We start from the raw sequence: 112888 nt of genomic DNA, 5'->3' as shown, positions 1-112888 counted from the left end.
AGAAGACGACGTCGCCGACGCCGTAGCGCTTCGGCGGCATGCCGTCGCTTTCGAGCACGATCGAGCCTTCCAGGATCATGATCGTCTCGTCGAAATCATAGTACCAGTTGAAACGGCCTTCGGTGCAGGACCAGATGATGGTCGAGGAGGTGCCGTCGGAGCTGGTCGACAGGATGTGCGAGCGCGAGACCGGGTTGCCCTCGATGATCCAGGCCGGCTCGATCGGCCGCAGCTCCAGATCCACATTGCAACTACCGATTTCAATCAATGCCCGCGACATCTGCTTCCCCTGGAGGTAGAATATGATTAACCGGGTTTAAATCCCGGCTTGTTTCGAATGACCTTGGGACGCTAGTAGCCAGTTTTTAATTCTTCCTTACGCAGGCCCCGATAATCAGCCGCAAGTTGCAGATGCGAAGCGGTTAACGTCGAGATTTCCGTGCAAATTCGTGCACATGAACCCATCTTTCCCGGGGTGCGACAAATTGCGCGAAGCGACTTGGAAGGAGCCCATCGATGCCCCTGACCCCAGAGGTTCTGACTGCCCAAGGCGAGGTCGTCGCCTGGCTTGCCAGCCTCGATGTCTCGTTCGCGACGGACGAGGAGCCCTGGTTCACGATCGACGGCGTCGAAAGCCCCCGGCAGATCGGCAGTGACGGCTCAGGCGGCGCCGTCATACTGCTGCCGCCGCAGAATGTACTCTACGTCTCATCGGAAGGACGCGCGGGCGTTATCGCAGACAGTTTCGACGCGTTCATCCAGCTCGTCGTCGCCCGCCCCTATTGGCTCGACATCCTCAAATTCTCCGCCGGCGGCGATCTCCAGGAAATGCGGCGTGCCGCGGACGCGCTGGAGGCGACACTCGACGACGAGGACGACGTCAACGAGGCGAGAGAGGAGATCCGCTCCGCGCTCGACCTGCCGGAGGCGAGCGATCCGGTCGGCGCACTCTACGAGGCCGTCGCGGCTTCCGACGCCATCGTGCGGGCCACCGACGGGAGCCCGTTCACGACGCTGTTCAACCGCTTCAGCATCGACAGCAACCCGATGCTGCGCAACGCGGCAGCGTGAGCGGAAAGCCCTACTTCGCCCACTCGCCCTTGCGGAACACCGGGACCTTGCTGCCGTCGGCCAGAATGCCGTCGATGTCGGTCTCGGCCGAGCCGATCATCCAGTCGATATGGATCAGGCTCTGGTTGCCACCTTGCGCGGCGATCTGCTGCGGGGTGAGCTGCGCGCCGTTGACGAAGCACTTCGAGTAGCACTGGCCGAGCGCGATGTGCGACGCTGCGTTCTCGTCGAACAGCGTGTTGTAGAACAACAGCCCGCTCTGCGAGATCGGCGAGGAATGCGGCACCAGCGCCACTTCGCCGAGCCGGCGTGCGCCCTCGTCGGTGTCGAGCACCTTGTTCAGCACCTCCGCGCCGCGCGAAGCCTTGGCGTCGACGATCCTGCCGTCCTCGAAGCGCACCGCGATGTTGTCGATCAGCGTGCCCTGGTAAGACAGCGGCTTCGAGCTCACGACATGGCCATAGACCCGCCGGCAATGCGGCGTGGTGAAGACCTCTTCGGTCGGAATGTTGGCATTGCAGCTGATGCCGTTCTTGGAGAGCGAGGCACCGCCCTCCCATTCATGGCCATCAGCCAGGCCGATGGTGAGGTCGGTGCCCGGCCCTGAATATTGCAGCGCGCGGAAGCGCTGGCCGTTGAGCCAGTTGGTGCGCTCGCGGAGCACCGCATTATGGCTCGCCCAATTGGCCGTAGCGTCCTCGCGATCGACGCGGGACGCCGCGAAGATCGCGTCCGCGAGCTTGCCGACCGCGACCTCTTCGGGATCGTTCGGGAAGACCTGCTTCGCCCAGGACGGGCTCGGATAGGCGATGATGTTCCAGTTGGTGTCGAAATTGACGATCTTTTCCAGCGCCGGCTGATACGCCATGGAATTGGCCTTGCTGGCGCGCGCGACCTTGGAAGCATCTTCGCCCGACAGCAGCATCGGATTGTCGCCGACAATGGCGAGACGCGCAGTGTTGTTCGAGAACGCCTTCGCCATGCCCTCGTAGAGCCAGTTGGCGGCGCGATCAAAGCTGTTGTCGTGGCCGTGGCGATAGCGCGCCAGCGTCATCTCTTCGTCGGAGAGGATCGGCGTCACGATGCCGGCGCCGGCCTTGTAGGCGTGCGCAGCGATGCGGCGAACCAGCGGCAGCGCGATCGCCGGCGCCGTCAAGAGAAGGTCTTGTCCCGGCCGCAAGCCCAGTCCCACCTTCACCGCCACCTCGGCCAGCCGGTCGAGTTTCACGGGATCGATGGAAGTGACGGAATCGCGTTGATCGGTCATGCCGGGTCCTCTGTCGGAATCTCTCGTTCAATCTAAGTCTAGCATCTCAAGACACAAGTGTGCGAGCGTCTTGCGAGACGTGAAGATACGGAGTTTCACGCAGCTTGGTTTTCAACGCGTTGCCGATTTCAGCACCCGGTCGACCATATCAGGCGCCAGACCGAGGTAATTTTTCGGCGAAGTGAGGTCCTCGATGGTCGCGCGATCGATCTGGGCTGCGACGCGCGGATCGGCCGACAGCGCGTCGGCGAGGCTGATGGCCGTCTCGTTGGCGAGCAGGCAGGCGTCATAGACCACGTCGTGCGCATCCTGCCGGCCGATCTGCGGCGCCAGCCCCATCATGACCGCTTCGGCCACAATCAGACCGCGACTAAGGGCGAGGTTGTCGTTCATCTTTGCCTCGTCCACGATGAGGCCGGCGAGCGCGAACTTCGCCTGATGAAGGGAGCCTGCGGTCAGCACGAAACTTTCGGGGATCGCCATCCATTCGGCGTGCCACGGACCGGTGGCGCGCTCGAAATCCTGCACCATGGCATCCAGCATCAACCCGGCGTGCTGACGTACGGCCTTGGATGCGGCGAGCATCAGCTCCGAGGAGATCGGGTTGCGCTTCTGCGGCATGGTCGAGGAGGCACCGCGGCCCTTGACGAAGGGCTCGTAGACCTCGCCGAACTCGGTCGAGGCCATGATCATGATATCGAGCGCGATCTTGCCGAGCGAGCCGGTGACGAGCGCGAGGAAATTCACGGCTTCGGCGAAGCCGTCGCGCGCGACATGCCAGGTGGATGCGGGAACGCCGAGCTTCAGCTCGGCGCAGAGCGCCTCCTGCACCTCGAACCCCTTGTCGCCCAGCGAGGCCAGCGTGCCGGCGGCGCCCGCAAACTGACCGACGAGAACCCGCGGCTTCAATTGCTCAAGACGCTCGGCATGGCGGTCGAACATCGCGAGCCAGATCGCGGTCTTGTAACCGAAGGTCACCGGCAGCGCCTGCTGGAGGTGGGTGCGGCCGGCCATCGGCGTGTCGCGATGGCGCTTGGAGAGATCGGCCAGGATTTTGCGCAGCTCGGCGATATCGCGCTCGACAATCTCCAGCCCCGCGCGCAATTGCAGCACCACGGCGGTGTCCATGATGTCCTGCGTGGTCGCGCCCCAATGCACATAGCGGCCGGCCTCGCCGCATTGCTTCACAATCTGATGCACCAACGGGAGAATCGGGTAACCGACGATGTCGGTCTCCTGCCGCAGCAGATCGAAGTCGAGCGCAGCGACATCGGTCCGCGCCGCAATCTGGTCGGCGGCCTCCTGCGGGATCACGCCGCATCGCGCCTCCGCCTTCGCCAGCGCCACCTCGATCTCGGCATAGCGCGCGACCAGCGCGACGTCGGAAAACACCTCGCGCATCGCAGGCGTGCCGAAGGCATCGCGAAACAGCACGGAGTCGAGCACGGTGGTCGAGGCGGGAAAAGCGGGCATGAGCGTTTCTTTGCGGCTGGCTTGTTTTATGTGGCGACAGCTTACGCAGGATATCCAGCGGAGCAATGAACATTCACTGTTGGACACACGGCCAATGTCGTCCCGACAAAAGCCAGCACATTGGTGAGATGTCGCGCTCGCTGTCTCAGCACCGTCATCCACACTGTCGCCGCGGCGGGATTCTGGATTGCTTCGCTGCGCTCGCAATGACGGCGACGCGAGTCGCATTCCTGTCCACACTTTAAGTGGTCACCTTCTAACTCAGGTTGCATTCCTCCGCGCAAATGGCATAGCAGCCATCTGGCCTCGCGGTGAACCGAACTGACCTTCCCGCGGACTCACAGACTTCAAGTCGAATCCCATTTGATTTCATTATTGCCTGATGTCGTTGTGAGGTCTGAGTTTTCGACGTGCAGTTTCTGTTCCAGGACCACCTTCTCGATACCGACCGGCGCGAGCTGAGTCGCGAGCAGGTTCCCGTGTCCGTGGAACCGCAGGTCTTCGACCTCGTGGTCCACCTGATGGAGAACCGCGACCGGGTCGTCAGCAAGGACGAGCTGATCGACAAGATCTGGCACGGCCGCAGCGTTTCCGAATCGACATTGACCAGCCGGATCAATGCCGCGCGCAAGGCGATCGGCGACAGCGGCGCGAACCAGGCGCTGATCCGCACCATCGCGCGCAAGGGCTTTCGCTTCGTCGGCGACGTCGAGACCAAGTCCGCCGCGGCAGCGATGGAACCGCGCCGCAGCGTCACAACGTCGCACGCGATGCCTGCGCTGCCCGACCGCCCCGCGATCGCCGTGCTGCCCTTTACCAATATGAGCGGCGACCGCGAGCAGGACTATTTCTCCGACGGCATCAGCGAAGACATCATCACCGCATTGTCGAAGCTGCGCTGGTTCTTCGTCGTCGCGCGCAACTCCTCCTTCGTCTACAAGGGCCGCGCCGTGCATCTCCACGAGATCGCGCGCGAGCTCGGCGTACGCTACGTGCTCGAAGGCAGCGTGCGGCGAAGCGGCGATCGCGTGCGCATCTCCGCCCAGCTCAACGATGTCTCGACCGGCGGCCATCTCTGGGCCGAGCGCTACGACCGCGAGCTTGCCGACATCTTTGCTGTACAGGACGAGATCACCGAAGCCATCGTCGCCGCGATCGAGCCGCAGCTCTACGCCGCCGAAAATTTTCGTGCCCAGCAGAAGCCGCCGGGCAGCCTCGACGCCTGGGACTTCGTGATGCGCGCGCTGTCGCATTACTGGCACATCACGCGCGAGGACAATGCATCGGCGCAGGCGCTGCTCGAGCAGGCGATCGCCATCGACCCCGCCTATGGCAAGGCGCTGGGCCTGCTCGCCACCAGCCACATTTTTGGTGCGCATATGGGCTGGGCCGATATGGCCGCGACTGTCCCGGTTGCCGAACGCGCGGCGCTTGCCGCGGTCGAGGCCGATCGCGACGACGCCTGGGCCCATCACGGTCTCGCCTATGCCTATCTGTTCCGGCGTCGCTTCGACGACGCGCTGGCGGAATTCGAGCTGACGCTGACGCTCAATCCGAATTTCGCGATGGCCCATGCCTTCTACGGCGTCACGCTATGCTACGCCGGACGCTGGCAGGACGGCGATGCGGCTGCACGCCGCGCGCTACAGCTCAGCCCGCGCGATCCGCTTGCTGCGATCTATTGCGGCGTTGCCGGCTACGCCCAGTTCATCGGCCGCAATTACGAGGACGCCATGCAGATGGCGCGGGAATCGATGCGGCAGCGGGCCGATTTCGTCGGCGCGCATCGCGTGCTGACAGCGGCCGCCGGCATGTCCGGCGATCCCGCACTCGCCGCCTCCGCGCTGGAAGGATTGCGACGCACCCAGCCCGGCATCTCGCTCGCCTGGATCACGCGGGAGCTGCCGATGCTGCGGGAAGAGGACCGCGCGCATTATCTCGAAGGATTTCGGCGCGCGGGGATGAGGTAGATCCTTCTCTCCACAATGACGGTGCACCCTCGCCCCTTGTGGGAGAGGGTGGCTTCGATGCGTAGCATCGAAGCCGGGTGAGGGGTCTCTGTCCTCACGAGCAGTCTCGCGATTGGAGAAAACCCCTCATCCGGCGCTTCGCGCCACCTTCTCCCACAAGGGGAGAAGGGAAGAAGGCCCGCTACTCCTGCACCATCTCGCCGCTGCCGCCGAACTCGGCGGGAAAATCCTTCAGCTTGGGCAGGCCGTCGCGCATCGGCAGCACCGTCTCGGAATAGTTGACGTGGACGCCGGGCGTGAAGGCGAGCGTCGGGATGGTGGCGGTGAAGACGTCGATCAAATCGAGCGGCGGGTGGTTGGTCATGAGATGACCGCCGCACTTCCCGCAATATTTGCGCTGGCTGAGCGGCGTCTTGACGAAGGTCTCGACGTTCTGCGCGCCTTCGGTGATGCGCACGGCCTCCGGCTTCCACAGGCTGAAAGCGTTTACCGGTCCGCCCGACCACGAGCGGCAGGAACGGCAGTGACAATAGCCCATCGCCGCTGGTTCGCCCGTGACCTCGACCGTGACCGCGCCGCAGAAGCAGTGTCCGACATGTTTCATCTTGGTTGTCTCCTGAGGTGGAAATTGGGATTCAGATCCTTGGATAGCAAATGAAGTCCTGTCGCGCGTCCTCCGATCGGCGGACGCGCGACGGAACACGCGGCGGCTAGACTGACCGGCGCCAGGGAATAAGCATCGACACCCGTTGTTTGTACTGCCGGTATTCGTCGCCAAAGAGATCGACGAGATCGTGCTCCTCCAGCGCGATGCCGACGAAGATGTAGGCCGTGGTCACGGCCGCGAACAGCAGATGGCCTGCGGTCATGGTCGGTGCCGCCCAGAAGGCGATGATAAAGCCGAGATAGATCGGGTGACGGACGAATTTGTAGAGCAGCGGCGTCTTGAACCGCGGCGGTGCGGCCTCCTTGCCGACGAGATGGTTGGTCACCTGATGCAATCCGAACAATTCGAAATGATTGATGATGAAGGTCGAGATGAACACCAGCACCCAGCCTGCGAACGACAGCGTGACCAGCGTCACGGCAAGATCCGGATCGGCGACGTCCCATATGACCGACGGCAACGGTCGCCACTGCCAGAACAGGAGGAGCAATGACAGGCTCGCGAACAGCACGTAGGTCGAGCGCTCGACCGGCTTGGGGACGAATCGGGTCCACCACGCCTTGAAGCGCTGGCGCGCCATCACGCTGTGTTGAACGGCGAACAGCGTCATCAGCAGCAGATTGATGATCACGGCTTCGGCCGTCGGCGTGTCGGTGCCGGTGTCGATGGTCTTCGGCACCACCAGCCCCATCACAAAGCCGATCGCGTAGACAATCGTAACGAAAAACACGAGATACGCCGCAATTCCGTAAAGAAAGGCGATGAACTTGAAAACTCTCGAGCCCGAAACGTCGGGGTGCAGGGAATGAACCTGATGATCAATTTGGGTCATAAGCAGCTCCGTTGTGCCAAAACATCGGCACTTCATTGGTCGCTGCACCATGCCGCATCGGACGTGCCCTGACTTTCGCGGACGGTTGATTTTCGCCTGAGACGACTTTGATTTTTGCTTGAGACGACAGAAACGTGCGATTTCTCTTTGAAAACAATGTGCTCGACGGCAACCTGCGGGAGCTGACCTGCGGCGGGACGGCCATTCCGTTGCAGCCGCAAGTGTTCGATCTCCTGCTTTATCTGGTCGCGGAACGCGCGCGGGTGGTCAGCAAGGATGACCTGATCAGCCAGATCTGGAGCGATCGCATCGTCTCGGATTCCGCGCTGAACAGCCGGATCAACGCCGCGCGCAAGGCGCTGGGAGACGATGGAGCGACGCAGCGGCTGATCAAGACGATTCCACGCAAGGGCTTTCGTTTCGTCGGCGAAGTTCGGGAAGATGTGGCAGCAAAGCCTATTCCGGCCGAGGTCGCACCGGGTTCCCCGCGCGTTGCCGCCGACCGTCCGGGCATCGCGGTGCTCGCCTTCGAGAACATGAGCGGCGATCCCGCCCAGGAATATTTCGGCGACGGAATCAGCGAGGACATCCTCACCGCGCTGTCGAAGCAGCGCTGGTTCATCGTGATCGCCCGCAACTCGTCCTTCACCTACAAGGGGCGCGCGGTCCACATCAAGCAGATCGCCGAGGAGCTCGGCGTTCGCTACGAGGGTAGCGTGCGCAAGGTGGACAACCGCGTGCGCATCACCGCGCAGCTCAACGATGCCACCACCGGCGGGCATCTCTGGGCCGAGCGCTACGACCGCGAGCTGGTCGACGTCTTCGCCGTGCAGGATGAGATCACCGAGCGGATCGTCGCGGCGATCGAGCCGCAGATCCACGCCGCGGAGAATTTTCGTACGCGTCGCAAGCCTCCATCGAGCCTTGATGCCTGGGACCTGCTGATGCAGGCGCTGTCGCATTACTGGCGGATAACGCCGCAGGACCACGCCGCGGCGCAGAAGCTGCTCGAGCGCGCAATCGCGATCGATCCGGATTACGGCCAGGCGCTGGCGGTGCTGGCGGCGAGCCATATGTTCGGCGTGCATCTGGGCTGGGCCGAGCTTGCCACGACGGCGCCGATCGCGGAGAGCGCCGCGCTCGCCGCAATGCGCTGCGACCACGAGAATGCCTGGGCCCATGCCGCGCTCGGCAGCGTCTGCTTCTCGACGAGCCGGCTTGCGGACGCGCTGTCCGAGTTCGAGCAGGCGCTCGCGCTCAATCCGAACTTCTCGCTGGCACAGGGCTACTACGCGCTGGCGCTGTCCTATGCCGGACGACCTAGCGACTCGTTCGAGGCGGCGCAAAAGGCGATCAGGCTCTCGCCGCGCGATCCGTCGCTGGCGATCTATTACGGCATCGCCGGCTATGCGCGCTTCACCGAGCGGCGGTATGACGAGGCGATCGCGCTCGCGCGCGAGGCGATCCGCCATCGCGGCGATCTCACTGGCGCCTATCGCGTGCTCGCCGTTTCCGCCGGCATGACCGGCGACGGCGCGCTTGCGGATATGGCGCTGGGAGAGCTGCGCCGCACCCAGCCCAACATCTCACTGCATTGGATCGCGACGCAACTGCCGTGGGCCAATGACGCGGATCGCGAGCACTATCTGGAAGGATTTCGGCGCGCGGGGTTGAGGTGATCGGCGCGACTGACGCGCCGCTATTTCGTTTTGGCTTCCGTCTTGACCTGTATCGGCTTCGGTGCGGGCGCGGCGGCCCAGTCCTTGTCGGCGCGGGGGCCGTTGAGATCGCCGGTCAGGCCGACCAGCTGGCCGGGCTGCACGTCGAGGGTCTGCTGCCAGGTCTGGGTCTGGCACAACAACTTGATCAGGCAGCCCTTGAGCTTGAGGCGGTCGGCGGATTCGCGCCAGAGCGAGACCGAATAGAACTTGCCGTCCTCGGCATTGTAGATGTCGCCGGCGAACCGGCCATCGGACGTCGCCTGCAGGCCCATGATCAGCTGGTGGCCGAGCAGCGCGCGGGGGCGCTTGTCGGGGTCGGGATTTTCCTTGTCGCGGTGAGGCTGCCCGCGCTTGTCGGCCGGCTCCTTCATCCAGACGATGAAGCCGCAGATGCGGTCGCGCGACGGTCCGCAGCGCTCGAGCCTGATCCGCGCGCGACCGTCCTCGTCGAGCCAGGTACCGCTGGGATCATTGGGCGTGACGGCGCCGGCGCGGCCGCCGAGCACCATCATCACGACGGTGATGGCGACGCGCAGCACGAAGCGAAGGAGAAAGTTCATCAGCGGCACCTTTCGTTGGCTGGGTTTGAGCGTCAGTTGAGTTGTGCCATCAGCGCGTCGGCGCCCTTATCAAGGCCGGCGGTGGCGGCCGCGAGCGCGCCGACGCTGGCCTTGATGTCGTAGGCGCCGGGGTATTGCTTGGTGACGTAGGCGCTGATCAGGCGCGAGGTTGCGGCGTCGAAGATCTCGAGCCATAGATGACCGAACCGGTCATCATTCCCTCGCCATCACGCGCGGCCTGCACGCCGTTGTAGACCGCGCCGGCCGTGTCGAAACGCGAAAGCGTGCCGAGCACGGGCGTGTTGGTGACGGCGCCGGTGAGCGTGAGCCTGATCCGAAGCGTGTTCGGCCCGCGCTCACGCACCACGGCGAAGCGGCCTCGCAGCCGATCTGCGAAGCAGTTCTGCATGTAGGCGGCGAGTGTCGCCTTGTCCTTGTCGGAGATGTCGCCGAACTGATGGTCCTTGCCGCGGTAGACCACGACCGGATCGAGCATCACTTTATGATAAGCGCGCCAGTCGACCGGTGTGGAGTAGCGGTAGGGCACGCGGCCGGAGCTATCCGACTTGTCCGGGGCCATGTAGGCCGAGGACGCCATCTCCGAATAGGGCACGGGCGCAACCGAGGCGCAGCCGGCGACGGCCGCGCCAAGCACCAGCGTTCCCAGACCGCGCAGGGCGATCGAGCGATCCATTGCAGAAACTCCTTTGCGGCTCGTCGAAAGGCAAAGGCGACCGCAGCCGCGTGTGGGACCAGACGCGGCTGCGGGGCTCACCATTGCCAACCCAAGGCATCGTCCGGGGCCAATTCAGAAGCCTTGGGCCGCCTCAGTGTTGTTATATATAAAACCGACCAGTTGGTTTGTAAATGCCAAGATGACACCTGGCACATTTGGCCGCAGGCGCAGCTTTGGGCAGCGGCCGGTTGGAATTTGTTAATGATGAATCAGGCGCGTTTGCGCGGGGTTGCGGCCTTTGCCACCGGTGCTGCGCCGGACCTTGCGGCGCGTGCCTTGGCCGGCTGTTCCTTGGCCGGCCGTTCCTTGGCCGGCTGCTCGACGCCGGCCCATTGCCCGTCGTCGAGCAGACGCGCAAACAGGCGATCATGCTCGTCCTTGCTGAGCGGCGACATGCCGAATAGCGAGCTCAAAAGCAGTCCACGGGCCGCAGCCCAGCGCAACAGCGCGAGATCGGGATCGGCGGACTCCGCCTTGATGGCCGCCACTCTCTTCATCTCCCGCTCACGCGGCAACATCATCAGGCCGGGGTTCTCGACCATGGCCGCAACGAGCGCCAGCGCGGCGGAATTCGGCGACGTGGCCGCTTCCCGCACGGTGGCGAGCTGGGTCGCCAAATTGGGATTTGCCGAGGTTGCGCTCACCTTCGCCATATAGCCGGTCGAGAATTCCTCGAAATGCTCCATCTGCCGCTCCAGCAGCGCCTTGAGCACAGCTTCCTTGGTACGGAACTGGTGCATCACGCCGCCCTTGCTGAGACCACTCTCGCGCGCGATGGCATCGAGCGTCAGCCGGCCGGGCCCGTCGCGCGCAATGATCCTGATCGCCGCTTCGAGCGCAGCGTTGCGGGATCGTTCGGAGCGTGTGGCATTGTCCATGGCCGACTTGTCTCCGTGACAAGAACATGAATCAAGTGAAAACAGGACGCGCTGTACATTTTTTGTGCGAACACTGTCGAGACTTTCATCTTGCGGCGCCGAATGAGACTATGTGAGCCTCGATGGTGGATGGGGACTGGGATGGGCCGGCCGTCGCTTCGCGCGCGAGGACGTTGCGAAGCGTTTACGGCTGGTCTCGCTTGAGAAAGATACGACATGTCGAAACGAGTGTTGCTTGGTCTCCTCCTGGCTTGCGGCCTCACGGCCTCGGCGCTGGCGCAAGAGCCGAAAATGGGGGGCACGATCAATGCCGTGATCCAGCCCGAGCCGCCCGGCCTGATGCTTGCGATGATCCAGAACGGTCCGACCCAGATGGTATCGGGCAACATCTTCGAGGGCTTGCTGCGCTACAGCCCCAAGCTCGAGCCGGTTCCGGAGCTCGCCGAGAGCTGGAGCGTCAGCGAGGACGCCAAGACCTACACCTTCAAGCTCAGGAAGGGCGTCACCTGGCATGACGGCAAGCCTTTCACCGCGGCCGATGTGCTGTTCTCGGTCGAGATGCTGAAGCAGACCCATGCGCGTGCCCGCAACAACCTCGCGCAGGTCGACAAGGTCGAGGCGCCCGACGATTATACTGTCGTCTTCACGCTGAAGCAGCCGTTCGGCCCGTTCCTCGGCATCTTCGAGGTCGGCTCGATGCCGATGGTGCCGAAGCATCTCTATGACGGCACCGACTGGAAGACCAATCCCTACAACAACGCGCCGGTCGGCACCGGCCCCTTCATGTTCAAGGAATGGCAGAAGGGCTCGTTCATCCGGCTGGTCAAGAACCCGAACTACTACGAGAAGGGCAAGCCCTATATCGACGAGATCTACTGGCAGATCATCCCCGACGCCGCCGCGCGCTCGGTGGCCTATGAGACCGGCAAGGTCGACGTGCTGCCCGGAGGCTCGGTCGAGAATTTCGACGTGCCGCGGCTGTCCAAGCTGAAGGACACTTGCGTCACCGGCGCGGGCTGGGAGTTCTTCTCGCCGCTGGCCTGGCTGTGGCTGAACAACCGCCAGGGACCGCTCGCCGACAAGCGGGTGCGGCAGGCGATCATGTATGCGATCGACCGCGATTTCGCCAAGGACGTGATCTGGAACGGGCTCGGCAAGGTCGCAACCGGTCCCTCGGCCTCGACCATCAAGTACTACACCGATGACGTGCCGAAATATCCGTACGATCCGGCCAAGGCCAAGGCGCTGTTGAAGGAAGCCGGCTACAAGGGCGAGAAGATCCGCTTGTTGCCGCTCGCCTATGGCGAGACCTGGCAGCGCTGGGGTGAAGCCGTGAAGCAGAATCTCATGGACGTCGGCATGAACATCGAGACCATCGCCACCGACGTTGCCGGCGGCAACCAGAAGATCGGCGACTGGGATTACGATATCGCCTTCACCTATCTCTACCAGTACGGCGATCCCGCACTCGGCGTCGGCCGCAACTACGTCTCAAGCGCCATCGCCAAGGGCCAGGTGTTCAACAATGTCGAGGGCTACTCCAACCCCGAGATCGACAAGCTGTTCGCCGATGGCGCGGTCGCAACGCCTGACTCCAAGCGCAAGGAGATCTACGAGAAGGCGCAGAAGATCCTGGTCGAGGACGTGCCGGTGGCCTGGATGCTCGAGCTGCAATTCCCGACCATCATGCGCTGCAAGGTCAAGAACCTGATCACCACCGGGATCGGGGTCAATGACGGCTTCAAGGACGCATGGCTCGACAAGTGAGCCCTGCCCTCTTCTTCACCTCTCCCCGCGTGCGGGGAGAGGTCGAATGTGCGCATAGCGCACATTCGGGTGAGGGGGAGTCTCCACGAGTCCAACTGCTGATACCCTCGCGGAGAGTCCCCCTCACCCCAACCCTCTCCCCGCACGCGGGGCGAGGCAGCCCACCGTCACCGCGGCTCCAGGTCACGTTACAAGATATGACTCTCTAGATGCTCTCTTTCGTCGCTCAGCGTGTCGTGAAGGGCGTGATCGTCCTGCTCGCGATCGTCGTCCTCAATTTCTTCCTGATCCGGCTTGCGCCCGGCGACCCCGCGGTCGTGATGGCCGGCGAGGCCGGCGCCAGCGACCAGGTCTTCGTCCAGCAGCTGCGGGAAAAGTTCGGCCTCGACAAGCCGCTGCCCGAGCAGCTCTTCATCTACGTCAAGGGCATCGCAACCCTCGACCTCGGCTTCTCCTTCCGCCAGCAGGCGCCGGTGTCGAAGTTGATCCTGGAGCGGCTGCCGGCAACGCTGTTGTTGACGCTGACCGCGTTCGCGATCTCGCTCGCGCTCGGGGTCCTGTTCGGCACTTTCGCCGCCCGCTTCGCCGGAACCTTCCTCGACACCGCCATCACGATCTTTGCGCTGATCTTCTACGCCATGCCGATCTTCTGGGTCGCGCTGATGGGAATCCTGCTGTTCTCGGTCGCGGTCGACTGGCTGCCGAGCTTCGGTTACGAGACGGTCGGCTCCAACCTCACCGGCCTCGCCCATCTCATCGATGTCGCAAAGCACCTGATCATGCCGGCGATGGCGCTCGGCCTGTTCTTCATGGCGACCTATACCCGCATGACGCGCGCCTCGATGCTGGAGGTGAAGCGGCTCGACTTCGTCAAGACCGCGCGCGCCAAGGGCCTTTCCGACGCCGTGATCCAGCGCCGTCACGTGCTGCGCAACGCGCTGCTCCCCGTCGTCACGCTCGCCGGCGTCCATGCCGGCACGCTGATCGGCGGCGCCGTCATCACGGAGACCGTGTTCGCCTGGCCCGGCATCGGGCGTCTGATGTACGACGCGCTGCTGCAGCGTGACTACAATCTGCTGCTCGGCGTGTTCGTGACCTGCTCGGTCATGGTGCTGATCTTCAACCTCATCACCGACCTGGTCTATCGACTGGTCGACCCACGCATCGAATTCGCCGCATGAAACAGTTCTGGAAATCGATGCTGAAGAGCCCGAGCGGCGTCATCGGGCTCGTCATCCTGCTGCTTGCGATCTCGGTTGCGGTGTTCGGGCCGTTGCTGTTCCCGAATTCGCCCTGGCGCATGGTGCAACGGCCGTTCCTGCCGCCGTTCACGCTCGCGACCGTACCGCTGGGCACCGACGCACTTGGCCGCGACGTATTCGCCGGCATGATCTTTGGCGCACGCGTCTCGCTGCTGGTCGGCCTCGTCTCGACGCTGGTCGCACTCGTCGTCGGCGTGCCGATCGGCGCCATGGCCGGCTATTTCGGCGGCAAGGTCGATGACGCGCTGATGCGCTTCACCGAGTTCTTCCAGACCATTCCGAGCTTCGCGCTCGCGATCGTGCTGGTGGCAATCCTGCAGCCGTCGATCTACTCGATCGTGGCCTCGATCGCAGTGGTGAGCTGGCCGCCTGTCGCGCGCCTTGTCCGCGGCGAGGTGCTGTCGCTGCGCACGCGCGAATATGTCCAGGCCGCCGTGGTCACCGGGCAGAGCAACACCTGGATCATCCTGCGCGAGATTCTGCCCAACGCGCTGTCGCCGGTGATCGTGCTGGCCTCGCTGATGGTGGCGACCGCAATCCTGCTGGAATCCTCGCTGTCCTTTCTCGGCCTCGGCGATCCCAATCTGATCTCGTGGGGCTACATGGTCGGCGCCGGCCGCACCGTGATCCGCCAGGCCTGGTGGATCACCGTGTTTCCCGGCGTCGCGATCCTGATCTCCGTGTTGGGACTGAACCTGATTGGCGAAGGCCTCAACGACGCGCTCAATCCGCGCCTGTCGCGGGAAGGACGCTGATGATAACCGCCCCGCCCGCCGTCTCCATCAAGAACTTGCGGATCGCGCTGCCCAAGGGAGCCGAACGCCCCTTCGCCGTCGATGGCGTCTCGCTCGATTTGCGCCCCGGCAAGATCGTCTGCGTCGTCGGCGAATCCGGCTCCGGCAAGTCGATGTGCGCGCATGCGCTGATGGGGCTGCTGCCGGATACGGTGAGCGTCACCTCCGGCGAGATCCAGTTCGAAGGCCGCGACCTGCTCAAGCTCGACGATGACAGGTGGCGCGACCTGCGCGGCCGTCGTCTCGCGATGATCTTTCAGGAGCCGATGACCGCGCTCAATCCTTTGATGCGGATCGGCGATCAGATGGCGGAGATGTTCGAGGCCCACGGTCTGCTCACGCCGAGAGAGCGACGCGCGAAGGCGCTGTCTCTGGCGCGCGAGGTCGGCCTGCCCGACCCCGAGCGCATCGTGCGCGCCTATCCGCACCAGCTCTCCGGCGGCCAGCGCCAGCGCGCCATGATCGCGATGGCGCTCGCGCTCGAGCCGGCCGTGCTGGTCGCCGACGAACCGACCACCGCGCTCGATGTCACGACGCAGGCACAGATCCTGAAACTGATCCGCAATCTCCAGCGCAGCCGCAACATGGCGGTGATGTTCATCACTCATGACTTTGGTGTCGTCGCCGATATCGCCGACCAGGTCGTGGTGCTCCGGCATGGCAAGGTCGTGGAGGAAGGCCCCGCCGCGACCGTCTTCAACGAGCCAAAGCACGATTACACCAAGGCACTGCTCGCCGCCGTGCCGTCGATGCACCCGCCGGCGCGCGCGCCCCTCGACGATCAGGCCCGAGCCGTCGAAGTGATCGGGCTCGACAAGACCTACGTCACCTCGGGCGGCTGGTTTCGCGAAGACCGTCGCGTCGATGCCGCGCGCGCGGTGAACTTCAACATCCTCAAGGGCGAGACGCTCGGCCTCGTTGGCGAATCCGGCTCCGGCAAATCGTCGGTGGCGCGGCTGGTGATGCGGTTGATCGAGGCCGATCGCGGCACGGTGCGGATCGGCGACACCGATCTCACGCAACTCTCAGGCAAGGCGCTGCGCGCCGAACGCCATCGCATCCAGATGATCTTTCAGGATCCGTTCGCTTCGCTCAACCCGCGCCGCAAGATCGGCCACATCATCGCCGACGGCCCGATCGCGGCCGGCGCTGATTCGAAGGCCGCATTCGACCGCGCTCGCGATCTCCTCAAGATGGTCGGCCTGGACGCCGGGGCGCTCGAGCGCTATCCGCATGAATTCTCCGGCGGCCAGCGCCAGCGCATCGGCATTGCGCGCGCGCTCGCGCTCGAACCCGAGATCATCGTCGCCGACGAAGCCGTCTCCGCACTCGACGTCTCGGTGCAGGCGCAGGTGCTGAGGCTGCTCGAAGACCTCAAGGCGCGCCTTGGGCTCTCGATGCTGTTCATCACCCACGATCTCCGCGTCGCCGCCCAGATCTGCGACCGCATAGCGGTGATGCAGCGTGGCGTCATCGTCGAGCTGAAGCCGACCGCGCAGCTCTTCGCCGCGCCCGAGCATCCCTATACGCGCGAGCTGCTCGCGGCGGTGCCGGGGCAGAAGGAGCGCGCGCCGGCAGCGTGACTCGGACGGTATTCGGTTCGGCTCCGGACAATTGGACCGAATCGAACCGAATCCGCAGCGCCGGCGCAGTCACGCGCTTTTTATTCCTCGTGACCGCCCGCGCAGCTTCAAAGCTGGAGACGGCCTCCTACATCGAATTGGAATGATCTCCATCATCTCATGGTGGATTTGCCGATAGATTTGGAGCCGACATGGGCCAGGTTATTCAGTTCGTTTCAAAATCCGAGCGCGAACGCGTTCGCCTCATCCAGGAAGCACGCGCGATCTATGACAGCATCTTCCCGTCGGCTGATCCGGTAAGCGAGCGGCAAGACAAGGCGGCGATCGGCCGCGACGGCGTGAGTAACCTCTCGTGATCAAGATCATCGCAGTGCTCTGCAGTCTCTCGACTCCGGGAAATTGCCACGAGCAGATTGTCACCACGTCTGACCTCGCCGAGATCTCGATGCGGTCCTGCATGATGGGCGCACCGCAGCTTGCCGAATGGATGAACCAGCATCCCGCCGAGCGGCTGGCGGGATGGCGCTGCGTGATGGGTCAACAGGGCGGCAGAGGCACCTAGCGCCGCTCTCAAATGATACTCCCGTTGCTGGGCTTGATCAGGCAACGCGCGGCGCGGAAGGCTGACGCGCGCGGCAGTCAGGCTCTATCGCATCGGCGGATTGGTGTTGCTCCAGGTCGGGGCTGCGTTGGTGACGCCGACCGACGGCCAGTTATATGTTCCGATCGAGGGTGCCGTCACCGTCCCGACAGACTGGCCGGATGTCCCGTAATAGGTCCTCGGCTGCGCCGCAGTCGCTCCGGGGCCGCTATAGGTCGGTGCCATCACGCCGGTGGCATAATGTCGGCTCGACCTGTGCTTCTTCGCTTCAGCCGCGAACGGCGCGGCAAGCAGTCCGGTCGTGATGAGTGCGGCTATGACGAGCCTGGTCGTTGTCATGACTGATCCCTTCATTCGCTCCGCGCCTGCTGCGCCATATGTTCATTCATCAAAGAATTCCCATAGGCCCCCGTTCATAACTCCGTGTGCGCGGAAACGTGCCGTAGCGCCATGACGCCGCACAATCAGCGCCGCCTGGGCCGGCACGCCGAGCGACCATGGCTGCCTTCGGATGGACCCGAATCAGCATTAGTGCATTGGCTTCAGCAGTCTCCCGAATGCGAGCAGCATGACCGGCCCCGAATTGAAGCAACTCCGCGCCGACCTTTCCGACGCCATAGAGCGCGAGCTCACCGCGGTCGACATGGCGAAACTGTGTGCCTTGCCGGAGAAGGGCGGTGCCGACACGATCCGGCGTTGGGAGGTGAGCGGGCCGACGCTGGCCGCGACCAAGGTGCTGCGCGTGCTCGCGATGGCAAGCGAGCGCTATCCGATCCTGGAGAAGTTCGACATCTTCGATCGCCACGACGTGCGCGTGGAGGACCGACCAGCGAAGCGCGCGGCCTTCCGCGCGCAGATGCGCGACGAGGTGCTGCGGCGTCTTGGTTAACAAGAAGCGCGTACAAGTTACCGAGAGGCTCCCGGATTAAGCCTTCCTTCAGCACTTCTTAAGCCGGCATTAAGCACGAAAATCATTTGTAGCCCAATAACTTAGGTTGGCTGTCGTTGTGCCATGCATGTGACAGCATTTTCGTCAAAAGCCAGCTATCTGCAAAACCAACGACGGCGCGGACAGAGCGCGCCTGCCGGGGACCTTAGTGTTGGAGTTAGGACTATGAAGAAGATTCTGTTTGCGACCGTTGCGCTGCTCGCATTGGGCGCGGCTGCGCCGGCCATCGGTGCCGATCTCGGCGCCCGCCCCTATTACAACAAGGCGCCGGCCTATGCCGCGCCGATCTACAACTGGACCGGCTTCTATATCGGCGCGCATCTCGGCGGCGCGTTCTCGAGCGACAACAATTTCAACGGCCTCTCGACCGGCAACAACGGCAACGGCCGTTTCCTCGGTGGTCTGCAGGCTGGTGCAGACTGGCAGTTCAACCCGAGCTGGGTGATCGGTGCTGAAGCTCAGTATTCCTGGCTCTCCGGCAATGTCGGCGCGGTGTTCCCGGGCGGCGTGGCCTACACCAACGACCAGCGCGGCCTCGGCTCGATCACCGGCCGCGTCGGCTACACCTGGGGCCCGGGCCTGCTCTACGTGAAGGGCGGCTACGCCTATTCGGACAACAACGAGAAGGTGACGATCGGCGGCGTGCCGACCGGCTTCATCATCGCCGGCGATCACCGCAACGGCTACACCGTCGGCGCCGGCCTCGAGTACATGTTCGCGCCGAACTGGTCGGCCAAGGCCGAGTACCAGTATTACAATTTCGGCGACGCGCACTTCACCGCGGGTCCGCTGGTCGGCACCGGCAATTTCACCACCGACGACCACACCTTCAAGGCCGGCCTCAACTACCGCTTCAACTGGGCGAGCCCGATGGTCGCGCGCTACTGATCGCGCCTTCAAAAGATCCCTTCGCTATCGAGGGCCGGCATCGCTGCCGGCCCTTCCTTTTTCGCTCTGCGGAACTTGCCAAGCAATTGTGCAACTTGCGATTTTTTAACCCGCGCCGAGGATACTCCGCAGCGAAAATAAGAGATCACGGGCGTGGGGGAATTTTCGATGGCGATCCGTCTGAGCTTGGGCCGATTGAAGCCGCGTTTCAAAATGCCGAAATGGGGCCTGCGCGGCAGCCTGTTTGCGGCCTTTGCCGTGATCGCGGGCATGGGCCTCGTGATCGCCGCCGGCGCCGGCTTCGTGTTCAACCATCTCGGCACCACCATGATGGATCTGAGCGGTCGCGACATCCCGCGCCTGTCCGCGAGCCTGCAGCTCTCCTCGCAGAGCGCGACGCTGGCAGCGCAAGGACCGGGCCTGCTCGCATCTCCAAGTGATGATGCGCTGAACGAGCGCACCAAGAACGTGGAGGACATCCAGCACCTCGCGATGGCCAAGCTCGGCGAGATCATCGAGCTCGGCGCCGACAAGCAGGTCGCCAGCGCGCTCGGCGAAACCGTCAAGAGCATCGATGAAGCCACCAAGAGCCTGGTGTCGGCGGCGAAGGAGCGTCTCGACACGATTGCGCTGCATAACAAGCAATATGAGGCGCTGCGCAAGGCGCAGCTCGCCTTCGTCGGCGCAGCCAACCCCGCAATGCTGGATACCCAGACACGGCTGAGCGCAATCCTGGCATCGACAAACGTGTCGGCAGACGACGCCATGGAGGCCGTCCGCTCCGTCGGTCAGATCAGCACGGTGCTTGCCAACGGAAATCTGATGGCCGCTGACATGATGGCCGCCTTGTCCGCCAACTCCAGCGATACGCTGGAGACGATCGAACACGAATTCAAGGCGGTCCGCGACCGCGTCAAGTGGAACCTGGAGGACCTGCCCGACACTCCCGCAACCACTGCGGTGAAGGTCGCAATGCAGAAATTGCAGACGTTCGGCGAGGGCAAGACCGGCGTGTTCAAGATTCGCCAGAAGGAGCTCGACGCCATCGACTACGGCCAGACCATCCTGGACGAGACCCGCAAGCTCAATGTCGGTCTCGGCATCAGCGTGCAGCAGCTCGTCGACGGCGTGCAGAAGGAGACCAATGCGTCGACCTTCCAGGCGCGCCAGGAGATCTCGCTCGCCACCACCGCAATGCTGGCCCTGGGCGGGCTCACCCTGATCGGCTCGGCGCTGTTCGTCTGGCTCTATGTCGGCCGCAACATCCTGCGCCGCATCCGTGAGCTTCAGCGCGCCATGCAGCTGCTCTCGGCCGGCGACCTCGACACCGAGATCGTCCGCTCCCGTCAGAACGACGAGATCGGCGCGATGAAGGAAACGCTGACGGTGTTCCGCGACAGCATGATCGAAGCCCGGGCGCTTGCGAGCGAGCAGGACAAGGATCGTGTCGTCAAGGCCGAGCGTGCCGCGCATATGGAGGCAAAGATCGCGGAGTTCGAGGGCGCGGTGCGCACCGCGCTCGACAATCTCGCGCAATCGGCCAATTCGATGCAGTCGACTGCGCAGAGCATGTCCAACACCGCGGATCAGTCCAGCGCGCTGGTGAACGCGGTCGCCTCCGCGGCGGAGGAGACCTCGGTCAACGTGCAGACCGTATCGTCAGGAACCGAGCAGCTGTCGTCCTCGATCGAGGAGATCAGCAAGCAGGTCGTGACCTCGGCCGCGATCGCCAAGAAGGCGGTTGACGAGGCCGGCGCCACCGACGCCACGGTGCAGAGCCTTGCCGACAGCGCAAGCCGCATCAGCGTCGTGGTCGACCTGATCCAGACGATTGCGTCGCAGACCAATCTGCTCGCGCTCAACGCCACCATCGAGGCGGCGCGCGCGGGCGAGGCAGGCCGCGGCTTTGCAGTGGTTGCCTCCGAAGTGAAGAGCCTCGCCAGCCAGACCGCGAAGGCGACGGAGGAGATCCGCACCCAGATCGCCAGCATGCAGCAGGTCACGACCTCCGCCGTCGGCGCCATCCAGGGCATCGGCCGGATCATCGGCGAGATCGACAACGTCACCACGACGATCGCGGCTGCGGTCGAGGAACAGGGCGCTGCGACCCGCGAGATCGCCCGCAACATCCAGCATGCAGCCGGCGGCACCAGCGAGGTCTCCAGCAACATCGTCGGTGTCTCCACGGCTTCAGCCGAGGCCGGCGCCGCGGCGACCGAGGTGCTGAATGCATCGGACGCCCTCCGCCGCGAAGCCGACATGCTGCGCGGAGAGATCGACGCGTTCCTCAACAACATGCGGGCGGCGTAAGGACGCCGTCCCTTAGCCCGGATCGAGCCCGTAATCCGGGCTACGGAAAACTGCGCGGAATGACCGCCATGCGGGCGGGCCGCGGGTTCTTTTTCGGCTGGCGCCCCGCCCGCGCTGGGTTTAAGCGGATAGCATGAACGCAAAAACCGACACCGTGCCGTCCTCCGCCGAGGCCCTGCGCTATCCCTGGGAACAGCATCCCGGCCCCGAAGAGGTCGTGGAAGTCAGGCCCGGCGTGTTGTGGGCGCGGCTGAAGCTGCCGTTCCGCCTCAACCACGTGAACATCTATCTGCTCGCCGACGGCGACGGCTATGCGATGGTCGATGCCGGCTTCGGCAACGAGGAGACGATCGAGGCCTGGACAAGACTGTTCGAAGGGCCGCTGAAGGGCGTCCACATCACCCGCCTCATCGTCACCCACTCGCACCCCGATCATGTCGGCCTTGCCGGGTGGATCGTCGAGCGGTTCAACTGTCCGCTGGTGATGTCGCAGGTCGAATATCTGCAATCGGTCTATCACCAGAACCGCGGCACCGAAGAGCGGCGCGAAGCGCAGCGGCTGTTCTTCCGCCGCCACGGCATGGACGAGTCGCTCACCGAAAAGCTGCTCGGCCGCGGCCAGGACTATCTCAAGCGCGTTTCGGTGCTGCCGCCTTCCTACCGCCGCATCTCGCATGGCGACGAGGTCGTGATCGGCTCGCGCCGCTTCAAGGTGATCACCGGCGGCGGGCATGCGCTCGACCAGGTGATGCTGTATTGCGCCGACGACAAGCTGTTCCTCTCCGCCGACCAGGTGCTGAGCAAGATCTCCCCGAACGTCAGCGTGTGGGCGGTCGAGCCCGACCAGAATTCGCTCGGCGAATATCTGGCGTCGCTTGCGAGCCTCACCACCACCCTGCCTTATGATCTGCTGGTGCTGCCCGGCCACGGCGTGCCGTTCTACGGACTGAAGACCCGCATCAAGCAGCTCGCCGACCACCACGAGGAGCGCTGCCGCCTGATCGCGGAAGCCTGCCACGAGGTGCCGCAAACCTCGCGCGCCCTGGTGCCTGTGGTGTTCAACAAGCACGTGCTGGACGAGCACCAGATGGGCTTTGCCGCCGGCGAGCTCGTCGCCCACGTCAACTACATGATTGTCGAGGGCCGGCTGACCGCCGAGACCAGGGACGGCGTGCTCCAGTTCAGGACGACGTGAGCGGCGTCACAGCCTCGCCCCACTTGCGGGGAGAGGCCGACGCGCGAATGCGCGGCGGGTGAGGGGGACTCTCCGCGAGTCCAATTCTCACCGTCCCCGTGCAGGCTCCCCCTCACCCCAACCCTCTCCCCGCAAGCGGGGCGAGGGAGCAGACGGATGCTGCAGAGCAGCATCAAAGGTCGCGCGGACTTGATCGGGATCAAGCTTCAAATCGCACGATAGGGCATTTTGCCCAAATGCCCGTCACGCCCAAATGTGGGATAGCGCATAGACACTAGAGTTGGAAAAGCTCTAAGTAGATGCGCCCTTTTGGTCAGTTCCGTCTCAGGTTGCACCGATGGATTACGCCGAGTTCTTCAGTTCCGCCCTCGATCGCCTCCACACCGAGCGGCGCTACCGCGTGTTCGCCGACCTCGAGCGTATCGCCGGCCGGTTCCCGCATGCGCTCTGGCACTCGCCCAAGGGCAAGCGCGACGTCGTGATCTGGTGCTCCAACGATTACCTCGGCATGGGCCAGCACCCGAAGGTGGTCGGCGCCATGGTCGAGACCGCAACCCGCGTCGGCACCGGTGCAGGCGGCACCCGCAACATCGCCGGCACGCATCATCCACTGGTGCAGCTCGAGGCCGAGCTCGCCGACCTCCACGGCAAGGAAGCCGCACTGCTGTTCACCTCGGGCTACGTCTCGAACCAGACCGGCATCGCCACCATCGCAAAGCTCATTCCGAACTGCCTGATCCTGTCGGACGAGCTCAACCACAATTCGATGATCGAGGGCATCCGGCAGTCCGGCTGCGAGCGGCAAGTGTTCCGCCACAACGATCTCGCCGACCTTGAAGCGCTCCTGAAGGCTGCCGGTCCGAACCAGCCGAAGCTGATCGCCTGCGAGAGCCTCTATTCGATGGACGGCGACGTCGCCCCGCTCGCAAAGATCTGCGACCTCGCCGAGAAGTACGCCGCGATGACCTATGTCGACGAGGTTCACGCCGTCGGCATGTACGGCCCGCGCGGCGGCGGCATTGCCGAGCGTGACGGCGTCATGCATCGCATCGACATCCTGGAAGGCACGCTGGCCAAGGCGTTCGGCTGCCTCGGCGGCTATATCGCGGCCAACGGCCAGATCATCGATGCGGTGCGCTCCTATGCCCCGGGCTTCATCTTCACCACCGCGCTGCCGCCGGCGATCTGCTCGGCCGCGACCGCCGCGATCAAGCATCTGAAGACTTCGAGCTGGGAGCGCGAGCGCCACCAGGATCGCGCCGCCCGCGTCAAGGCGATCCTCAATGCCGCCGGCCTGCCGGTGATGTCGAACGACACCCATATCGTGCCGCTGTTCATCGGCGATGCCGAGAAGTGCAAGCGGGCCTCGGATATGCTGCTCGAGGATCACGGCATCTACATCCAGCCGATCAACTATCCGACCGTCGCCAAGGGCACCGAGCGCCTGCGCATCACGCCCTCGCCCTATCATGACGACGGCCTGATCGATCAGCTCGCCGAAGCGCTGTTGCAGGTGTGGGACCGCCTGGATCTGCCGCTGCGCGAGAAGTCGATGGCGGCGGAGTAGGCTCGCTCCCCTTTGCCTCTCCCCGCTTGCGGGGAGAGGCCGGATCGCATCGCCAGATGCGATCCGGGTGAGGGGGAGTCTCCGCGAGTCCAACTCTGACCGTCCCCGCGGAGAGCCCCCCTCACCCCACCCTCTCCCCGCAAGCGGGGCGAGGGAGCGCAAGCAGCTCACCCCGCGACTTAACGACAACCTCAGTTCCCGCCGCCACCCGGCATTTCGCTGTCGCCTCTGGCTGCCCAACGCGCTAGATTTGCAGGGAAAATGAGAGCGGGCGCGGCCAGCGCCCTAGGAAGATCGGGCGCTACCGCGCCATGGGAGAAGCACGCTCGCCATGCTGCACGACTGGGGCGTGATCGCTGCCGCCTTCGGCTACATCGGCTTCCTGTTCCTGGTGGCGAGCCATGGCGACCGCCGCTCGCCGGCCGGCCGCGGCCGCGCGTCCGGGCTGATCTACCCGCTGTCGCTGGCGATCTACTGCACGTCCTGGACCTTCTTCGGCTCGGTCGGCTTTGCCACCCGCACCTCGACCGACTTCCTCGCGATCTATGTCGGCCCGATCCTGATGATCGGTCTCGGCGCCGGCGTGCTCCGCCGCGTGATCCAGCTTGCGAAGGCGCACAACATCACCTCGATTGCCGACTTCATCGGCGCGCGCTACGGCAAGAGCCAGGCGGTGGCGGCCACCGTGGCGCTGATCGCGATCATCGGCTCGGTGCCCTACATCGCCCTCCAGCTCAAGGCGGTCGCCTCCTCGCTCGAAGTCATCCTGAGCGAGGACCAGGCGTTCTCCCACATCCCGATCCTCGGCGACATGGCGCTGATGGTGACGCTGGCGATGGCAGCCTTCGCGGTGCTGTTCGGCACCCGGCAGACCGACGCCACCGAGCATCAGCACGGCCTGATGCTGGCGGTCGCGACCGAATCCATCATCAAGCTGGTCGCCTTCCTTGCCGCCGGCATCTTCGTCACTTTCTGGATGTTCTCGCCGCACGAATTGATCGAGCGCGCGATGAAGACGCCGGAGGCGGTGCGCGCCATCGACTATTCGCCGTCGATCGGCAACTTTCTCACGATGACATTGCTGTCGCTGTGCGCGATCATGCTGCTGCCGCGCCAGTTCCATGTCAGCGTGGTGGAGAATTCCTCGGATGCCGAGGTCAGCCGCGCCCGCTGGCTGTTCCCGCTCTATCTCGCCGCCATCAATGTGTTCGTGATCCCGATCGCGCTCGCCGGCCTCGTCACCTTCCCGTTCGGCGCAGTCGACCCTGATATGTACGTGCTGGCATTGCCGATGGAGGGCGGCGCGGGACTGCTCAGCGTCGCCGTCTTCGTCGGCGGCCTGTCGGCGGCGACCGCGATGGTGATCGTCGAATGCGTTGCGCTCTCCATCATGGTCTCCAACGATCTCGTGGTGCCGCTGGTGCTCAAGAGACGGCCCGACGGCCGTGCCGGCGCCACCGATTTCGGCGACTTCCTGCTGCGCTCACGGCGGCTTGCGATTTTCGCCATCATGGTGATGGCCTATTTCTACTACCGCGCGCTCGGCAACACCCAGCTCGCGGCGATCGGCCTGCTGTCCTTTGCCGCCATCGCACAACTCGCGCCCGCCTTCTTCGGCGGCCTGTTGTGGCGGCGCGCCACCGCGCGCGGCGCCATCGGCGGCATGATGGTCGGCTTCGCCCTATGGCTCTACACGCTGTTCGTACCGAGCTTCATGGATTCCTCGACCGCGGGCATTATGCTGCTCCAGCACGGCCCGTTCGGCATCGAGGCGCTGCGGCCGCAGGCGCTGTTCGGCGCCGACCTGCCGCCGCTGATGCATGGCGTGGTCTGGTCGCTCTCGCTCAACATCCTCACCTACGTGCTGCTGTCGCTGGCGCGGCAACCCTCGTCCATCGAGCTGGTGCAGGCCGACCTGTTCGTGCCCAACACGCTCGCGCCCATCGCCCCGAATTTCCGCCGCTGGCGCACCACCATCACGGTGCAGGACATCCAGACCACGGTCGCGCAATATCTCGGGCCCGATCGTGCCCGGCAATCGTTCGAGGCGTTCTCGGCACGGCGCAACATGCGGCTGGAATCCGGAGCACCAGCCGATTTCGAGCTGCTGCAACACGCCGAGCACCTGATCGCTTCCTCGATCGGGGCTGCATCCTCGCGCCTCGTGATGTCGCTGCTGCTGCGCAAGCGCACGGTCTCCGCGAAAGCCGCGCTGAAGCTGCTCGACGATTCCCATGCGGCACTGCATTTCAACCGCGAGATCCTGCAGACCGCGCTCAACCATGTGCGCCAGGGCATTGCGGTGTTCGACGCCGACTTGCAGCTGATCTGCTCCAACCGGCAGTTCGGCGATCTGCTCAACGTGCCGCCACATTTCATCCAGTTCGGCACGCCGCTCCGCGAGATCCTGGAGTTCATGGGCGTGAGCGACCCCGCCAATGAGGCTGACCGCGAGGCGATGATCGAGCAGCGGCTCGTGGCCTACACCACCGACAGCGAGCCCTATCTCGAACGCCTGCCGGAACGCCACATGGTGATCGAGGTGCTCACCAACCGCATGCCCGGCGGCGGCTTCGTCATCACCTTCACCGACGTCACGCCGACCTTCGAGGCGGCCGAAGCGCTGGAGCGCGCCAACGCGACGCTGGAGAAGCGCGTGCGCGACCGCACCGAGGAGCTGACGCGGCTGAACTCCGAGCTCGCGCTCGCCAAGAGCAGCGCGGAGGACGCCAGCATCTCCAAGACGCGCTTCCTCGCGGCCGCCAGCCACGACATTCTCCAGCCGCTGAACGCAGCCCGGCTCTATGTCACGAGCCTGGTCGAGCGCCAGCACAGTGGCGAGGAGACGCGGCTGGTCGAGAACATCGACGAATCGCTGCAAGCCATCGAGGAAATCCTCGGCGCGCTGCTCGATATCTCCAGGCTCGATGCCGGCGCGATGACGACCTCGATCTCGAGCTTCAAGATGGCCGATCTGATGCGCTCGCTGGAGATCGAGTTCGCACCGATCGCCCGCGCCAAGGGCCTCGATCTCACCTTCGTGCCCTGCTCGCTCCCGGTCGAGTCGGACCGGCTGCTGCTGCGGCGGCTGTTGCAGAACCTGATCTCGAACGCGATCAAGTACACTCCGCGAGGGCGCGTGCTGGTCGGTTGCCGCCGCCACGGCCCCTCGCTCAAGATCTGCGTCTACGACACCGGCGTCGGCATCCCCACGGTCAAGCGCGGCGAGATCTTCAAGGAATTCCACCGTCTCGAGCAAGGCGCGCGGATCGCGCGCGGGCTGGGGCTGGGTCTCTCGATCGTCGAGCGGCTGGCGCGCGTGCTCAACCACGGCATCGCCATCGATGCCAATACGAGCGGCGGCTCCTTGTTCTCCGTGACGGTGCCGACGGCGAAGGCCGTGACGCTCACCGCGGCGGTGACCAGCGCAACGCCGCTGGCGCGCACGCCAATCGCAGGCGCGCTGATCGTCTGCATCGAGAACGACGCCGCGATCCTCGACGGCATGCGGACTCTGTTGAAGGCTTGGGGCGCGGAGGTGATCGCGGTCGCCGATCCCGAAGGCGCGATCGCCGCGATCGAAGCGGCCGGCCGGCGCGTCACCGGCCTGCTCGTCGACTATCACCTCGACCGCGGCAATGGCGTCGCCGCGATCCGCGACATCCGCCGCCGGTTCGGCGACACCATCCCCGCGATCCTGATCACCGCCGATCGCAGCCCTGCCGTGCAGATGGCCGCACGCGACGAGAAGATCGCCGTGCTGAACAAGCCGGTGAAGCCGGCCTCGCTGCGTGCCTTGCTCGGGCAATGGCGGACGCAGCAGATGGTGGCCGCGGAGTAAAATCCGGGGTCAGCAGTCGGTCGATCCGCTGAGCCCGCGCGACGTCTCGAGCTCAAGCTGGGATTGGTGTCGAATGAGCGCTCAGGCACCACCGTCGGCATCGATGACGGCCTTGGCAAAGGCTTGCGGTGCTTCCTGCGGCAAATTGTGACCGATGCCGCCGGTGATCAGGCGATAATCGTAGCGGCCGGAGAATCTCTTGGCGTAAGCGCTGGGATCGGGGTGCGGCGCGCCGTTGGCTTCGCCCTCCATCGTGATCGTCGGCACGTTGATAACAGGAGTTGCCGCAAGCTTCTTTTCGATCTCCTCGTACTTCGCCTCGCCCTTGGCGAGGCCGAGCCGCCAGCGGTAATTGTGGATCGTGATCGCGACGTGATCCTTGTTCTCGAAGGCCTTCGCACTGCGATCGAAGATGGCGTCGTCGAATTTCCACTGCGGCGAGGCCAGCTTCCAGATCAGCTTTGCGAAATCATGCGTGTGCTTCTCGTAGCCGGCGCGGCCGCGCTCGGTCGCGAAATAGAACTGATACCACCATTGCAGCTCGGCCGCAGGCGGCAGCGGCGCGTTGCCGGCAGCCTGGCTCGAGATCAGATAACCGCTGACCGAGACCAGCGCGCGACAGCGCTCCGGCCACAGCGCCGCAATGATATCGGCGGTGCGCGCGCCCCAGTCGAAGCCGGCAACGACCGCCTTCTTGATGTCGAGCGCATCCATCAATGCGATGATGTCGACGGCGAGCGCGGCCGGCTCGCCGTTGCGCAGCGTCTGGGCGGAGAGAAAATGCGTCGAGCCATAGCCGCGCAAATAGGGGATGATGACGCGATAGCCGGCCTGCGCCAGGATCGGCGCGACATCGACGAAGCTGTGAATGTCGTAAGGCCAGCCGTGGAGCAGGATCGCCACCGGGCCGGTCGCGGGACCGGCTTCGGCGTAGCCGACATTGAGGACGCCGGAATTGATCTGCTTGATCGTGCCGAAAGATGCGCCGGTTGCGGACGATGGCGGCGTCTCGGTTTCGGCGCGTGCAAGGTCGATCACACCGAGGCCGATAGCAACGGTCCCGGCGGCGACGCCGAGGAACTGGCGGCGATGCTGGTCGATAATCTGTGTCATGATCTCTTGCCTCGTTGATGGTGTCCGAATCGTCAGATCAGGTCGACGACGACGTCGGTGTCCGGGCCGTGTGGAGCGGTTTTTCCGTTTGGCTCTTGAGCGTCTCCTTGCCGTCACGCAACTGACTATCAGGGGCCAGCGCAGCGAGGCAATCCAGATTTCCTCCGCGGCGGCGGACTGGATTGCTTCGCTGCGCTCGCAATGACGGAGCAAAGGGTGAGGCCATCGCTCTCCAACTCACATCTCAAACAGCAGATACGTCTCAAACAGCAGATACGCCTTCGCCTTCTCGCGGCGCAATCCGCCCGAGTTTTGCTTCCGCTTCTCGCCCTTCAAACAAGGGGCGCAGGGAAGGCCGGGTGCTGACCTCGCACCCACGGTCCGCTGTGCGCGGGTAGCGCAAAAAGAATTGCACAGCGGCATACAGGTGAAGCCGAACACACGACCTTCCCTGCGCAGTGGTTGGACGGCTTATGCCGTGCTCTCCCGGGAGCCGAGTTCCTTCTGGCCTCCCTTCGCCCGACGGAATTCGCCGACACCGCGCCGGTTGACGCCAATGCCGCCTCCGCAAGACTTGACCGTAGCGACGACGGTCAGGACCACACGGTTTTGCCGTACGCAAGCAATCCTGCTTCGGCCCAAGAGTGCCTGGCAGGACAAAGCGCCGTTCGTTCACGCGGCTTGCAAGCAGCTCACGGGGCTCGGCTCAATCCACTGCCCCACCCTGCCACCCACATCCGCGACGGCACCGCTCAGCGTCCACCGCAGCCCGATCCGCGGCTCGTGACGACGTACGACCGCCCCTTTTCGCCGGATCAGGATGGGCGACACATACGACAAATTCAAATTTCGGTAAAGTAGAATATTTTGGTGCGCAGCGATTGACCCAGCGATAGGGTATTTTGCCCGTCGGGCAGCGCAAGCGCTGGTAGCAAAGCCTACCCCGTCGGCGTGCCCTGCTTCCACTGGCCGCCGGCGATCCGGGCGGCGGCGATCACTGCCTGGGTCCGGCTCTCGACCCCGAGCTTTTGCAGGATGGCCGAGACATGCGCCTTGATGGTCGCCTCGGAGACGCCGAGCTCGTAGGCGATCTGCTTGTTGAGCAATCCCTCCGACAGCATCATCAGGACCCGCACCTGCTGCGGCGTCAGCGTCACCAGGCGGTCGCGCAGGCGCGTCATGTCGGGGTCGGCGGCGGCCGTCAGGTCGGTATCGGCGGGAACCCAGACGTCGCCTTCCATGACCTTGCGGATGGCATCGCGCAGCGTCTCGACGCCGAATCGCTTCGGGATGAAGCCGGAGGCGCCGAAATCGAGCGAACGCCGGATCGTGGCGCTGTCGTCGGAGGCCGAGACGATCACCACCGGGATCGCCGGATATTGCGCGCGCAGATAGATCAGGCCGGAGAAGCCGGAGATGCCTGGCATCGAGAGGTCGAGCAGGACCAGGTCGACGTCGGAGGTCTGCTCCAGAAGCTTGGTCAGATCCTCGAACGACCCGGCCTCGTCGATCTTCGCCGTGCTCAGGACACTGGCCACCGCCTGCCGCAGCGCATCGCGGAACAGCGGATGGTCATCGGCAATGACGAGATGGGTGGAGGGAGCGCTCATCGATCTCTTGCTGTCGTTCACAACCGGGCCAGTAGTCCGGACCGGCGCAATGGTCAATTCTTCCCCGGCCGGCCGTGGCATGCAAGGGCACATTATTCCTTTGCGGAAAAGGGGTTAATCCGCAGCCGTGCGCCGCGCCGCGGCACTTTACTTCCACACCGTCAGTTGCGCGTCAGTGCGCAAGGCCAAAAGTCGTATTGGGGCGGGTTTCACACCGATGTTACCTTGGAGGCAAGACCCAGGTTGATCCGGCATGCCCGGACAGCCGGGACGCGAGGAAACGAAATTCGGGGAGCGCATTCACGATGTCCACACTGGCTGCAACGTCGGCACGGTCGACCGGCATGACGAAGGATGAGAGGTTCGTCATCCTCGCATCGTCGCTCGGCACCGTCTTCGAATGGTACGACTTCTATCTCTATGGATCGCTGGCCAGCATCATCGGCACGCAGTTCTTCACCATCGCCGGCGCCGACGGCAAGCCGATGTTCGACCAGGCCACGCGCGACATCTTCGCGCTGCTGGCCTTTGCGGCAGGCTTCCTGGTCCGTCCGTTCGGCGCGATCGTGTTCGGCCGCGTCGGCGACATCGTCGGCCGCAAATACACCTTCCTCGTCACCATCCTGATCATGGGTCTGTCGACCTTCATCGTCGGCCTGCTGCCGGGTGCCGCCCAGATCGGCATCGCGGCCCCGATCATTCTGATCGGTCTGCGCCTGCTGCAGGGTCTCGCGCTCGGTGGTGAATATGGCGGTGCAGCGACCTACGTCGCCGAGCATGCGCCGCAGGGCAAGCGCGGCTACTACACCTCGTTCATCCAGACCACCGCGACGCTCGGCCTGTTCCTGTCGCTGCTGGTGATCCTGTTCACCCGCTCCGCGACCGGCGAGGCTGCCTTTGCCGGCGCACCCGGCTCCTATTGGGGCGGCTGGCGCATTCCGTTCCTGGTATCGGTCGCGTTGCTCGGCATCTCGGTCTGGATCCGTCTGCGCCTGAACGAATCACCGGTGTTCCAGCGCATGAAGGACGAGGGCAAGGGCTCCAAGGCGCCGCTGACCGAAGCCTTCGCCACCTGGAGCAACGCCAAGATCGTGATCCTGGCACTGTTCGGCCTGACCATGGGCCAGGCGGTGATCTGGTACACGGGCCAGTTCTACGCGCTGTTCTTCCTGCAATCGATCCTGAAGGTCGACGGCTATACCGCCAACCTCCTGATCGCCTGGTCGCTGCTGCTCGGCACCGGCTTCTTCCTGGTGTTCGGCGCGCTGTCCGACCGGATCGGCCGCAAGCCGATCATCCTGGCGGGCTGCCTGATCGGCGCACTGACCCTGTTCCCGATCTTCAAGATGATCTCGACCAACGCCAATCCGGCGCTGGAAAAGGCCTATGAGACGGTCAAGGTGCAGGTGGTGGCGGATCCCGCAGGCTGCGGCGATCTGTTCAACCCGGTTGGCACCCGCGTCTTCACGGCGCCTTGCGACACGGCCCGCGCCTTCCTTGCCCTCTCGTCGGTCAAGTACACGACCGTTCCGGGACCGGCGGGCGCGGTGAAGATCCTCGTCAACGACAAGGAAGTGCCCTACACGGACGCCAAGACGTCGAACCCCGCGATCACCGCGGCGACGCAGGCTGCGGGTTACCCGAAGCCGGGTGACGCGGGCATCGTCAAGATGTCGAATCCGTTCGACATCTTCCGCCCGCAGGTGTCGGCCCTTATCGGACTGCTGTTCATCCTCGTGATCTACGTCACGATGGTGTATGGCCCGATCGCGGCAATGCTGGTCGAACTGTTCCCGACCCGCATCCGCTACACCTCGATGTCGCTGCCCTATCACATCGGCAACGGCTGGTTTGGCGGCCTCTTGCCGGCGACCGCCTTCGCGATCACCGCGTCGACCGGCGATATCTACTCCGGTCTGTGGTACCCGGTCGGCTTCGCGTTGATCACGGCCGTGGTCGGCTTCTTCTTCGTCCCCGAGACGAAGGATGTCGACATCACCAAGATATAGTCGGATCGCACGACGCTGACGAAACAGCCGGCCGCGGAGCGATCCGCGGCCGGTTTTCTTTTAAGCACTTACTGATTGCCGCCGATGAATTGCAGCACGATTTCGCGGCGATGCGGGCGCGCGCGGTGCTCGACCAGATAGATCGCCTGCCAGGTGCCGAGCGCGAGCTTGCCGTTGAGGACGGGGATCTGAAGCGACGTCTGCGTCAGCATGGTCTTGACGTGCGCAGGCATGTCGTCGGGTCCTTCGGTATCATGAGTCCAGGGCACGTTTTCAGGCGCGAGCCGCGAGAGCGCGGTGGTGAGATCAACGAGCACCGAGGGATCGGCGTTTTCCTGGATCGTCAGCGAGGCTGAGGTGTGACGGATGAACAGCGTCAGCGCGCCGTCGTGGGCGCGCGCCTCAGTGACGAATTTCGCGACCTCGCTGGTGAGATCGGTGAAGCCGCGACCCGGCGTCTGCACGGCGAGCAATGACGATACGATCGTGCTGGCTTGCACTGACGATGGCGCCGAGCGCGTGACGGATTTGGCTGATGACATGACAGATCTCTCAACTCGAAAGCTGCGGTAGGGTGGGCAAAGCGAAGCGTGCCCACCAATCCGCACAACGTTTCAAGATGGTGGGCACGGCGCTTTGCGCCTTTGCCCACCCTATGGCACCGCATCGTGCGTCAAATCTTCCCCGACACGTCCTTCTGCACGCGATTGGCCATATCGATCAGCCGGCGCCACGCCTTTTCCAGGAACGACATCGCGCGGTCGAGGTCCTGGTCGCTCGGCAGCGGGATCTCAAGCTTGCGGTCGCCCTCGGCGACCTTCGGCTCGCCCTTCTTCAGGGAATCGGATTTCGGCAAGGCCTCGTCGATCTTGCCGGAGACGGTCGGACCGGCGGCGAGGCGCCCCTTCAGCGTCTCGACCTCGGCCTGGAGCCGGCCGATCTCGGCATCGAGCGCGGAGCGCTCGTCGGGCACGGCGTAACAGGCCCAGCCGGCGCCATTCCTGCTGCAGGTCGAGACCGTGCCGGTGCGGGTGTCGAGCCGCAGCACGCCCTCGGGGATCGGCGTCATGCTGTAGCGGCCGTTTTCGCCGTCCGGTGCGGATTGCGCGGCAACCAGGCCGCCGCTGGCCGTCGCCACCGCAACGATCGCCAAGGCACACCATGATGTTGTGGATGACTTCGCCGGTCTCATCGCGCTCTCCGCCACGCCGCGCAGGTGGCACATCCTCGAATTCTACACCCGGGCGGGCGACGGCGCACCGCCTGCCCGCTCGAATCCGCTGCCGAAAACCGCATCCGCGAAATCAACGATGGCGGCGCCCCCTTTGATCCCGACAGCCGCGACGAAATGTCAGTCATATCGGTGGATCGCGCGGAGAGCTGCTGCGGTGCGGCGTCACGCTGTGCGCAGCGCTGACGTGCAGGGAAATATCGCCAGATAAATCAAATAGATAAGTGAAGACGACGCGATCGTGACTTGGCTTGACTTGATTATGAGCGGTCAGTATGGTCCGCGCGGCTTTTGAGGGTGGCGGGCGTAATTTCCATTCAACCGCAGCGTTTCTGGTCTTCGTGGCATGGCTCAAGACACGGGACACGACGGGAATGGAGATCGCGATAGATCGCCCGAGGAAGCTGCGCTTTCCGAACGGCTCGGAAGTCTTGATAAGCGGTTGTCCGAACTTCGCGACCGCCACGTCAAGACCGAGCAACCCGCAGGTGACGGTGGAGACGGAGCGGCCAGAGCCTCGGCGATGGCGCTTGGTTTCCGGTTATCCTCCGAGTTGATCGCCGGGGTCATCGTCGGAGCGGGGATTGGCTGGGGTTTCGACCGCTTGCTGTCGACGTCGCCTTTCGGATTTATCGTGTTCACGCTGCTGGGCTTCGTGGCCGGCGTGGTGAATGTGGTGAGAACGGCGGGCGCGGGTCAGAACAGGCGCGGTGGTTCTTGAAGCCGATCCGAGCAGGAGAGGAATTTTCGCGCCGGCTTCGCCGGTGCGGGCCGGCCCGGCCGGCAGACCGAGACACGCCGGCTAGCCCGGCAGACCAAGAGATGCCGCGCCGATGAAAATCGATCCGATCCACCAGTTCAACATCGAGCCTCTCTTCACGATCGGCCATATCGGCAATCAAACGATCGCCTTCACCAATTCATCGCTCTACATGCTGGTGGCAGTGGCGATCATCTCGCTCCTGATGCTTGCCAGCGGCACGCAGCTGGTTCCCGGGCGCCTCCAGTCGGTCGCCGAAATCTCCTACGAGTTCGTCGCCTCGACCATCCGTTCGACCGCCGGCTCGGAAGGCATGAAGTTCTTCCCGCTGATCTTCTCGCTGTTCATGTTCATCTGCGTCTCGAACCTGATCGGCATCATTCCCTACACCTTCACGATCTCGAGCCATCTGATCGTGACGGCAGCGCTTGCGCTCCTGGTCTTCTTCACGGTCCTGATCTACGGCGTCGCCAAGAACGGCCTGAAATTCTTCTCGATCTTCGTGCCTCACGGTGTCCCCGGCTACATCCTGCCGCTGGTGATGTTCATCGAGATCCTGTCGTTCTTCCTGCGGCCGGTCTCCCACAGCGTCCGTCTGTTCGCCAACATGCTGGCCGGCCACATCGCGCTGAAGGTGTTCGCGGGCTTCGTTGCCATGCTCGGCTTCTCGCTCGGCGCGCTGGGCTGGTTCGGCGGCGTGCTGCCGCTGGCGCTCACGGTCGCACTGTATGCTCTCGAGATCCTGGTCGCGTTCCTGCAAGCCTATGTGTTTGCGATCCTGACCTGCATCTACCTCAACGACGCCATTCATCCGGGACACTAAGCGGTCCGGGGAATTTCCACCCAAAACCCAATCTTTCCTCCAAGGAGTCAAAAATGGATCCGGCAGCAGCAAAACTTATCGGCGCGGGCATCGCATGCATCGGCATGGGCGGCGCAGGCGTCGGCGTGGGCGTGATCTTCGGCAACTACCTCGCCGCAGCCGTTCGCAACCCGTCGGCTGCTCAGGGCCAGTTCGGCAACCTGATCTTCGGCTTCGCCGTGACCGAAGCGCTCGGCATTTTCTCGCTGCTGATCGCACTGCTGCTGCTGTTCGTTCCGCTCTGAGGACGAATTTTCGCGCCGCTTCAACCGAAGCGGCGCGCATGACAGCAACAGGAGAACTCCATGGCTGAGAGTCATGGCGGGGCGAAAAGTCCGGCGGCGGGCGCCCACACCGAGACCGAAGGCGGTCACGGTGGCGGTTTTCCGCCGTTCGAGAGCAGCACCTATGCTTCGCAGCTGGTGTCGCTCGCGATCTTCTTCGTCGTGCTTTACGTGGTCGTGTCCAAGCTCGCTCTGCCGAAGGTCGGCGGTGCGATCGAAGCGCGTCAGAACAAGATCGAGGGTGACCTCACCGAGGCGCAGAAGCTGAAGGATCAGTCCGAGGCGGCGCTGAAGGCCTATGAAGGCGAGCTCGCTTCGGCGCGTTCGCGGGCGCAGGCGATCGGCAACGAGTCCCGCGACAAGGCGAATGCGCAGGCGGACGCCGAGCGCAAGGCCCTGGAAGAGCAGCTGGCGACCAAGCTCGCCGAGGCGGAGAAGACCATCGCCTCGACCCGCGCGACCGCCATGACCAACGTCCGCGGCATCGCGGCCGATGCGGCAGGCACCATCGTGCAGCAGCTCACCGGCGTCGTTCCGGATGCGGCGTCGATCAGCGCCGCCGTTGATGCGTCCTTGAAGGGTTAGTCGATATGTTCTTCGATCCTGAAACCTGGGTCGCCGTCGCTTTCGTGATCCTGATGATCGTGTTCGGCTATCTCGGGGTCTTCCAGAAGGCGATGGCTGCGCTCGACCATCGCGCCGATCGCATCAAGGCCGAGCTCGACGACGCGACGCGCCTCAAGCAGGAAGCAGCCAAGGTGCTCGCCGACTACAAGGCGCGCACCGCCTCGGCCGAACGCGAGGCCGCCGACATCATCGCCAACGCGAAGTCCGAGGCCGAGCGCATCGCAACCGAGGCCAAGGCAAAGGTGGAAGACTTCGTCGCCCGCCGTACCAAGACCGCGGAGAGCAAGATCGCGCTCGCCGAGGCCCAGGCGGTGGCCGATGTTCGCGCCGCAGCCGCGGAGGCCGCGGTGCAAGCCGCTTCCACGATCCTGTCGCAGTCGGTCAAGGGCAAGGTCGCCGACGATCTGCTCGCCAAGGGCATCACCGAGGTTCGCCAGAAGCTGAACTGAGGGCAAGGGCCTCACAAATTAGAAAGCCGGCGCTGAGCGCCGGCTTTTTTGTTGGGCAAGGTTGTATCCACGAATGAGCTGTCATCGCCCGATTTAGTCGGGCGATCCAGCACTCCGAGACGGTTGTGATCGATCGATAGGCCGCAGTGTACTGGATGCCCCGCCTTCGCGGGGCATGACGGCTGAAACTGTCTCGCGACTTACTTCTTCTTCCCGCGCGCTCTCGGCTCGGGTGCGAGCGCCTGCGGGTCGAAGCCGACATAGAAGATGTAGGAATCGGCGACTGCGGCTGAAGGCACCGGATAGGACAGGTCCTCGGCGACGAAGGTGAAGGGCACGCTGCCGCCCTCCGACATCTCGACCGTGGTCCGGTAGGCCTTCGAGGCGATCACCTTCTCGCCGACGCCGCCCTGCACCACGGCGACGCGGAGCGGCACCTCGACGCTATTCGGCGCGCCCGCGGGGCCGGCGATGACGCGGCCCTGGATGCCGATACGCGCGGTGATCTCACTTCCGTTGCGGACGCATTCGCGCGCCATCTTGGTGATCGAGGCCTGGAAGCGCACATCGTTGCCGACGGCCGGCTTGCCTGTCGCCCCGACCCCGTAGGTGGACGCTCCCGCGCGCACCGTGATCTGCGGGCAATCGATGTCGTCATCGGCCGCCGGCTGGCCCGGCGCGGGCGCCGGCTTGGGCTGAGCGGGCTCGTCGGATTTGCCGCCGAACAGGCTTTTGAAACGGTCGGTCAGCGACTGCGCCGCGACCGGCGACACGGACGCGAATGACACCGACAGCGCCAGCGCGATCACCGGACCCCGCCGCAGCGCATTCCGCAATGATCGAAGCTCTTTCATGAACGGCAGTACTCCATAACAATGTTCCGGCAACAACATCCCGGCCGATCGGCCGGCCAGCGGGTTATATCGTCAAAATCGGCGATCCCAAGGCGAGAAGACAAGGCGAGAAAACACGGCAGGAAAAAAGGTGATCCCGGCGCGCGAGCAAGCGCGGCTCAGCGGCGGAAATCCTCGTGCAGCAGGCCGAACAGGAGATGGTCCTGCCAGACCCCGTTGATGCAGAGATACCGGCGTGCCAGTCCCTCGCGCGAGAAGCCGCACTTCTCCAGCACCCGGATCGACGGCGCATTGGTGGGGATGCAGGCGGCCTCGACCCGGTGCAGATTAAGCTCGCCAAACAGGGTCGGCAGCAGCACCCGCAGCGCCGCGGTCATGTAGCCGCGATGGGTGTGGGGCTGGCCGACCCAGTAGCCGATGGTGCCGGCCTGAACGATGCCGCGCCGGACATTGGCGAGCGTGATGCCGCCGACCATGGCGCCGTCGAGCTCGCGGAAGATCAGAAAGGGATAGGAGCGGTCCGCGGCGATATCCTCGGAATAGCGGCGCAGGCGGCGGCGGAAGCCGGACCGGGTCAGGTCGTCCGACGGCCAGATCGGCTCCCACGGCGTCAAATAATCACGGCTGGTCTCGCGCAGATGCGCCCACTGCAGGAAATCCGACATCTGCGGCGCCCGCAGCAACAGCCCGTTGCCGCGGGGGGCGAGAGCAGCAGGTCCACTGGATGGCAGGCGAAAGAGGGCCATGGTGATGCTTCCCGGGGCGCGGGGCGCTGGTTGTGCGGCTCCTAGTGCAGCCGCGCCTTGGCGCGCGCCTTTGTCAATCCTTCCGCAAAAGACACCGCCGTGTCCAGACCCCTGCCGCTGCCCAATGCCACCACCGCAGGGCGGCTGCGCGAAAGCAGTGCACGCGCCGCATCGCGGGTCGATTCGACACTGACGGCATCGATCCGGGCCACCAGCTCCTGCACCGTCTGCGGCCGGCCATAGGCCAGCACGTGCCGGGCGAGCTGCTCGGCGCGCGACGAGCAGCTCTCCAGCGCCATTAGAAGGCCCGCCTTCATCTGCGCCTTGGCGCGGGCGATCTCGGCCTCGGTCAGGGTCTCGACCGAATCATTCATGATGTCGACCACGACCTCCATCATCTCCGGCGCGTCGGCGGGATCGGTGCCGGTGTAGAGGCCGAAGAAACCGGTGTCGGTATAGGGCGCGTGGAACGAGTAGATTGAGTAGCAGAGGCCGCGTTTTTCGCGCACCTCCTGGAACAGCCGCGACGACATTCCGCCGCCGAGGATGTTGGTGAAGACCTGGAGCGAGAACAGCGACAAATCCGTCTGCGGCACGCCTTCCAGCGCCAGCGTCAGATGCGCCTGCTCGAGCTCGCGATGCACGACCTTGGCGCCGCCCTTGCCGAACTGAGCTGCCTGCGGCTTCGGCCCCGGCGCCGCGTCAAAGCTCGCAAAGCGCCTCTCGGCCTCGGCGACGACCTGGTTGTGATCGACGGCGCCGGCGGCCGCCACCACCATGTCGGGCCCGCGGTAATGCGTCGAGAGATAGTCGCGCAGCGAGTCGCGGTTGAAGGCGCGCAGGGTCTTGGCGGTGCCGAGCAGCGAGCGGCCCATCGGCTGGTCGGGATAGCAGAGCTCGTTGAGATGCTCGAACACGACGTCGTCGGGCGTGTCCTGGGCCGCGCCGATCTCCTGCACGATGACGTTCTTCTCGCGCTCGAGCTCTTCGGGCTCGAAGGCGGGGTTGGCCAGAATGTCGGCAAGCACGTCGAGCGCGAGCGGCACGTCGGCCTTCATCACCCGGGCATAATAGGACGTGGTCTCGGTCGAGGTGCCGGCATTGAGGTCGCCGCCGACCGCCTCGATCTCCTCGACGATCTCACGCGAGGAGCGCCCCGTCGTACCCTTGAACGCCATGTGCTCGAGCAGATGCGAGATGCCGTGCTCGTTCGGCTTCTCGTCGCGGCCGCCAACGCCGGCCCAGACGCCGAGCGCGGCGGTCTCGAGATGGGGCATGTTGTCGGTGACGACGGTCAGGCCGGAGGCAAGCTTGGAGATCTCGACGCTCATCCGGCAACTCCCTGTTTTGCGGCACGGCTGACCGACAGCACGAACCGCTCGACCTCGGCCTGATCGTTCTTCATGACCTTCATATGTTCGGATCTGGTCATGAGACCGTCGAGCCAGGCCGGCAGTTGCGGCCGCTGGCCGCAGGCCGCATCCACGGCATCAGGGAATTTGGCCGGATGCGCGGTCGAGAGCACGATGTTAGGCACGGTCGTGTCGGTGGTGTCGCGATCGGCGACCGCGAGCGCCACGGCCGTATGGGGATCGACGAGCTCGCCGGCCTCGCGCCAGGCGGCGCGGATCGCAGCCGCGGTTTCGGTCTCGTCGGCGCGGCCGGCGTCGAATTCTTCGCGGATCGCGGCGAGCGTGGCGTCGGGCAGAACGAAGCGGCCCGATTGCTTCAGCGAATCCATCAGCCGGCGCACGCCGGCCGCATCGCGCTTGCCGGCTTCGAACAGCAGCCGCTCGAAATTCGACGAGATCTGGATGTCCATCGACGGCGAGGCGGTGGCGTGCACCTCGCGCACCTCGTAGATGCCGGTCTTGAGCGTGCGGGCGAGGATGTCATTGACGTTGGCGGCGATGCGGAGGGTTCGCACGGGAAGACCCATGCGCTTGGCGACGTAGCCTGCAAAAATATCGCCGAAATTGCCGGTCGGCACCATGAAATCCACCGCGCGCGCCGGTGCGCCGGCGGCGACTGCGGAGGTGAAATAATAGACCACCTGCGCGACGATGCGGGCCCAGTTGATGGAATTGACGCCGGACAGCGAGGTCGCGTCGCGGAAGCGGTGGTTGTTGAACATCCCCTTCACGAGCGCCTGGCAGTCGTCGAAATTGCCCTCGATGGCAAGCGCCTGGACATTGGCGGCACCCGTCGTCGTCATCATGCGCTGCTGCACCTCGGAGATGCGCTTGTGCGGGAACAGCACGATGAGATCGACATTCTCCAGACCCGCGAAGGCCTCGACCGCGGCGCCGCCGGTGTCGCCGGAGGTCGCGACCACGATGGTGGTGCGCTGGCCGCGCTTGGCCAGCACATGGTCCATCAGCCGCGAGATCAGCTGCATCGCCACGTCCTTGAAGGCGAGCGTCGGACCGTGGAACAGCTCCAGCACGAATTGATGCGGCGACATCTGGCGCAGCGGCACCACGGCCGGATGACGGAAGGTGGCATAGGCCTCGTTCGCCATGCGGCCGAGCTCGGCGTCGGAAATCTCACCGCCGACGAAGGGACGGATGACGTCGACCGCGACCTCCCAGTAGGGGCGGCCGAAGAAGCCGGCGATGGTCTCGACCGAGAGCTGCGGCCAGGTCGCCGGCACATACAGGCCGCCGTCGCGGGCAAGCCCCGTCAGCATCACGTCGCAGAAGCCAAGCTCAGGGGCCTCGCCCCGGGTCGAGATATAACGAGTCAAACTGCCCTCCAAAGGCCGGCCCGACCTGAATCCGGGGCCTTAAGCCTTTGATTTCACGATGTTCCTAGTTCACAGCCAGAGGCTTTGCGGCACCATAGAATGTTTTGCAGGGTCGCACCATGCCCAACGGAAAAGGGCTGCGGCGATGCCGCAGCCCTCTCTTGGAAGGTCTGTCGTTGATGTGTGCAGACCCGGTTTTCCGCGTTGGGACGCCTGCCCCGAAAATCGTTCGTTCGAGCTATCGTCACCTGTCACGTAATCGTCAAGGAGAAAAACGGCGCGCAACGCCGAATGTTCCAGTTTTTCCCGATATGCCGCGGCGAACCGACGATCAGACTGCCTGACGTCCGGGCTCTGTTGCCGCTTTTTCCCGAATCGATGCGCCGGATCAGGAACGAACGCCTCGCCGGTCCATTGTGTCGGCGGATGGTATCAGCCGTCGTCCACGCATTGCCCGGACGCGCGGCGGCGCCGATCCGCCGGCCGAGCCGGCTGCATCCTGGAGCAGCCGGTTCGGCCCCTGACGGTGTCAGTTCATCCCGATTTCCACCGCGATCCGGATCAGGTCCGAGTGGTTCTTGGCCCCTAGCTTCTGCTTAAGCAGGGACGTGGTGTTGGCGACGGTCTTGTAGGAGATGCCGAGCGCCTCGGCGACCTCGACGATCTTGTTGCCGCGCCCGAGCAGGCGGAGAATCTCGAGCTCCCGCGGCGTCATCTGCGAGGCCGGATTGGCCTTGATCGCGGCACCGGAGAACGTCACGGCCTCCGCCAGCTGTGGCGAGATGAAGTTGTCGCCTGCGACCACCTTGCGCACGGCCTTGAGCAGGATCCGGGGATCGTCACCCTTGGAGACATAGCCCTGCGCCCCCAGCTCCACCGCGCGCACCACGAAGGCCGGATCATCGTTCATGCTGAACATGATGATCTTGGCGTCAGGATCGTCCTTGCGGATCCGGCGCATCAGCTCGAAGCCCGAGACGTCAGGCAGGCTGATATCGATCACGGTCACGTCGGGCCGCTTGCTGACATAGGCGCGATGGCCTGATTTCGCGTCGGTCGCCTCGTCGATTCGGATCGAATGGTCGGAGGCGAAAAGGGTGCGGCAACCGGACAGCACCACGGGATGGTCGTCGACAATCAGGACCTTGGTCGCCGGCTTGGCGGTATCTTGCATCGCGCGCTCTCTTGTTTTCTGGACTCATAGACCGGCGGGAACAAATGGAAAGAGAAAATCCCGCCAATGCGCGTTAGAATTGACCTAATGTGGCACCGACTTTCGTTCAGGACCCAGCTGTTTCTGCCTCTCGGCATGAGCTTTGTTGCCGCGCTGGCGATGGGCGGCGTGCTGCTCCAGACCTTCGCGGCCGGCCAATTGGCGGACGAGAATGAGCCTGGTCGACGCTCGACCCAGGCCGTCGCTGTCGCGCTCAACAGCACCCTGAGCGTGTCAGACAATCCGCGGAAGATGCTCGACGCATTTGTCAGTTCTTTGGGCACCGCCTCTGATATCCAATTCCGACCGGTGGAAGCGGGTGCCTCGCCTCCCGTGCGGAACGGCCTGCAGGATGTGCATGGCGTTCCGCAATGGTTTGTGGACCTGATTGCCATCCCCGACATAGACGCGGCGTCCCCCGTCATCATCGACGGCAGGCACATCGGCGATATTGTGTTCATGCCCGACCTGTCGGCCGACCTGTTTGAGAAATGGATCGGCTTTCTGGCACTGACGAGTCTCGTCGCAGTGCTGATGGTGCTGACCGGAACGATCGCCCATCTTTTTGCAGGATCCGCGCTACGGCCCCTGCAAAATCTCGGCGCAGGTCTGACCCGTATCCGGAGCGGCGATTATGCTACGCCGATTCCGGTCTCAGGCCCGCCGGAAATCCGGCAGAGCTGCGAGGAAGCCAATGCGCTTGCCGCAACGCTCGCGCAATTGAGCCAGGACAATCGCGACCTGTTGCACCGCTTGGTGTCGCTCCAGGACAACGAGCGGCGCGATCTCGCTCGCGAGCTGCATGACGAGCTCGGCCCGCTGCTGTTCAGCATCCGTGCCGGCACGATCGCGCTGAGCGAGGCCTCGCTGCAGACAGGAAATCCCGGCAACTCCGTGCAGGAGGTGATGCGATCGGTCGAGGCACTGCAGCAAACCAACCGCCGCATCCTCGACCGGCTGCGGCCGCTCTACATCGAGGAATTGGGGCTCGAGGCCAGCGTGCAGACGCTACTCCGGAATTTTCGCAGGCAGGCGCCGCATATCGGCCTCACCGCAACGATCGATCCTGATCTCAACGGGATCGACGGGCCGCTGGCCCAAACCGTCTACCGCGTGATCCAGGAGACCTTGACCAACGTGCTGCGCCACGCCGGAGCACGCAACGCCCATGTGGAGACGGCGATTGCCGGCGATATGCTCGCGGTCGAGGTCTCCGACGATGGTAGCGGCTTTCCCGCCGACAATGTCTTCGGCCGCGGCCTGACCGGCATGCATGAACGCGTGCGCGCGCTCAGCGGATCGCTGTCACTGCTGCGCGCGGACGATCGAACCTATGTGCGCTGCCGCCTTCCGCTCGGCGAAATCCGCGACCCGGTCTCAGGCTAGCACGCGCCGCAATCGTGCGAGCCCTGCGGCGCCGGCTTGCACAGCATGCTGTGGATCTTGCCTTCCGCGCTGAAGCGGAACGTAGCGCGGATATGCAGCGCGCCCGCGACGGAATATTCCAGATCGATGCCGTTGTGCGCGGGATGGATCTCCTCCAGGCCGAAGCCCGCCGAGGAGAAGGCACTGAGTTTTGGTCCCCAATAGGTTTCGAGCTCGCGCCGGCCGCGATAGAGATGCGTGCCGTTGCACGCGCATTCCACCTCGCCATCGTCGGCATAGAGGTCGAGCAGCGTCGCGAGGTCGCCCCTGCGGCAGGCATCCACCCAATCGACAACAAGTCCCATCTGATCGAAATCGCGCACGCCAGCAATCCTGTTTGCCGCGGAAAAAATCAGAAACGGCTTAAGATCACCCTCGTGAATATGCGCTGAATAATAAAGCCCGGACGATTCCGGGTTCCCACCGGGAACCTACGGGTTTGCGCCGCTCTGCCGTCGTCCCCTCACCCAGACGCCGAATGCAATCAGCACGGCGCCTGCAAGCGCGAACCAGGTGATGGCGTATTGCAGATGGTCGTCTTTCAAATTCACGTCCAGCGGCCCGGGACGTGGAATGTTGTTCTCGGGCGCCGGCTGTTCGAGATCGACGTAGAACGGCGCGGTCGTGCCCCAGCCGAGCGCGCTTGCGATCGCCGGATGATCGCGCACGAACCATAGCCGCTTGTCCCGGTTTGCGGCCGGCGTGAGCCAGCCTGGCTCTTCCGGGAAGCGCAGATAGCCGGTGAGCGCGACCGGCGCACCGGTCACGAGGTTCTTCACGGCGCGATCCTCGACGCTGCGCTCCTGCATCGTGTTCTCGACGAAGCCCGCATCGATCACGACGATCTCGCCGCCCGGCAGCCGCGCCGGCAGGAAGGCCCATGTGCCGGGGCCGGAGGCATCCTTGCGCACGGCGGAGCCCGACGAATAGACCATCGCATCCGGCGCGGCGGCATAAGTCGCCGTGAAGCTGACGCGGTGAAATTCGTCGCGCGCGGGCGTCAGCGCCGCCCATTGCGCCGGCGGCGGCAGCGCGATCGGCGTCGCCGCGAGACGCTCGGTGAGTGCGGCGATCAGCTCGTGCTTGGCGGTGCGGCGCTGCAATTGCCAGACACCGAGCGCGACGAAAGCCGCGGTCAGGAGAAGCGTGAACAGCGTGAAGCCGGCCACGCGGGGCGTGCGCGCAGGCTCGCTCATTTCGCGCGGTCGACCAGCCGGCCAGGTGCTGCCTTGTGGTGGAATTGCAGCGCGATCAGCAGCGATTTCATCGAGCGCAGTGGCAGAAGCGTGGTTGCGAGGATCAGCGGCAGCCACAGCACTGCATGCAGCCAGTACGGCGGCTGGTACTTGACCTCGACGACGAGCGCGCAGCCGACCACGATCGCGCCGGCCAGCATGATGATGAAGATGGCCGGGCCGTCGCCGGCGTCGATGAAGGCGTAGTCGAGGCCACAGCGGTTACAGGATGGCGCGAGCGTGAGGAAGCCCGCATAGAGCTTGCCCACACCGCAACGCGGGCATTTGCACGCGAGCCCGCGCAGTGCGCTTTGCAGGACGGCGGGCTGGGGCTCGGGAGTTCCGGCAGGTTCGTTCATGACGCGCAAGTCTATCACAGTTTCAGTTGGGCCTCGGCCGCCGGAAAACAAAAGGGCGGCCCTGCCGGCCGCCCTTTCCAGATCGATTGGCTACGGCTCAGTGCGCGCCGTGGGCCATGGTCTCGGCGCCGTGTCCCCAGACATAGATGCACAGGAACAGGAACAGCCACACCACGTCGACGAAGTGCCAGTACCAGGCAGCGAACTCGAAGCCGAGATGCTGCGTCGGCGAGAAGTGACCGGCATAGGCGCGGAACAGGCAGACCAGCAGGAAGATGGTGCCGACCAGCACATGGAAACCGTGGAAGCCGGTCGCCATGAAGAAGGTCGCGCCGTAGACGTTGCCGCCGAACGAGAACGCCGCGTGGCTGTACTCATAGGCCTGCACGCAGGTGAAGGTCGCGCCCAGGAGGACGGTGAGGATCAGGCCATACTTCAGGCCCTGGCGATCGTTCTCGAGCAGCGCATGATGCGCCCAGGTGACCGTGGTGCCGGAGGTGAGCAGGATCAGCGTGTTCAGCAGCGGCAGATGCCAGGGATCGAAGGTCTCGATGCCGTGCGGCGGCCAGGTGCCCGGCACCGAGCAGGCGCCGGCCGCAGTGCCGAGGCCGCAGCCGAACACGGCGTCACGGGTGGCGTGGACGGCATCGGCGGGAAACAGCGCTGCGTTGAAATAAGCCCAGAACCAGGCAACGAAGAACATCACCTCGGAGGCGATGAACAGGATCATGCCGTAGCGATGGCTGATCTGCACGACCCTGGTATGGTCGCCCTTGTACTGGGCTTCCTTGATCACATCGCCCCACCAGCTCGCCATGGTGTAGAGCACGCCGACGGTGCCGACACCGAAGATGATCGGCGCGGCCGAGACCATGTGGTGCATCCAGGTGATCGCGCCGACCGCCATGATGAAGGCCGAGACGGAGCCGACCGCCGGCCACGGAGAAGGATCGACCAGGTGGTAGTCGTGATGCTTGCCTTGCGCGGTAGCCATTGCGGTCTGTCTCCTCAATCCCGTGCCTGTCCGGCACCTATCCCCTTAGTCCAACCCCTGAGCGTCAACCCGGCGGCTGGAGATTTCCCTTGCGTTTGTTGTCATCGCCGGATGCGAGCGGCTTCACCACCGGATCCTTCACCGGATAGAACGTGTAGGATAGCGTGATGGTGCCGAGCCCGTCATTGTCGTGGTCGTCGACGATCGACGGATCGACGTAGAACACCACGGGCATCTCGCGCTTCTCGCCGGGCGCCATGGTCTGCTCGGTGAAGCAGAAGCAGTTGATCTTCTGGAAATAGGATCCGACCGTGAGCGGCGCGACGTTGTAGGCGGCTTGCCCTGCGGTGGTCCGCGCGGCCTGGTTGGTCACGGTGTAATAGATCGTGGTGACCTGGCCGATATTGACCTCGACCTCGGTCTGCTCCGGCTCGAACTTCCAGGGCAGGCCCGGCGCGACGTTGGAATCGAAACGCACCACGATCTTGCGTGCGATCGGGCCGGTGGCAGGCGCCGAGGTCGCGACCTGGGTCGTGCCGTTGAAGCCGGTGGCGCGGCAGAACCAGTTGTAGAACGGCACCGCCGCATAGGACGCGCCGACCATCAGCGCGACCACGCCGCCGCAGATCGAGGCGACCAGGGCGTCGCGCCCCAAACCACGGCGCACCGCCTTTGGGGTCACGTCCTGCGATATGGCCGGCTCTCGATCCATCTCTCTCACATTGGCCGCACTAGAACCGCCGGTCCCTTGACCATGGTGACGGCGAAAAACAGGATGACGAGCACACCGAGCGCGAGCGCGATCGCGATCGAGCGCTGACGACGGCTCTTCTTCTGCGCCTCGGTGAGGACGATTCCATCTGGCTCTGGTTTGTCAGCCATTCCTGCCTCATGCGCCCCCAACCATCGGAGCAAGCGCCCGGTACACGACCTCGGCCAGCAAGGTCGCGAACAGCGCGAACAGATACAGGATCGAGAAGGCAAACAGCTTTCGCGTCGCGCGCAACGACTGGCTGCGCTCACGACGGAGATAGACGTTGATGGCGAGCACCAGCATGCCGGCGCCGAGCACCAGCGAGGTCACGCCGTAGATGGCGTCGAAATAGCCGAGCGCCCAGGGCGCGGCAGCCACTGCGATCAGCACGATGGTGTAGAGCAGGATCTGGAGACGGGTCGCATCGGGGCCGGCGACATTGGGCAGCATTGGAATGCCGGCGCGCGCGTAATCGTCGGAGCGGAACAGCGCCAGCGCCCAGAAGTGCGGCGGCGTCCAGAAGAAGATGATGGCGAACAGCAGCAGCGGCTCGACGTCGACCGTGCCTGTTACCGCGGCCCAGGCCACCACCGGCGGCAGCGCACCGGCGGCGCCGCCGATCACGATGTTCTGCGCGGTCCGGCGCTTCAGGCCCATCGTGTAGATCACGACGTAGAAGAAGATGGTGAAGGCAAGCAGCGCGCCCGCGATCCAGTTGACGAGGATGCCGAGCGTCATCACCGAGAAGAAGGCGAGCGTCATGCCGAACGCCATCGCCTCGGGCCGGGTGATGCGGCCGCGCGGGATCGGGCGGTTCGCCGTGCGCGACATCTTGGCGTCGATGTCGCCCTCGAGCGCCATGTTGAGCGCGCCGGAAGCGCCGGCGCCGACCGCGATGCAGAGCAGCGAGGTGATCGCGAGCACCCAGTGGAAGTGTCCCGGCGCCATCGCCATCCCGACCAGCGCGGTGAAGATCACGAGCGACATCACCCGCGGCTTCAGCAGCGCGAGGTAATCGCCAACCTCCGCCTCGGAGATGCGGGGATTGATGTCGATGGCGTTCTGGTCGAGGACGGACACTAATTTCACTCGCTTCGTGATAGAGCCGCGGCGCCCGTCTCGGGCGCCGCGGGAGCTGGCTTACTGCACGCGGGGCAGCACTTCGAACTGATGGAAGGGCGGCGGCGAGGGCAGCGTCCACTCCAGCGTGGTGGCGCCCGCACCCCAGGGATTGTCGCCCGCCGGGACCTTTTTCATGAAGGCGTCGAACACGCAATAGAGGAAGATCAGCACGCCGAATCCGGAGATGTAGGAGCCGATCGACGAGATCAGGTTCCAGCCCGCGAACGCATCCGGATAATCGACATAGCGGCGCGGCATGCCCGACAGGCCGAGGAAGTGCTGCGGGAAGAACACCAGATTGACGCCGACGAAGGTGAACCAGAAGTGCGCCTTGGCCAGCGTCTCGTTGTACATGTAGCCCGACATCTTCGGGAACCAGTAGTACCAGCCGGCGAAGATCGCGAACACCGCGCCGAGCGACAGCACGTAGTGGAAGTGCGCGACGACGTAGTAGGTCTCCTGGAGCACGCGATCGACACCGGCATTCGCCAGCACGACGCCGGTGACGCCGCCGACCGTGAACAGGAAGATGAAGCCCACCGCCCAGATCATCGGGGCGCGGAAATCGATCGAGCCGCCCCACATCGTGGCGATCCAGGAGAATATCTTCACGCCGGTCGGAACCGCGATCACCATCGTGGCGGCGACGAAATAGGCCTGCGTCGCACTGGACATGCCGACCGTGTACATGTGGTGCGCCCACACCACGAAGCCGATGCCGCCGATCGCGACCATGGCGTAGGCCATGCCGAGATAGCCGAACACCGGCTTGCGCGAGAAGGTCGAGACGATCTGGCTGATCATGCCGAAGCCGGGCAGGATCAGGATGTACACCTCGGGGTGACCGAAGAACCAGAACAGATGCTGGAACAGCACGGGGTCGCCGCCGCCGTCGGGCGCGAAGAACGTCGTGCCGAAATTGCGGTCGGTGAGCAGCATGGTGATCGCACCGGCGAGAACCGGCAGCGACAACAGCAGCAGGAACACCGTCACCAGGATCGACCACACGAACAGCGGCATCTTGTGCAGGGTCATGCCCGGCGCGCGCATGTTGAAGATCGTGGTGATGAAGTTGATGGCGCCGAGGATCGACGAGGCACCCGCCAGATGCAGCGACAGGATCGCGAAGTCGACGGCCGGGCCCGGGTGACCGGTGCTCGACAGCGGCACATACATGGTCCAGCCGGCGCCGACGCCGTTCGCGCCGGGCTCGCCCTCGACGAAGGTCGACATCAGCAGCAGACCGAAGGAGGCCGGCAGCAGCCAGAACGAGATGTTGTTCATGCGCGGGAACGCCATATCAGGCGCACCGATCATCAGCGGCACGAACCAGTTGCCGAAACCGCCGATCATCGCGGGCATGACCATGAAGAAGATCATGATCAGGCCGTGCGAGGTCACGAACACGTTATAGGTGTGCGTCTCGTGGAATATCTGCACGCCCGGAAACATCAACTCGGCACGGATCGCGATCGACATCGCGGCACCGATGACGCCGGCGATGACCGCGAAGATCAGGTACATCGTGCCGATGTCCTTGTGGTTGGTCGAATAGACGTAGCGCCGCCATCCGGTGGGATGGGCGTGCTCGTGGTCATGCGCGTGATCGCCGTGTGCCGCTGCGCTGGTTGCCATTTTCAAATCCTGCCTTGCGTCCCATTCGGACCTTGGGAGGTCCCGCCCTTTATGTCGCCTTCAGTCCCTCAAGCCGTCGCCCGGCGCTTACTGCGTCGGGCCGGCTGCGGAGGCGAAAGTGCTGGTGCCGCCGCTCGCATATTTTTTCTTCGCCGATTCAACCCAGGAGGCGAACTCCTGGTCGTTCACCACGCGAATGGCGATCGGCATGAAGGCATGGTCCTTGCCGCACAATTCCGAGCACTGGCCGTAGAACATGCCGGTCTTGGTGGCCTTGAACCAGGTCTCGTTCAACCGGCCCGGGATGGCGTCGATCTTGACGCCGAAAGCCGGCATCGCAAAGGCGTGGATAACGTCGGCGCCGGTGACCTGGACGCGGATCACCTTGTTGACGGGCACCACCATCTCGTTGTCGACGCCGAGCAGCCGGGGCTGCTTGTCCTGGGCCATCAGCGAATCGAATTCGAACTTGCCGTTGTCCGGATAGGCGTAGGACCAGTACCACTGCTTGCCGGTGGCCTTGATGGTCAGGTCCGCCTTCGGCACATCGAGCTCAAGGAACAGCAGGCGGAACGACGGCACGGCGATGCCGACCAGAATGAGCACCGGGACCAGGGTCCACGCCACCTCGATCAGCGTGTTGTGGGTGGTCCGCGACGGCACCGGATTGGCCTTCGAATTGAACTTCACCACCACGATCACGAGCAGCGCCAGCACGAACAGCGTGATCGCGATGATCAGCACGGACAAGAAGTCGTGAAACCAGACGATATTGTCCATCACCGGAGACCCGGAGGCCTGGAGGTGCCATTCCCACGGCGCCGGCTGCCCGAGCTCGGCGAATGCCGCGCCGCCCGTCGCCAGCGTGATGCCAGCCGCCACCAAGGCGATGGTGGCCAATCCCAGCAAATGCCGGCCCACCCGACTCTTCGACATCCTCATGCCGCTCGCGCTCCCCTTACGAAATCACCCCAGGTGCATTGCCCTATTTCCGGGAAATGCTTATTCGACCCGCCCGTCCGACAAACCGCCGCTCAAGAATACCTCTAAGAGGAATTGGGGCCAGATCGCTCAAACGCCGAAATCAAGCCTCTCAAACCATAATTCTTGATCTATCGCAATGCAGTCTTGAGGCCTCTCCGTCTGCCATCACCCGCAAGATATTTCCCAGCAACATCAGACAAAAATACCATTTCCCGGGATGCCGCGGCTTGACAGCTGAATTGCCCGCGGTAGGCACTGGCGGACAGTTGCGCAGGAACCTGATTCGTGCCGGCGATGGCGGGCCAGGGCGGCGCGGGATTTGCTTGGGAATTGCCTTCAAGACGCCGTCATTGCCGTATCAGTCCACCAGCGCGAGCGACCCAAGCGAGCAGAGGGACCGACCCCGATGGGGCTTTCGAGATGCATGGCAAGGCCGGTTAACCGCCTTTTGGCGCTGATCAGCCTCCTGGCTGTCGCCCTTTTCCTAGCCCTGCCCACCCTCGCCCATGCGCAGGGCGCGGTGCGCTCCGTCCATGGCGACTGGCAGATCCGCTGCGACACCCCGCCCGGCGCCCAGGCCGAGCAATGCGCCTTGATCCAGAGCGTGGTGGCGGAAGACCGCTCCAACGCCGGCCTCACCGTGATCGTGCTCAAGACCGCCGACCAGAAGAGCCGCCTGATGCGGGTGGTTGCCCCCCTCGGCGTGCTGCTGCCCTCGGGCCTCGGGCTGAAGCTCGACAATCAGGACGTCGGCCGCGCCGGCTTCGTCCGCTGCCTGCCCAATGGCTGCGTCGCCGAGGTCGTCATGGACGACAAGCTGCTCGGCCAGCTCCGCAACGCCAAGACGGCGACCTTCATCATCTTCGAGACGCCCGAGGAAGGCATCGGCTTCCCGCTCAGCCTGAACGGGCTCGGCGAGGGTTATGACAAGCTGCCGTAGGGCCGCTGCGGATGGCTCAGTAGATCTCGAGGCAAGCCGCGTCGTCGCTTTCGAAGGAAAGGATTGTCTCCGCATGTCGACGGAGCAAATTGGCAATCTCGACCGTCGTTTGATTGCCGGCACGTAGCCGGATCCCTTGGCCTTGGCAAAGTCCCAAAGCACGCGATCGGCAACTTCAGACAACCCCAGGGGCCGGACGTGACTGGACTCCGGAAAGAGATCGACAATCGTTTGACAGAGCTTGAAACTGAGGTTCTGATCGAACAGCAGCTTCATATCGGCGCGGTGATCAACCGCCTCTCGCGATCGGCGGCGTAGGAGAGGCACGCGCGGATGTCATCCTCGGTCAATTCCGGGAAATCGTCGAGAATTTGTGCATGACTCTGGCCGGCAGCTAGCCAACCGAGCACATCTGCCGCATGTGGCGAATACAGGGACGGCCCCCGCGCTTGCCTGGCTCGATGGAGATGACGTCCTGATATTTCATGCTGACAGCATAGCACCGTTCCGCGCTCGTTGCAGCACGATCCCAACTGCCAGGCACGATCTCGTATCCCCGCGGCAAAGGACGATCAAATGGTGAGATTGCTTCAGCGCCCTCGGCAGAGCAGCCCAGTCCTGGAATTACTTGATTAGCTTCTCGGTCCCGGCTCACATCATGTCGTTTCCGTAATGTGACGGTCCGCCCCTCGCGGAACCAGTCCAAAACCATTATCTTGCCTCACATCCCCCCGATAACGGACGGACGCATGACAAATCCCGCCACAACCTCCCTGCTCGACCGCGCCAATCTCGACCGCGACCAGGTTCGCCATGAGGTCGCGCGCGGCCTTGCCGGTGCCGACGATGGCGAATTGTTCCTGGAATACAGCCAGACCGAAGCGCTGATGTTCGACAATGGGCGGCTGAAGCAGGCGACCTATGACACCTCGCAAGGATTTGGCCTGCGCGCGGTCAAGGACGATGCGGTCGGCTATGCGCATTCCTCCGACGTATCGCTGCCGGCGCTGATTCGTGCCGCCGACGCGGTGGCCGCCGTCCGCGGCGGCTATTCCGGCAGCTTTGCCGCCCCGCCGGCGCATACCAATGTGCGGCTGTATTCCGACGACAATCCGCTGGACGCGCCGGGCTTCGAGACGAAAGTAAAGCTGCTCGCCGAAATCGACGCCTATCTGCGCGACAAGGATGCGCGGGTGCGGCAGGTCAGCGTCAGCCTGGGTGCGACCTGGCAGGTCGTCGAGATCCTGCGTCCCGACGGCGAGAGCTATCGCGACATCAGACCGCTGGTGCGCGTCAACGTCTCCGTCGTCGCCGGCCAGGGCGACCGCCAGGAGAGCGGCAGCAAGGGTTATGGCGGCCGCGCCGGCTATGCCGAATTCATCGAGAGCAAGAACTGGCGCGACGCCGCTGACGGTGCGCTACGCGAAGCGCTGGTCAACCTGGAATCAATTCCCGCCCCTGCCGGCGAGATGGACGTCGTGCTCGGCGCCGGCTGGCCCGGCGTGATGCTGCATGAAGCGGTCGGTCATGGCCTCGAGGGCGACTTCAACCGCAAGAAGACGTCTGCGTTTGCGGGCCTGATGGGCCAGCAGGTCGCGGCCAAGGGCGTCACCGTGGTCGACGACGGCACCATTGCCTCGCGCCGCGGCTCGCTGTCGATCGACGACGAGGGCACGCCGACCAATCGCACCGTGCTGATCGAGGACGGCATCCTGGTCGGCTACATGCAGGACCGCCAGAACGCGCGGTTGATGAACATGAAGCCGACCGGCAACGGCCGCCGCCAGGGCTATGCCCATGTGCCGATGCCGCGCATGACCAACACCTACATGCTCCCTGGCGACCGCGATCCGGCCGAGATTCTCGCTTCGGTGAAGAACGGCGTGTTTGCCGCGAATTTCGGCGGCGGACAGGTTGACATCACCTCGGGCAAATACGTCTTCCAGTGCACCGAGGCCTACAAGATCGAGAACGGCAAGATCGGCGCGCCGCTGAAGGGCGCTATGCTGATCGGCAACGGGCCGACCGACCTGCATCGCATCCGCATGATCGGCAACGATCTCGCGCTCGATACCGGCATCGGCACCTGCGGCAAGAACGGCCAGGGCGTGCCGGTCGGCGTCGGCCAGCCGTCACTATTGATGGAGCGCATTACAGTGGGTGGAACGGGCGCATGAGCGTTGAGAAGGTAACTGTCCCCGCCAAGCGGAAGAGCAGCGGCTGGGCCGGTCAGCTCATGCAGCTCGCCGGCATCGTCGCCGCCGTCTTCATCGCCAAGGGCGCGCTGGCCGAGCCGTTCTACGTGCCGTCGGGCTCGATGGAGCCGACGCTGCTGATCGGCGACGCCCTGCTGGCTTCGAAATTCCCCTATGGCTACGGCACCTCGTCGCTGCCGATCCAGATCAACCTGCCGGAAACCGGCCGCGTCTTCGCGGAGACGCCGAAGCAAGGCGACGTCGTGGTGTTCCGCTGGCCCGGCGACCGCTCGCAGGCCTGGGTCAAGCGCGTCGTGGGTTTGCCCGGTGACCGCATCCAGATGCGACAGGGGCAGCTCTTCATCAACGACCGTCCCGCCGAGCTCAAGCCGGATGGCGTCGGTGCCGCCGAGGACGACAATGGCGGCAGCGAGCCTGCCTACCGCTATGTCGAGACGCTGCCGAACGGCGTCAAGCACCTGATCTTCAAGATGCGCGACAACGGTCCGCTCGACAACACGCAGGAAGTGACGGTGCCGGCCGGACATCTGTTCGTGCTCGGCGATAACAGAGACAACTCGGCCGACAGCCGCGTGCCGCTGCGCTCCGGCGGCGTCGGCCTGCTGCCGGTCGACAATCTCGTCGGCCGTGCCGATGCCGTGCTCGGCTCCTGGGATCTCGGCATGCGCGGCCAGCCGGTGTGGACCTGGCTCTCCGGCTTCCGCCTCGCGCGGTTCTTCACCGCCGTGCGCTGAGCTGATCCCCAGGCGTTGATCCAATGACCTTCGACGACGTCAGAAAATTCGCGCTGACGTGGCCGGAGGTCGAGGACAGCACCTCTTACGGCACGCCGGCGCTGAAAGTGCGCAAGAAGATGCTGGCGCGTCTGAAAGAGGATGGCGACAGCCTGGTGATGCCGGATGTCCCGGTCGACGAGCGTGCGATGCTGGTCGAGAGCCAGCCGAAGATTTTCTATTTCACCGATCACTACCGAGACTATCCGATCGTGCTGATCCGCCTGTCCAAAGCCAGGCGCGCGACCGTGGAGCCGCTTCTGCGCCGGCGTTGGCGCGCGCTGGCATCGAAGGCAGTGCGAGCCGATTTTGATGCGCGCGAGGGCGCGTGACGCACGCGATGGATGAGGCCCGCTTTCTCGCGCTGGCGCTGGAGAACCCGGTCAACGTCGCGATCGTTGACGAGCTCGACCGCCTCGCGCTGCCGGATGCGTGGCTGGTCTCGGGATGCCTGGTGCAGACGGTGTGGAATGTCCTCACCGGCCGCGCTGTCGACCACGGCATCGCCGATTACGACGTATTTTACTTCGATCCTGACACCTCCTGGGAGGCGGAGGACGCAGTGATCCGCAACGTCAACGCGCGCTTCGATCATCTCGGCGTCAAGATCGAGACCCGCAATCAGGCCCGCGTGCATCTATGGTACCCGACCAAGCACGCCCTGCCTTATCCGCCCCTGTCGTGCTCAACTGACGGTATTGACCGTTTCCTCACGCAGAATACGCAAGTGGGGGTCAGGCGCGAAGGCGGCGGTCTTGAGGTCTATGCACCGCATGGTTTCGAAGACATCGCGGGCCTGATTGCGCGTCCCAATCCCGGCCCGAATTTCTCCGCGGCGAGTTATTTGGTGAAGGCGGAAAGATGGAAGGCGCTATGGCCGGAGCTTGCGGTGATAGCGGCGGAGTGATCCGAGCCTATCTCACCACGCCCGACGTGAACCCCGCCTTGCGCCGCGGGGGCTTGATGTCCTTTTTCAGGAAGCAGCGCGCTTCTCGGCCCGTATAGCCGGGACGGGCATAGGTGAAGGCGCGGCATTTGTTGTCGGCGGTGCAGGCGGCCTTGCAGACGTCTTCGCCTTCGCCTTCCTTGAGGTCGAAATTGCGCAAGTCCCCACCGGGGCGGTCGATCGAGGTCTCCACGCCCTCGACGCGCGGCTCGATCACGCCGGCGCCGCGCACGCCGGAGATACAGCAATTGGCGGGCTGTCGCGGCGGCACGGTACTCTTGAGCCAGCACACCGCCGCGGCGCCGTCGATGTCGGGATAGCTGAAGCTCCACGATCGACATTTGCGATCGCGCTCGCAGAGCAGCGCGCAATCCTCGGGATCGCCTGACGTCACCGGCGCGTTGAAATAGTCGCCGCCGGGCCGGTCGAACGCCGTCTGAGCGCGCGCAGGCCCGCTCGCAAAGGCGAGCGACAGCAGCGCGACGCAAGCCACGACGCTGGCCAAGGCCTTGGCCCTGGCGGCCCCAGGCAGGCGGCCCTTCCCCATCGGAACAGCTTTCGAGTTATTGACGGCGCTCAGGTTTTTCGGCCGGTCATTTGATCGCCGCAAACCTGTATGGGCGATGAACGGCCTAAAGCCTGATCGTTGGCCTAAAGCATGATCCGGAAAAGTGTGACGCGGGTTTTCCGCGAAGATCATGCTCGAACGCGCGCTAGAACGCGTATTCCGAGTAGGCCGGTTCCACCGAGCCGTTCCAGGCGCCGTTAAACTTCTCGAGCATCTCCTCGGCCGGGGTTCGGCCGGAATCGATGATGCGGTCGAGCGGCTCCAGATGCCGGGTCTCGTCGCGACCGATCGCGTCGATGCGGCCACGGCGACGCAGGCCCGCATGTGCCAGAACGAGGCACTCCTTGGCGATCTCGAACAGATAGCGGTCCTTGATCCGCGCCTTGAAGCCGAAGCGCGGCACGTCGTCGCGCAGGGCCTGGCGCTCAGGCGCGGTCCAGTGCTTCACGAGGTCCCAAGCGGCGTCGAGCGACACGTCGTCATAGAGCAGCCCGGCCCAGAACGCAGACAGCGCCGGCAGACGGCCCCACGGGCCGCCATCGGAGCCGCGCATCTCGAGATAGCGCTTGAGCCGCACTTCCGGGAAGATCGTCGAGAGATGGTTGGCCCAGTCCGACAGGGTGGGACGCTCGCCGGGCAGATTGTTGTTGCGGCCGTCGAAGAAGGCGCGGAACGAGGAGCCCGACACGTCGATGTAATCCTCGCCGCGCTTGACGAAATACATGGGCACGTCGAGCGCATAATCGACATAGCGCTCGAAACCCATGCCGTCCTCGAACGCCCACGGCATCATGCCGGCGCGCGCATTGTCGGTGTCGCGCCAGATCTCGGAGCGGAAGGACAGGAAGCCGTTCGGCTTGCCCTCCGTGAAGGGCGAATTGGCGAACAGAGCGGTCGCGACCGGCTGCAGCGCCAGCGAGACGCGCAGCTTCTTGACCATGTCGGCTTCGGACGAGAAGTCGAGATTGGTCTGCACCGTGCAGGTCCGGTACATCATGTCGAGGCCGTATTGACCGACCTTCGGCATGTAATTGGTCATGATCTTGTAGCGGCCCTTGGGCATCACCGGGATGTCGGTGCGCGACCAGGACGGCGTCATGCCGAGACCAAGAAATCCGATGCCGAGCGGGGTCGCGATCTCGCGCACCTGCGCCAGATGCGCCATCAGCTCGCTCTGGGTCTGGTGCACGTTCTCGACCGGCGCGCCGGAGAGCTCGAACTGTCCGCCGGGCTCGAGCGAGATCGCGCCGCCGCCGGTGACGTCGTAGAGGCCGATGATGTTGCCCTTCTCCATGATCGGCTCCCAGCCGAGCAGGAGCTTCATGCCTTCGAGCAGTGCGCCGATGCCGCGCGCGCCCTCATAAGGCACCGGACGGTGGCCCTCGAGCGTGAACGGCGTCTTCTCGTGCTCGGTGCCCATACGGAATTCGGACGGGTCCTTGCAACCGGCCTCGAACCACGCAACGAGCTCGTCGCGCGATTGCAGCGGCGTCATATCGATCTGGTCTCGCGCCATATCAAATCAAACTCTAATCAGAAGCGCTTCGATCGAATGCGCGCGGGTGACGGGATGGTCCACGAACCCACCGGGCGCGCGGACGTGCTGGTTTGCCGCGCGGTCATCGCGACGGCGAGGATTCGTTGACGTTGACGACGGGCGGCAGCTTCATCTCGCCGCATGAGCAGCCCAGGCGGTCGAGCAGACCGCTGAGCTTGACGGCATCGGCATCGGACAGCTTCGAGCCGACATATTTCTCGATCGCGGCCGAATAGGCGCCCCACATCCGCTTCTGCAACTCGCGGCCGGCCTCCGTGATCTCGACGAATTGGCCGCGCTTGTCGATCTTGCATTCGCGCCGCGAGGCGAGCCCCTCGTCGACCAGGCGGTCGATCAGGCGCGAGGTGGAGTATTGCGGGATCAGCATCTGCCGCTCGAGCTCCACCGGGCGCAGCTCTCCGCTCGGCGCGCGCGACAATTCGAGCAGCGCGTCGTACCATGCCAGTGGTGGAAACCCGGCCTTCTTCAGATCCTGCTCGACGCAGTCGAGCACACGGCTCTGCACCCGCATCAGGCGGATCCAGGCACTGGTTGCCTCGGTCGATGGTTTGCGTTTCATGGTTCCGCTCAAACTCGTCGCCCGCTTCTTACCCCACTCGATGCACCTGCATCAATCTTGACTATTGCATGCAGGTGCATGTAGGCGTTCTTTCGCCCCAACCAAGCGTCAAGAGGAGGAAATTCCATGAAACTGTATTACTCGCCCGGCGCCTGCTCGCTGTCTCCCCATATCGCGCTCCTGGAGGCCGACCTGCCCTACGAGCTGGTCAAGGTCGATATCCGGGCCAAGAAGCTCGAGAACGGTGAAGACTATCTGAAGGTCAATCCGAAGGGTCAGGTCCCCGCGCTGGGCCTCGACAGCGGCGAGATCGTGACCGAAGGCCCGGTCATTGTCCAGATGATCGCCGACAAGGCCCCGGCCAAGGCACTGGCGCCCGCGCGCGACAGTTCGGAGCGCTACAAGCTGCTCGAATGGCTGAACTTCCTCACCTCCGAGGTGCACAAGAGCTTTGGCCCGCTGTTCGCACCGGCCCTGAACGACGAAGCCAAGGCGTTCTTCAAGGACCGCGTCATGGGCAAGCTGAAGCATATCGACAGCGAGCTCGCCGGCCGCGACTACCTCATGGGCAAGCAGTTCTCGGTCGCCGACGGCTATCTCTTCACGATGCTGACCTGGGGCGACCGGATGAAGTTCGACCTCTCGGCGATGCCCCACCTCACCGCCTACAAGGACCGCGTCGCCGCACGGCCGAAGGTGCAGGAGGCCTTGAAGAAGGAAGGGCTGATCCAGGCTGCTTGAGCCGCGAGAGGGATCGATCTCCCAGGGGCCGGGTCGACGATCCGGCCCTTTTTATTTGCAGAGGCACCGGCGCGGGCGGCGAACCCCTTTTCGCCGGATCATCGTACCTATCATAAGACTTATGAACTACTGTTCGCGGAACGTAAGTGGTGCTGTCTTGTCAGTACCCGCGAAGCGCGCGAACTTGGCGGAATTGTTGAAGATTATTTGGGACTCTCATCGGAGTTGAACTTGACGATTGCCTTCGTTCTGATCGTGGCAAGTGCGTTGGTGGGAGTAGCGACAGGTTACGTTTTCAGGATCTGGGCGCTGGTTGTGATCTCGCCGTCAATCGCAGTTTTCTTGGCGATAATTCTTCGCATTTACGAATTCGGGATGATCGCCGGTGTGATCGTCATCGCCATCTGTCTTGCCGTCTGCCAGCTCGCCTATTTCGCTGCAGCCTATTTTCTACATGCGCGCGAGATCTCAACCCATGACGAGGTCGACGGCGAGCCAGGCGAAGCAAGCGAGCAGAAAATCCGCCGAGAGCACAAGTAGCGCCAAAGCTGCCCAGAACAGCGGGCCCTTGCGGCGCAAACGCGCCGGCTTCTGTTGCGGCGAGACGCGGCTGAGCGCAGGCGAAACAGCATATTTCGCGGCGAGATCGCGACCAAGCGCGGTCTTCCGCAACACCAAAGAGTTCATCGAGGACACTTTCTTATTTCGTCTTCAACTTGCCGAGGGAAGCGGCAAATGTCCCACCAGGGTTCGTTACCCGGCCGATCAGCAAGAGTGGTGCCAAGACCGAGCAAAAGAACGGCGCTGTTTTGACGCGCCTATGACAATTGCGCGACAGAACGGCCCCTCAACTCTGGCACGGTTCCTACGCGGAATCTGTGACGGGTTCCACAACCCGGGAACATCGTGACGTAACCGTGATGAGGGGCCTGGACGTGAAAAAGGCCGGATCGATGATCCGGCCTTTCCGTTATGTCCGGTACCGCACTGAGTTCAGGCAGCAGCCGCTTTCTTCGGCGCGAAGCGGCCGTAGAAAGTTTCACCTTTCGCAGCCATGTCCTCGAGAAGCTTCGGCGGCGTGAAGCGCGAGCCGTATTTCGCCTCCAGCTTGTGGCAGAGCTCGACGAACTTCTTCGTGCCCATGAAATCGATGTAGGACAGCGTGCCGCCGGTGAATGGCGCGAAGCCGAAGCCGAGGATCGAGCCGACATCGGCCTCGCGCGGGTCGGTGATGACGTGATCCTCGACCGTGCGCGCGGCCTCCACCGCCTGCACCACCAGGAAGCGCTGCTTCAGCTCCTCGATGTCGAGCGTGTCAGGATCGAGCTGCTTCGGCTGCAGCGCGGACAGGCCCGGCCACAGGCTCTTCTGGCCCTTGCCCTTCTCGGGATAGTCGTAGAAGCCCTTGCTGTTCTTGCGGCCGAGGCGGCCCTGCTTCTCGACCATCTCGACCATCAGCTTCTTCTGGTCGGGGTTGATGGCGTTGGGGCCGAGATCGGCTTCGGTCGCCTTCATGATCTTGAGGCCGAGGTCGAGCGCGACTTCGTCCGAGAGCGAGAGTGGGCCGACCGGCATGCCCGCCATCTTGGCGCAGTTCTCGATCATCGCCGGCGGCACGCCTTCCAAAAACATCTCGTTGCCTTCGGCGACGTAGCGGCCGACGCAGCGGTTGGCGAAGAAGCCGCGGCTGTCGTTGACGACGATCGGCGTCTTGCCGATCTGCCGGACGTAATCGAGCGCGGTCGCGAGTGCGACATCGCCGGTGTTCTTGCCCTTGATGATCTCGACCAGCATCATCTTCTCGACCGGCGAGAAGAAGTGGATGCCGACGAACTTGCCCTGGTCCTTGAAGCCCTCGGCGAGCGAGGTGATTGGCAGCGTCGAGGTATTCGACGCGAAGATCACGTCGGGCTTGAGATATTCCTGCGCCTTGGCAAAGGTCTCCGCCTTGACCTTGCGGTCCTCGAACACGGCCTCGATCACGAGGTCGACATCCTTCAACGCGGCATAGTCGGCCGTCGGCGTAATGCGTGCGAGCAGCGCCTCGGCGTCGGTCGGCTTGGCGCGGCCCTTCTTGATCTGGTCTTCGATCACCTTCTGCGCATGCGCCTTCCCCTTGTCGGCGCTCTCCTGGTCGCGGTCGATCAGGACGACGTCGAGGCCCGCCCGGGCCGAGACGTAGCCGACGCTCGCACCCATGAAGCCAGCGCCGATCACGGCGACCTTCTTCACCTTGGTTGCGGGCACGTCCTTCGGACGGCGCGCGCCCTTGTTCAGCTCCTGCATCGACAGGAACAGGCTGCGAATCATCGCAGCCGCTTCCTTCGAGCGCAGCACGGAGGTGAAGTAGCGCGACTCGACGCGAAGCGCCGCGTCGATCGGCAACTGCAGGCCTTCATAGACGCAGCTCATGATCGCGCGCGCGGCCGGATAGTTATCGTAGGTCTCGCGGCGATAGATGGCGTTGCCGGCCGGGAACATCATCATGCCGGCCTTGGAAAACACGGGACCGCCGGGCAGCTTAAAACCCTTCTCGTCCCAGGGCGCGACGGCCTTGCCGCCGCCCTTGATCCAATCCTTCGCCGCCTTGACGAGATCGGCAGCCGGAACGATGGCGTGAATCAGGTTCAGCGCCTTGGCCTTCTCGATTGTGACCGGATCGCCCTTGAGCAAAATCGTCATGGCGTCCTGCGGCGGCACCAGGCGCGGCACGCGCTGCGTGCCACCGGCGCCGGGGAACAGGCCGACCTTGACCTCGGGCAGGCCGAGGCGCGTCCTGGGATTCTCCGCCGCCACGCGATAGTGGCAGCACAGCGTGATCTCGAAACCGCCGCCGAGCGCGAGGCCGTTGATCGCGGCCGCCCACGGCTTGCCTGACGTTTCGATCGAGCGCAGCACCTGCGAGAAGCGGCGGCTCTGGTCGAACAGCATCTGGTTCGCCGCGGTCTCGCCCTGCTCCCCAAAGACCTTTGCGTAGGCCTGGTTCATGCCTTCGAGCATCGACAGATCGGCACCGGCGCAGAACGCCTCCTTCGCCGAGGTGATGACGACGCCCTTCACCGCGGCGTCAGCGGTGGTTGCCTTAACGATCGCGTCAAGCTCGCTGGTCGAGGTCTCGTCGAGCACGTTCATCGAACGGCCCGGTATGTCCCAGGTGACGAGCGCGATGCCGTCGGAATCGGTCTCAACCTTGAAGTTCTTGTAGGCCATGTTGGTTGCTCCCCTACCCTTACACGCGCTCGATGATGGTCGCGGTGCCCATGCCGCCGCCGATGCACAGCGTGACCAGGGCGGTGGACTTGTTGGTACGCTCGAGCTCGTCGAGCACGGTGCCCAAAATCATCGCGCCCGTGGCCCCTAACGGATGGCCAAGCGCGATCGCGCCGCCATTGACGTTGATCCTGGCGTTGTCGATGTCGAAGGCCTGGATATAGCGCAGCACGACAGAAGCGAAGGCCTCGTTGAGCTCGAACAGGTCGATATCCGACGTCTTCATGCCGGAGCGTGCGAACAGCTTCTCGGTGACGTCGACCGGACCGGTCAGCATCATCGCCGGCTCAGAGCCAATATTGGCAAATGCGCGGATTTTTGCGCGCGGCTTGAGGCCGTACTTCGAGCCCGCTTCCTTACTGCCGACCAAGACGGCGCCGGCGCCGTCAACGATGCCCGACGAGTTGCCGGCATGGTGCACGTAGTTGACGCGCTCGATTTCGGGATGCGACTGCACCGCGACCCCGTCAAAGCCGCCCATCTGCGCCATCATCGTGAACGACGGCTGCAGCTGCGCGAGCGACTGCATCGTCGTCGAGGGCCGCATATGCTCGTCCTTGGCGAGGATGGTGAGGCCGTTGATATCCTTGACCGGCACCACCGACTTGTTGAAGCGGCCTTCGTCCCAGGCCTTGCCGGCGCGCTGCTGGCTCTGCACGGCATAGGCATCGACGTCGTCGCGCGAGAAGCCGTATTTGGTGGCGATCAGATCGGCCGAGACGCCCTGCGGCATGAAGTAGGCAGGCACCGCCATCGACGGATCCATCGGCCAGGCGCCGCCGGAGGCGCCGATGCCGACGCGGCTCATCGATTCGGCACCGCCGCCGATCACGAGCTCATGCTGGCCGCTCATCACCTGCGCGGCCGCAAAGTTCACGGCATCCAAGCCTGAAGCACAGAAGCGGTTGATCTGCACGCCGGGGACGGCCTCGCCGAGACCTGCCTTGAGCGCAGCGAAGCGCGCGATGTCGGAGCCGGCTTCGCCGACCGGATCGACCACGCCGAGCACGACGTCGTCGACGGAATCTTCCGGCAAATTGTTGCGGTCCTTCAGCGCCTTCAGCGGCACGGTGGCGAGCGCCAGCGCGGTGACTTCGTGCAGCGCGCCGTCCGCCTTGCCGCGGCCGCGGGGGGTGCGAACGTGATCGTAGATATAGGCATCTGCCATGGGAGCCTCCTGATTGTAGTTGTTGCGAAGACCGCCTTGCGGTCAAAAGTCATCCGTGGAACGTGAATTCGTAGAACAGCGGCAGACCCTCGCCGTGACGAAGGAATTGCCGCGCGACGTCATAAGCCTTCATCCCCGTGCTCAGATCGAGGATGTGATCGAACTGGGGGGTGGTCGTGGTGTCGGTCAGATAGAAACCCTCGATGCCGAGAATCCCGACATCCGACGTCTCGCAGCGATCGACTATATCCAGAGCAGATCGCACACAGAACTTGTCGCGCTGAAGTCCCGCGCCGAAAGCACGAAACTCCGCAACGATCACCTCCGCTGCCGACATCGACACTCCTCAGAAGGCTTCCGCCGGCAGTTCCATGATGGTGGCGCAGCCGGACTGGATGCGCGCGAGATTGGCGGCGGTCTCCGGCAGCATCCGCTCCATGAAGAAACGGCCGGTGACGAGCTTGGTCGAGAGATAGGGCGTCGCCCCGCTCTCGGCAATCTTGGCATTCGTCACCTTCGCCATCTTCGCCCACATGTAACCGAGCGCGACGAAGCCGAAGAGATGGAGATAGTCGGTTGCGGCGGCGCCGGCATTGTCCGGCTTCGCCATCGCGTTCTGCATCAGCCACGTCGTGGCCTGCTGGAGATGGCCGAGCGCAGCCGAGAGCGGAGTGATGAAAGGCTTCAATGCCTCGTCGCCGCCGTTCTCCTTGGCGAAGGCCATGACCTCGCCGAAGAATGCCATGATGGCGCGGCCGCCATCGCGCGGCAGCTTGCGGCCGACGAGGTCGAGCGCCTGGATGCCGTTGGCGCCTTCATAGATCATCGCAATACGCGCATCGCGCACGAACTGCTCCATGCCCTGCTCGGCGATGTAGCCGTGGCCGCCATACATCTGCTGCGCCTGCACCGCGTTGGCGAAGCCGTAATCGGTGAGAAAGCCTTTCAGCACCGGCGTCATCAGGCCCATGTGATCGTCGGCGGCCTGACGGTCCTTCGGATCCTCGGAGCGATGGGCGACGTCGCTCTTCAGCGCGGTCCACATCACGAAGGCGCGCGCGGCCTCGTTGAAGGCGCGGATCGAGAGCAGCGTGCGGCGCACGTCGGGATGCACGATGATCGGGTCGGCCGGCTTGTCCGGCGCCTTCACGCCGGTGAGCGAACGGCCCTGGATGCGCTCGCGGGCGTAGGCGACCGCGTTCTGGTAGGCGACCTCGGACTGCGCGAGGCCCTGAACGGCGACGCCGAGGCGGGCCTCGTTCATCATCACGAACATGCCCTGCATGCCCTTGTTCTCCTCGCCGATCAGCCAGCCGGTGGCGCCGTCGTAATTCATCACGCAGGTCGAATTGCCGTGGATGCCCATCTTGTGCTCGATCGAGCCGCAGACGACGCCGTTGCGAGCGCCGATCGAACCGTCGGCATTCACCAGGAATTTGGGCACCACGAACAGCGACACGCCCTTGATGCCGGCCGGTGCGCCCTCGATGCGGGCGAGCACGAGGTGGATGATGTTCGGGGCGAGGTCATGCTCGCCGGCTGAGATGAAGATCTTGGTGCCGGTGATCTTAAAGCTGCCGTCCGCCTGGCGCACCGCCTTGGTGCGGAGCATGCCGAGATCGGTGCCGCACTGCGGCTCGGTCAGGTTCATGGTGCCGGTCCACTCGCCCGCCACCATCTTCGGCACGTAGGTCTGCTTCTGCTCCGGCGTGCCATGAACGATCAGCGCTGCGGTCGCGCCCATGGTGAGGCCGCCATACATCGCGAACGCCATGTTGGCGGAGATCTGGAATTCGTTGACCGCCTGCGAGAGCGTCACCGGCAGGCCCTGGCCGCCGAACTCGGTCGGTGCCGACAGACCAAGCCAGCCGCCCTCGGCCACCTGCTTGAAGGCGTCCTTGAAACCCTTCGGCGTGGTGACGCTGCCGTCATCGGCGCGCTTGCAGCCTTCGAGATCGCCGACACGATTGAGCGGCTGGAGCACCTCTTCGGCGAGCTTGGCGGCTTCGCCCAGGATCGCCTCGCGCACGTCGCTCGACGCATCGGAGAAGCCGGCGAGATTGTCGTAGCGGTCGATCTGGAAGACGTCGTTGAGCAGGAAGTTTACGTCTTCGACGGGGGCTTTGTAGATCGGCATGGTGGTCTCCCGGCAAGCCTTGAAGTGATGATGCTGAATTATGATTGAGCAGCGGCGAGCTGCTCCGCCATCAGGCGATGCAGCATGTTGATGGCCTTGAGCGGGCGCACCATCACCTTGAAATTGGTGATCCGACCCTCGGCATCGAAGCTGATGATGTCGACGCCGTTGATCTCGATGCCATCGATCACAGTCTTGAATTCGAGCACGGCGCCGTCGGCGCTGGTCCACTCGCCGACATAGCTGAAGCCGGGACCGCCGAGCACCTTCTCGGCGCTGGCGAGATATTTGAAGGTGATGTCGCGTCCGCGCTGCGGCGAGTGCACGACGGGGCTTTCGAAGATGGCGTCAGGATGCAGCAGGTCCCAGAGCGCTTTCGCATCATGGGACTTCATGAAGGCGTACCAGGAGTCGAGGCCGGTCATTGTCAGGATTGCCTCCCGTGGATCAAAGGCCTTGGCAAGAACTCGAAAACAACCCCATGCACAGTAGCGAGAGGTTGATTCCGCTGCGTTTTCTGGTCGGTTCTTGAGCTCCGACCTTGGGTGGCCGCATATGCACATTGACGCATATGCGTCGATACGCATAAAGTCAAGCTGCTTGATTAAGGTCACAGGGAGGCAAGTCATATGGCGCTGGGCGACGCAATCCTCGCATGCCTGACGGAACGTCCGATGACGGGCTATGAGCTCGCCAAGACCTTCGATTCCTCGATCGGCTTCTTCTGGAAGGCCGACCACCAGCAGATCTATCGCGAGCTCTCCAAGCTGCGCGACCGCGGCTACATCCAGGGCCGCGAGGTCGTCCAGTCCGGCAAGCCCAATAAGCTCATCTATACGCTTACTCCGGAAGGTCGAACAGCGCTGCGGCACTGGTCCGCGCGACCGAGCACCCCGCCCTCGATCAAGGACGACCTGCTGGTGCGGCTGCATGCGCTCGACAGCATCGACATCGAGCCCATCCGCACCGACCTGATGGACCGCCTGGAGCATCACCGCGACCGGCACGAGAATTACGAGCGGATCCTGAAAAAGCGTTTTCCGGAAGGGACGGCATCTGATGTGCTCGACCTCGGCAATCTGCTGCTGCTCCGCCTCGGCGCGCGGCACGAGCAGATGGTGGCCGATTTCTGCGAGGAAGCGCTCGAGGCGCTGTCGGCGATGAGCGGCAAGAGCACGGTGGTCCCGCTGGACGACGGCAAGCGGGAGAAGGGCTGAGCGGCCGGCCCGACGCGAGCTCTCGCCATTTCCTCCGCTGTCATCGCCCGCCTTGTGCGCACTTGCGCACTGGAGCGGGCGATCCAGTATTCCAGAGGCGGCGCGGCTAGAGCCGGGGAGCTGCGGCGTACTGGATGCCCCGCTTTCGCGGAGCATGACACCGGCGGCGCCCCCCTCTTTCCCGCCGCCCAACTTTAAGACACCGGGACTGCGTTCCTTAACCCGTTATTTACCGTAACAGGAAAAAGTCGGTTTTCGAGGCAGACGACCCGCGCCGAATTCGATTGTCTTACAACCGGGACGCGTGGGGAGACTGGAGGCGCCGGGTGGGGCGCCGGAGTCGGAACCGGACAGAGTCATGAATTCGCGCGTATCGTGGAGTGTTGACGGTATCGATCCGTCCGTCAGGGAGCGGGCCGAAGCTGCTGCGCGTCGCGCCGGCATGTCACTCAACGATTGGCTGAACTCAACGCTCGGCGAGACTGCCCCGCCGAACTTTCGCGGGCCTTACGAGCAGCGTCAGGACGAGCGTCAGAACCTGCGTCCCGATCCGCGCGCGCAGCAGATGCCGAGTCAGGAAAGCCGCGAAGTCGCCGACATCCATCAGCGGCTCGACGCGATCACCCAGCAGATCGAACGGATTTCAAAGCCCGCCGCGCCGCGCCAGGACACGTCACGACAAGACGCTTCACGACAAGACGCTTCGCGACCGGACGTCTCGCGCGAGCAGGGCGTCGCCCGCCAGCTCAACGACGCGATCTCGCGGCTCGATGCCCGCCTGTCGCAGATCTCGCGGCCCCCTCAGGCGCAGCGCGCCGCGCCGGTCGAGACGCGCCAGCACCAGGCCGATGCGGTCGAGCGCGCGGCCGCACAAGTCTATCGCAGCTCGCCGCCCTTGAGCCCCGCGTCGTTCGACGTCGCGGTTGCCGAGATCACCGCACGGCAGAGCGAGCTCGACGGCTTTGCGCCGCGGCAGATGCCGCCGCGCGCCGCGCCGTCGATCGCCCCCTCGGCAGCTCCCTATGCGCCACCGATGGCGCCGCCCGCGCCTGCCTATGCTCCGCCGCCACCGCAGCCGGGGCCGGATTTCTCGTCGCTCGAACGCCATCTGCTCAAGATCACGAACCAGATCGAGTCGCTGCAGCGGCCTGATAATACCGAGCAGGCCATCAACGGCTTCCGCGCCGAGCTCGCCGAGATCCGCAACGCCATCACCGAGGCGATGCCGCGCCGCGCCATCGAATCGATCGAGAACGAGATCCGCTCGCTGCACCGTCGCATCGACGAGACCCGCTCCAACGGCACCGACGGCCAGGTGCTCTCCGGCATCGAGCGCGCGCTCGCCGATATCAAGCAGGTGCTGCGCACGCTGACGCCGGCCGAGCAGCTCACCGGCTATGACGAGGCGATCCGCAATCTCGGCACCAAGCTGGATCTGATCCTGCGCGCCAATGACGACCCCACGACGGTGCGCCAGCTCGAAGGCGCGATCTCGGCATTGCGCGGCATCGTCTCGAACGTCGCCTCCAACGAAGCGCTGGCACGGCTCTCCGAGGACGTGCAGCTGCTGTCGTCCAAGGTCGACCAGGTCAATCGCTCCTCGGACCGCGGCGACAGCTTTGCGGTGCTGGAGCAGCGCATCGCCGCGCTCACCGCCGCGCTGGAAACGCGCGAGCGGCCGCAACCGGCCGAGAGCACCGAACATCTGGAAGGCGCAATCCGCGCGCTATCCGACCGTTTCGATCGCATGCAGGTCGGCAACGACTCAGCCTCGACCTTCGCGCATCTCGAGCAGCGGGTCTCCTACCTGCTGGAGCGGATCGAGAGCAATTCCGATTCGCGCGGCGGAAACCTAAGCCGTGTCGAGGACGGGCTGCACGACATCCTGCGCCACCTCGAGCGGCAGCAGGCCACCTATTCCGCGCTCGCGGAGAGCCGAAGCTCGGCGCCGGCTCCCGATTCCGGAATGGTCGATCTCGTCAAGCGCGAGCTGTCCGACATCCGCTACAGCCAGGCCGAAACCAACCGCAGCACGCAGGATTCGCTGGAGGCCGTGCACAACACGCTCGGCCATGTCGTCGATCGTCTCTCAATGATCGAGGGCGATCTGCGCGCGGTGCGCACCGCGCCGCCGGTCCCTGCGCCGATGCCGATGGCTGCGCCCATGCCCGCGCAAGCGTCAATGGCCGCGCCGGTCGAGCCGGCGCCGATGGCGCGCGAGCAGCGGCCGCCGCAGCCGCAGCAACCGAAATACGATCCGAAGCCCGAGCTGCCGAATCCGGCTGCCGCGCAGCAGCCCGCGCACTCGACCTTCGTCGCTGCGCCGCGTGAATTCCATGCTGCCGCGCCCGCGGCGCCGCCGTCGGTGCCGATGGCGCCGGTTCCGCCGCGTGCGATCAGCGAGATCCTCGAGCCGCACACGGCGCCCGCCCGCGCCGCGATCGCGCCCGACCTGCCGCCGGATCATCCGCTCGAGCCCGGCACGCGTCCGAACGGCCGCCCCGCCACGCCGTCCGAGCGCATTGCCGCGTCCGAGAGCGCGATCAGCGAAATCCCCGCCGCGCCGAAGGAACCGGTGTCGTCGTCGAGCTTCATCGCGGCCGCGCGCCGCGCCGCGCAAGCCGCCGCCGCGCAACCGCCGGAGAAGCCGGCCCGCGGCGTCAAGGCCGCGCTCGCGGCCCGCGTCAAGGACAAGGGCCAAGGACAGGGACAAGCACAGGGACAAGCACAGCAAGGCGCCTCGACCATTACCTCGAAGATCCGCTCACTGCTGGTCGGCGCGAGCGTGGTCGTGATCGTGCTCGGCACCTTCAAGATGGCGATGAACCTGCTCGAAGGCGGCAGCGCGCCGCCGTCCCCGCAGGTGATGGAAAATACGTCGAGCCAGCCCGCACCGCAGGCGCCGCCGGTCGAGAGCAAGCCCGCCGCCCCCGAGCAGGTCACGCCGTCGATGACCTCGCCGACGCCGATCGGGAAGCAGTCCCAAAACAATGCGGCGCCGACTGCAACGAACCCCAGTGGAACGGCCTCGGTCGAAATTCCGCCCGCTCCCGCCGTGGCGCCACCCGCGCCCTCCAGCGACGTCACCGGTGCACTGTCGGGCATGAGCCGTGCGCGGCTCGGCATCGTCCAGGTGCCGCCGAGCGAGAAGCTGCCCGACGGCATCGCGGGCCCGGGCCTGCGTACCGCCGCGATGAAGGGCGATGCGACCGCGGCCTATGAGATCGGCGTACGCTTTGCCGAGGGCAAGGGCGTGGCCGCGAATTATGACGAAGCGGCGAAGTGGTACGATCGCGCGGCGCAGGCCGGCGTGGTGCCCGCGACCTTCCGTCTCGGCACGCTCTACGAAAAGGGCCTGGGCGTGAAGAAAGACGCCGACATCGCCCGCCGCTACTACACCCAGGCCGCCGAGCGCGGCAACGCCAAGGCGATGCACAATCTCGCCGTGCTCGACGCCGACGGCGGCGGACGCGGCGCCAACTACAAGAGCGCGGCGCAGTGGTTCCGCAAGGCCGCCGACCGCGGCGTCGCCGACAGCCAGTTCAACCTCGGCATCCTCTATGCCCGCGGCATCGGCGTCGAGCAGAACCTCGCCGAGTCCTACAAATGGTTTACCCTCGCGGCCGGACAGGGCGACGCGGACGCAGCGACCAAGCGCGACGACGTCGCCAAGCGCCTCGACCCGCAGTCGCTCGCCGCTGCCAAGCTCGCGATCCAAACCTTCAGCGCCGAGCCGCAGCCCGACGACGCCGTCAACTTCCAGGGGCCCGCCGGCGGCTGGGACACCGCACCGCAGGCGAACGGCAAACCCGCACCGAAGCCGGTGGCGACGAAGAAATCGGCGTCGGCTGCGCATTGATCGGTCTAGTACGCTCTCCCCTCTTGTCGTCGCCCGGCTTGACCGGGCGACCCAGTATTCCAGAGACGCCGGTTTGATGCGGAGAAGCCACGGCGTACTGGATGCCCCGGTCAAGCCGGGGCATGACAGCGGAGAAGGAGACGAAATCCTCGGCGCGCAGTGAAGCAGCTATCTGATCCCTCTCAGCCCATTCACCACGCACAAATTTCCCGGTCCCGCCCTGCACCAAATTCCGCTATTGAAGGGCGCGGCATGCCCTCCTGCGAGCGCTCCGCGAAATCGATCCGTCTCGCCGGAGCGTGGGTCCGATGCAGCTCTACCTTCCGATCGCCGATCTTCCGGTCAACGTGTTCCTGGTGCTGGCGATGGGCGCGGCCGTCGGCTTCGTCTCCGGCATGTTCGGGATCGGCGGCGGCTTCCTGATGACGCCGCTGTTGATCTTCATCGGCATTGCGCCTGCGGTCGCGGTCGCCTCCGTCGCCAGCCATATCGCGGCCTCGTCGTTTTCCGGCGCGCTCACCTATTGGCGGCGGCGTGCGATCGATCCGGCGCTGGCGAGCGTCTTGCTGTGCGGCGGCGTGACCGGAACGGCATTGGGCGTGTGGACCTTCACGCAGCTCCGCGCGCTCGGCCAGCTCGACCTGATGATCGCGCTCTCTTACGTGGTGCTGCTCGGCACGGTCGGCAGCCTGATGTTCTCCGAGGGCTTGCGCGCGCTGATGCGGACCCGGCGCGGCGCCGTGCCGCCACGGCGAACCCACAACTGGATTCACGGCCTGCCGCTGAAAATGCGGTTCAAGCGCTCGAAGATCTATCTGTCGGTGATCCCGGTGGTCGTCATCGGCATCGTGATCGGCTTCGTCGGCGCGATCATGGGCATCGGCGGCGGCTTCATCCTGGTGCCGATCATGATCTATATCCTGCGGGTGCCGACCTCGACGGTGATCGGGACCTCGATGGTCCTGACGCTCGTCACCATGCTGTTCGCAACCATGCTGCATGCGGCGACCAATCACCTCGTCGACGCCGTGCTGGCGCTGATCCTGATGGTCGGCGGCGTCACCGGCGCGCAATTCGGCGCCCGCGCCGGCCAGAAGATCCGCGGCGAGCAGTTGCGGCTGCTGCTCGGCCTGTTGATCCTATCGGTCGGCGTCCGCTTCGCGGTCGCGCTGGTGATCCGCCCCGAAGACCTCTTCACCATCCGTGAGCTGGGAGTGGGCGGATGATGCGTGCGCTCGCTGCGGCTCTCCTCGTCCTGCTGCTCGGCACGTCCGCGCGGGCCGAGCGGCTGATCGTGTCGGTCTCCAACCATCGCGTCACGGTGACGCCGAACTATTCCGGCGAAGAGCTGGTGCTGTTCGGCTCGGTGGAGAAGGATGCCGCCACGCCCGCCGACCGCACGGCTTACGACCTCGTGGTCACCGTGATGGGCCCGCGCGCCGACATGGTGACGCGGCGCAAGGAGCGCACCTTCGGCATCTGGATCAACACCGACTACCGGCAGTTTTTGCAGGTGCCGAGCTATCTGGCGCTGTTCGCCAATCGCCCGTTCGACAGCATCACCTCGCCCGAGATCGCGCGGCGGCAGCAGATCGGGCTCAACAACGTGCTGCTGACCCAGCGCGTCAGCGGCGACTACGCCGACGTGGTGCCGAACGATGCGTTCCGCTCCGCCTTCATCCGCCTGCGCACCCAGCGCGGGCTCTATCGCGAGGATGCGAGTGCGGTGACGTTCCTGACGCCGACGCTGTTCCGCACCGGCATCCCGCTGCCGGCGGAGGTCCCGATCGGCACCTATGAGGTCGAGATCAAGCTGTTCGCGAATGGCGCCTTCGTCGGTAAGACCGACACCGCATTCGAGATCGTCAAGGTCGGGTTTGAACAGTTCGTGGCCAACACCGCACGGCAGAACGGGCTGGTCTACGGCCTGGTCACGGCGGCGATGGCGCTGATGACGGGATGGATGGCGTCGATTGTTTTCAGGAAGGATTGAGTTAGGCGCGCAAACTGCCACCACGCCGTCATGCCCGGGCTCGTCCCGGGCATCCACGTTCTTACACTCGGCAATAAAGACGTGGATGGCCGGGTCAAGCCCGGCCATGACGACGAGGAGAGCGTTCGCCGCACCTCACATCACGGCGCCTCCATCACCGTCGGCACACCGGGCTCCAGCAGCCGCAGCCGCGTCCCGAACCCGAGCACGTCGAACGTCTTGCGCAGGTCCTCGCTGTTCTGGCGGAAATGCGCCCAGCCCTCGGTATGCACGGGCACGATCATCGCGTCGGGGAAGGCGCGCGCGGTCTCGATGGTGTCGTTGGTGTCCATGGTGAGATGAAACGGCCCGCGCGTTTGCGCCGCGCCCGCGAACGGCAGCACCACGCCGCATTTGAAGCGGCGCGCGACCTCGGCGACGCCGTCGAACCAGGTGGTGTCGCCGCTGATATAGACCGGGCGCGTGTCCTTGCGGCTCGACTGCACCACGAAGCCGATGACGTCGCCCGACAGCGGCTCGATGCCGGCCGGGCCGTGGCGCGCCGGCGTCGCGGTGATGGTCAGCGTGTTGCCGTCGCCGTCTTTCAGATGCGCGGTCGCCCAGGGCGCCAAGCCCTCGACATGACCGCCGAGACGCCTGGCACCGGCCTCAGTCGTCAGCGCGCGCGGTGCTTTGAGCAGATATTCCCGGCCGGAATTGTCGAGATTGTCCGCATGCTGATCGTGGCTGAGCAGCACGGCATCGATCGGGCCGACCGCATCGGCCTTCATCGCCGGACCGATGGTCTTCTCCAGCTTCACATGCGGCAGCTGATAGGCGCCGGGGGCGTCGAAAGTGGGATCGGTGAGCAGGCGAAAGCCGTCGATCTCGATCAGCGCGGTGGGGCCGCCGATCAGGGTGATGGAAACAGGCATGAGGGACCTCCTCTTACACGACGGGCTTTGCGGGGCGCGTCACCAGGTAAATGCCGAGCGCCACCGGAATGATCCCCAGCAAGTCACGCGCTTCGACGTGCTCGCCCAGCACGAGATACGCGAACAGCATGCCGAGCGGCGGCATCAGGAAATGATAGGCACTGGCCGCGGTCGCGCCACACACTTTCAGGAGATGAAACCAGAGCCAGTAGGCCAGGATCGAGCCGCCAAGCACGAGAAAGGCGAAGGCGCCGATCAGGCTCGGCGTGAAATCGATCGCGTGAACGTCGGCGAAGGTGAGCGCGACCGGCGTCAGCACGATGCCGGCGGCGAGATTCTGCACGCCGTTGCCGATCCACAGCGACCCCTTGGGCGCGAGCAGCTTGAACAGGATGGTGCCGGCGACGATCGACGCGAGCGAGGCCAGGGTGAAGAGGATGCCGTGCAGGCTGTCGGTGCCGACCGACAGGCGATGCCAGACAATGAGGGTGACGCCGATGATGCCGAGCAGGAGGCCGCTCGCCTTGCGCCAGGTCATGCCCTCGCCGAGCAAAAGCGCGGCGAGCGCGGCCGTGAACACCGGGTTGGCCGAGACGATCAGGCCGCCGAGGCCGGCGGAGACCGATTGCAGGCCGGTGTAGCCGAGCCCGAGATAGAGCGCGTTGTTGGCGATGCCGAGCACGGCAAAGATCACGGCATCGCGCCACGACAATGACCAGTCGCCGCGGATAGCCGTGGCACCGAGGATCAAGACGCCCGCGAGCGAGAAACGCGCGGCGAGCAGGATGAGCGGCGGGCAATGGGTGACGCCGATCTTGCCGGCGACAAAGGCATAGCTCCAGAGCAGGCAAAACAGTCCGATAGCGAGCGGCAAAGTGTTGAAGCGGCTACGTGGGACGGCGACCGAGGGGGCGAGCGACATGTGGGCATTCTCCTAGGCCCTCGATCTAGGGATCGGGCTTGTCATTTGGAAATTAAATGATTAACTCGCAATCAGTGGCTTTTCGAATGGAGGCAGCCATGCTCGATCTGGAGCTCCTGCGCAGCTTCGTCTCGGTGGTCGAGGCCGGTGGCTTCACCCGCGCCGGCGAGCGCGTCCACCGCACGCAATCGACCGTCAGCCAGCAGATCAAGCGGCTGGAGGAGGATGTCGGTCAGGTGCTGCTGCACCGTGACGGCAAGGATGTGCGCCCGACCGAGGCCGGCGAACGGCTGCTGTCCTATGCGCGGCGTCTGCTCACGCTCGCAGAGGAGGCGCGCGACGTGCTGCGCGACGAAGGCGAAGGCGCGATCCGGCTCGGCATCCCCGAGGATTTTGCGGCGTATCGGCTGGCAAAGCTGCTGGGCGCCTTCTCGCGCTCGCATCCGAACCTGCGGCTCGATGTGCGCGCCGACCAGAGCAAGAATCTGTCCCGCGACCTCGAACGCGGCGAGCTCGACCTTGCGCTGTTCAAGCGCGAGGCCGGCGCGAAGGGCGCGATCGCGGTGTGGCCGGAGCGGGTGCACTGGGTCACCAGCAAGAGCCATCCGGTCGATTTCAACGCGTCCTCGGTGCCGCTGATCGGCTTTCCGCCCGGCTGCCTCTACCGCGCCGGCGCGATCCATGCGCTGGAAAGCGCCGGCCGGGCCTGGCACATGTCCTATTCGTCATCGAGCCTCGCCGGCATCCAGGCCGCGGTCGCCGCCGGCATGGGCCTGAGCATCTTGTCGGAGATGTCGATCCAGGCCGACCATCGCGTGCTGACGGCCAAGGACGGCTTTGCGCCGATCAACCGCACCGAGGTGGCGCTGATGGCCGCGCCGAACGCCAGCTCCGCGACGCTGCGGCTGGCGGATCGCCTCGCGGAGTTCTGCGAGGACGTGCAGGCGAAGGCGGCGTGAATTTGCGGGATTGGTAGGGTGGGCAAAGGCGCAAAGCGCCGTGCCCACCATCGTTCAGCGGGTGTTGCAGATGGTGGGCACGCTACCGCTTTGCCCACCCTACCAGAGCGCGCCCCTCAGGAGCACCGCGACGCCGCGATCGCGTGGACACGCCGGTCGCCGAGCAGATGCGCGACAAAACTGGTCTCCGGAAAGATCTTTGCAAACGCCGCATCGCGGATGCTTAAGCCCCCCGCATAGGCGCCGAAGGCGGGCATCACGGCGCGCATGCCGTCGCTGGCGAAACAACGCCGCTCCATCGAGCGGCCGCGCGCGGAGACGCGGGCCTTGGGATGGAGATGGCCGGCGATCTCGCCATGCGCGCCGGTCGGCTCGTGGCGGAACGTGATCGGACCGATCGCGACTTCATCGGCGACGGTGCCACCGAGATCGCGCGGCAGCATGGGATCGTGATTGCCCGAAATCCAGATCCAGTCGCGCCCGCTCTGGAGCGCTGCGACGGCATCGCGATCATCCGCCGAGAGGCGCTCATGCGCAGAACGATCGTGAAAGCTGTCGCCGAGCGCGATGACGATTTTGGGATCATGGCGGGAGATGACAGCAGCGAGCCGGCTCAACGTCGCCAGCGTGTCATAGGGCGGCAGCAGCACGCCGCGGGTGGCGAAGCTGGAACCCTTTTCGAGATGCAGGTCGGAAACGACGAGCAGGCGCTGCTCGTCCCAGAACAGGGCGCCGGAGAGATCGGCGTGAAACGGGACGCCTGCGACGTCGACGCTGCGCGTCGTCGCCACCGAAAATGCTGCTTGCTCCGTCATGGCCGGGCATAGCCGTTCGAAGAACGGCGTCGCTTCCGCTCGCCTGTGCCCGGCCATCCACGTTCTTGCCGTGGAGGCAAAGTCGTGGATGCCCGGGACAAGCCCGGGCATGACGATGTGGATGGATCAGCGCGCCTCACTGGCAAATTCTCTACGACATCGCCTCTTTGACCAGCTCGTCGGCGGCCTCGGCCAACAGCTCGTCGCCAGCTTCGCCATAAACTGACTCGCGGCCGATTTCCAGCATCACGGGAACGGCGAGCGGGGAGACGTGGTCGAGTTCCCGATGGGTGATGCGGCCCTTGATGCGGGTCAGCATGTCGCCGAGCCGGCGCAGATCAAGCAGCCCGGTGGCGGCATCGGCGCGCGCGGCGCGCAGCAGGACGTGGTCGGCCTGATGCTTGCGCAGCACGTCGTAGACGAGATCGGTCGAGAACAGCACCTGGCGGCGGCTCTTCTCCTCGCCGGTGTGGCGGCGCGCGATCAGGCCGGAGATGATCGCGCAATTGCGGAAGGTGCGCTTCATCAGCGCCGATTCGGCGAGCCAGGCCTCGAGATCGTCGCCGAGCATATCAGGGTCGAACAGCGTGTTGAGATCGAGCTTGCCGTTCCGGATCATGAACGACATATCGCCGAGCCCCCAGATCGCCACCGCATATTCGTTGGCGACGAAGCCGAGCGGGCGGGCGCGAACGCGTTCCAGCCGGCGCGTCAGCAGCATGCCAAGGGTCTGGTGCGCGAGGCGGCCTTCGAAGGGATAGCAGACGATGTAATGCTTGCTGGCGCGCGGAAAGCTTTCCACCAACAGCTCGCGCACCGCAGGCACGCGCGAGACGTCCTTCTGCTGAGACAGCCAGTCGCGGACCTGCTCCGGCAAACTCGTCCATGCGCGCCCGTCGTCAAGCAGGCGGCGGACACGCTCGGCGAGATAGGTCGAGAGCGGAAACTTGCCGCCCATATAGGACGGCACCTTGGGGTCCTTGTCATGGGCGCGCGAGACATAGACCTGATCCTCGACCAGGGTTTCGTAGCGGACCACCTCGCCGCTGAAGACGAAGGTGTCGCCCGGACTCAGGCCCTCGATGAAGGCCTCCTCGATCTCGCCGAGCAACCTGCCGCCGCGCGCGATCACGCCCGTGGAGCCGGCACCGCCGCCGCGCGAGCGCACCAGCCGCACCTTCAGCATGTCGTCCTCGACGATGGTGCCGACATTCATCCGGTAGCTCTGCCGCACTTTTGGATTGGCGACGCGCCAGCGGCCCTCCTTGTCCTGCTTGATGCGGGCGAAGCGTTCATAGGTCTTCAGCGCGTAGCCGCCGGACGCGACGAAGTCGACGACGTCGTCGAAATCCTGCCGCGTGAGATCGGCGTAGGGCGCGGCGGTACGCACTTCGTCGTAAAGCTCCCCGGAGAAAAACGGCTCGCCGCAGGCGCAGCCGAGCACGTGCTGGGCCAGCACGTCGAGGGCACCAATGCGCAGGGGCGGCGTGTCCTGCGCATTTTCGGCGATGGCGTCGATGGCGACGCGGCACTCCAGCACCTCGAAGCGATTGGCCGGCACCAGCACGGCGCGCGAGGCTTCGTCGAGGCGATGGTTGGCGCGGCCGATCCGCTGCATCAGGCGCGACGCGCCCTTCGGTGCGCCGATATTGACGACGAGGTCGACATCGCCCCAGTCGACGCCGAGGTCTAGAGAGGACGTGCAGACCACGCCGCGCAATCTGCCGGCCGACATGGCGTCCTCGACCTTGCGCCGCTGCGCGACGTCGAGCGAGCCGTGATGCAGCGCGATTGCCAAGTTGTCGTCGTTCATGCTCCAGAGGTTCTGGAACAGCATCTCGGCCTGGCTGCGGGTGTTGACGAACACCAGCGTGGTCCTGTTCGCCTTGATCAGCTGGTAGATTTCGGGAAGCGCATGGCGCGCGCTGTGGCCGGCCCAGGGCAGGCGCTCGCGTGTATCCAGCATCTCGACCAACGGCGGCGCCGCGCCGCCGGCGATGACGACGTCGGCGGATACGGCCTGGTCCTTCGCCTGCGGCACCAGGAAGCGGGCCAACGATTCCGGCTCGGCCACCGTTGCGGACAGCCCGATCGCGCGCATCTGCGGCGCCAGCCGCCACAGCCGCGCAAGGCCGAGCGACAAGAGATCGCCGCGCTTCGACGTCACCAGCGCATGCAGCTCGTCGAGCACGATGCGATTGAGCGAGGAGAACAGGAACGGCGCGTCATCGGAGGACAGCAGCAGCGCGAGCTGCTCGGGCGTCGTCAGCAAAACGTCCGGCGGATAGCGCCGCTGCCGCTGGCGCCGCGACACCGGTGTATCGCCGGTGCGGGTCTCGATCTTGATCGGCAGGCTCATCTCGGCAACCGGCCGCTCCAGATTGCGCGCGATGTCGACGGCGAGCGCTTTCAGCGGCGAGATGTAGAGCGTGTGCAGGCCGCCGCTGCGTTGCACGGCGCGGCCGGAGGAGACAACGGATTTCGCGGGAGAGGTCGGCGCGGCACTCAGCTCCACCAGCGTCGGCAAAAATCCGGCCAGCGTCTTGCCGGCGCCGGTCGGCGCGATCAGCAAGGCCGAGCGGTCCTCGCGCGCCTTCTCCAGCAGTGCGAGCTGATGCTCGCGCGGCGACCAGCCGCGGGCCGCAAACCACTTTTGGAAGCGGTCGGGCAGCAGCGTGGCCGGCTCGGCCGGGATTTTGAGGATGCGGGGCGGCACGGCTTCACAGGTAAGCCGTGGGGACGGGTTCGTCGAGGGGTGGGAAGCCCCTACTCCGACATCGGCTTGTCCGAGATATCCCAATCCTTGCCGCTGAAGATCGAGATGAACAGCGTCTTCATCGGCGTGTAGTCGTCGGGCGTATAGTCGTAGGTGACGCCGTCGAGGAAGTAGGGCGAGTGGAAGCCTTTCAGCGTCGAGGCCTGCTTCAGCACGTTGGCGCGGGTGAGCTCGTCGCCGCAGCGGCGCAGGATCTCGCCCATGGTGACGGCCTGGCCGTAGCCGGCGAACGCGATGGTATTGTCGGGGTCGATGGTCGGGATGTACCTCTTGCGCAGCTCCTCGAACGCCATCACGTCCGGGTCCTTCTCCCATTTCGGCAGGCCGACCTCCTTGTTGTAGCGGATGGCGACGATGCCGGCGGCGTTCTCCAGGCCCGCGGCATTGAGGATCGAGCGACCGGTCGAGCCCGCCGACAACAGCTGCAGCGGCTTCCAGCCGAGCTCGGCGACCTTGCGGATCGACTGCGACGACGCCTTGCCGGTGGAGATATTGTAGAACACGTCGGCGCCCGATTTCGAGAGATTGATGAGCTGGGAATCGACGGTGGGATCGGTGAGATCGTAGGTCTGCTCCATGATCACCGATGCGGTGCCGCCGGCATCGGCCAGCACCTTCTTGAACGGACCGAGGAAGTCGCGGCCGAAATCGTCGTTCTGGTAGAGGATGCCGACCTTGGCATTCGGCTTCACGGCGACGACATGCCGCGCCAGGATGCGCGCCTCGGTCGGATAAAGCGGCAGGCCCGCCATCGTCCACTTGAACTCTTTCGGGTTATTCCACTTCGACGCGCCGGTGTTGAGCAGCAGCTGCGGCACGCCCTTGGAGTTCAGGTATTTGTGCACGGCGGTCTGCGGCGCGGTGCCGAGCGAGCCGTAGAGCGCAAGCACCTCCTCCTGCTCGACCAGACGCCGCGTCGCCTCGACGCATTTCGATGCGCTGTAGGCGTCGTCCATGGTGAGAAACTTGATCTTGCGCCCGTTGATGCCGCCCTTCTCGTTCAGCATCTGGAAATAGGCCTCGCCGATGCGCCCGAGCACGCCGTAGAGCGAGCCGGGACCGGAATGCGGCACGGTCTGCCCGATCTTGACCTCGCTGTCGCTGGCGCCGGCATCGTATTTCTTCTCGGCAGCCCAGACTGAGGGCGCGGGCAGGACGGACGCGGCAATGGTGGCGAGCGCGGCGGCGCTGACATCGCGCCGCGATGGATTTGTCGTCATTGTTGTTTCTCTCCCTAACGCGCGCATTGTGCTGGCTTCGCGGCACGGCTCGCAAGTAGGAAGTTCGTCGCTGGGCGGCGCAATGACGCTTAAATTGCCGGGTGTTTAGCGCCTAGACTCAAGTTTTCTCGGCGACGACGACGATACCGCGCACCGGCTCGTTGTTCTCGATGCGCGGCGACGCCGGCTCCAGCGTCAGCAGCTTCAGCCCGGCCTTCGCAAGCGCGCCGCGGACATATTCCGCCGCATGGGCATAGCGCAGGCCTTCGCCGAGCACGATGCCGCTGCCGTCATGCGTCTCCAGCGTGAAGGCGAGCACGCCGCCTGACACCAGCACGCGCCTGGCTTCGGTGAGCACCGGCGCAAGGTCTGAGAGATAGACGAACGCGTCCGCGGCGACGACGAGGTTCGCGCTGGCATCGGCCTTGCTGCGCAGGCCCTCTATCATGTCCGCGACCTCGAGCTCGGCATAGAGCGCGGTGGCACGCGCTTCCTTGATCATGCCGGGCGACAGGTCGATGCCGATGAAATGGTCGACCTGTCTGGCGAAGGCCGCTGCCGCGAGTCCCGTGCCGCAACCGAGGTCGACGGCGCGCTTGAACAGGGCCGGCTTCTTCGCGGCGCCGCGGGCGGCGAGCACCGCCTTGAAAATCAGCGACGGCGCGCGATAGCCGAGATCGTTGACCAGTGTGTGCTCGAAGCGCGGCGCATATTGGTCGAACAGCGCCTGCACATAGGCTTTTGGCATCTCCGCCATCTCGGTGTCGCCGAGCCGGATCAGATGCAGGCGGGCGCCGTGCTGGTCCCCGGGATCGCACCGGCGCGCTTCGCGGAACGCCGCAATCGCCTTGTCGCGCTCGCCGAGCTGCTGGCGGATTTCGCCGAGCGTGAACCAGGCCGAGGTGAAGTCAGGCGCAAGCTCGATTGCCTGTTCGATGAGATCGGCGGCGGCGGGCAGATCGCCCTTGAGCTGGAGGTCGCGCGCGAACTCGAAACGGCGGTCGGCCATGAGATCGCCGGAGGTCAGAAACAGGCGGAGCGGCATTGGGAACCAGGAAGCGAAGCGGGTGGCGACTCGAAGATGCGGTGGAGCGACCTATATATCAGGCATGCGGCCGCAAGACATCCTGTTGCCAACTGCTGACGGCCTGTGCTGCAGGCCCGGCAAATTCCATATCGATCCCATCCGCCCGGTCGAGCGGGCCGTGATCACTCACGGCCATTCCGACCATGCCCGGGCCGGCCATGGCGCCGTGCTGGCGACGCAGGAAACGCTGGACATGATGCGGCTGCGCTATGGCGAGAATTTTGCCGGCTCGACGCAGACCATCAGCTATGGCGAGGAAATCCGGCTCGGCGACACAAGCGTGAAATTCCACCCGGCCGGTCATGTGCTCGGCTCGGCGCAAATCGCTGTCACCTGCAACGGCACCTGCATCGTCGCCTCCGGCGACTACAAGGACGCGCCCGACCCGACCTGCGTACCGTTCGAGTTGGTGCCCTGCGACGTCTTCATCACCGAGGCCACCTTTGGCCTGCCGGTATTTCGCCATGGCGATGCCGCGGACGAGGTGAACAAGCTGCTGGCCTCCGTCGCCTTGTTTCCCGAGCGCGCGCATCTCGTCGGCGCCTACTCGCTCGGCAAAGCCCAGCGCGTGATCGCGCTGCTGCGCCAGGCCGGCTATGACGCGCCGATCTATCTGCATGGCGCGATGGAGTCGATCACGCATTACTACCAGAGCCGCGGCATCGACCTCGGCGAGCTCAGGCCGGTGATGGGCGTGAAGAAGGCGGCGCTCGCCGGCACCATCACGCTCGCACCGCCCTCGGCGACCTCCGACATCTGGACGCGGCGCTTCCCCGATCCCGTCACCGCGTTCGCATCGGGGTGGATGCGCGTGCGTGCCCGCGCGCGGCAGCGCGGCATCGAATTGCCGCTGGTGATCTCCGACCACGCCGATTGGGACGGCCTCACCGCGACGATCACTGCGACCGGCGCCGGCGAGATCTGGGTCACCCACGGCCAGGAAGACGCGCTGGTGCATTGGTGCAAATCACGGGGTTTACAGGCGCAGCCGCTCGATCTCGTCGGCTACGGCGAGGAGGAGGAGAGCGAGACGCCGGTTCAGGGCGAGGCCGAGGCATGAACCGCTTCGCCGAGCTCTTGGACCGTCTCGCCTACGAGCCCGGCCGCAACAACAAGCTGCGCCTGCTCACCCGCTACTTTCGCGAGGTCGGCGATCCCGACCGCGGCTACGCACTGGCCGCGCTCACCGGCGCGCTCAGCTTCAAGCATGCCAAGCCGGCGCTGATCCGCGATCTCATTGCGTCGCGCACGGATGAGGTACTGTTCGGGCTGAGTTACGATTACGTCGGCGATCTCTCGGAGACGGTCGCGCTGATGTGGCCGCGGGCGGCCCTGGCCGCCCACAACAACCCGCCTCCCCCGACCCTCACCGAGGTCGTCACCACGCTGCGCACGCTCGGCAAGACCGAATTGCCGAAGCAGCTCGAACGCTGGCTCGACGAGCTTGACGAGACCGGCCGCTGGGCGCTGCTCAAGCTCGTCACCGGCGCGTTGCGCATCGGCATCTCCGCACGCCTGGCGAAGACCGCGGCCGCCGCGCTCGGCGACAAGGACCCGCATGAGGTCGAGCTGATCTGGCCGGGCCTCAGCCCCCCCTATCTCGACCTGTTCGCCTGGCTGGAAGGCCGCGGTGAAAAACCGGTCAATCGCGATCCCGCGCCGTTCCGCCCCGTGATGCTGGCGCATGCGATCGAGGACGGCGATTTCGCGAGCCTCGATCCCGCCGACTACGTCGCCGAATGGAAATGGGACGGCATCCGCGTGCAGGCGGTGGCCGGCCGCGACGAGCGCGGGCAAATCACGGCGCGACTTTATTCGCGCACCGGCGAGGACGTCACCGGGAGCTTTCCGGACCTGGTGCCGTCTTTGCGCCTGCCGGGCGCGATCGACGGCGAGCTGCTGATCCTGCGCGAAGGGCGCGTCCAGAGCTTCAACGTCCTGCAACAACGCCTCAACCGCAAGGTCGTCTCGCCAAGACTGATCAAGGAGTTCCCGATCCACCTTCGCGCTTACGATCTGCTCGGCGACGACGAGAACGATCTGCGCGAGCTGCCGTTCGCCGAACGGCGCGAGCGGCTGGAGACGTTCGTCGCAAAGCTTGGCGATCCCCGCATCGATCTTTCGCCCACCGTCGACTTCGCAAGCTGGGACGGACTCACCGCCGCCCGCGCCGATCCCGCGAGCGCTGGTGCGGGCGCGGATGCCGACGCCGTCGAGGGCGTGATGCTGAAGCGGCGCGACGCGCCCTATCTACCGGGACGGCCGAAAGGGCCGTGGTGGAAGTGGAAGCGGGATCCGCACATCATCGATGCCGTGCTGATGTATGCGCAGCGCGGCCACGGCAAGCGTTCGTCCTATTATTCCGACTATACTTTTGGCGTCTGGACCGAGACCGAGAACGGCGACGAGCTGGTGCCGGTCGGAAAAGCCTATTTCGGCTTCACCGACGAGGAGCTGCTGCAGATCGACCGCTTCGTCCGCCGCAACACCACCGAAAAGTTCGGCCCCGTCCGCCATGTCGTGCACGAGGGCGACAAGGGGCTGGTGCTGGAGGTCGCCTTCGAGGGGCTGCAGCGCTCGCCGCGGCACAGATCCGGCGTCGCCATGCGCTTTCCCCGCATCAGCCGGCTGCGCTGGGACAAGCCGCCGCGGGAGGCCGACCGGCTGGAAACGCTGGAAAGAATGCTGAAGGCGGACGAATCCCTACCAACAATTAAGGTTGCAGGATCCGCCGATGGCCATTGACGGGGAAATGCGGGTTCCCCATGTCCCCCGCCGTGACCTATAATCGGGACGAATCCCCGCGAGGAGTTTTCTGAGATGGCCCACGACGTCAGAGATTTGCCGGCCGGCCGCAGCGATGGCCTGCACCGCTTTCTCGGCGGCTCGCCGCTGGCGGTCGCGTTTCGCCTGGTGCTGCTCTCGATCCTGGTCGGCGTCGTGCTGGCCGCGATCGGCTTCGATCCGTGGAATATCCTCATCAGCATTCGTCTGCTGTTCCAGCGGCTGTGGGATCTCGGCTTCGATGCCGTGAGCTGGCTGTGGCGCTACTTCCTGCTCGGCGCGGTCATCGTGATCCCGATCTGGCTGCTGTCGCGCGTGTTCGGCTCGCCGCGCCGCTAAGTCGTTATTTTTGAGCATGATCTTGTCGGAAAACCGCTTCACACTTTTCCGGATCATGCTCCAGGGAGTGCGCAGCCGATGCAACTGCGTTTCGTCGGCTGCGGTGATGCCTTCGGCTCGGGCGGCAGGCTCAACACCTGTTTCCACGTTTCAGGGCGCGAAACGAATTTCCTGATCGATTGCGGCGCGTCGGCCCTGCCGGCGCTGAAGCGGCTCGAGATCGATCGCAACGACATCGATCTCATCCTGATCACGCATTTCCACGGCGACCATTTTGCCGGCTTGCCCTTCCTTGTGCTCGATGCCCAATTCTCGCGGCGGACGCGGCCGCTCACTATCGCGGGTCCGCAAGGCATCGAGACGCGGCTGACGCAGGTGATGGAAGCGCTGTTCGAGCTTTCCTCGAAGACCAAGCAGCGCTTCGCGCTGAACATCGTCGAACTCGCCCCCGAACAAAGCCAAAGCTTCGGCCCGGTGAATGTGACGCCCTGTCCTGTCGTGCATGGCGAATCCGGCGGGCCCTTCCTCGCCTATCGCGTCGAGGCCGAGGGCCGCACGCTGGCCTACAGCGCCGACACCGAATGGACGGAGACGCTCATTCCGCTGGCGCATGGCGCCGACCTTTTCATTGCCGAAGCGTATATGTACGACAAGGTGGTCAAGAACCATCTCAGCCTGAAGACCCTGGAACAGCATTTGCCAGCCATCGGCCCAAAACGCCTCGTCCTCACCCATATGAGCGACGACGTGCTGTCGCGTCTCGACGAGGTCGCGCATCTTGCTGCCGAAGACGGCATGGTGCTGGTGTTCTGACATGCACGCGCCCGTTCATCCCAGGGTCGGCTCCCGCCAGGTGTTCGCCATCGCGGGTCCTGCGATGGTCGCGAACCTAACCACGCCCCTGATCGGCGTGGTCTCGACCACCGCGATCGGCCGGCTGGACGATGCCGCGCTGCTCGGCGGCGTCGCGATGGCCTCCGTCATCTTCGACTGCCTGTTCTGGCTGTTCGGCTTCCTGCGCATGAGCACGCTCGCCTTCACTGCTCAGGCGCTCGGCGCGGGCGAGGCCCGCGAGCAGACCGTGATCCTGGTGCGCGGCTTCATCGTCGCCGGCCTGATCGGCGGCGCACTGATTGCGCTGCAATTGCCGCTGGCCGGCGTGCTGTTCGACCTGATGGGCGGCAGCGCGGGCGTGACGCGCGCCGCAAAAACCTATTTCATGATCCGGATCTGGTCGTCGCCGTTCGCGTTCGCGAACTACGTCATTCTCGGCTGGCTGGTCGGACAGGCCCGCGCCAATCCGGCGCTCGCGCTCCAGGTCGTCATCAACCTCATCAACATGGCGGCGACGATTCTGCTGGTGCTGGTCTACGACACCGGCATTGCGGGTGCGGCGATCGCCGCCCTGCTGTCGGAGGGTATCGGTTTCGTGCTCGGCGTCATCGTGTGCCGGCGCTATGCGTATGGCGGCTTTGCCGTTCCCCGCGCAACGCTGCTCGATCGCGCAAAGCTGATGCGACTGCTGGCGGTCAACTCCGACATCATGATCCGCACCGCGGCGCTGATCACCGTCTTCCTGTTCTTCACCGCCAAAGGCGCGCGCGCCGGCGACGTGACGCTGGCCGCGAACTCCGTGCTCAACAATTTCCTGCTGGTCAGCGCCTTCTTCCTCGACGGCCTCGCCAACGCCGCCCAGCAGCTCTGCGGCCGCACTTTTGGCGCGCGCGATGCCAGGGGCTTTGCCGATTCGACCCGGCTGGTGCTGCTGTGGGGCCTCGGCTTCGCCATCGTCGTCGCAGTGCTGTTCGCGCTGTTCGGGCCGAACCTGATCAACTTCATGACCGCGAGCGAAGACGTCCGCCGCGCCGCGCGCGAATTCCTGGTGTTCATCGTGCTGGCACCGATCCCCGGCGTATTCGCCTTCGGCTTCGACGGCATCTATGTCGGCGCCACCTGGGCGCGCGAGATGCGAAACCTGATGCTGACCTCGCTCGCGATATTCGCAGGCGTGTGGTGGGCGCTGCAATCCCTGGGCAATGCCGGGCTGTGGTGCGCGCTGATCACGTTCTATGTCGCCCGCGGCGGCTTGCAGGGCGCACGGTATCCGGCGCTGTATCGGGCGACGTTCCCGAAATCGTAGCGATCGTGTCCCGGACGCGCTGCAGCGTGAAACGCTGCTCCGCAGGGCCGGGACCCAGCGGCTTGTGGGCCCCGGCTCTGCAGCGCACCGCTGAAGAAGCGCTGCGCTGCGTCCGGGGCACGAGACCGCGCTACATCCCCGGCCAGTCTTCCGCCGTCAGCGTCGCCGCATCGGCGCCGACGATCTCGGACAGCGAATCCCGCCCCGTGCGCAGCAGCGTCGAGGTCAGATCGCGCTTGATCTCGTCGACGAGGCCGAGGCCCTTGTAGACCAGCGATGAATAGAGCTGGATCAGGCTGGCACCGGCGCGGATTTTTGTCAGCGCCGCACCGCCGGAGTCCACGCCACCGACACCGATCAGCGGGAACGCGCCCTCGACGCGCACATAGGTCTCGGCGACCATGCGCGTCGACAGGCGAAACAGCGGCCGGCCGGACAGGCCGCCCTGCTCCTTCGACCGCATTTCCTCGCGTAGCGTGCTCGGCCGCGCGATGGTCGTGTTCGACACGATCATGCCGTCGACCTTGCGTGAGCGCGCGACCTGCACGACGTCGTCGAGCTGGGCAAGGCTGAGATCGGGTGCGATCTTCAGCAGCACCGGCGTATCGCCGGCGCTCTCGCGCACCCGATCGCGCGCATCGATCACGCGTCCGAGGAGATCGTCGAGCAGCGCGCCTTCCTGCAGATTGCGCAGCCCCGGCGTGTTGGGCGAGGACACGTTGACGGTGAAATAGCTCGCAACCGGCGCAAAGGTCTCGATCAGCTTGACGTAGTCGGCGACGCGGTCGGGCGAATCCTTGTTGGCGCCGACATTGACGCCGACGATGCCGCCATGTTGCGCGCGGGCCGCCAGCCGGCGCAGGGCTACTTCCGCGCCGTCATTGTTAAAGCCCATGCGGTTGATGATGGCCTCGTCACGCTCGAGGCGAAACAGTCGCGGTCGCGGATTGCCTGCTTGCGGCTTCGGCGTGACCGAGCCGATCTCGACGAAGCCGAAGCCTAATCGCAGCAGCCCGTCCGGCACTTCCGCACTCTTGTCGAAGCCCGCGGCCATGCCGATCGGGTTGGGAAAGTTCAGCCCGAAGGCGCGCACCGCGAGTTTTGGATCGTCCGGCCGCGGCTTCATCGGCGGCAGGAAGCGCAGTCCCTGGATCGCAAGACGGTGCGCGTCCTCCGGATCGAGCCAGCGCAACACCGGCAGCGAGAAGGCGTCGAAAGCGCGGATCACGGGGCAAGCTCCGGGGTGTCGTGGCTGCCATCGGAGCGCATGTTGAGATTGATCACCGAGAGCACCGCGCCGAGATCGAGCTCGCCATAGAGATGCGGGAACAGCTCGTCATTGCGCGAGCGCTCCCAACGGAGCTCGGCTCCGAGCGCGTCGCCGTCGATCTCGACCAGGAACAGCGCACGCTGGCCGAAATAATGCTTGCGCAAAGTCTCCGGAACCTGGGCGGCGGTCGAGAAATGGATGAATCCATCGCGCTCGTCATCCGCGCTGCCCCGGTACACGCCCTGCCGTTCCGCCTCGCGCCAGGCCGAGGCCGGACAGATTTTGTAGATCTTGACCAATGCTTACTGGAGCCCTTTGAGTCTCTTGGGGTTTTTCGTCTCTTCCGGGTCTGAAAACCCGGGCGCGACCGTAAAGGCCACACCTCTCGAACTCAAGAGTTAGAGCCTATTCCGTTCCGATTTCATCGAAACGGAGCTCTAAATTTGTTTTGACGCGTTTTCTTGACGCGAACCGGTACCCACTTCGCTTGAAAACGCTTTCCTCGTCGCCCCTTGCGCGAAAAACGGAAAACCGGTTGATTTGAGGACAGTTTTCCTGAGTTGCGACGGGCTGGACCTTCCATGGTCAAGCAGGCCAAAGCGCAGAGGATGCTGACCCACGACCAGATCTGGGCCGCGCTGGACCAACTGGCTGCGCGCGCAGGGCTGTCGTCGTCCGGCCTTGCCAAGCGGGCCGGGCTCGATCCCACCACCTTCAACAAGTCCAAGCGCGTCACCTCCGACGGCCGCGCGCGCTGGCCCTCGACCGAATCGATCGCGAAGGCACTGGCGGCCGCGGAGTCCTCGATCGACATTTTCGCCAGGCTGATCGGTGATGATGCTGGCGACGGCCGTGCCGTGCCGCTGCTCGGCTTCGCGCAGGCAGGCTTAAGCGGCGCGTTCGACGAATCCGGCTTTCCGTCCGGCAAGGGCTGGGGCGAGATCGCGCTGCCGAACGCCGAGGACAACCACGCCTTTGCGCTGAAGATTTCCGGCGACGCGCTCGCGCCCGCCTATCGCGACGGCGACGTCATCCTGGTCTCGCCTGGCGCACCGATCCGCAAGGGCGATCGCGTCGTGGTGAAGGCGAAGGCGGGCGAAATGATGCTCGCGATGCTGAAGCGCCGCACGGCGAAGGCGCTGGAATTGCAGCCGCTCGATGCGACGCAGGGAGAGCGGACGATGGCAGCGAGCGATGTTGCATGGATCGCGCGGATTGTGTGGGCGAGCCAGTGAAACTTGCTCCGCTGTCATTCCCCGCGAAAGCGGGGAATCCAGTACGCCGCGAGCTCTCGACTCTATAACGGCTGCCCCTGGAATACTGGATCGTCCGCTCCAGTGCGCAAGTGCGCACAAGGCGGACGATGACACCGTGGATGGTCTACGCGCTCCGCGCCAGCGCGCCGTCGATCATGTTGACTGCGTTCTGCACGCCATACACCGCGACGAACGAGCCGAAGCGCGGGCCCTTCTCCTGGCCGAGCAGCACCTGGTAGAGCATGTTGAACCAGTCGAGCGTGACGCCGGGACGACCGTCCTTGCCCTTCTTGACCTGGTCGAGGAACGGCTCGCGGCGGCCGATCTCGTAGACGACGTTCTGGATGTCCTCGGCGGAGGACTCCTGCGGAAGCTGCGACAGCGCATCGCGCAGATCCTGCAACGCGGCGCGCTCGACGTCGGTCGGTTGGCGGAACTGCTTCGTCGGCGCGACGAAGTCGCGGTAATAGTTGATGGCGTAGCCGACCATCGCGTCGAGCTTCGGATGCGTCTGCGGGCTCACGCCGGGACGGTAGCGGCCAATAAAACCCCATAGCGTCTCGGCGTTTTCCGCGTTCGACGACGACACCAGCGTCAAGAGCAGCTGGAACGTGACGGGCATGTCGGCCTTCGGCGGATGGCCGTAGTGAATGTGCCAGACCGGATTGCCGAGCTGCTGCTTGTCGTCCTGCCTGGCAAAGCCGTCGCTGAATTGCTGGTAGTCGTCGACATTGCGCGGGATGACGTCGAAATACAGCCGCTTCGCCGCCTTCGGCTCGCGATACATGAACAGCGTCAGCGATTCCGGCGAGGCATAGCGCAGCCATTCGTCGATGGTGAGGCCGTTGCCCTTCGACTTCGAGATCTTCTGGCCTTTCTCGTCGAGGAAGAGCTCGTAGTTGAAGCCTTCGGGCGGCGTGCCGCCGAGCGCCTTGGCGATCGCGCCCGAGAGCTTGACCGAGTCGATCAGGTCCTTGCCGGCCATCTCGTAGTCGACGCCGAGCGCGACCCAGCGCATCGCCCAGTCGGCCTTCCACTGGCATTTGACGTTTCCGCCGGTCACCGGCGTCTCGACTTCCTGGTTCGTGTCCGGATCGACATAGGTCACGGTGCCGGCCGCGACGTCGCGGCGGATCATCGGCACCTGCAGCACGATTCCGGTGGTCTTGCTGACGGGGAGGAACGGCGAATAGGTGGCTCGGCGATCGGGCCCGAGCGTCGGCAGGATGATCGCCATCACCTGGTCGTAGGCCGCGAGCATCCTGAGTAGCGTCGCATCGAAGCGGCCGGACTTGTAATAGACGGTCGAGCTTGCGAACTCGTAGTCGAAGCCGAAATGATCCAGGAACGCGCGCAGGCGTGCGTTGTTGGCGTCACCAAACGACGGATGCTCGTTCGAGAACGGATCAGGCACCGCGGTGAGCGGCCGCCCCAGATATTGCGCCAGCATGTCCTTGTTGGGCACATTGTCCGGCACCTTGCGCAGGCCATCCATGTCGTCGGAGAAGGCGAGCAGGCGCGTCTTGATCTTGTCCTCGGTCAGCACACGAAAGGCATGGCGCACCATCGAGGTGCGCGCGACCTCGCCGAACGTGCCGATGTGCGGCAGGCCGGACGGACCATAGCCGGTCTCGAACAGCACCTCGTCCTTCGGGCTTTTCTTGAGCCGCGCGACAATGGCCTTCGCCTGCTCGAACGGCCAGGCGTTGGATTGTTCGGCGAGCGCACGAAGATCGCTCGGGCTCATGTTGGGATCGATAACGGACATCAAGGGGCCTCCGGGCCGCGGAAAATAGCGATTTCCGGGCAGAATGCAATTTTGTGGGTCGCAAGAGCTCCTCGCAATGACGGCGGAGGAAGCAGCGACCGGGTTAGAACGGGCTCACCGAAAAATACCGCAGCCACAGATCGGTGTAGCGGCCTTTTTCCCAGACGCGAAACAGGGCCCAGTTCAGGGCCTGGCGCAGCACGTCGTTGCCCTTGCGCACGGCGATGCCGATGCCTTCGCCGAAGAAGCGGCTCTCGACGAAGGGACCGCCGGAGAAGGCGCAGCAATCGCCGGAATCAGTGCCGTTGATCCAGAACGCCAGCGAGATGGCGTCGCCGAAGATGAGATCAACCTCGCCCTTGCGCAAGCCGGCGCGCAAAGCATCGTCATTGGGATAGCCGTGCAACTCGGCGTCGGTGAACATCGCCTTGAGATAGGCCTCATGCGCGGAGCCCGCGATGACGCCGACCTTCTTGCCTTCGAGATATTCGGGCCGGATCTCCGGCATCACCGCATCCTTGCGCGAGGCGAAACGCGCCGGCACGCGGTAATAGGGATCGGTGAAATCGACGCGTGCACGAAGCTGCGGGCTCACCGCCATGGACGCAATGATCGCATCGCCCCGGTTCGAGGTGAGCGCATCGACCAGCGTCTCGAAGCGGCGCATCTGCACGGTGCAGGTGACCTTGACCTCTTCACAAAGCGAGCGGGCGAGATCGACGTTGAAGCCGGCCGGATTGCCGTCGGCGCCGGTGTAGTTGAACGGCGGATAATCGGTCTCGGTCAGGAAGCGGATCACCGTCAGGCGCGACAGGTCGGGCCGCTCCGGGCGCCGCCGCGGGTCCCAGAACCCGGGCACGGCCTGGGGGGCAGCTCGAGGTGCCGCCGGAGGCTGCTTCGACGGTGCCTGGGCGCGAGCGCCCGGCAGGCCCGCGAGCAGGCACGCGGCAACGGCCAGCCCCGTCAGCAAGCCATGGGCAGATTTGGACGATTTCGCCTGTTGCGATGAAGCCATCGGCCGGAAATGAACGAATTTCATTGGGATCGGAGGGCCTTATAGACCATCCGGCCGGGAACGCGAGCGCCGATTGTGACTACGCGGTCGTCATGGCCGGGCTTGTCCCGGGCATCCACGTTCTTGGTGCTGCACGAAAGATCGTGGATGGCCGGGTCAAGCCCGGCCATGACGATGTGGAAGCAGCTTCGCCTGGACGAGGCCTTCAAAGATACCGCTTCAGCTCCGTCGCAGCCTCTTCGGGGCTCCGCTTCAGGTTGAACGGCGAGACGAAACGGCCGTCGCGGTCCATCAGATAGATCAGCGCGGTGTGGTCCATGGTGTAGTCGCCGTCCTTGGTCGGGACCTTCTTGGCATAGACCCGGTAAGAGGTGATCACCTTGGCGGTCTCGGCGGGATCGCCGCTGAGGCCTTCAAGGTGCGGATCGAAGCTCGAGAGATAGTCCTTCATGGTCGCGGGTGTATCGCGCTCGGGATCGACCGAGATGAAGACGGCGTTGACCTTGTCGGCATCCTTGCCCATCGCGCGCAGCAGTTCCGACAGCTCGAACAGCGAGGTCGGGCAGACGTCGGGACAATGGGTGTAGCCGAAGAAGATCAGCGTCGGCTTACCCTTGAGGCTGTTGTCGGTGACGGCTTTGCCGTTCTGGTCGGTGAGCTGGAACGGGCCGCCGATCGCGGCCGGCTGCGCCACCTTGCTGACGCCGCCCATGGCCCAGAACAGCACCAGCAGACCGACGACGAGGCTTGAGGCGAAGGCGGTCGCGATTACCAGCGGACGGGCGGTGGAGCTCATGGGCGGAATACTTCCTGTCGCGAATCAGAAGCAGGCGGCAAAGCCGGTCCTGATCATTTCGAAGAACACCTGGGAGCCGTAATGGAACCAGAGCGCGAGCGCGCCGATCACAAGGAGCCCGGCAACACAGGCGCCGGCCAACAACAGCACGGACGGCAGTCGGCCGGCAGTGGGCGAATTGTCCGATACCGGATGTACGGTGTGCAGTGGCTGAGCCATGACAATGACCGGAGCGAAGGCCCCGGTTCCCTAGCCTTCAGATAGGCTTTGGCCCGCCTGCGGGCAAGGCGCCGCTGGCAGGCCGGGACCCCGTCATGCTGAGGATATCAGTGAAGGAGCTGGCCCCGGGCGGACTCGAGCTGTTCCGCTTGCGGCAGAGGCCGGCGCGACGGCTTGATCGCAGAGGCCTGCGCGTCGAGGTAGCAGGGCTTGTACATGGCCTGGAGCTGCCTGCCCCTCAGGAACAGCATGTGCGGCGTGAGGCCGCCGCGCTGTGAGATCCAGCGCTTCACCTGCGAGGGATACATCGAATAAAGCATGTGGGTCGCCTCAGAGTTGGTCACGGCGCGACCATTGGAGCCGAAATCCCAGGCGGCGTGGAAGCCGAGCGTCGCGTGCGAGGTGACGCAGATGCGGTCGCGCGGGATGGCGCCGAGGACGATGGTGCAGGCGGAAGCGCAGAGGCCGTCGATGATGACGGTGTCGCCTGATTGCCGCAGGTCCTGATATCTGTCGACATAGGTTCCGATCCGGCCGCCGCGGTCATCCGCGATCCGAACCACCGCGTGAGACGCCCCCATGCAAGCGACCAGCACGATCGCCGCAAGCAACCCCGTCAGAAACTTCATTGGCCCCCGCCCCGGTCGTTTGCGAATCTGTGTGTCAGGTGGTGATGCTCGTCTAGCGTCGGTCGACTTCGTGGTTTTGTCTAGGCAGGCGGGCTTACTCAAAACAAATTCAAATCCAGTGTTGCGTCCGCGCTGCACTCTGGCCCGCCTCGATCCCAAAGTGGAACAAGTTAACGATGTCCTACGCGACAAGCCCTTGATCTCAGTTGCAACCGCTGGCTTCAATCCCGGACAACTACAGGGGGGAACTCATGGCCGAGCATTCGACTGAGCAGGCGGACGTCATTGTCGTCGGCGGAGGACTATCGGGACTGGTGGCGGCGACCGAGATTGCCGACGCCGGCAAACGCGTGATCGTGGTCGACCAGGAGGGCGAGCAGTCGCTCGGCGGCCAGGCGTTCTGGTCGTTTGGCGGATTGTTTCTGGTGAACTCCCCGGAGCAGCGCCGGCTCGGCATCAAGGATTCTTTTGACCTCGCGATGCAGGACTGGCTCGGCACCGCCGGCTTCGACCGAGACGAGGACTTCTGGCCGCGCCAATGGGCGGAGGCCTATGTGGCGTTCGCGGCCGGCGAGAAGCGCGGCTGGCTGCGCGCGATGGGGCATCGGATCTTTCCCGTGGTCGGCTGGGCCGAGCGCGGCGGCTATGACGCGATGGGCCACGGCAACTCGGTGCCGCGCTTTCATGTCACCTGGGGCACCGGACCCGGCATCGTCGAGCCGTTCGAGCGCCGCGCGCGCGAAGCCGCGAAGAGCGGTCGGCTGATCTTCCGGTTCCGCCATCGCGTCGACGCGCTCTCGATCACCAACGGTACGGTGGACGGCGTCAGCGGCGCCATTCTCGCGCCGGACAGCGTCGAGCGCGGCAAGAGCTCGTCGCGCAGTGTCGTCGGCGAGTTTGCGCTGAAGGCGCAAGCCGTGATCGTGGCGTCCGGCGGCATCGGCGGCAATCACGATCTGGTGCGCGCGAACTGGCCCAAGCGGCTCGGCGAGCCGCCAAAATTCATGATCTCCGGCGTGCCCGAGCATGTCGACGGCCGCATGATCGGCATCACCGAGGTATCAGGGGCGCGGCTGATCAACCGCGACCGCATGTGGCACTATGTCGAGGGCATCCAGAACTGGTCACCGATCTGGCCGCGCCACGGTATCCGCATCCTGCCAGGCCCCTCCTCGATGTGGTTCGACGCCACGGGCACGCGGCTGCCGGCGCCGCTATTCCCGGGGTCCGATACGCTCGGCCAGCTCAAATACATCATGTCCACCGGCTATGATTATTCCTGGTTCGTCCTGACGCAGGCCATCATCAAGAAGGAGTTCGCGCTGTCGGGCTCGGAGCAGAACCCCGATCTCACCGGCAAGAGCTGGCGCATGACCTTGCGCCGCGCCACCAACAAGGGCGCGCCGGCGCCGGTCGAGGCATTCAAAAGCCATGGTGTCGACTTCATCGTACGCGACAAGATCGAGGATCTCGTCGCCGCCATGAACAAGCTCGCCGGCAACGACCTGCTCAGGCTCGACGAGATCAGGATGCAGATCGAGGCGCGCGACCGCGAGATCGCCAATCCTTACGTCAAGGACGCGCAGGTGATGAACATCCACAATGCGCGACGTTACATCGGCGACAAGCTGATCCGCACGGCGTCGCCGCACCGTATCCTCGATCCCGCGCAGGGACCGCTGATCGCGGTCAAGCTCAACATCCTCACCCGCAAGACGCTGGGCGGTTTCGAGACCGATCTCGACTCACGCGTGTTCGGCGAGGAAGGGCAGATCATTCCCGGCCTCTACGCGGTGGGCGAGGCCGCCGGCTTCGGCGGCGGCGGCATGCACGGCTATCGCTCGCTGGAGGGCACCTTCCTCGGCGGCTGCCTGTTCTCGGGCCGCAATGCCGGTCGTGCGGCGGCGAAAGCGGTTGGCCGTTGAACGAACGCATGCGTGCCGGGCAACGCATGCGTGCCGGGGGTGGCACAGCGCGAGGTGCTGCGCTAGACAGGACCGCCATTCCCACCAGGAGATCCCCTAATGAGCATTCAGCGTCTTGAAACCGGCCCGCGCATGAGCCAGGTCGTCGTGCACGGCAACACCGTCTATCTCGCCGGCGTCGTCGCCAGCAATGCGGCCGGCGAAAGCGTGACCAAGCAGACCCAGGACATCCTGAAGACCATCGACGGCCATCTCGCCAAGGCCGGCACCGACAAGTCGAAACTGCTGTCGGCCACGATCTACATCACCGACATGAAGACGTTCCAGGAGATGAACGCCGTGTGGGATGGCTGGGTGTCGCCCGGCAACACCCCGGCCCGCGCCACCGTTGAAGCGAAGCTGGCCGCGCCGCAATACACCGTCGAGATCATGGTGACCGCGGCGAAGTAAGTTCGCGCGGAACCAACAGGCGACAGGAGCGCGATGAGACCGTCATCGCGCTCTTTTTTGTGGACGCATGATCTCCGAGGTAATCGATCCCAGCGCGCGAACCTTCGATAGTCAGGTCAGCCGAACCACACGGCGCCATCGAAGGAGAGTCTCATGACCGACCACGTCACGATCGCCTGCCGCTACATCGATCTCTGGAACGAGCGCGCGCAAAATCGCCGCCGCGAATTGCTCAGCGAGAACTGGACGGCGGATGCGAGCTATGTCGATCCGCTGATGAAGGGTGACGGCCGGGACGGCATCGATGCCCTGATCGCCGGCGTCCAGCAGCGCTTTCCCGACTTCAAGTTCAGGCTGATCGGCGAGCCCAACGGCTATGGCGACCATGTGCGCTTCAGCTGGGGCCTTGGACCTGATGGCGTCGATAGCCCGATCAAGGGCACGGATTTCGCCGTGCTGAAGGATGGCCGCATCAGGAGCATCACGGGATTTTTGGATCAGGTGCCTGCGGGCGTGTGAGCGACGAACGCATCCTCGAGCTCAGTCGTCGTCCCGGCCTGGTGCGCAATTGCGCAAGGGGGGCGACACTATTCGCCGGGTGCGCTCTCGGGCTATGGAACCGCCAACCGATACGCCCGGTTCGCATTCACCCCAAACGCCTTGTCGCGGACGCTCGCATCTAGCTTCGCCAGGCACGCCTCCAGCGCGGCCTTGATCTCGCCGTAGCTGCCCGCCAGCAGGCACACCGGCCAGTCGGAGCCGAAGATCAGGCGGTCCTCGCCAAAACTATTCGCGACGTGCTGGACAAACGGAAACAGCCGCTCCGCGTCCCAATCGGTCCACTTCGCTTCCGTCGCGAGCCCCGAGACCTTGCACCAGACGTTGCCGCAGGCCGCGAGCGACGCGATGCGGTCGGACCATTCCGCGCTGCCGCCAACGGCGATCGGCGGTTTTGCGGCGTGGTCGAGCACGAAGCGTGCGTGCGGAAAAGCTTTTGCAGTTGCGATCGCAGCGGGGAGCTCGCGGGTGCGGACGAGGAAGTCGTAGGCGAGATCGCGGGCGAACACCGCCGCGAGTCCGCGCTGGACGTCCGCGCGCAACAGCCAGTCGGGATCGGCCTCGTCGTGGACCTGGTGGCGGATACCGACCAGCTTTGCGCCGCCCGGCAGCGCGCGCAGCCGATCAAGCGTGTCGCCGAGCGCGGCATCGGTCAGATCGGCCCAGCCGACCACGCCCATGACGGAGGGCGTGTCATGCGCGACCCGCAAAAATTCCTCGGTCTCCTCAAGCGCGGAGCGGCACTGCACCAGGATGCTTGCGTCGATGCCGTTCGCCTTTAGCAGCGGAGCTAGATCGGCGGGCCCGAAGGCGCGGCGGATCGGCGTGAGCTCAGGCGCATCCATCCAGGGATAGTCGGCGCGCGCGGGATCCCAGAAATGCTGGTGCGCATCGATGAGCATGTCTCACGCTCCGCCCGGCAGCGGCGCCCGCGCGTCGACGAGGTTTTTCGCGCGCAGCTCCTGCCAGAAGGCCGGCGGCACCGTGCGCTCCGACATCGCGATGTTGTCGGCAACCTCCGCGGCGTTGCGCGCGCCCATCACCGCGACCGTCACGGCCGGATGGGCCATGCAGAACTGGAGCGCGGCGGCCTTCAGCTCGGTGCCGTGCTTGCGGCAGAGCTCGTCAAGCGCGAGTGCGCGCGCCACGAGTGCCGCGTCGGCGTCCTGATAATTGAACTTCGCGCCGGTGTGCGGATTGGCCAAAATGCCGCTGTTGTAGATGCCGCCGAGCAGGATGCCGATGCCCCTCTCGCGGCAGACCGGAAACAGCGCATCCAGCGCGCCCTGGTCGAGCAGCGTGTAACGGCCAGCGAGCAGGAAGCAGTCGACCGGCACGGCTTCGGCGAAACGTGTGAGCATCTCCGACTGATTCATGCCGGAGCCGATCGCCTTGACCGTGCCGTCGTCGCGCAGGCGCATCAGCGCGCGGAAAGCACCGTTGACGGCCGCGTCATAGTGATCGTCGGGATCATGCACGAGCAGCACGTCGACGCGATCGAGCCCGAGGCGATCGAGACTTTCCTCGACCGAACGCATCGCGCCGTCATAGCTGAAATCGAATTGCGGCCGCAGCGCAGGGGCGCCCTTGTAGTGATCGTCCTCGGTCGAACTGGGATCCGGGCGCAGCAGCCGGCCGACCTTGGTCGAGATCGCAAAGGAGTCCCGCTGCTGCTGGCGCAGGAAAGCGCCCAAACGGCGCTCGGCGAGGCCAAAGCCGTAGAGCGGCGCAGTGTCGTAGAAGCGGATGCCGGCCGACCAGCCGGCCGCGAGCGTCGCTTCTGCATCGGCATCGCTGACCGCCGAAAACAGGCCGCCGAGTGGCGCCGAGCCGAGGCCTATTGCCGTAACATCGAGACCGTTAGCCAACCGCGCTTTTTTCATCTTGTTCACCTTGCGGGCTCCCTTCCTTCTCCCCTTGTGGGAGAAGGTGCCTTGCCGAAGGCGAGGCGGATGAGGGGTTCTCTCCGCGCCTATCATACGAGCTGGACTCGCGGAGAAAACCCCTCACCCGGCTTCGCGTACCGCGAAGCCACCCTCTCCCACAAGGGGAGAGGGTGGTCGGCGCAGGAACGTCGGGCTGGTAACGTTCCTACTTCAACAATTGAGCGACGTTGTCCTTCGTCACCAGGTCGAGGCCGGTGTAGATCACTTCCGGAACCTTCTGGCCCTTCTTGATCGCCAACAGGGTGTCCATCGACTTCTCGCCCATCTCGAACGGACGCTGGCCGGTGAGCGCGTTGGAGTAGCCGTCGCGCAGCAATTCGAGCTGCATCTTCAGCGTATCGGCGACGACGAGCGTGAACTTGCCGGCGTCGATATCCTTCTTGTTCTTGTTGACGAAGGCTTTGTAGCCTTCGGGCGCGAACATCGGCCAGCCGCCGACCGGCACGATCGCACCGAGGTCGGGCGTTGCGGTACGCAAGTCCGACATCTGCTGGATCGCAAGCGCGGAATCGTCATTGCAGAAGGTCGGCGAACCCTGGACCTCGACCCATTTCGAGCCCTTGAGCGCTTCGCGGACACCATCGACACGTTCGGCGAGGTTTTTCGCACCGGGGCCGCCGGAAACCATGGCATATTTGCCGCCATCGGGCCGGAGCTTGAGCAACTGCTTGCCGAGCGCGAGGCCGAAGTCCTTGTTGTTGGTGCCGATATAGGCAAGCCGCTTGGAACCCGGCGCATCCGCGTCAAACGTAATGACGGGAATGCCGGCTGCAGCCGCTGCATCGATCGACTTGGTCATCGCTGCGACGTCGGCAACCGAGATTGCCAACCCATCCACCTTCTGGGTGATGAAGTCCTGGATGATCTGGGCCTGTGTCGCCGGCTCGTGCTCGATCGGCCCCTTGTAGATGCATTCGACATTGCCGAGTTCCTTGGCTCGCTTCAGGCAGCCATCACGCGCCACATCGAAGAACGGATTGTTCATCGCCTTGGGCACGACAGCGAACTTGTAGGTCTGGGCAAATGCCGGGGTCGCCATCATTGCGATGGTCACGCCGGCCAACAGAAGCTTCTTCATTTCTTCCCTCCACACTTTGTTGCCTATCCATTTGTGATGTGATGCCCCGGCAGGCGGATAGACGATCTTTCGTTGTCCTTCCGGAGTAACTGGTTAAGTCATGCGCGAGCGGATCCGGTCGACCAGCACGGCAAGGATGATGATCACGCCCACCAGCGTCTGCTGCCAGTAGGAGTTGACCTGCGCGAGCACGAGGCCGTTGCGGATCACTTCGAGCAGCACGCAGCCGACGATGGCACCGAGCGGACCGCCGATGCCGCCGGCCAGATTGGCGCCGCCGATCACGGCGGCCGCAATCACGTTGAGCTCGTAGGAGGTCGCCATGTTGGCGGGCGCCGAGCCGAGCCAGCCGGAGATGATGATGCCCTGGAGCCCCGCGGCGAGCGCGCAGATCACGTAGACCTCGATCTTCACCCGCACGACCGAGATGCCGGTCAGCTCCGCCGCCTTCTCGTTGCCGCCGAGCGCGAAGACGTGGCGGCCGAAACTGGTGTGATGCAGCACGACCGCCATCACGGCGGCGAGTATCACCAGATAGATGAAGGGAGCGGGCACGCCGAGCACGTCACCCGATGTCAGCGCATAGAAATAATCGGCGTCCGGCCCGCCGGGAAAGCTGCCGCGGCCGTTCGAGACGACATAGGCGAGCCCACGCACGATCGAGAGCATGCCAAGCGTGGTGACGAAGGGTGACAGCCCGAGCACCGCAATGCAGAAGCCGTTGACGAGCCCGACGATCAACGCGGCGCACAGCCCCGCGAGCACCGAGATCACAAGGATCAATCCGGGCACATTGGCGACGGCGGTCTTGCCGTCGGCGGCCAAATGGACGAACACCGATCCCGGCGCCGACAGCTCGATCATGACCATAGAGGTGATCATCGCAGAAAAACACATCATCGAGCCGACGGAGAGATCAATGCCGCCGGTGATGATGACGAAGGTGATTCCGAGCGTGGCAATGGCGATGAAGGAAAAGTTCTTCGCCACGTTCTGCATGTTGCCCTCGGTGAAGAAATAGGGGCTGGCAAAATGCATCACGACCATCAGCACCAGGAGCGCCAGCAGGACGTAGCCGGTCTGGGAGGCGAAGATGCCGCGCCGCCACCATTTGATCTTGCCGACGTTCGAGAACGTGACGGGGGATTCCAGGGGCATCGCCATCACGCCGCCTCCTTCGCGCCGGTGATAAGGGCTGTGACTTCCTCGGGGGAGGTGTCGTGGATCGGCTTGTCGGCCCGCTTCTCGCCGCGGCGCATGACAATGACGCGGTCGCACACCGCGAACACGTCGGGCATGCGGTGCGAGATCAGCATCACGGCGACGCCCTGCTCCTTCAAGCGGTGGATCAGGCTCAACACCTGCTCGACCTGGCGGACCGAGATAGCGGCCGTCGGCTCGTCCATCATGACCAGCCGCGCATTGGAGAGCCGCGTCCGCGCGATCGCAACCGCCTGGCGCTGGCCGCCGGACATCTGCTTGACGAGATCGTCGGGACGCGTCTCCGAGCGCAGCTCGCCGAACAATTCCAGCGCACGCGATGCCATGGCCTTGTGGTCGAGCAAAGCGATGGGGCCGAATTTGCGCTTCAGCTCGCGGCCGAGAAACACGTTGGCGGCAGCGGTCAGATTGTCGGCCAGCGCGAGGTCCTGATAGACGACCTCGATACCGACCGCGCGGGCATCGATGGGCCGGCTGAAATGGACTGCATCGCCACCGAAGCGGATTTCGCCATGGCTGGGGCGGAAATTGCCGGCGATGATCTTGACCAGCGTCGACTTGCCGGCGCCGTTGTCGCCCATCAGGCCGACCACTTCGCCCGGGTGGACATGCATATCGACATCATGCAGCGCGCGGATGGCGCCGAACTCCTTGCCGATGCCGGTCAATTCGAGCACCGGTGTTGCGTCAGCACTTGCCATCAGCGACCTCAGATGTAGCGGTTAACGAGAGATTCCAGATATTCCTGCCGTCCCGAGCGCGGCTGCGGGTCGAAGCCGGGATCCAGCGCGCGATCGGCGAGATCGGCGAGCGAGCGCTGGCCGGCTAGAATGGCCCGGCCCTCGCCGCCTGCCCATCCACCGTAGCGGTCGGCAAGCGGCGCCGTGAGGGCGCCGGCATCGAGCATGTCGGCGGCAGCGAGGAACGCCCGCGCGCAGGCGTCCATCGAGCCGACATGAGCATGGATGAGATCGTTGGGGTCGATCGACTGGCGGCGGATCTTGGCGTCGAAATTGAGCCCGCCCGAGGTGAAGCCGCCGCGGCTCAGCATCTCGTGGAACACCAGCGCCAGCTCGCCCACGTTCATCGCGAACTGATCGGTGTCCCAGCCGAGCAGATCGTCGCCGCGGTTGATATCGAGCGAGCCGAACACGCCGAGCGCCTCGGCCAGCGCGACCTCGTGATGGAAGGAGTGTCCGGCGAGGATGGCGTGGTTCTGCTCGATGTTGAGCTTGACGTCCTCGAGCAAATCGTAGCGTGCGAGGAAGCCGTAGCAGGTGGCGACGTCGAAATCATATTGATGCTTGGTCGGCTCCTTCGGCTTTGGCTCGATCAGGATCGGGCCCTTGAAGCCAATCTTGTGCTTGTGCTCGACCACGAGCGAGACGAAGCGGCCGAGCTGGTCGAGCTCGCGCTTGAGATCGGTGTTGAGCAGCGTCTCGTAGCCCTCGCGGCCGCCCCACAGCACATAGTTCTGGCCGCCGAGCCGGTGCGTCACCTCCAGCGCGGCGCGGACCTGGCCGGCGGCATAGGTGAAGATTTCGGGGTCCGGATTGGTCGCGGCGCCCGCCATGTAACGGCGATGCGTGAACAGGTTTGCCGTACCCCAGAGCAGGCGGACCTTGGCCGATGCCATCTTCGCCTCGAACAGATCGGCGATGGCGTTGAGGTTGGCGACGGATTCGCGAAGCGAAGCACCTTCGGGCGCCGCATCGACGTCGTGGAAGGTGAAGAAGGGCACATCCAGCAGGCGGAACAGCTCGAAGGCGACATCGGCCTTGGCGCGCGCCATCGCCATCGGATCGGAGCCGTGGTGCCAGGGCCGCAGAAACGTCTCGCCGCCGAAGGGATCGCCGCCCGGCCAGCACAGCGAATGCCAGTAGCACACCGCAAAGCGCAAGTGATCTTCCAGCCTGCGGCCGTGGACCATGCGGTCCTTGTCGTACCAGCGGAAGGCGGGCGCATTTCCCGCATCCTTGCCGGCAAAGGCTATGGGTGCGCTGGCATCGAAGAATTTAGCTGACGCGTTCACTTAAAGACTCTCCTTCAATGCGGGGTAAAGCTCGCGCCAACGGCGATAGGCCTCGTCGTAGACGGACACAGCGGAGGCGCGGGGCACGAAACTGGCAAGCCGACGTGGGCGGGTGCACACTTGCGCGGGATCTTCGCCGGTGGCCGCAAGCCGGCCGAGCCGCGCTGCGCCCAGCGCTGCGCCGACCTCGCCCTCCTCGACGCGGTGCACGGCAATGCCGAGCACGTCGGCGCAGATCTGCGCCCACAGCGGCGAGCGCGAGCCACCGCCGACCAGATCAAGCTCGGCGATGGCGCCGCCCGCCGCGCTCAGTGCCGCCAGATTGTCGCGCGCGGCGAAGGCGACGCCTTCGAGCACGGCCTGGACGATCTGACTGCGCCCGGTCGCAGCGCGCAAGCCGACGAAGGCGCCGCTCGCGGCGGCATTGTTGTGCGGGGTGCGTTCGCCGTCGAGATAGGGCAGGAATTTGACCGGGCTCGGCCCCTCGACGCGCTCGCCGAGCGGCGCCAGCAGGGCCGCGGTAGAAGTCTCCATCACGCCGGCAAGCCAGGCGAGCGAGGCGGCCGCCGACAGCATCACGCCCATCTGGTGCCAGAGACCCGGCAGCGCGTGGCAGAACGCATGCACCGCCGAGGCCGGCGCCGGCGCGAAGCGATCGGTGACGCGGAACACCACACCAGAGGTTCCCAGCGACAGAAACGCATCGCCGGGCGCGATTGCGCCGAGGCCGATCGCGCTCGCGGCGTTGTCACCGGCGCCGCCGGCGACCACGACGTCCTTCGCCATGCCCCAGCGCTGCGCGAATTCGGACGCGAGCATTGCGCTCGCATTGCTGCCCTCGACGAGCCGCGGCATGTGATGCAGGTCGAGCCCGGTGGCCTTGAGCAGCTCCGCCGACCAGCTGCGCCGGCCGACATCGAGCCACAGCGTGCCGGCCGCGTCCGACATGTCCTCGGCCATCTCGCCGGTGAGCCGATAGCGCACATAGGCCTTTGGCAGCAGCACTTTTGCAACGCGTTCGAAAATGTGAGGCTCGTGCCGCGCCACCCAGAGCAATTTTGGCGCCGTGAAGCCGGGCATCGCCAGATTGCCGGCGATGGCGTGCAGCGAGGGGCAGCGGCGCTCGAGCTCGATGCATTCGGCGTGCGAGCGACCATCGTTCCAGAGGATCGCAGGCCGCAGCGGGCGTCCGTCGGCACCGAGCAGCGTCGCGCCATGCATCTGGCCCGACAGCCCGATGCCGCGCACCTGCGTGACCTCGCGCGGATGATGTTGCGCGAGAACGTCGACCGCGCCGATCGCCGCATCGACCCAGGCGTCGGGATCCTGCTCGGACCACAGCGGCGCGGGATGCGACAGAACGAGCTCGCGCGCTGCCGTCGCGACGACCGCGCCGGTTTCGCTCACGAGCACCGCCTTCACACCGGACGTACCGATGTCCACTCCGAGATACAAACTCGTCCCTCCCTCTTTCGTTTGAGCGTGATCTGTTCGGGATCACGCTGCCGCGGTGCACGAATTGACGTCGCGCTTTCCGCCGTCACTCACTTCAAAACACAAGGCACCGCGCGCGCTTTGCGGCTACGGCAGATTGTCCCGCATCAAGATGTCGATGCGGATATTCTCCTGTTCGCTCAAGATCGGCTCGTTGCGTGCGAGCGACAGCAGCACGCGCACGGCGGAACGCGCCTCGTGCCCTGGATTCTGCGAGATCGCGACGTCCAGCGTACCCTGCAGCAGCAGTTTTCGCGTCATCGCCGTGAGATCGTGGGCGATGAACACGATCTGCTTGCCGCGGCCGGCCTCGGTCAGGGCCTTGGCCACGCCTTGCGTGCCGGCGCCGACATTGTAGAGGGCGATGATGTCCGGATGCTTGCCGAGCAGCCGCGATATCAGCTGCTCGGATCGGTCGTCCTCGTCGCGCCCCTCGAGCAGGGGCAGCAAGTCGAGGTGCGAAAATTCCGACGCCATCACCTGGTTGAAGCCAAAAATGCGCTCGGCATGGTCGCGCAGGCCCCGCGATCCCGCGATGATGGCGATCTTGCCGGACTTTTGCCCGACCAGCCGCCCGACCAGCGCGCCGGCGGTGCGGCCTGCGGCGATGTTGTCGATGCCGACATAATGGTGGCGGCGCGACGACGGCACGTCGGAGACCAGCGTCACCACCTTGGTGCCGGCATCGACGAGATCGTTGATCGCAGCGCGCACGCCGGGATGATCCAGCGCCACGACGGCAACGCCGTCGCAGTCGCCCGAGAGCGTCTCGAGCGTTGCAGCGAGCACGGACGGATCGAACACATCCGTATTTACCATCTCGACGCTGAGACGCCGGGCCGATAGCCAGCCGGACATCTCGCCGAGATAGGCCTCGATCTGCTGCATGAAGGGGTTCGCCCCCGACGGCATGACGAAGGCAAACCGGCGGACGCGGCCGCGGGCGAGCTCGGCGGCAGCCACGTGCGGCTGAAAGGCATTGCGCGCGATGGTCTCCTGGACGCGGCGGACCGTATCGGACCGCACACCGGGGCGGTTGTGCAGGACGCGATCGACCGTCGCCAGGCTGACACCCGCCTCGCGGGCGATGTCCTTCAGCGTCAGCGCAGCGGAGACGGTCTCTTCGGCCATGCCTGAAGGCTAGCAGAGGTGTTTTGAGGTGCGCAACTCATTTTGAGGGGCAAGACGATCTTTTCGAGCCCCGGTTGCGCCAGGGCGTCAGCGGCCGCTCAGATCGAGGGCCAGAAACAGGCTGTTGGGGTCCTCGACGTAGCCCTCGAACGGGCCGCAAGGCACGAAGCCGTGCGCCTGATAGAGCGCGTGCGCCGGCTTGAAATAGTCCCACGAGCCGGTCTCGAGGCTCAGGCGCTTGATGTCGCGCTTGCGCGCCTCGGCGATGATGTGGCGGAGCATCAGACCACCAAAGCCGCGCCGGCGCGTGGTCTGGAGCGTGTGCATCGACTTCACCTCGCCATGGTCGGCCGAGAGCGTCTTCAGCGCACCGGTCGCGACCAGCGTCTCGCCGTCCCAGCCGGTCCAGAACGCGACGTCGCTGGCGCGAAGCCCGGCGAGATCGAGCGCATGCGCGCTGCCCGGCGCGGTTTGCGCCCGCGCCGCCGCAACGTGGTGGTCGAGCAGCGCGACGACGCGCGAATCGAAGGTGTCGCCAATGCGGATCTGCATCGTCAGGGTCTCACATCTTCCCGTAGGAGGTGCCGCGCCGCGTGATGATGACGTAGCGCGCATCCTGCTTGGTTTCGTTCTCGAAGGTGACCGCGCGCATGACGTCGAAGTCGAGACAGTCGCCGTCGCGCAGGCGCACCGTCTTGGCGTCGATATGCACGCAGACCGCGCCCTCCAGCATCAGCAGTTGCTGGGTGAAAGCGTTGCGGCCCCAGGGGCTGTAGGACACGCGCGCGCCGGCCGGCAGGTCGACGACGATGATCTCGATGCCGCTCGCCGCATCGGCCGGCGAGGCATGGCGCCGCCGGTAGCCGCTGTCGGGATCGCGCCATTGCGGCTGGTCGGCAAGCCGCGTCAGCCGCTCCGGCGGCTTCTCCGAGAGCGCGACGACGTCGCTGAGCGAGACGTCGAGCGCCGCACAGAGCTTGCTCAGCAGCGCCGCGGTGGCACTGCTCTGCGCCCGCTCCACCCGCCCGATCATGGCCCGGCTGACACCGGAGCGGCTGGCGAGTTCGTTCAAGGTCATGCCGGCCTGCGTCCTCAAGGTCTTCAAGCGCCGACCGATCGCCCTGTCGAGTTTTTGCTGGTCCATGGCCTCATCCGAACATCGCCCGGCACATGGACCGCATCCGCCGGGCGGGAGGAGATTAGGCCGGAGGAGCGGCGCGTGCCGGGAGCAAGGGGCTAATATATTGGAATTTTTGCGCGCCGCGCGGCAAGGTTTGCGGCCTCGGTCAAAGCAAAGCCGGCATTCCATCGAACTTTCCGGACAATTGGCTCACTTCGGGCCTCCCGCCACGAACGTGCAGCAAGCGCGGACTCGACAGATTGCTCCACCGGAAATTCGTTAAACAAGAAAATCCGACGCCGCGCCGTGGACCTGTGGGATCAGGGATCCAGGTGCTAGGTGAAGCGTCATTGCATGATGGTCCGCATCGGTCAGTGTCAAAACATCGGTCTGATAGTTGAAGGCCACGTTCACCTTGGTATCGAAGCCATCCAGCACCAACGTCGCGCCTGGCGTATAGTTTGCGATGACACCCGATGTTTGTTTGGCATCGGGCCCGAATACAAATGAATCCCTACCAGTCAGAACGACATTGCTGCTGAGATTACCAGCGACCGCCAGCGTCCCGTCGCTGACGTAGACAGTTCCAGTCCCGCTCAAACCATCGACCTTGAGCACGCCACTATCCAGGACAGTGCCGTTGTTGACGAGGTTGCCTGAGACATCCACCTCACTGCCGGCGCGGACATCGACGAGGCCGTTACTTGTCAAACCGTTCCTGAAGTCGATCGCGCCGCCCTGATCGGCGGTGATCGTAGCAAATCCGTTGAGAACGGCGTCGTCGAAACTGAGCGAGGCGTGCGTGGCTTCGATCAGGCCGTTGTTGGTGACGGAATTGCCGGTGTTCACTTCAAGCGGTTGAGACCCGTTCGCATCGAGCGTGCCGGCGAAGCCGATATTCAAAGTGAGACCGTGGTCGCCATTCCCGATCGTGCCGGCGCCATCGATCGTGCCGCCCTCAAGGTCGAGCGTGTGATGCGCACTGCTGTTCAGGATCACAGAGCCCGGATCGAGCTTGATCTCGCCATTGCCGATGATGACGATGTCACTGGTCAAGACAGTTTGGGTGGCATTGAAGAACTCGATCTTGCCGCCGTTGTTCAACAGGCCGCCGACGTTCAGAACGCTTCCGGCACTGTCGTCAAACACGGCGCCAGCATTAAGCGTCACGTTGTTGAAGGTGTTGGTGCTGCCTGCAACGGATTCGATAAGCGCGCCGGATGCCGCGTCGAGCGAAATCCCGTCGAGATGCACATTGTCGAAGGTGATGGCACCGCCATCGGCGACGATCACACCGAGGGAACCGCCGAAGATGATATCGTTCGCGAGCGCGAGCGTCGCCTGGGTTTCGTTCAGCGAACCGAGATCACTGATCAGGCTGTTGCTAATGACACCGGTGCTGCCGGTCTCATGCAGGTTCCCGGTCACGCCGATACTGATCGTTGCCCCATCGATCGATGTGAAGCCCGTCGAGCCCGTGACAATCAGGACCCCGCCGGAAGCGGTGTCATTCACGTCAGTGACCGTGATCGCGACGTTCTTTGTGGTGATTTTCTCCCCGTCGCTGACAGCTGCGGTGACGTCATAGACATTGTCGTGGTTTGCGTCTTTCGGCGCTTCGAAGTCGGGCGCAGACTTGAACGTCACATCGCCTGTCACCGACACGTTGAACAGAGCCGCATCGGCGCCGGACAGCGAATAGGTTAGCGCTGGGCTGTCCACGTCGGTCGCCGCGATGTGGTAGGCGACATCAGTGCCATTCTCCGCGAAGCTTGCCGTGGTGCCCGAGCCGATCACGGGCGCATCATCGATTCCTGTCAGCGTCACGGTGACGGTCTGCGTCGCGGAACCGCCGTGACCGTCGTCGAGGGTCAAGGTGAAGGCGTCGGTATGGGTCTGTCCGGCCGCGAGCGGAGCGATGTTAGCGTGAAAGATATCATAGCTCCACGTCACCTTGCCATCGGCATTGTCGACTGTGGCCGTGAGTGTGCCGAGATCGCCGCTTTGCGATGCCACCGAGATCGTGTGAGTGTCGGTCTTGTCCGCGTCGGTAAAAAACGCCGCGCCCGATGTCGAAACATGGGCGGCGCCATTGTCCGTCAGCTTCGCTTCGGTGACGGATGGCTGACCAAGATCTTTTACAAAGATATCGGAAGTACCGTTAGAATCGCCCGGCACCAGATTGCTGGCTGAAGATTCAAATACCAACTTGGTGCCATCCGCCGAGAAGCCGGGAAGCTGGCTGTTGCCGTTTGCCCGCGTCCCGCTCGCGTTGGTCGAGACAACCGTGACGGCGCCGGTGGTCAGGTCCTTCAAATAGATATCGAAGCCATTAGCACCCGGCACGAGATTGTCGGCGAAGGAATAGAACGCAACCTTGGAGCCATCAGGCGAGAACACGGGTTTCTGGGCTTCGCCGTTGTCCTGCGGAGCTCCGTCGGCATTGGCCGATACCAACGTGACCACGCCTGTGGTCAGATCTTTGATGACAATGTTGCCGATTCCGATATTGGAACTCCCCGGCACAAGGTTATCGGCAAAGGTATAGAACGCCACCTTGGTGCCATCAGGCGAGAACACCGGGTCGTAGCTGCCGCCATTCCCATGAACGCCGCTGGCGCTGTCCGACACCAGTGTGGTGACCCCGGTGGCAAGATCCTTGATGTAGATATCGTTGATGGCGCCACCTCCTGTGGTGGACCCGAACGCGATTTTGGTGCCATCGGGCGAGAACGAGGGGGCGAAGGTAAAGCCATTCTGATCCCCGCCGCTGCCGTCTCCGCCGTTGTACGGACTGGCCCCCACGAGCGTTACCGCGCCAGTGGTCAAGTCCTTCACGAAGATGTCGCGCACATGGTCGATATCCCCCGGCACGAGATTGTCGGCATCGGAATAGAACGCAACCTTGGTGCCGTCAGGCGAGAATATCGGGTTGGTGCTCTGGAAGCCGTCTGCCTGCGCCCCGCTGGCATTGGTCGACACGCGCGTGATGGCGCCGGTCGTCAGGTCCTTCACGAAGATGTCGTAAGCACTATTGGTATCGCCCGGCACCAAATTGTCGGAAGCAGATGCGAACGCCAGCCTGGTACCATCGGGCGAAAAAACCGGCTGGTAGCTCCAGCTATCCCCCTGCACCCCGCTGGCGCTAGTCGACGCGAGCGTGATTGCGCCAGTCGTCAGGTCCTTCACGAAGACGTCGGGTTGACCGTTGGTATCGCCGGGCACCAGATTGTCGGCATAGGATTCGAACGCCACTTTCGTGCCGTCAGGCGAGAACACGGGCTGGTGACTTTGGCCATCGGCCTGCGCCCCGATTGCGCCGGTCGACACGCGTGTGACGGAACCGTCGCTGCCACCATCGGCGGTGAAAACAGGTGCTGAGTTTGTCATCAATGCCTCCGTTTGCCCGACAACAGGCCGGACCCGAATGTTTGTTCGATGATCAGAAGCAAAAACGCGGGCGCCAATAAGTCCCTGCTGATCAAACTGCTGATCAAAGCAAGCTTATTGCCCCTGAATGACGAACGCTTGATGTGGCTCGATGCATCATCGCGACAAGGCTGCGACTAGTGATGCATGACTTGCGTGCCGCCTAGTTCCTCTGGGGCCTTGGCCGCAAGGTTCGGCTCAACCTCTGCAGTACCTTCCGCATAGCAATCGTCGCCGAGGATCCAGCGAAGTGCACCAAGTTCCGGCAAAGCTTGGAGCGGGCGAAGGGAATCGAACCCTCGTATGCAGCTTGGGAAGCTGCCGTTCTACCATTGAACTACGCCCGCGGATGCGCGTGTCCCGCGTCCGTCCTGATTAGCCGAGACGGTGTCCGGCGCCAAGCGCTTTGGCGCGTCAGGCCGGACGGTTGTTAACGTCCCGGTAAGATTCCAGGTGCGCCGGATTGTGGCGGTGTTATGATCGCTGCCGGGTTGAGGAACGTACAGCGTGTGGGGCGTGCGCATGGTGGGGCGTGCTTACGCGATATTCGACACGGCCATAGGCCGTTGCGGCATCGTCTGGAGCAATTCCGGCGTAGTGGCCGTGCAATTGCCGGAGGTGCGGGAGATCGACACCCGCCGCCGGATTTTTCAGGTCCATCCCGAGGCGCGCGAGCAGGCGGTCCCGCTCAACACCGAGCTTGCGATCGAGGGCATCCTGACCTTGCTGCAGGGCAGCGATCCCGACTTTTCCGACGTCAGCCTGGACGCCGGCGGCGTGCCCGCCTTCGACCGGCGGGTCTACGAATATGCCTGCACCATCCCGCGCGGGGAGACACGCACCTATCACGAGATCGCCAAGGCACTGGGCGCTTCGGGCGCCGCGCATTCGGTGGCGCAGGCGATCTCCCGGAATCCCTACATGATCATCGTGCCTTGCCACCGGGTGATCGAGGCCGGCGGCTATGCCGACCGGATCTCGCCTTACGGCGGGGTGATCTCCAAGCGGCGGCTGCTGGCGCTTGAGGGCGCTCATCCGATCGCCAGCAAGACGCTGTTCGAGGTGCTGCTGCCCGTTGCCCCGCCGCGCTCACCCACCTAGATAGGTGCGATGGATGCGACCACGCTGCTGACGTCACAAGCGATGACGGTCTCCGAGTTTCGCTGCGACGCGGGACCGGGCGACAAGCCGTTTGCCGAGTGCCGCACCGGTCATTCCATCGCCTATGTCCGCTCCGGGAGCTTCGGCTGCCATTGCCGCGCCGGCTTCTTCGAGCTGGTGGCGGGATCGCTGCTGGTCGGCGCGCCCGGCGACGAATACACCTGCACACATGAGCACGTCTGCGGCGACGTCTGCCTGTCGTTCTTCTTCAGCGAGGAGCTGGTCGAGGCGCTCGGCGGCCGATGCGAGACGTGGCAGGTCGGCGCGACGCCACCGCTGCCCGAGCTGATGGTGCTGGGCGAGCTCGCCCAGACGGCGGCAGATGGCAACAGCGACCTCGGCCTCGACGAGGTCGGCCAGATCCTCGCCGGCCGCTTTGTCGATATGGTCTCGGGCAAGCCGCGCAAGCCGGCTACGCCGACGGCACGCGACCGCCGCCGCGCGGTCGAGGCGGCGTTGTGGATCGACGACAACTCGCATGCCGAGATCGACCTCGAACAGGCCGCGCGTCTGGCGGATTTGAGCCCGTTCCATTTCCTGCGGCTGTTTTCCAACGTGCTCGGCGTCACCCCGCATCAATATCTGGTGCGCTCGCGCCTGCGTCACGCCGCCCGCCTGCTCGCTGACAACGACATCGCGGTCACCGACATCGCCTATGACGTCGGCTTCGGCGACCTCTCCAACTTCGTCCGCACGTTTCATCGCGCCGCGGGCGTGTCGCCGACCAAGTTCCGGCAGGCTGCGAAGGGCGAGCGCAAGATTCTCCAAGAGCGGCTTGCCCTCAACTGACTACGGTCGTCTCCGGCGCGCGCCACCACGCGGCGCGCTTTGCAATGGAGATGACCATGTACGACCATATCGGACTGCGGGTTGCCGACCTCGACGCCGCCACGCGCTTCTACACCGCGGTGCTGACGCCGCTCGGTTATGTCCTGTGCTCGAGTGGCGACGGCTATGCCGGCTTCGGGCCGAAGGGCGAGCCCGCGCTGTGGCTGCATCCGAACAAGAGCCGCAAGGCCGACGGCGCGCATATAGCGTTTCGCGCCGGGGATCACGACGCGGTGAAGGCATTTCACAGCGAAGGCCTGAAGAGCGGCGGCCGCGACAATGGCGGCGCCGGGCCGCGCAAGGATTACAGCCCGACTTATTACGCGGCGTTTTTGATCGACCCTGATGGCAACAATGTCGAGGCGGTTTGTACGTGAGTGCACGCCGCGGATTCCGTCATTGCGAGGAGCTCTTGCGACGAAGCAATCCAGACTGCTTCCGCGGAGACATCCTGGATTGCTCACATGGGGAATTGGTGTGTCAAGGCGGTTGTTCAGCTCTTAGTTCGATTGCACGCCAGCTCTTCGTCCCGACCATGGAGCAGTGAGGATGGCGCGCGGAGATCAGGTCAAGGTCGGCCCGCAGGGCCGCCGCGAAGCGGCTTGACCTTGAGGTGATCTCCGCACGCCATCAGGCTATGGTGGTCGGGCGTGACCGGTTCAGAGCACTCCTTTTCGTCGGCGATCCAAGGTTCGAGCCGGTTCTGCAATCTGGTTT

At 64.7% G+C, this 112888-nt stretch carries 105 protein-coding genes, 1 tRNA gene and 2 pseudogenes (1 of these 108 cut by a window edge); 46 read left to right on the top strand and 62 right to left on the bottom strand.

Going from position 1 to position 112888, the window contains the following annotated elements:
• On the bottom strand, window positions 1–280 hold the 5' portion of the coding sequence (locus ABIC09_RS21835) for a cupin domain-containing protein (protein WP_354031600.1). Its footprint begins 176 nt before the window's first position; 280 of the gene's 456 nt are visible here — the first part of the coding sequence; the start codon lies at window positions 278–280; its stop codon lies off the left edge, out of view.
• 236 nt (window positions 281–516) lie between these two features.
• Here ABIC09_RS21835 and ABIC09_RS21830 point away from each other — a divergent pair, with 236 nt between their 5' ends.
• A complete protein-coding gene (locus ABIC09_RS21830) occupies window positions 517–1071 on the top strand; it encodes a hypothetical protein (protein WP_354110506.1) in 555 nt (184 codons plus the stop codon).
• Window positions 1072–1081: 10 nt separating this feature from the next.
• Here the strand turns inward: ABIC09_RS21830 and ABIC09_RS21825 are convergent, their stop codons facing one another.
• On the bottom strand, window positions 1082–2338 hold the full coding sequence (locus ABIC09_RS21825) for an aminopeptidase (RefSeq protein WP_148755924.1): 1257 nt from the start codon (window positions 2336–2338) through the stop codon (window positions 1082–1084).
• Between the two features lie 111 nt (window positions 2339–2449).
• Entirely contained in the window at window positions 2450–3811 is a 1362-nt protein-coding gene (gene pcaB / locus ABIC09_RS21820) for a 3-carboxy-cis,cis-muconate cycloisomerase (RefSeq protein WP_354110505.1), read from the bottom strand.
• A 410-nt stretch (window positions 3812–4221) separates the two neighbouring features.
• On the opposite strand from pcaB, the gene ABIC09_RS21815 reads away from it, so the two are divergent.
• Complete coding sequence (locus ABIC09_RS21815) at window positions 4222–5781, top strand: winged helix-turn-helix domain-containing tetratricopeptide repeat protein (protein ID WP_354110504.1); 1560 nt, start codon at window positions 4222–4224, stop codon at window positions 5779–5781.
• 181 nt (window positions 5782–5962) lie between these two features.
• Here ABIC09_RS21815 and ABIC09_RS21810 read toward each other — a convergent pair whose 3' ends face one another.
• On the bottom strand, window positions 5963–6385 hold the full coding sequence (locus ABIC09_RS21810) for a GFA family protein (protein WP_148754365.1): 423 nt from the start codon (window positions 6383–6385) through the stop codon (window positions 5963–5965).
• Between the two features lie 106 nt (window positions 6386–6491).
• The gene (mddA, locus tag ABIC09_RS21805; protein ID WP_148754366.1) at window positions 6492–7280 is read right to left on the bottom strand and encodes a methanethiol S-methyltransferase; all 789 of its coding nucleotides are present in this window, start codon (window positions 7278–7280) and stop codon (window positions 6492–6494) included.
• A 134-nt stretch (window positions 7281–7414) separates the two neighbouring features.
• On the opposite strand from mddA, the gene ABIC09_RS21800 reads away from it, so the two are divergent.
• Window positions 7415–8959, top strand: a complete 1545-nt coding sequence (locus ABIC09_RS21800) for a winged helix-turn-helix domain-containing protein (protein WP_354110503.1) — start codon at window positions 7415–7417, stop codon at window positions 8957–8959.
• A 20-nt stretch (window positions 8960–8979) separates the two neighbouring features.
• Here ABIC09_RS21800 and ABIC09_RS21795 read toward each other — a convergent pair whose 3' ends face one another.
• The 3 genes and pseudogenes from ABIC09_RS21795 to ABIC09_RS21785 form a co-directional block, all read right to left on the bottom strand.
• Entirely contained in the window at window positions 8980–9561 is a 582-nt protein-coding gene (locus ABIC09_RS21795; RefSeq protein WP_354110502.1) for a DUF2147 domain-containing protein, read from the bottom strand.
• 32 nt (window positions 9562–9593) lie between these two features.
• Window positions 9594–10255, bottom strand: a pseudogene (locus ABIC09_RS21790) (DUF3313 domain-containing protein).
• Between the two features lie 251 nt (window positions 10256–10506).
• Window positions 10507–11175, bottom strand: a complete 669-nt coding sequence (locus tag ABIC09_RS21785; RefSeq protein WP_354110501.1) for a TetR/AcrR family transcriptional regulator — start codon at window positions 11173–11175, stop codon at window positions 10507–10509.
• A 216-nt stretch (window positions 11176–11391) separates the two neighbouring features.
• Between ABIC09_RS21785 and ABIC09_RS21780 the strand changes: the two genes are divergently transcribed.
• From ABIC09_RS21780 to ABIC09_RS21755, 6 genes are all read left to right on the top strand, one after another.
• A complete protein-coding gene (locus ABIC09_RS21780) occupies window positions 11392–12942 on the top strand; it encodes an ABC transporter substrate-binding protein (RefSeq protein WP_354110500.1) in 1551 nt (516 codons plus the stop codon).
• Window positions 12943–13151: 209 nt separating this feature from the next.
• On the top strand, window positions 13152–14123 hold the full coding sequence (locus tag ABIC09_RS21775; RefSeq protein WP_354110499.1) for an ABC transporter permease: 972 nt from the start codon (window positions 13152–13154) through the stop codon (window positions 14121–14123).
• On the top strand, window positions 14120–14959 hold the full coding sequence (locus ABIC09_RS21770; protein ID WP_354084182.1) for an ABC transporter permease: 840 nt from the start codon (window positions 14120–14122) through the stop codon (window positions 14957–14959). The genes ABIC09_RS21775 and ABIC09_RS21770 overlap by 4 nt, the downstream gene beginning before the upstream one ends.
• Window positions 14960–14961: 2 nt before the next feature.
• Window positions 14962–16581 carry an ABC transporter ATP-binding protein gene (locus ABIC09_RS21765; protein ID WP_354031677.1) on the top strand — a complete coding sequence of 540 codons (1620 nt, stop codon included), beginning with the start codon at window positions 14962–14964 and terminating at the stop codon, window positions 16579–16581.
• A 191-nt stretch (window positions 16582–16772) separates the two neighbouring features.
• Entirely contained in the window at window positions 16773–16937 is a 165-nt protein-coding gene (locus ABIC09_RS21760) for a hypothetical protein (protein ID WP_354084183.1), read from the top strand.
• The gene (locus ABIC09_RS21755; protein ID WP_148754375.1) at window positions 16934–17143 is read left to right on the top strand and encodes a hypothetical protein; all 210 of its coding nucleotides are present in this window, start codon (window positions 16934–16936) and stop codon (window positions 17141–17143) included. The genes ABIC09_RS21760 and ABIC09_RS21755 overlap by 4 nt, the downstream gene beginning before the upstream one ends.
• An 84-nt stretch (window positions 17144–17227) precedes the next feature.
• Here the strand turns inward: ABIC09_RS21755 and ABIC09_RS21750 are convergent, their stop codons facing one another.
• Window positions 17228–17521: a hypothetical protein gene (locus tag ABIC09_RS21750; RefSeq protein WP_354110498.1), complete on the bottom strand. Its 294-nt coding sequence runs from the start codon at window positions 17519–17521 to the stop codon at window positions 17228–17230.
• A 229-nt stretch (window positions 17522–17750) separates the two neighbouring features.
• Here ABIC09_RS21750 and ABIC09_RS21745 point away from each other — a divergent pair, with 229 nt between their 5' ends.
• The 6 genes from ABIC09_RS21745 (at window position 17751) to ABIC09_RS21720 (ending at window position 27932) form a co-directional block, all read left to right on the top strand.
• Window positions 17751–18071 carry a hypothetical protein gene (locus ABIC09_RS21745; protein ID WP_148754377.1) on the top strand — a complete coding sequence of 107 codons (321 nt, stop codon included), beginning with the start codon at window positions 17751–17753 and terminating at the stop codon, window positions 18069–18071.
• 225 nt (window positions 18072–18296) lie between these two features.
• On the top strand, window positions 18297–19019 hold the full coding sequence (locus ABIC09_RS21740; RefSeq protein ID WP_354110497.1) for an outer membrane protein: 723 nt from the start codon (window positions 18297–18299) through the stop codon (window positions 19017–19019).
• Window positions 19020–19187: 168 nt separating this feature from the next.
• Entirely contained in the window at window positions 19188–21329 is a 2142-nt protein-coding gene (locus ABIC09_RS21735; protein ID WP_354110496.1) for a methyl-accepting chemotaxis protein, read from the top strand.
• A gap of 133 nt (window positions 21330–21462) precedes the next feature.
• Window positions 21463–22524 (top strand): MBL fold metallo-hydrolase, encoded by a 1062-nt coding sequence (locus ABIC09_RS21730; protein ID WP_354110495.1) that lies wholly within the window; start codon window positions 21463–21465, stop codon window positions 22522–22524.
• Between the two features lie 337 nt (window positions 22525–22861).
• Window positions 22862–24091 (top strand): 5-aminolevulinate synthase, encoded by a 1230-nt coding sequence (gene hemA, locus ABIC09_RS21725; RefSeq protein WP_354110494.1) that lies wholly within the window; start codon window positions 22862–22864, stop codon window positions 24089–24091.
• A 331-nt stretch (window positions 24092–24422) separates the two neighbouring features.
• Window positions 24423–27932, top strand: a complete 3510-nt coding sequence (locus tag ABIC09_RS21720) for a PAS domain-containing hybrid sensor histidine kinase/response regulator (RefSeq protein ID WP_354110493.1) — start codon at window positions 24423–24425, stop codon at window positions 27930–27932.
• Window positions 27933–28013: 81 nt separating this feature from the next.
• Here ABIC09_RS21720 and ABIC09_RS21715 read toward each other — a convergent pair whose 3' ends face one another.
• Window positions 28014–29045, bottom strand: coding sequence for an alpha/beta fold hydrolase (locus ABIC09_RS21715; protein WP_354110492.1), 1032 nt, complete (start codon window positions 29043–29045; stop codon window positions 28014–28016).
• Window positions 29046–29983: 938 nt separating this feature from the next.
• Window positions 29984–30655 carry a response regulator gene (locus ABIC09_RS21710; protein WP_148754384.1) on the bottom strand — a complete coding sequence of 224 codons (672 nt, stop codon included), beginning with the start codon at window positions 30653–30655 and terminating at the stop codon, window positions 29984–29986.
• 344 nt (window positions 30656–30999) lie between these two features.
• On the opposite strand from ABIC09_RS21710, the gene ABIC09_RS21705 reads away from it, so the two are divergent.
• The gene (locus tag ABIC09_RS21705; RefSeq protein WP_187435231.1) at window positions 31000–32664 is read left to right on the top strand and encodes an MFS transporter; all 1665 of its coding nucleotides are present in this window, start codon (window positions 31000–31002) and stop codon (window positions 32662–32664) included.
• Between the two features lie 68 nt (window positions 32665–32732).
• Here ABIC09_RS21705 and ABIC09_RS21700 read toward each other — a convergent pair whose 3' ends face one another.
• Together ABIC09_RS21700 and ABIC09_RS21695 are read right to left on the bottom strand one after the other, a co-directional pair.
• Window positions 32733–33206: a secondary thiamine-phosphate synthase enzyme YjbQ gene (locus ABIC09_RS21700; RefSeq protein ID WP_354110491.1), complete on the bottom strand. Its 474-nt coding sequence runs from the start codon at window positions 33204–33206 to the stop codon at window positions 32733–32735.
• A 131-nt stretch (window positions 33207–33337) separates the two neighbouring features.
• Window positions 33338–33856: a hypothetical protein gene (locus tag ABIC09_RS21695; RefSeq protein WP_354110490.1), complete on the bottom strand. Its 519-nt coding sequence runs from the start codon at window positions 33854–33856 to the stop codon at window positions 33338–33340.
• Window positions 33857–34241: 385 nt separating this feature from the next.
• Between ABIC09_RS21695 and ABIC09_RS21690 the strand changes: the two genes are divergently transcribed.
• From ABIC09_RS21690 to ABIC09_RS21670, 5 genes are all read left to right on the top strand, one after another.
• Window positions 34242–34616: an AtpZ/AtpI family protein gene (locus ABIC09_RS21690; RefSeq protein WP_148754388.1), complete on the top strand. Its 375-nt coding sequence runs from the start codon at window positions 34242–34244 to the stop codon at window positions 34614–34616.
• Between the two features lie 112 nt (window positions 34617–34728).
• Complete coding sequence (locus ABIC09_RS21685) at window positions 34729–35478, top strand: F0F1 ATP synthase subunit A (protein WP_148754389.1); 750 nt, start codon at window positions 34729–34731, stop codon at window positions 35476–35478.
• A gap of 53 nt (window positions 35479–35531) precedes the next feature.
• Complete coding sequence (locus ABIC09_RS21680; protein WP_007599451.1) at window positions 35532–35762, top strand: F0F1 ATP synthase subunit C; 231 nt, start codon at window positions 35532–35534, stop codon at window positions 35760–35762.
• A gap of 60 nt (window positions 35763–35822) precedes the next feature.
• The gene (locus ABIC09_RS21675) at window positions 35823–36386 is read left to right on the top strand and encodes a F0F1 ATP synthase subunit B family protein (protein ID WP_354110489.1); all 564 of its coding nucleotides are present in this window, start codon (window positions 35823–35825) and stop codon (window positions 36384–36386) included.
• A 5-nt stretch (window positions 36387–36391) separates the two neighbouring features.
• Window positions 36392–36877, top strand: a complete 486-nt coding sequence (locus tag ABIC09_RS21670; protein WP_148754391.1) for a F0F1 ATP synthase subunit B family protein — start codon at window positions 36392–36394, stop codon at window positions 36875–36877.
• Between the two features lie 200 nt (window positions 36878–37077).
• Here the strand turns inward: ABIC09_RS21670 and ABIC09_RS21665 are convergent, their stop codons facing one another.
• From ABIC09_RS21665 to ABIC09_RS21645, 5 genes are all read right to left on the bottom strand, one after another.
• Window positions 37078–37731: a hypothetical protein gene (locus tag ABIC09_RS21665; protein WP_148754392.1), complete on the bottom strand. Its 654-nt coding sequence runs from the start codon at window positions 37729–37731 to the stop codon at window positions 37078–37080.
• Between the two features lie 158 nt (window positions 37732–37889).
• Window positions 37890–38477 (bottom strand): GNAT family N-acetyltransferase, encoded by a 588-nt coding sequence (locus ABIC09_RS21660; protein ID WP_148754393.1) that lies wholly within the window; start codon window positions 38475–38477, stop codon window positions 37890–37892.
• Window positions 38478–38518: 41 nt separating this feature from the next.
• Window positions 38519–39808, bottom strand: a complete 1290-nt coding sequence (locus ABIC09_RS21655) for a M16 family metallopeptidase (RefSeq protein ID WP_354110488.1) — start codon at window positions 39806–39808, stop codon at window positions 38519–38521.
• Window positions 39805–41223: a threonine synthase gene (gene thrC, locus ABIC09_RS21650; RefSeq protein WP_354110487.1), complete on the bottom strand. Its 1419-nt coding sequence runs from the start codon at window positions 41221–41223 to the stop codon at window positions 39805–39807. Before thrC ends, ABIC09_RS21655 begins: the two co-directional genes overlap by 4 nt.
• 529 nt (window positions 41224–41752) lie before the next feature.
• Entirely contained in the window at window positions 41753–42397 is a 645-nt protein-coding gene (locus ABIC09_RS21645) for a response regulator transcription factor (RefSeq protein WP_148754398.1), read from the bottom strand.
• An 87-nt stretch (window positions 42398–42484) separates the two neighbouring features.
• On the opposite strand from ABIC09_RS21645, the gene ABIC09_RS21640 reads away from it, so the two are divergent.
• Window positions 42485–43822, top strand: a complete 1338-nt coding sequence (locus ABIC09_RS21640) for a histidine kinase (protein ID WP_148754399.1) — start codon at window positions 42485–42487, stop codon at window positions 43820–43822.
• On the opposite strand, the gene ABIC09_RS21635 is transcribed toward ABIC09_RS21640, so the two are convergent.
• The 9 genes from ABIC09_RS21635 to coxB form a co-directional block, all read right to left on the bottom strand.
• Window positions 43819–44184, bottom strand: a complete 366-nt coding sequence (locus ABIC09_RS21635; RefSeq protein ID WP_148754400.1) for a nuclear transport factor 2 family protein — start codon at window positions 44182–44184, stop codon at window positions 43819–43821. The two genes, ABIC09_RS21640 and ABIC09_RS21635, sit on opposite strands and share 4 nt — an antisense overlap.
• Window positions 44185–44292: 108 nt before the next feature.
• Window positions 44293–45057: an SURF1 family protein gene (locus ABIC09_RS21630; RefSeq protein ID WP_354110486.1), complete on the bottom strand. Its 765-nt coding sequence runs from the start codon at window positions 45055–45057 to the stop codon at window positions 44293–44295.
• A complete protein-coding gene (locus ABIC09_RS21625) occupies window positions 45054–45455 on the bottom strand; it encodes a DUF983 domain-containing protein (RefSeq protein ID WP_354031572.1) in 402 nt (133 codons plus the stop codon). The genes ABIC09_RS21630 and ABIC09_RS21625 overlap by 4 nt, the downstream gene beginning before the upstream one ends.
• A gap of 97 nt (window positions 45456–45552) precedes the next feature.
• A complete protein-coding gene (locus tag ABIC09_RS21620) occupies window positions 45553–46449 on the bottom strand; it encodes a cytochrome c oxidase subunit 3 (RefSeq protein WP_148754403.1) in 897 nt (298 codons plus the stop codon).
• A gap of 64 nt (window positions 46450–46513) precedes the next feature.
• Window positions 46514–47161, bottom strand: coding sequence for a cytochrome c oxidase assembly protein (locus ABIC09_RS21615; RefSeq protein WP_148754404.1), 648 nt, complete (start codon window positions 47159–47161; stop codon window positions 46514–46516).
• Window positions 47162–47166: 5 nt separating this feature from the next.
• Entirely contained in the window at window positions 47167–47331 is a 165-nt protein-coding gene (locus tag ABIC09_RS21610; protein WP_148754405.1) for a cytochrome c oxidase system small membrane protein, read from the bottom strand.
• 7 nt (window positions 47332–47338) lie between these two features.
• Window positions 47339–48283, bottom strand: a complete 945-nt coding sequence (locus ABIC09_RS21605) for a heme o synthase (RefSeq protein ID WP_148754406.1) — start codon at window positions 48281–48283, stop codon at window positions 47339–47341.
• A gap of 60 nt (window positions 48284–48343) precedes the next feature.
• Entirely contained in the window at window positions 48344–49960 is a 1617-nt protein-coding gene (ctaD, locus tag ABIC09_RS21600; RefSeq protein ID WP_148754407.1) for a cytochrome c oxidase subunit I, read from the bottom strand.
• An 87-nt stretch (window positions 49961–50047) separates the two neighbouring features.
• A complete protein-coding gene (coxB, locus tag ABIC09_RS21595; protein WP_148754408.1) occupies window positions 50048–50902 on the bottom strand; it encodes a cytochrome c oxidase subunit II in 855 nt (284 codons plus the stop codon).
• Between the two features lie 448 nt (window positions 50903–51350).
• Here coxB and ABIC09_RS21590 point away from each other — a divergent pair, with 448 nt between their 5' ends.
• Window positions 51351–51884, top strand: coding sequence for an invasion associated locus B family protein (locus ABIC09_RS21590; protein ID WP_502916805.1), 534 nt, complete (start codon window positions 51351–51353; stop codon window positions 51882–51884).
• 192 nt (window positions 51885–52076) lie between these two features.
• Here ABIC09_RS21590 and ABIC09_RS21585 read toward each other — a convergent pair.
• Together ABIC09_RS21585 and ABIC09_RS37465 are read right to left on the bottom strand one after the other, a co-directional pair.
• A pseudogene (locus ABIC09_RS21585) lies at window positions 52077–52160 on the bottom strand (DUF5615 family PIN-like protein); the annotation flags it as partial.
• On the bottom strand, window positions 52157–52294 hold the full coding sequence (locus ABIC09_RS37465; protein ID WP_502917688.1) for a DUF433 domain-containing protein: 138 nt from the start codon (window positions 52292–52294) through the stop codon (window positions 52157–52159). The pseudogene ABIC09_RS21585 and the gene ABIC09_RS37465, both read right to left, overlap by 4 nt.
• Window positions 52295–52633: 339 nt before the next feature.
• Between ABIC09_RS37465 and tldD the strand changes: the two genes are divergently transcribed.
• The 4 genes from tldD to ABIC09_RS21560 are packed head-to-tail and all read left to right on the top strand — an operon-like array spanning window position 52634 to window position 55780.
• Complete coding sequence (tldD, locus tag ABIC09_RS21575) at window positions 52634–54061, top strand: metalloprotease TldD (protein ID WP_354110485.1); 1428 nt, start codon at window positions 52634–52636, stop codon at window positions 54059–54061.
• Complete coding sequence (gene lepB, locus ABIC09_RS21570; RefSeq protein ID WP_148754412.1) at window positions 54058–54834, top strand: signal peptidase I; 777 nt, start codon at window positions 54058–54060, stop codon at window positions 54832–54834. The genes tldD and lepB overlap by 4 nt, the downstream gene beginning before the upstream one ends.
• 23 nt (window positions 54835–54857) lie before the next feature.
• A complete protein-coding gene (locus tag ABIC09_RS21565; protein ID WP_354110484.1) occupies window positions 54858–55205 on the top strand; it encodes an MmcQ/YjbR family DNA-binding protein in 348 nt (115 codons plus the stop codon).
• A gap of 8 nt (window positions 55206–55213) precedes the next feature.
• Window positions 55214–55780: a nucleotidyltransferase family protein gene (locus ABIC09_RS21560; RefSeq protein ID WP_354110577.1), complete on the top strand. Its 567-nt coding sequence runs from the start codon at window positions 55214–55216 to the stop codon at window positions 55778–55780.
• A gap of 7 nt (window positions 55781–55787) precedes the next feature.
• Here ABIC09_RS21560 and ABIC09_RS21555 read toward each other — a convergent pair whose 3' ends face one another.
• From ABIC09_RS21555 to ABIC09_RS21545, 3 genes are all read right to left on the bottom strand, one after another.
• Window positions 55788–56366 carry a PAN domain-containing protein gene (locus ABIC09_RS21555; RefSeq protein ID WP_354110483.1) on the bottom strand — a complete coding sequence of 193 codons (579 nt, stop codon included), beginning with the start codon at window positions 56364–56366 and terminating at the stop codon, window positions 55788–55790.
• A 166-nt stretch (window positions 56367–56532) separates the two neighbouring features.
• Window positions 56533–57903, bottom strand: a complete 1371-nt coding sequence (locus ABIC09_RS21550; protein ID WP_148754416.1) for a glutamate--cysteine ligase — start codon at window positions 57901–57903, stop codon at window positions 56533–56535.
• A 103-nt stretch (window positions 57904–58006) separates the two neighbouring features.
• Window positions 58007–58504 carry a MarR family winged helix-turn-helix transcriptional regulator gene (locus ABIC09_RS21545; protein WP_128968787.1) on the bottom strand — a complete coding sequence of 166 codons (498 nt, stop codon included), beginning with the start codon at window positions 58502–58504 and terminating at the stop codon, window positions 58007–58009.
• A gap of 126 nt (window positions 58505–58630) precedes the next feature.
• Here ABIC09_RS21545 and gstA point away from each other — a divergent pair, with 126 nt between their 5' ends.
• Together gstA and ABIC09_RS21535 are read left to right on the top strand one after the other, a co-directional pair.
• Window positions 58631–59245 (top strand): glutathione transferase GstA, encoded by a 615-nt coding sequence (gene gstA / locus ABIC09_RS21540; RefSeq protein WP_354031567.1) that lies wholly within the window; start codon window positions 58631–58633, stop codon window positions 59243–59245.
• A 231-nt stretch (window positions 59246–59476) separates the two neighbouring features.
• Window positions 59477–59785: a hypothetical protein gene (locus tag ABIC09_RS21535; protein WP_187435222.1), complete on the top strand. Its 309-nt coding sequence runs from the start codon at window positions 59477–59479 to the stop codon at window positions 59783–59785.
• Between the two features lie 453 nt (window positions 59786–60238).
• Here the strand turns inward: ABIC09_RS21535 and ABIC09_RS21530 are convergent, their stop codons facing one another.
• The 5 genes from ABIC09_RS21530 to ABIC09_RS21510 are packed head-to-tail and all read right to left on the bottom strand — an operon-like array spanning window position 60239 to window position 66245.
• The gene (locus ABIC09_RS21530; RefSeq protein WP_148754419.1) at window positions 60239–62455 is read right to left on the bottom strand and encodes an FAD-dependent oxidoreductase; all 2217 of its coding nucleotides are present in this window, start codon (window positions 62453–62455) and stop codon (window positions 60239–60241) included.
• A 19-nt stretch (window positions 62456–62474) separates the two neighbouring features.
• Entirely contained in the window at window positions 62475–63683 is a 1209-nt protein-coding gene (locus ABIC09_RS21525) for an acetyl-CoA C-acetyltransferase (RefSeq protein ID WP_354110482.1), read from the bottom strand.
• A gap of 49 nt (window positions 63684–63732) precedes the next feature.
• Window positions 63733–64020: a hypothetical protein gene (locus ABIC09_RS21520; protein WP_354110481.1), complete on the bottom strand. Its 288-nt coding sequence runs from the start codon at window positions 64018–64020 to the stop codon at window positions 63733–63735.
• 9 nt (window positions 64021–64029) lie between these two features.
• Window positions 64030–65820, bottom strand: coding sequence for an acyl-CoA dehydrogenase C-terminal domain-containing protein (locus ABIC09_RS21515; protein ID WP_354110480.1), 1791 nt, complete (start codon window positions 65818–65820; stop codon window positions 64030–64032).
• 38 nt (window positions 65821–65858) lie between these two features.
• A complete protein-coding gene (locus ABIC09_RS21510) occupies window positions 65859–66245 on the bottom strand; it encodes a nuclear transport factor 2 family protein (protein WP_148754422.1) in 387 nt (128 codons plus the stop codon).
• A gap of 204 nt (window positions 66246–66449) precedes the next feature.
• On the opposite strand from ABIC09_RS21510, the gene ABIC09_RS21505 reads away from it, so the two are divergent.
• From ABIC09_RS21505 to ABIC09_RS21490, 4 genes are all read left to right on the top strand, one after another.
• Complete coding sequence (locus tag ABIC09_RS21505) at window positions 66450–67037, top strand: PadR family transcriptional regulator (protein WP_354031562.1); 588 nt, start codon at window positions 66450–66452, stop codon at window positions 67035–67037.
• A gap of 358 nt (window positions 67038–67395) precedes the next feature.
• A complete protein-coding gene (locus ABIC09_RS21500) occupies window positions 67396–70896 on the top strand; it encodes a hypothetical protein (protein ID WP_354110479.1) in 3501 nt (1166 codons plus the stop codon).
• A 308-nt stretch (window positions 70897–71204) separates the two neighbouring features.
• The gene (locus ABIC09_RS21495; protein ID WP_354110478.1) at window positions 71205–72122 is read left to right on the top strand and encodes a sulfite exporter TauE/SafE family protein; all 918 of its coding nucleotides are present in this window, start codon (window positions 71205–71207) and stop codon (window positions 72120–72122) included.
• The gene (locus ABIC09_RS21490) at window positions 72119–72889 is read left to right on the top strand and encodes a TIGR02186 family protein (RefSeq protein WP_354110477.1); all 771 of its coding nucleotides are present in this window, start codon (window positions 72119–72121) and stop codon (window positions 72887–72889) included. Before ABIC09_RS21495 ends, ABIC09_RS21490 begins: the two co-directional genes overlap by 4 nt.
• Before the next feature lie 140 nt (window positions 72890–73029).
• Here the strand turns inward: ABIC09_RS21490 and ABIC09_RS21485 are convergent, their stop codons facing one another.
• Entirely contained in the window at window positions 73030–73803 is a 774-nt protein-coding gene (locus tag ABIC09_RS21485; protein ID WP_354110476.1) for an MBL fold metallo-hydrolase, read from the bottom strand.
• Between the two features lie 13 nt (window positions 73804–73816).
• Window positions 73817–74725 (bottom strand): DMT family transporter, encoded by a 909-nt coding sequence (locus ABIC09_RS21480; RefSeq protein ID WP_354031559.1) that lies wholly within the window; start codon window positions 74723–74725, stop codon window positions 73817–73819.
• 98 nt (window positions 74726–74823) lie between these two features.
• Between ABIC09_RS21480 and ABIC09_RS21475 the strand changes: the two genes are divergently transcribed.
• Window positions 74824–75684: a LysR family transcriptional regulator gene (locus ABIC09_RS21475; RefSeq protein WP_354110475.1), complete on the top strand. Its 861-nt coding sequence runs from the start codon at window positions 74824–74826 to the stop codon at window positions 75682–75684.
• Between the two features lie 116 nt (window positions 75685–75800).
• Here ABIC09_RS21475 and pdeM read toward each other — a convergent pair whose 3' ends face one another.
• The 4 genes from pdeM to ABIC09_RS21455 all read right to left on the bottom strand — a co-directional run bounded on the left by pdeM (window position 75801) and on the right by ABIC09_RS21455 (window position 81540).
• Window positions 75801–76499, bottom strand: coding sequence for a ligase-associated DNA damage response endonuclease PdeM (gene pdeM / locus ABIC09_RS21470; RefSeq protein WP_354110474.1), 699 nt, complete (start codon window positions 76497–76499; stop codon window positions 75801–75803).
• A gap of 151 nt (window positions 76500–76650) precedes the next feature.
• Window positions 76651–79215, bottom strand: coding sequence for a ligase-associated DNA damage response DEXH box helicase (locus ABIC09_RS21465; RefSeq protein WP_354110473.1), 2565 nt, complete (start codon window positions 79213–79215; stop codon window positions 76651–76653).
• A 50-nt stretch (window positions 79216–79265) separates the two neighbouring features.
• On the bottom strand, window positions 79266–80495 hold the full coding sequence (locus ABIC09_RS21460; protein WP_354110472.1) for an ABC transporter substrate-binding protein: 1230 nt from the start codon (window positions 80493–80495) through the stop codon (window positions 79266–79268).
• 118 nt (window positions 80496–80613) lie between these two features.
• On the bottom strand, window positions 80614–81540 hold the full coding sequence (locus ABIC09_RS21455) for a class I SAM-dependent DNA methyltransferase (protein ID WP_354110471.1): 927 nt from the start codon (window positions 81538–81540) through the stop codon (window positions 80614–80616).
• 64 nt (window positions 81541–81604) lie between these two features.
• Here ABIC09_RS21455 and ABIC09_RS21450 point away from each other — a divergent pair, with 64 nt between their 5' ends.
• The 5 genes from ABIC09_RS21450 to ABIC09_RS21430 all read left to right on the top strand — a co-directional run bounded on the left by ABIC09_RS21450 (window position 81605) and on the right by ABIC09_RS21430 (window position 86845).
• Window positions 81605–82642: a ligase-associated DNA damage response exonuclease gene (locus tag ABIC09_RS21450; protein WP_354110576.1), complete on the top strand. Its 1038-nt coding sequence runs from the start codon at window positions 81605–81607 to the stop codon at window positions 82640–82642.
• Window positions 82639–84327: a cisplatin damage response ATP-dependent DNA ligase gene (locus ABIC09_RS21445; RefSeq protein ID WP_354110470.1), complete on the top strand. Its 1689-nt coding sequence runs from the start codon at window positions 82639–82641 to the stop codon at window positions 84325–84327. The genes ABIC09_RS21450 and ABIC09_RS21445 overlap by 4 nt, the downstream gene beginning before the upstream one ends.
• 75 nt (window positions 84328–84402) lie before the next feature.
• Complete coding sequence (locus ABIC09_RS21440) at window positions 84403–84705, top strand: DUF6460 domain-containing protein (RefSeq protein ID WP_148754443.1); 303 nt, start codon at window positions 84403–84405, stop codon at window positions 84703–84705.
• A 78-nt stretch (window positions 84706–84783) separates the two neighbouring features.
• Window positions 84784–85518, top strand: a complete 735-nt coding sequence (locus ABIC09_RS21435; protein WP_354110469.1) for an MBL fold metallo-hydrolase — start codon at window positions 84784–84786, stop codon at window positions 85516–85518.
• A 1-nt stretch (window position 85519) separates the two neighbouring features.
• The gene (locus tag ABIC09_RS21430; RefSeq protein WP_354110468.1) at window positions 85520–86845 is read left to right on the top strand and encodes an MATE family efflux transporter; all 1326 of its coding nucleotides are present in this window, start codon (window positions 85520–85522) and stop codon (window positions 86843–86845) included.
• A gap of 130 nt (window positions 86846–86975) precedes the next feature.
• Here ABIC09_RS21430 and ABIC09_RS21425 read toward each other — a convergent pair whose 3' ends face one another.
• Together ABIC09_RS21425 and ABIC09_RS21420 are read right to left on the bottom strand one after the other, a co-directional pair.
• Window positions 86976–88073: a quinone-dependent dihydroorotate dehydrogenase gene (locus tag ABIC09_RS21425; RefSeq protein ID WP_148754449.1), complete on the bottom strand. Its 1098-nt coding sequence runs from the start codon at window positions 88071–88073 to the stop codon at window positions 86976–86978.
• Complete coding sequence (locus tag ABIC09_RS21420; protein ID WP_148754451.1) at window positions 88070–88414, bottom strand: DUF952 domain-containing protein; 345 nt, start codon at window positions 88412–88414, stop codon at window positions 88070–88072. The genes ABIC09_RS21425 and ABIC09_RS21420 overlap by 4 nt, the downstream gene beginning before the upstream one ends.
• A 282-nt stretch (window positions 88415–88696) precedes the next feature.
• Between ABIC09_RS21420 and ABIC09_RS21415 the strand changes: the two genes are divergently transcribed.
• Window positions 88697–89350: a S24 family peptidase gene (locus ABIC09_RS21415; protein ID WP_148754453.1), complete on the top strand. Its 654-nt coding sequence runs from the start codon at window positions 88697–88699 to the stop codon at window positions 89348–89350.
• Window positions 89351–89495: 145 nt separating this feature from the next.
• Here the strand turns inward: ABIC09_RS21415 and ABIC09_RS21410 are convergent, their stop codons facing one another.
• The 5 genes from ABIC09_RS21410 to ABIC09_RS21390 form a co-directional block, all read right to left on the bottom strand.
• Window positions 89496–91139 carry a lysine--tRNA ligase gene (locus tag ABIC09_RS21410; RefSeq protein ID WP_354110467.1) on the bottom strand — a complete coding sequence of 548 codons (1644 nt, stop codon included), beginning with the start codon at window positions 91137–91139 and terminating at the stop codon, window positions 89496–89498.
• 103 nt (window positions 91140–91242) lie between these two features.
• On the bottom strand, window positions 91243–92154 hold the full coding sequence (locus ABIC09_RS21405) for an ABC transporter substrate-binding protein (RefSeq protein WP_354110575.1): 912 nt from the start codon (window positions 92152–92154) through the stop codon (window positions 91243–91245).
• 205 nt (window positions 92155–92359) lie between these two features.
• Window positions 92360–92950, bottom strand: coding sequence for an SCO family protein (locus ABIC09_RS21400; RefSeq protein ID WP_148754456.1), 591 nt, complete (start codon window positions 92948–92950; stop codon window positions 92360–92362).
• A 24-nt stretch (window positions 92951–92974) separates the two neighbouring features.
• Window positions 92975–93169, bottom strand: coding sequence for a hypothetical protein (locus ABIC09_RS21395; protein WP_354031549.1), 195 nt, complete (start codon window positions 93167–93169; stop codon window positions 92975–92977).
• Between the two features lie 107 nt (window positions 93170–93276).
• Complete coding sequence (locus tag ABIC09_RS21390) at window positions 93277–93798, bottom strand: Clp protease/crotonase-like domain-containing protein (protein ID WP_354031548.1); 522 nt, start codon at window positions 93796–93798, stop codon at window positions 93277–93279.
• Between the two features lie 251 nt (window positions 93799–94049).
• On the opposite strand from ABIC09_RS21390, the gene ABIC09_RS21385 reads away from it, so the two are divergent.
• The 3 genes from ABIC09_RS21385 to ABIC09_RS21375 all read left to right on the top strand — a co-directional run bounded on the left by ABIC09_RS21385 (window position 94050) and on the right by ABIC09_RS21375 (window position 96692).
• Entirely contained in the window at window positions 94050–95723 is a 1674-nt protein-coding gene (locus tag ABIC09_RS21385; protein WP_354110466.1) for an FAD-binding dehydrogenase, read from the top strand.
• Between the two features lie 99 nt (window positions 95724–95822).
• Window positions 95823–96173, top strand: a complete 351-nt coding sequence (locus ABIC09_RS21380) for a RidA family protein (protein ID WP_148754464.1) — start codon at window positions 95823–95825, stop codon at window positions 96171–96173.
• Between the two features lie 153 nt (window positions 96174–96326).
• A complete protein-coding gene (locus ABIC09_RS21375) occupies window positions 96327–96692 on the top strand; it encodes a nuclear transport factor 2 family protein (protein WP_354110465.1) in 366 nt (121 codons plus the stop codon).
• Between the two features lie 92 nt (window positions 96693–96784).
• Here the strand turns inward: ABIC09_RS21375 and ABIC09_RS21370 are convergent, their stop codons facing one another.
• From ABIC09_RS21370 to ABIC09_RS21315, 12 genes are all read right to left on the bottom strand, one after another.
• Entirely contained in the window at window positions 96785–97633 is an 849-nt protein-coding gene (locus ABIC09_RS21370; RefSeq protein WP_354110464.1) for an amidohydrolase family protein, read from the bottom strand.
• A 3-nt stretch (window positions 97634–97636) separates the two neighbouring features.
• Entirely contained in the window at window positions 97637–98614 is a 978-nt protein-coding gene (locus tag ABIC09_RS21365; RefSeq protein WP_354110574.1) for an aldo/keto reductase, read from the bottom strand.
• A 208-nt stretch (window positions 98615–98822) separates the two neighbouring features.
• Entirely contained in the window at window positions 98823–99755 is a 933-nt protein-coding gene (locus ABIC09_RS21360; protein WP_148754471.1) for a sugar-binding protein, read from the bottom strand.
• 93 nt (window positions 99756–99848) lie between these two features.
• A complete protein-coding gene (locus ABIC09_RS21355; RefSeq protein WP_187435226.1) occupies window positions 99849–100919 on the bottom strand; it encodes an ABC transporter permease in 1071 nt (356 codons plus the stop codon).
• On the bottom strand, window positions 100919–101677 hold the full coding sequence (locus tag ABIC09_RS21350; RefSeq protein WP_148754475.1) for an ATP-binding cassette domain-containing protein: 759 nt from the start codon (window positions 101675–101677) through the stop codon (window positions 100919–100921). The genes ABIC09_RS21355 and ABIC09_RS21350 overlap by 1 nt, the downstream gene beginning before the upstream one ends.
• A gap of 8 nt (window positions 101678–101685) precedes the next feature.
• A complete protein-coding gene (gene xylA / locus ABIC09_RS21345) occupies window positions 101686–103008 on the bottom strand; it encodes a xylose isomerase (protein WP_354110463.1) in 1323 nt (440 codons plus the stop codon).
• On the bottom strand, window positions 103009–104463 hold the full coding sequence (gene xylB, locus ABIC09_RS21340) for a xylulokinase (RefSeq protein WP_354110462.1): 1455 nt from the start codon (window positions 104461–104463) through the stop codon (window positions 103009–103011). It lies immediately after the preceding gene.
• Between the two features lie 126 nt (window positions 104464–104589).
• Window positions 104590–105633, bottom strand: coding sequence for a LacI family DNA-binding transcriptional regulator (locus tag ABIC09_RS21335; RefSeq protein ID WP_354110461.1), 1044 nt, complete (start codon window positions 105631–105633; stop codon window positions 104590–104592).
• A gap of 87 nt (window positions 105634–105720) precedes the next feature.
• Window positions 105721–106185: a GNAT family N-acetyltransferase gene (locus tag ABIC09_RS21330; RefSeq protein WP_354110460.1), complete on the bottom strand. Its 465-nt coding sequence runs from the start codon at window positions 106183–106185 to the stop codon at window positions 105721–105723.
• A gap of 10 nt (window positions 106186–106195) precedes the next feature.
• Entirely contained in the window at window positions 106196–106777 is a 582-nt protein-coding gene (locus ABIC09_RS21325) for a helix-turn-helix domain-containing protein (RefSeq protein ID WP_354031539.1), read from the bottom strand.
• A 255-nt stretch (window positions 106778–107032) separates the two neighbouring features.
• Entirely contained in the window at window positions 107033–110143 is a 3111-nt protein-coding gene (locus ABIC09_RS21320; RefSeq protein ID WP_354110459.1) for a VCBS domain-containing protein, read from the bottom strand.
• 312 nt (window positions 110144–110455) lie between these two features.
• Window positions 110456–110529: transfer RNA gene (locus tag ABIC09_RS21315), tRNA-Gly, on the bottom strand.
• 175 nt (window positions 110530–110704) lie between these two features.
• On the opposite strand from ABIC09_RS21315, the gene ABIC09_RS21310 reads away from it, so the two are divergent.
• The 3 genes from ABIC09_RS21310 to ABIC09_RS21300 are packed head-to-tail and all read left to right on the top strand — an operon-like array spanning window position 110705 to window position 112548.
• Entirely contained in the window at window positions 110705–111283 is a 579-nt protein-coding gene (locus ABIC09_RS21310) for a methylated-DNA--[protein]-cysteine S-methyltransferase (RefSeq protein ID WP_354110458.1), read from the top strand.
• Window positions 111284–111292: 9 nt separating this feature from the next.
• Window positions 111293–112132 (top strand): helix-turn-helix transcriptional regulator, encoded by an 840-nt coding sequence (locus ABIC09_RS21305; protein ID WP_354110457.1) that lies wholly within the window; start codon window positions 111293–111295, stop codon window positions 112130–112132.
• 56 nt (window positions 112133–112188) lie between these two features.
• On the top strand, window positions 112189–112548 hold the full coding sequence (locus ABIC09_RS21300) for a VOC family protein (RefSeq protein WP_354110456.1): 360 nt from the start codon (window positions 112189–112191) through the stop codon (window positions 112546–112548).
• The last annotated feature ends 340 nt before the right edge of the window (window positions 112549–112888 follow it).

The sequence above is a fragment of the Bradyrhizobium sp. S3.12.5 genome (assembly GCF_040548225.1).
Classification (GTDB): domain Bacteria; phylum Pseudomonadota; class Alphaproteobacteria; order Rhizobiales; family Xanthobacteraceae; genus Bradyrhizobium; species Bradyrhizobium cytisi.
Note: the sequence above shows the minus strand (reverse complement) of the source record. Positions and strands in the feature narration are given on the sequence as shown.

Excerpts from the sequence above, each read along its gene's own strand:
- ABIC09_RS21545 (WP_128968787.1), bottom strand. The coding sequence starts at position 58,504 with ATGAAACGCAAACCATCGACCGAGGCAACCAGTGCCTGGATCCGCCTG.
- ABIC09_RS21390 (WP_354031548.1), bottom strand. The coding sequence starts at position 93,798 with ATGAAGTTTCTGACGGGGTTGCTTGCGGCGATCGTGCTGGTCGCTTGC.
- ABIC09_RS21525 (WP_354110482.1), bottom strand. The coding sequence starts at position 63,683 with ATGGCAGATGCCTATATCTACGATCACGTTCGCACCCCCCGCGGCCGC.
- ABIC09_RS21410 (WP_354110467.1), bottom strand. The coding sequence starts at position 91,139 with ATGTCCGTTATCGATCCCAACATGAGCCCGAGCGATCTTCGTGCGCTC.
- ABIC09_RS21675 (WP_354110489.1), top strand. The coding sequence starts at position 35,823 with ATGGCTGAGAGTCATGGCGGGGCGAAAAGTCCGGCGGCGGGCGCCCAC.
- ABIC09_RS21380 (WP_148754464.1), top strand. The coding sequence starts at position 95,823 with ATGAGCATTCAGCGTCTTGAAACCGGCCCGCGCATGAGCCAGGTCGTC.
- lepB (WP_148754412.1), top strand. The coding sequence starts at position 54,058 with ATGAGCGTTGAGAAGGTAACTGTCCCCGCCAAGCGGAAGAGCAGCGGC.
- ABIC09_RS21640 (WP_148754399.1), top strand. The coding sequence starts at position 42,485 with ATGTGGCACCGACTTTCGTTCAGGACCCAGCTGTTTCTGCCTCTCGGC.
- ABIC09_RS21750 (WP_354110498.1), bottom strand. The coding sequence starts at position 17,521 with ATGACAACGACCAGGCTCGTCATAGCCGCACTCATCACGACCGGACTG.
- ABIC09_RS21455 (WP_354110471.1), bottom strand. The coding sequence starts at position 81,540 with ATGCCGCTCCGCCTGTTTCTGACCTCCGGCGATCTCATGGCCGACCGC.
- ABIC09_RS21565 (WP_354110484.1), top strand. The coding sequence starts at position 54,858 with ATGACCTTCGACGACGTCAGAAAATTCGCGCTGACGTGGCCGGAGGTC.
- ABIC09_RS21550 (WP_148754416.1), bottom strand. The coding sequence starts at position 57,903 with ATGGCGCGAGACCAGATCGATATGACGCCGCTGCAATCGCGCGACGAG.
- ABIC09_RS21810 (WP_148754365.1), bottom strand. The coding sequence starts at position 6,385 with ATGAAACATGTCGGACACTGCTTCTGCGGCGCGGTCACGGTCGAGGTC.
- mddA (WP_148754366.1), bottom strand. The coding sequence starts at position 7,280 with ATGACCCAAATTGATCATCAGGTTCATTCCCTGCACCCCGACGTTTCG.
- ABIC09_RS21490 (WP_354110477.1), top strand. The coding sequence starts at position 72,119 with ATGATGCGTGCGCTCGCTGCGGCTCTCCTCGTCCTGCTGCTCGGCACG.
- ABIC09_RS21395 (WP_354031549.1), bottom strand. The coding sequence starts at position 93,169 with ATGGCTCAGCCACTGCACACCGTACATCCGGTATCGGACAATTCGCCC.
- ABIC09_RS21405 (WP_354110575.1), bottom strand. The coding sequence starts at position 92,154 with ATGGCTTCATCGCAACAGGCGAAATCGTCCAAATCTGCCCATGGCTTG.
- ABIC09_RS21310 (WP_354110458.1), top strand. The coding sequence starts at position 110,705 with ATGGTGGGGCGTGCTTACGCGATATTCGACACGGCCATAGGCCGTTGC.
- ABIC09_RS21615 (WP_148754404.1), bottom strand. The coding sequence starts at position 47,161 with ATGGATCGAGAGCCGGCCATATCGCAGGACGTGACCCCAAAGGCGGTG.
- ABIC09_RS21695 (WP_354110490.1), bottom strand. The coding sequence starts at position 33,856 with ATGAGACCGGCGAAGTCATCCACAACATCATGGTGTGCCTTGGCGATC.
- ABIC09_RS21480 (WP_354031559.1), bottom strand. The coding sequence starts at position 74,725 with ATGTCGCTCGCCCCCTCGGTCGCCGTCCCACGTAGCCGCTTCAACACT.
- ctaD (WP_148754407.1), bottom strand. The coding sequence starts at position 49,960 with ATGGCAACCAGCGCAGCGGCACACGGCGATCACGCGCATGACCACGAG.
- ABIC09_RS21645 (WP_148754398.1), bottom strand. The coding sequence starts at position 42,397 with ATGCAAGATACCGCCAAGCCGGCGACCAAGGTCCTGATTGTCGACGAC.
- ABIC09_RS21780 (WP_354110500.1), top strand. The coding sequence starts at position 11,392 with ATGTCGAAACGAGTGTTGCTTGGTCTCCTCCTGGCTTGCGGCCTCACG.
- ABIC09_RS21730 (WP_354110495.1), top strand. The coding sequence starts at position 21,463 with ATGAACGCAAAAACCGACACCGTGCCGTCCTCCGCCGAGGCCCTGCGC.
- ABIC09_RS21460 (WP_354110472.1), bottom strand. The coding sequence starts at position 80,495 with ATGACGACAAATCCATCGCGGCGCGATGTCAGCGCCGCCGCGCTCGCC.
- ABIC09_RS21510 (WP_148754422.1), bottom strand. The coding sequence starts at position 66,245 with ATGACCGGCCTCGACTCCTGGTACGCCTTCATGAAGTCCCATGATGCG.
- ABIC09_RS21415 (WP_148754453.1), top strand. The coding sequence starts at position 88,697 with ATGGTCAAGCAGGCCAAAGCGCAGAGGATGCTGACCCACGACCAGATC.
- ABIC09_RS21620 (WP_148754403.1), bottom strand. The coding sequence starts at position 46,449 with ATGGCTACCGCGCAAGGCAAGCATCACGACTACCACCTGGTCGATCCT.
- ABIC09_RS21400 (WP_148754456.1), bottom strand. The coding sequence starts at position 92,950 with ATGAGCTCCACCGCCCGTCCGCTGGTAATCGCGACCGCCTTCGCCTCA.
- ABIC09_RS21515 (WP_354110480.1), bottom strand. The coding sequence starts at position 65,820 with ATGCCGATCTACAAAGCCCCCGTCGAAGACGTAAACTTCCTGCTCAAC.
- ABIC09_RS21485 (WP_354110476.1), bottom strand. The coding sequence starts at position 73,803 with ATGCCTGTTTCCATCACCCTGATCGGCGGCCCCACCGCGCTGATCGAG.
- ABIC09_RS21715 (WP_354110492.1), bottom strand. The coding sequence starts at position 29,045 with ATGACACAGATTATCGACCAGCATCGCCGCCAGTTCCTCGGCGTCGCC.
- ABIC09_RS21500 (WP_354110479.1), top strand. The coding sequence starts at position 67,396 with ATGAATTCGCGCGTATCGTGGAGTGTTGACGGTATCGATCCGTCCGTC.
- ABIC09_RS21520 (WP_354110481.1), bottom strand. The coding sequence starts at position 64,020 with ATGTCGGCAGCGGAGGTGATCGTTGCGGAGTTTCGTGCTTTCGGCGCG.
- ABIC09_RS21825 (WP_148755924.1), bottom strand. The coding sequence starts at position 2,338 with ATGACCGATCAACGCGATTCCGTCACTTCCATCGATCCCGTGAAACTC.
- ABIC09_RS21360 (WP_148754471.1), bottom strand. The coding sequence starts at position 99,755 with ATGAAGAAGCTTCTGTTGGCCGGCGTGACCATCGCAATGATGGCGACC.
- ABIC09_RS21775 (WP_354110499.1), top strand. The coding sequence starts at position 13,152 with ATGCTCTCTTTCGTCGCTCAGCGTGTCGTGAAGGGCGTGATCGTCCTG.
- ABIC09_RS21700 (WP_354110491.1), bottom strand. The coding sequence starts at position 33,206 with ATGTCATCAGCCAAATCCGTCACGCGCTCGGCGCCATCGTCAGTGCAA.
- pcaB (WP_354110505.1), bottom strand. The coding sequence starts at position 3,811 with ATGCCCGCTTTTCCCGCCTCGACCACCGTGCTCGACTCCGTGCTGTTT.
- ABIC09_RS21375 (WP_354110465.1), top strand. The coding sequence starts at position 96,327 with ATGACCGACCACGTCACGATCGCCTGCCGCTACATCGATCTCTGGAAC.
- ABIC09_RS21660 (WP_148754393.1), bottom strand. The coding sequence starts at position 38,477 with ATGGCCCTCTTTCGCCTGCCATCCAGTGGACCTGCTGCTCTCGCCCCC.
- ABIC09_RS21760 (WP_354084183.1), top strand. The coding sequence starts at position 16,773 with ATGGGCCAGGTTATTCAGTTCGTTTCAAAATCCGAGCGCGAACGCGTT.
- ABIC09_RS21590 (WP_502916805.1), top strand. The coding sequence starts at position 51,351 with ATGGGGCTTTCGAGATGCATGGCAAGGCCGGTTAACCGCCTTTTGGCG.
- ABIC09_RS21555 (WP_354110483.1), bottom strand. The coding sequence starts at position 56,366 with ATGGGGAAGGGCCGCCTGCCTGGGGCCGCCAGGGCCAAGGCCTTGGCC.
- hemA (WP_354110494.1), top strand. The coding sequence starts at position 22,862 with ATGGATTACGCCGAGTTCTTCAGTTCCGCCCTCGATCGCCTCCACACC.
- ABIC09_RS21705 (WP_187435231.1), top strand. The coding sequence starts at position 31,000 with ATGACGAAGGATGAGAGGTTCGTCATCCTCGCATCGTCGCTCGGCACC.
- ABIC09_RS21830 (WP_354110506.1), top strand. The coding sequence starts at position 517 with ATGCCCCTGACCCCAGAGGTTCTGACTGCCCAAGGCGAGGTCGTCGCC.
- ABIC09_RS21355 (WP_187435226.1), bottom strand. The coding sequence starts at position 100,919 with ATGGCGATGCCCCTGGAATCCCCCGTCACGTTCTCGAACGTCGGCAAG.
- ABIC09_RS21440 (WP_148754443.1), top strand. The coding sequence starts at position 84,403 with ATGGCCCACGACGTCAGAGATTTGCCGGCCGGCCGCAGCGATGGCCTG.
- ABIC09_RS21720 (WP_354110493.1), top strand. The coding sequence starts at position 24,423 with ATGCTGCACGACTGGGGCGTGATCGCTGCCGCCTTCGGCTACATCGGC.
- ABIC09_RS21630 (WP_354110486.1), bottom strand. The coding sequence starts at position 45,057 with ATGAGCGAGCCTGCGCGCACGCCCCGCGTGGCCGGCTTCACGCTGTTC.
- ABIC09_RS21690 (WP_148754388.1), top strand. The coding sequence starts at position 34,242 with ATGGCTCAAGACACGGGACACGACGGGAATGGAGATCGCGATAGATCG.
- ABIC09_RS21795 (WP_354110502.1), bottom strand. The coding sequence starts at position 9,561 with ATGAACTTTCTCCTTCGCTTCGTGCTGCGCGTCGCCATCACCGTCGTG.
- ABIC09_RS21305 (WP_354110457.1), top strand. The coding sequence starts at position 111,293 with ATGGATGCGACCACGCTGCTGACGTCACAAGCGATGACGGTCTCCGAG.
- coxB (WP_148754408.1), bottom strand. The coding sequence starts at position 50,902 with ATGAGGATGTCGAAGAGTCGGGTGGGCCGGCATTTGCTGGGATTGGCC.
- ABIC09_RS21335 (WP_354110461.1), bottom strand. The coding sequence starts at position 105,633 with ATGGCCGAAGAGACCGTCTCCGCTGCGCTGACGCTGAAGGACATCGCC.
- ABIC09_RS21430 (WP_354110468.1), top strand. The coding sequence starts at position 85,520 with ATGCACGCGCCCGTTCATCCCAGGGTCGGCTCCCGCCAGGTGTTCGCC.
- ABIC09_RS21300 (WP_354110456.1), top strand. The coding sequence starts at position 112,189 with ATGTACGACCATATCGGACTGCGGGTTGCCGACCTCGACGCCGCCACG.
- ABIC09_RS21655 (WP_354110488.1), bottom strand. The coding sequence starts at position 39,808 with ATGAGCGTCGAGATCTCCAAGCTTGCCTCCGGCCTGACCGTCGTCACC.
- ABIC09_RS21325 (WP_354031539.1), bottom strand. The coding sequence starts at position 106,777 with ATGGACCAGCAAAAACTCGACAGGGCGATCGGTCGGCGCTTGAAGACC.
- ABIC09_RS21370 (WP_354110464.1), bottom strand. The coding sequence starts at position 97,633 with ATGCTCATCGATGCGCACCAGCATTTCTGGGATCCCGCGCGCGCCGAC.
- ABIC09_RS21745 (WP_148754377.1), top strand. The coding sequence starts at position 17,751 with ATGACCGGCCCCGAATTGAAGCAACTCCGCGCCGACCTTTCCGACGCC.
- ABIC09_RS21330 (WP_354110460.1), bottom strand. The coding sequence starts at position 106,185 with ATGCAGATCCGCATTGGCGACACCTTCGATTCGCGCGTCGTCGCGCTG.
- ABIC09_RS21365 (WP_354110574.1), bottom strand. The coding sequence starts at position 98,614 with ATGAAAAAAGCGCGGTTGGCTAACGGTCTCGATGTTACGGCAATAGGC.
- pdeM (WP_354110474.1), bottom strand. The coding sequence starts at position 76,499 with ATGACGGAGCAAGCAGCATTTTCGGTGGCGACGACGCGCAGCGTCGAC.
- ABIC09_RS21530 (WP_148754419.1), bottom strand. The coding sequence starts at position 62,455 with ATGGCCTACAAGAACTTCAAGGTTGAGACCGATTCCGACGGCATCGCG.
- ABIC09_RS21670 (WP_148754391.1), top strand. The coding sequence starts at position 36,392 with ATGTTCTTCGATCCTGAAACCTGGGTCGCCGTCGCTTTCGTGATCCTG.
- ABIC09_RS21710 (WP_148754384.1), bottom strand. The coding sequence starts at position 30,655 with ATGAGCGCTCCCTCCACCCATCTCGTCATTGCCGATGACCATCCGCTG.
- ABIC09_RS21770 (WP_354084182.1), top strand. The coding sequence starts at position 14,120 with ATGAAACAGTTCTGGAAATCGATGCTGAAGAGCCCGAGCGGCGTCATC.
- ABIC09_RS21560 (WP_354110577.1), top strand. The coding sequence starts at position 55,214 with ATGGATGAGGCCCGCTTTCTCGCGCTGGCGCTGGAGAACCCGGTCAAC.
- ABIC09_RS21475 (WP_354110475.1), top strand. The coding sequence starts at position 74,824 with ATGCTCGATCTGGAGCTCCTGCGCAGCTTCGTCTCGGTGGTCGAGGCC.
- ABIC09_RS21740 (WP_354110497.1), top strand. The coding sequence starts at position 18,297 with ATGAAGAAGATTCTGTTTGCGACCGTTGCGCTGCTCGCATTGGGCGCG.
- ABIC09_RS21435 (WP_354110469.1), top strand. The coding sequence starts at position 84,784 with ATGCAACTGCGTTTCGTCGGCTGCGGTGATGCCTTCGGCTCGGGCGGC.
- ABIC09_RS21385 (WP_354110466.1), top strand. The coding sequence starts at position 94,050 with ATGGCCGAGCATTCGACTGAGCAGGCGGACGTCATTGTCGTCGGCGGA.
- ABIC09_RS21610 (WP_148754405.1), bottom strand. The coding sequence starts at position 47,331 with ATGGCTGACAAACCAGAGCCAGATGGAATCGTCCTCACCGAGGCGCAG.
- ABIC09_RS21450 (WP_354110576.1), top strand. The coding sequence starts at position 81,605 with ATGCGGCCGCAAGACATCCTGTTGCCAACTGCTGACGGCCTGTGCTGC.
- ABIC09_RS21445 (WP_354110470.1), top strand. The coding sequence starts at position 82,639 with ATGAACCGCTTCGCCGAGCTCTTGGACCGTCTCGCCTACGAGCCCGGC.
- ABIC09_RS21785 (WP_354110501.1), bottom strand. The coding sequence starts at position 11,175 with ATGGACAATGCCACACGCTCCGAACGATCCCGCAACGCTGCGCTCGAA.
- ABIC09_RS21685 (WP_148754389.1), top strand. The coding sequence starts at position 34,729 with ATGAAAATCGATCCGATCCACCAGTTCAACATCGAGCCTCTCTTCACG.
- ABIC09_RS21320 (WP_354110459.1), bottom strand. The coding sequence starts at position 110,143 with ATGACAAACTCAGCACCTGTTTTCACCGCCGATGGTGGCAGCGACGGT.
- ABIC09_RS21625 (WP_354031572.1), bottom strand. The coding sequence starts at position 45,455 with ATGAACGAACCTGCCGGAACTCCCGAGCCCCAGCCCGCCGTCCTGCAA.
- ABIC09_RS21495 (WP_354110478.1), top strand. The coding sequence starts at position 71,205 with ATGCAGCTCTACCTTCCGATCGCCGATCTTCCGGTCAACGTGTTCCTG.
- ABIC09_RS21505 (WP_354031562.1), top strand. The coding sequence starts at position 66,450 with ATGGCGCTGGGCGACGCAATCCTCGCATGCCTGACGGAACGTCCGATG.
- tldD (WP_354110485.1), top strand. The coding sequence starts at position 52,634 with ATGACAAATCCCGCCACAACCTCCCTGCTCGACCGCGCCAATCTCGAC.
- ABIC09_RS21735 (WP_354110496.1), top strand. The coding sequence starts at position 19,188 with ATGGCGATCCGTCTGAGCTTGGGCCGATTGAAGCCGCGTTTCAAAATG.
- ABIC09_RS21350 (WP_148754475.1), bottom strand. The coding sequence starts at position 101,677 with ATGGCAAGTGCTGACGCAACACCGGTGCTCGAATTGACCGGCATCGGC.
- ABIC09_RS21680 (WP_007599451.1), top strand. The coding sequence starts at position 35,532 with ATGGATCCGGCAGCAGCAAAACTTATCGGCGCGGGCATCGCATGCATC.
- gstA (WP_354031567.1), top strand. The coding sequence starts at position 58,631 with ATGAAACTGTATTACTCGCCCGGCGCCTGCTCGCTGTCTCCCCATATC.
- ABIC09_RS21665 (WP_148754392.1), bottom strand. The coding sequence starts at position 37,731 with ATGAAAGAGCTTCGATCATTGCGGAATGCGCTGCGGCGGGGTCCGGTG.